Below are 110,987 nucleotides of genomic sequence, written 5' to 3' on the forward strand. Positions count from 1 at the left end.
GCGGCCTGCGCCGCAACTGCGCCTTCAGTTCGGCGATGCGATAGGCGCCAAAGCCGATGGCGGCGATGGCGTAAACCAGCCCGCCGCCACCGCAGAGCAGGCCAAGCGCGATGAGGCGGCGCCAGAAGCCGGCGGCCATATGCGCGTCGAGAAGCTGGTTGCCCGCCCAGAGTGCGGCGCCCATCAGCGCGCCCGCTGCGACGATGCGCAGCGCCTTGGCGCGGAAGCGCGCGTCGAGGGTGAGATGCTCCTTGCGGCTGAGCGTCCAGTAGAGCAGCGCGACGTTCACCCAGGCCGAGAGAGCCGTGGAAGCCGCAATACCGGCGGCGCCGAACCGCCAGATCAGCGTGAGATTGCCGACCAGATTGACCAGCATGGCAATGAAGGCGATGCGCACGGGCGTTTTCGTGTCGGCGCGGGCGTAGAAACCGGGGGTCAGCACCTTGATGAGCACATAGGCCGGCACGCCCGGTGCGAAGGCGGCGAGCACGGCGGCTGCGCCCAGCGTATCTTCCGCCGTGAAGGCGCCATGCTGAAAGACGCCGCGGATGATCGGCACGGCCGAAACGAACAGGGCGATCGCGGCGGGCAAGGCGAGGAACAGCGCCAGTTCCAGCGCGCGGTTCTGCGTCTCATTGGCCGCGCGGGTGTCGCCGGCGCCGATCTGGCGGGAGATGAGCGGCAGCATCGCCGTGCCGACGCCGATGCCGATCAGGCCAAGCGGAAGCTGGTTCAGCCGGTCGGCATAATAGATCCAGCTCACCGAGCCTTGCGGCAGGAAGCGCGCCGCGAGCGAGGTGGAAATGAGCAGGTTGATCTGGATGGCGCCCTGGCCGATGGCGGCGGGCGCGATCAGCAGCAGCATCGCCTTCACCTGTGGCGAGAGGCGCGGGGCCGACAGCTTCAGGGCCACGCCGATCCGGCGGCAGGACCAGATCAGCCAGAGCAATTGCATCGCGCCGGAGACCGTGACGGCAATCGCTTGAGTGACGGCCGTTTCGATCTCCGTGTCGCCCCGGAAGAACAGCAGCGCCCCGATCATGCACAGGTTGAGCAGGGACGGCGCTGCGGCATTGACCCAGAAGCGATTGAAGCTGTTGAGGATGCCGCCGAGCAGCGAGGTGAGCGAGATCAGCCCGAGATAGGGGAAGGTAATGATGGTGAGATGGCGCGCGAGCGCGAACTTCTCAGGACCACCATCCGGGAAGCCGCCGGTCATCGCCCACACCACCGGCCCGGCGGCAAGCATCATGACGATGGTGAGCGCGACGAGAATGGGAAAGAGGACCGAGAGCACCTGACCGGCAAAGCGAATCGCTGCCGCGCGTCCGGCCTCCGGATCATCGGCGCCCTCCTTGCCCATGATGCGGTTGAACATCGGCACGAAGGCGGCGGAGAAAGCGCCCTCCGCGAACAGCGCGCGGAACAGATTGGGCAGGCGCCATGCGATCAGGAAGGCGTCCGACGCGAAACCGGCGCCGACATAGCGCGCCATCAGCATGTCCCGCACCATGCCGAGGACCCGGCTGACGAGGGTGAGGGCGCCGATGGTGCCGGTGGAGCGCAGCAGGCTCATGGCTGTGCCGACAGTGGCGGCATCGACAATATTCGAGCCGGCCGAAACGGCACCGCCCGGCAGCGCTGAGGAGCGGCCGGGCGGCGAAGGGCTGCAGTCAGGCGAGGAAAGGCAAGGCGCATGGGCATGACCCTTCCTCTATGCCGACTGGCTGATGATCAGGCGTGGCCGGCGGGCTCGCCCTGCGCGGCGGCCTCGATCTGGGCCTGCTGCTGGACGTACAGGGCGCCGAAATCGATGGGGTCGAGCATGAGCGGCGGGAAGCCGCCATCCTGCACGGCATCGGCCAGCACGCGGCGGGCGAAGGGGAAGAGCAGGCGGGGCGCCTCGGCATAGAGGAACGGGCGCATCTGGTCCTCGGGCACGTTGCGGATGCCGAAGAGGCCGGCGAAAACCAGTTCGACCGCGAAGGCGGTGCCCTGCTCAGCCACGGCCTTGGCGCTTACCTTCAGCGCGACTTCGTACACATCGTCGGCAATCTGATTGTTGCTGATGTTGAAGTTGATGTCGATCTGCGGCTGCTCCTGCCACTGGTAGACGGCCGGCGCGTTCGGGTTCTCGAACGAGAGATCCTTCACATATTGCGCGATCAGGCCGATCTGGGGCTGGGTGTCGGCGCCATTGGCGACGGTGTCGGTCGTGTCGGTCATGCGTGAATCCTGTTCCTCGATGGTCGCTGCCATGCCGCCGGCGCAGGACCGCCGCGACCTAGAAGCTGGAAAGTCGCCGGACACCGAGCGTGCCGGGCGAAACCGCGCTCCTTGTCCATGGGCGCGCCGCTTAGCAGGCACGCAAGGCGGGGGCAATGGGGGTGGCGCGTCCGGGACGCACGGAACCCTCGCGGGGCCGACGAAAACCGAGGCGCCAAGGCTGCGCACCCGCGTTGGGGGCTTTTTTACCGAATGTCGGTATCGTTCCGGCGATCTGGCGCGTTGTCCGTTTGAAGTTTTGCGCGAACGTGCCTATGTCTTGCGGGTTGTATTTTGAAGGAAGGGTGTTGACCTCGTGACCGTCATCGTCGTGCTGGCCATGATCTTCGCACTGCTGGCGTTGCGGCTTTACTCTGTGCTCGGGAAGCGCACGGGTCATGAGCAGCGGCAGCTTCCCACGCCGGCCGACGATCGTCCGGCCGCGCCCATGCCGTCCTCCGGGCAGGTCGACAATCGCACGCCCGCGCAGCGCGCGGCCGACAATGCAGTGGCAGTGCCGGCCCAGCCCGGGCTCCGCTCGATCATCGCGACCGACCGCAACTTCGATGTCGCGCAGTTTCTGGGCGGCGCCAAGGCGGCCTATGGCATGATCCTCGAAGCCTATTGGAAGGGCGACCGCGAGACGCTGCGCACCTATTGCGCGGACGATGTGTATGAGGCGTTCAGCGCCGCCATCGACCAGCGCGAGGCCGATGGGCTGACCATGGACAACAAGCTCGTCCGCATCGAGGACGCGCGGATCGACGCTGCGCGCGTCGAAAGCGGCACCGCGTTCATCGCGATCCACTTCGAAGCCGATCTGTCCGCTGTCACGCGCGACCGGGACGGCAATGTTGTGGCCGGATCGCTGGACGATGCCATCTCCACGGCGGAAACCTGGACGTTCAGCCGCAATCTCTCCAGCCGCGATCCCAATTGGGAACTGGTGGAGACGGACGAAGGCTGATCGGCGCGCAGGCGGATCGCCGTGCCGGCTCGCTTTCAGACCCGTTTCAAGCAGCTTTCCGCTCTGGCAAGCGCGCTGGCTCTGGCGGCGTGCGGCAGCATGATCCCGCCGGGTGGGCCTGGGCAGCGGCCCATCCCCTCCCGGCCTTCTTCGCCCGCCACGCCGCCCCAACCGGCAACACCTCGTCCGCCGGTTACCCCGGCCCCTGCGCCTACCCCCGCGCCCGATCAGGCTGAGCTGGCGCCCGCCGTGGCCGCCGGCCTGACGCCGGGGCCAGCGATCGACACGGTCCTGCCGGCCGCATCCGAGCGGATGGGGCGAGCCTTGCGGGCCTTCCGCCTCTCCTGCCCCTCGCTGCTGCGTCGGCGCGACCAGAGCGGCCTCACCGGCAATGCCGACTGGCAAACGGCCTGCGCGGCGGCGGCAAGCTGGAGCGAGGCGAATGCGCGCGAATTCTTCCGTCGCTATTTCGAAGCCGTGCAGGTCGGTGACGGCAAGGCCTTCGCGACCGGCTATTACGAACCGGAAATCGCTGGCTGCCGCACGCGCGCCACGGGCTGCGAGACGCCGATCTATCGCAAGCCGGACGATCTCATCGAGGTCGATCTCGGCCTGTTCAGCGAGAGCCTCAAGGGTCGGCGCATCAGGGGCAAGGTGCAGGGCTCCAGCTTTGTGCCTTATGATGACCGGGCGGCAATCACCGCAGGCGTGCTGGACGGGCGTGGTCTGGAACTGGCCTATGCCGTCGATCCGGTCGAGCTCTTCTTCCTCGAGGTGCAGGGCAGCGGGCGGTTGCGCCTGCCTGATGGCGGGATCATGCGCATCGGCTATGCCGGGCAGAATGGGCGCGATTATACCGGCATCGGCCGGCTGATGCGGGACCGGGGGCTGATCCAGATCGGTTCGATGCAGGACATCATGAGCTGGCTGCGCGCCAATCCGGCACAGGGCCAGTCGATCATGAATGAGAATAAAAGCTACGTCTTCTTCCAGGAGCTGACCGGTCCCGGGCCGCTGGGTGCGCTGGGCGTGCCGGTGACGGCGGAAGTGAGCGTCGCGGCCGATCCGACCTTCGTGCCGCTGGGCGCGCCGGTGCTGCTGTCGCTCGATAGGGCCGAGCCCAACGGGCTCTGGATCGCACAGGATACCGGTGGGGCCATCAAGGGCAGCAACCGCTTCGATACCTTTTGGGGTGCCGGTGAGCGTGCCCGCGGCATCGCCGGCGGCATGTCGGCCCGGGGGAGCGCCCTGCTGCTGCTGCCGATCGGCACCTATGCCCGCCTGACCGCTGGCCGCTGAGCGTGGCCCGGCGGGTTCTCACGCCCGATGAGCGCGCGCTCTGGGGCAAGCTGACCCGTACGGTGACACCCCTGCGGCGGGTCCGTCCGCTTCCACCGGTGGAGCCGGTCTCGGCAGCGGCTTTTGCTGCGGCGCTGGATACGCCCAAGCCGGTGAAGGGCCGAATTCCAACGAGTCGTCCCGTGGCGCCGCCGCCATCCCCTCCGGCGCCCGTCGCCGTGCCCGTGCTGGACGGCAGCTGGGAGAAGCGCATTCGCTCCGGGCGGATTATTCCCGATCATGCCATCGATCTGCACGGCCTCAATCTGGCGGCAGCGCATATCCGGCTGGAACGGGCCATCGGCGATGCCCTCGCGCAGGGCTGGCGGGTGCTGCTGGTGGTGACCGGCAAGCCGCGGCCCGCCCCGGCGCCCGGCGAAACCCGGCGACGTGGCGCGATTCGCGCGGAAATCGGTGATTGGCTGGCGAGGAGCGCCCATGCCCACCGCATTGCCAGTGTGCGCCAGGCCCACCCGCGCCATGGCGGCGATGGGGCTCTCTACGTGATTTTGCGCCGCAGCAATTAGGCAGCGCTGCGTGGCCCGGGATAGCCATGCGCACGAGGATGTCCGCACTGGCATGTCGCCCGCTGGCAGGCAGGAAACCGCCATTTGCGTTCGTTCATATTCGCGCTCCGAAATGAGACAGAAATTTACCGCGTTTCTGCGAAATCCCATTGGACGGAGGGTTAAGAATCGATTAACAATTGCCCCTCTTATGTGGGAGTTGAACATGAACATGAACCTCTTTGCCAAGGCGTCTGCGATCGCCCTCGGCCTTGCCGCGGTTACCCCGGCGCAGGCCGTGACCTTCCTGTACTTCCCCGGCACGTCCGCACCGACGGCAGGCTACAATGTGATCAACCAGTTCGACACGACGGCTGGCATCACCGGCTCGAACTTCCAGATCAACACGCCGCCGTCCAACTCGACCGGCGCGCCGCCGGCCTATGCGACGTTCGGTTCGTCTTCCTATCTGTCGGTTCTCGCCAACGGTTCTGCGACGATCAACTTCGGCGCTGCCAGCGCGGTGGAGTTCGACTGGGGTTCGATCGACGCCTACAACACGCTGACCGTTCTGCTGGACGGTGGCTCCAGCTTCGTCATCACGCCGGGCGGCAACTTCACCAATGACGCCGACGGCAACCAGATCCTGGCGAACACCAATGGCCTGTTCCAGATCTTCGCTGAGGGTAACGAGAAGATCGTTGGCCTGACGCTGGAATCGAGCCGCAACTCGTTCGAGATCGACAATCTCGCGACCGTTCCGGTTCCGGAGCCCGCCACCTGGGCGATGATGATCGCCGGCCTCGGCCTGGTCGGTGGCGTTATGCGTCGCCGCGCTGGCGCCACGAGCGTCACCTTCGCCTGATTTTCAATCAGTCGACAGATTTGGGAAGCGCCGTCGGTTGGGAGACCGGCGGCGTTTCCTTTTGGTCTTGGGATCGGCGGTTTAGCAGGAGAGCTTCAAAGCTGCCTGAGCGGTTCGCGACAGCGCCGCCGCATCAACCGAGCGTTGGGGCTGCGCTCAGGATCCGCTTGTAGATGCGCGTGAGGCTTTCGATGTCGGCCAGCGACACCGCCTCATCCAGCTTGTGCATCGTCGCATTCAGCAGACCGAACTCCACGACCGGGCAAAGCGCCGAGAGGAACCGGGCATCCGAGGTGCCGCCGCTGGTGGACAGTTCCGGTGTGACGCCGGTTTCGGCGGCGATAGCCTCGCTGATTAGGCTGGAAAACGGACCCGGCTGGGTGAGGAACGACTCGCCACTGATCATGGCGCGCAACGTGCCGCCTTCGGCCTCCACCAGGGTGCGGATTCGGGCAACCAGATCCTCGCCGCGATGCAGATCGTTGAAGCGGATCGAGATGCGGGCCGTGGCCTTTGCGGGAATGACATTGGTTGCTGGATTGCCGACATGCAGGTCGGTGATCTCGATATTACTGGGCTGGAACCAGTCGGTGCCCTGATCCAGTTCGATCGCCTCGATGGCGGACAAGATGCGCACCAGCGGCGAAATCGGGTTTTTCGCCAGATGCGGATAGGCGACATGGCCCTGCATGCCCTCGACGCTGATCCACATGTTCACCGAGCCGCGCCGGCCGATCTTGATCATGTCGCCAAGGCGCTGGACCGAGGTCGGCTCGCCCACGAGGCAGACATCGGGCGTCACGCCGCGCTCGGCCATATGGCGCATTAGCGCGCGGGTGCCGTGGACGGCGTCGCCCTCCTCATCCCCAGTGATGAGCAGGCTGATCGTGCCGGGCAGCGAGGTGCCCTCGGCGTCGGCCCTCGCGATCGCCGCGACGAACACTGCGATGGAACTCTTCATGTCCACAGCGCCGCGCCCGTAGAGCAGTTCGCCGCGCCGCTCGGGCTGGAAGGCGTCGCTCGTCCACCCCTCGCCGGGGGGCACCACGTCGAGATGGCCGGCAAAGGCGACATGCGGGCCATCGCCCGTCCGGCGGACCGCCAACAGATTTTCCACCGGCCCGTGCGGCGGCTCGCCATCGATGAAGCGCTCGACGGTAAAGCCGAGCGGGGTGAGCATCGCTTCCAGCACATCGAACACCGCGCCGCTCGCCGGTGTGACGGACGGGCAGGCAATCAGCGCTTCGGCAAGCGCGACAGGATCGGTGAGGGACGGGGCGTTGCTCATGGCGCCTGCGTTAGCCAAGCTTGCGCGCCAAGGGAAGCGAGGTCCGCGCCCTGCGCTCCCTCTGGCGGCAAGGGGCCCGCTGCGGTAGCGAGGATGGGCGCAAGACAGGAGGAGCCGACATGCCCAAGATCGAGATCGAGCAGGTGGAGCAGAGCAACAGCACGGGCTATCCGCCGCCGTTCAACGAGCCTGTGGCCGGGCGCTGGCACCGGCGGCTGGGGCGCCATGCCGGCCTCACGCATCTGGGCGCCAGCCATGTCGTGCTGGAGCCGGGCGCCTGGTCCTCGCAGCGGCACTGGCATCTGGGCGAGGATGAGTTCCTGATCATGCTATCCGGGCAGGCGGTCCTGATCGAGGACGAAGGCGAAACCATCCTGCACCCCGGCGATTGCGTGGCCTGGGCCGCGGGCGTCGCCAATGGCCATCATCTCGTCAATCGTAGCGATGCGAATTGCACCTTCATCTGCCTGAGCGCGGGGGATCGCGATGCCGGCGGGCGCTATTCCGATATCGACATGATCTTCACGGCCGGCGGATATCAGCATCGCGATGGCAGGCCTTATGGGACTGAGCGATTGCCTTGATGTCGGGATGCGGACTGCGGCGCCCTCGGCTCCTGCCTTCCCAGGAGCTTTGGTGCTCAGGCACGCAGGCTCATGCATCAGTTTACTCCACAAGCCTCCCGTTCGTGTCGAGCGAAGTCGAGACACGTGATGGCAGTGCGTAGTGTCTCGACTTCGCTCGACACGAATGGGAAGGTGGTGGGTCTTAAACCCCGCCCGCTGGCTCCAGCCGCGGAATGACCCAGCTTTCCCGCGCGGCATCGTCCAGCCATTCGCGCATCCATGGGTGGGCGAGGATGGCGTCCATATAGGCGCGCGCTGTCGGCGCCACTGCGATGGAATAGGTGACGAAGCGCAAGACGACCGGCGCGAACATAATGTCCACCGCGCCGAAGCTGCCGAAGAGAAACTCGCCCTCTGCCCCGAACCGGGTGCGGGCCTGTTCCCACACGTCCGTGATGCGGGCCACATTGGCGGCGACATCGGGGCCGAGATCTCGCGGGGGGAGGATGTGGCGGGTGTTCATGCCGCAGGTCTGGCGCAGCGGCTGGTAACCGGAATGCATTTCCGCCGCCATCGAGCGGGCAAGCGCCAAGGCCGCCTTGTCCTGCGGCCAGAAGCGGGTGCTGCCGGAGAGCGTGTCGAGATAGTCGATGATGGCAAGACTGTCCCACACGGCAATGTCGCCGTCCCACAGCGTCGGCACCTTGCCATTGGAGACAACGAGATCGGGCTGCGCCTTGCGGGCTTCCCAAGCCTCATCGTAGAGCGGGACCAGCACCGTCTCGAACGGCAGGCCGGATTGCTTGGCGGCCAGCCAACCGCGCAGCGACCAGCTCGAATAGACCTTGTTGCCGATGATGAGCTTCAGCATCCGCACATCTCCCCTTGTTCGATCAGAGGCTCAGCATCAGCCCGGCCAGCGCCGCGCTCATCAGATTGGCGAGGCTGCCGGCGATCAGGGCCTTGATGCCGAGCCGGGCGATCATCGGCCGCTGATTAGGCGCGAGGCTGCCGGTCACCGCCATCTGGATGGCGATCGACGAGAAGTTGGCAAAGCCGCACAGCGCGAAGGTGGTGATCGCTACCGTGGCGGGCGATAGCGTGGCTTGCACCTGTCCCAGCTCGATAAAGGCAACGAACTCGTTGAGCACGACTTTGGTGCCGAACAGTCCGCCCGCGACCTGCGCCTCGTTCCACGGAATGTTGAGCAGGAGCATCACCGGCGCGAACAGCTTGCCGATCAGCATCTGGAAGCTGAGATCGGGATAGCCGAACCAGTTGCCGACCCCGCCGAGCAGGCCATTGGCCAGCGCGACCAGCGCCACGAAGGCAAGCACCATCGCGCCGACCGCGACGGCCAGTTTGACACCAGTCTGCGCGCCTTGCGCGGCCGCCATGATGAGATTGGCGGGCTTCTCCTCCTCATGGGTGGCATCGGGTAGGATGACCGGCTCGATCTCGGCATCGTCCGGATTATCCGGCATGATGATCTTGGCCATCAAGATGCCGCCCGGCGCGGCCATGAAGGCGGCGGCGAGCAGATAATCGATCTGGATGCCCATCGAGGCATAGGCGGCTAGGATCGTGCCTGCCACGCCGGCCATGCCGCTCGTCATCACGGTGAAGAGCTGGGCGGGCGTGAGGCTGGCGAGATAAGGCCGGATGACGAGCGGGCTTTCGCTCTGGCCGACGAACACATTGGCCGCGCAGCACAGGCTCTCCACGCGGGAGATGCCCGTCACCTTCTGGATGGCGCCGCCGACCCAGCGAATGACGAACTGCATGATGCCAAGATAGTAAAGGATCGAGACGAGGCTCGCGAAGAAGATGATGACGGGCAGGGCGGCGATGGCAAAGCTGGTGCCGCCGACCTCCGGCCGGGCGAGCGGCCCGAAGATGAAGTTCGTGCCGGCCTGCGCATAGCCGAGCAGATTGCCCACGCCATGCGACATGGCGGCGATGGCGGCCTTGCCGGCGGGTACGTAGAGAACGAGCAGGGCGATGCCGGCCTGCAAGGCGAAGGCGGCGGCGACCACGCGCAGGCGGATGGCGCGCCGGTTGCCGGAGAGCAGCACGGCAATGGCGAGAATCGCGACGATGCCAACGAGGCCGATGAGGATGGGCATGGAGTGGCGGCTGTCCCCTGTTCGCATGGCCCGACAAACGGCCATCAGCGCGAATCGCTTATACAGGCGCGCTGCAGCGCGGCAATCGGCTGCGCGGCGCCGGGTGTCGTTGCACGGCGGCGCGTGGCATGTCGCGCACAGGGTCTCTTCCCGCCTCGCTGCAAAGCCATTAAGCGATGGGGATGACTGCACCCGCTCCGGCCTCGTCCGCACCCATCGCCCGCTCTCTGTTCGTCCTGTCCGTCTTCTATGGTGGCATGGTCTGCATCGCCGGTGTTCTCGGCAACAAACAGGTTTCGCTCGGGCCGCTCGGCGCAATCGGCTCGGCGCTCGGTTTGGGGGACTTGGCGGTGGAAGCCGGCATCTTCGCCTTCCTCCTGCTGGTCGTCGTCTCGAGCGCAGTGGCGGAACTGCATGGCCGGGCCGTTGCCAACCGGCTGGTGTTGCTGGGCTTCGTCCCGCTGATCGTCTCGATCCTGCTCTCCGTGGTCGTGCTGGCCCTACCCGCCGCGCACGAAATGGCGCCGGAGCGGCAGGCAGCCTTTGCCATGATCATGTCCGGCACGCCGCGCATCTGGGCGGGCGGCATCGTCGCTTACGGGATTTCGCAGATTCTCAACGTCACCATCTTTGCCGCGCTCAAGGGGCAGGCTGGGGGCCGGCTGCTGTGGCTACGCGCCGGGACGGCGAGCGTGCTCTCGCAGATCGTCGACACCCTGCTGTTCGTTACCATCGCCTTTTACGGCGTCTTCCCCATCGGTGCGCTGCTGGTGGGGCAGATGCTCGCCAAGGTTCTGCTCTCGGCGTTGCTGGTGCCGCCGGTCATCTATGCGTTCGTGGCATTGGGGCGCCGGCTCGACCGGTAATGTAATCCGTTCGAACCGAGCTTGTCGAAGTCTCGCTCGTCTTCCTGATGGAGGGAAAGAAGTAGCACCGCCCTTCGACAAGCTCAGGGTGAAGGGCGAGGTAAGGGATTCCAGACCCCCTCCTTTCTTGCAGCGCGGGCCGCAAAGCCTTATGCGCCCGCGCATGACCGATCACGCACCCGATCCCGCCCTGCTGGCCAAGGCCGAGACCCTTACCGAGGCGCTGCCCTATATGCAGCGTTATGCCGGCGAGACGTTCGTTGTGAAATATGGTGGCCATGCCATGGGCGACCCGGAAGCGGCGCGCGATTTCGCCGAGGATGTCGTGCTGATGAAGATGGTCGGCATCAACGTCGTGGTCGTCCATGGCGGCGGGCCGCAGATCGGCGCGATGCTCAAGAAACTGGGCGTCGAGAGCAAGTTCGTGAACGGCCTGCGCGTGACCGACGAGGAAACCGCGAAGATCGCCGAGATGGTCCTGGCCGGATCGATCAACAAGGAGATTGTCGGCTGGATCGCCCAGGCAGGTGGCCGCGCGGTCGGCATTTCCGGCAAGGATGGCGGCCTGGTGCTGTGCGAGAAGGTCGGCGGCAAGCGCGAGCCGGACCCGAACAGCGGCATCGAGCGCAATGTGGACCTCGGCTTTGTCGGCGACCCCGTGAAGGTCGACCGGCGCATTCTCGACAGCCTCTCGCGCGACGGCATCATCCCGGTGGTCGCGCCGGTCGGCATTGGCGCCGACGGGCACACTTACAATGTAAACGCCGATACGATGGCGGGCGCAATCGCCGCTGAACTCGGCGCCAAGCGCTTCTTCCTGCTCACCGACGTGGCGGGCGTGCTGAACAAGGACAAGGACCTGCTGAGCGATCTGACCCCGGCGAAGATCGGCGGTCTGGTCGAGGATGGCACGATTTCCGGCGGCATGATTCCCAAGGTGGAAACCTGCGTGAAGGCTGTCGAGGGCGGCGTGGAAGCGGCGGTCATTCTAGATGGTCGCATTCCGCATGTGATGCTGCTGGAGGTGTTCACCCGCCAGGGCGCCGGCACGTTGGTGCATCTGTAACGCGCGGCGCGCGGGGGCTATGGCGGTAGAAAATCACCGCCCTCAAGCAACTTGCAGCCGCTAGGCCCACTGGGCTAGACTCTTTTCAACCTTCCACCACAGGACGAACCATGGCCGTTGCCCTTATCCAGACCTTGGCGATCCTGCTGAATGTCGCCTGGTGGATCATCATCGTTCAGGCCATCTTGAGCTGGCTGATCGCGTTCAACGTGATCAACACCAGCAATGATATCGTGCGCAGCATCTGGGTCGCGCTCGACCGGCTGACCGAGCCGCTCTATCGGCCGATCCGCCGGATCATGCCGGATCTCGGCGCGCTCGATCTCTCGCCGATGGTCGTGCTCATCATCATCATCATCCTGCAGGGGCCGGGCCTGACCGCGCTGGCAAGCCTGCTGCTCTGAGCGGACGTGCGCCGTGCCGCTTCGTCGTGACGGCGCAGACCTGCTGCTGGCGATTCGCCTGACGCCCAAGGCTGCGCGCGCGCGTGTTGGCGGGACGTTCACGGATGCCGCCGGGCAGCGCTGGTTGCAGGCCAGCGTCACCGCGCCGCCGGACAAGGGCAAGGCCAACGCCGCCCTGCTGACGCTGCTCGCCCGACATCTGCGCGTGCCCGGATCGTCGATTTTGCTGGAGACAGGGGATACCAACCGGCTAAAGCGCCTGCGCATTGCGGGTGCTGATCCGCACACGGAACAGTCTTTGAGAGAGATCGCTGAGAAGGAGCGAAGCGCGACATGAGTTTGGGCAAGGAAATCGACGGCAAGGCATTCGCGGCGAAGCTGCGCGGGCGGATGGCTGAGGCAGTCCCCGCTTTCGTGGAGAAGACCGGGCGCAAGCCCGGCCTCGCGGTGGTGCTTGTCGGTGAAGACCCGGCGAGCAGCGTCTATGTCCGCTCCAAGGGCAAGGCGACGGTTGAAATCGGCATGAACAGCCTTGAGTTCAAGCGCCCCGCGACGATCAGCCAGGAAGAGCTGATCGAGCTGGTCGAAGAGCTGAATGCCGACGACAGCGTGGACGGCATTCTCGTCCAGCTGCCGCTGCCTGCCCATCTCGATGACAAGGCGGTGATCGCCACCATCGATCCCGCCAAGGATGTCGATGGCTTCCATGTCGTCAATGCCGGCAAGCTGGCGGTGGGCGATCCCACCGCGTTGGTGCCCTGCACGCCGCTTGGCTGCCTGATGCTGCTCAAGGATGAGCTGGGCGATCTCTCCGGCAAGGAAGCGGTTGTCATCGGCCGCTCGAACATCGTCGGCAAGCCGATGATGCAGCTGCTGCTGGCCGAAAGCTGCACCGTGACCGTGGCGCACAGCCGCACGCACGATCTGGCCGGTGTGGTCCACCGCGCGGACATCGTGGTCGCGGCGGTCGGCCGGCCGGAAATGGTCAAGGGCAGCTGGATCAAGCCGGGCGCCGTGGTCATCGACGTCGGCATCAATCGCGTGAAGGGCGATGAGGACGGCAAGAGCAAGATCGTCGGTGACGTCGCCACCGCCGAGGCGATCAACCATGTCGCGGCGATCACGCCCGTGCCGGGTGGCGTCGGTCCGATGACCATCGCGGTGCTGTTGCGCAACACTTTGGTTGCCGCGCACGTCCGCGCGGGTCTGCCCGCACCCAAGGGCCTTTGATCCGCAGCGCTGCCTTTGCCTTGCTCGCCACGCTCTCCTTGGGCGTGGCGGCTGGTCCTGCGCAAAGTCAGCGCCAGATGATGCCGAGCGTCGGCGTCGGCACGGCCAATCCCAGCGCCATCGTCGCTGCCGAACTGGGCATGGCCCGCCAGGCGCGCGAGGAGGGGCAATGGACGGCGCTGCGCAAGCTGGCCGACAAGGACGCCGTGATCTTCGCGCCCGACCCGCTCAATGCGCAGGCCTGGCTCAAGCAGCAATCGGACCCCATCAAGCCGGTGCGCTGGAGCCCGCAGCAGATCTTCATCGCCTGCGATGGCAGCTATGCCGCCGCGACCGGGTCGCTGGAGCGCGCAAACGGGCAAGCGGCTCGGTTCGTCACCCTTTGGCGCCAGCAGCGCAAGGGTGACTATAAATGGGTGATGACGGCCACCAGCGACACGCCATGGAGCGGCGAGGCGGACGGCATGATCAAGGCTTCCGTTGCCGATTGCGCGCGGCGGGATGAGCGGCCGGAGCGGCGCGATCGCGACCGCGACATTGTGCGCCTGCCGGACCCGCCGCCGGCCAGCGGGTCGGCGCAGTCCGAGGACGGGTCGCTGCGCTGGACATGGACGGTGAGCGGCGATGCGCGGACGCTGGAGGTCTTCCTGCGTCGCGGTGCCGGGGAGGAGCGGGTTATTCAGGAGACGGTGGCGGAGGGCCCGCGATGATGGAGCTGTTCCTCGCGGCGTTCATCACGCTGTTCGTCGTCATCGATCCGCCTGGCACGGCGCCGATCTTCAGCAGCCTCACCATTGGCGCGAGCGGCGCCCAGCGTCGCAGCATGGCGGTACGCGCGGTGATCGTGGCGGCCTGCATCCTGCTCGCCTTCGCGCTGGCGGGGGAGGCGTTCCTGCGCACCCTCGGCATCACGCTGGAGGCGTTCCGCATCGCGGGCGGCATTATGCTGTTCTTCATCGCCATGGACATGGTGTTTGAGACGCGGACGCGGCGACGCGAAGACCGTGCGCAGAAGATCAAGGAAACGCCGGAAATCGAGGATGTCGCCATCTTCCCCATGGCAATGCCGATGATCGCCGGGCCGGGGTCGATCGCGACGATCATGCTGCTCATGGCGCGGGCGACCGGTCCGCAGGAGACGGCGATCGTGCTCTTCGCGCTCGCGGCCAATCTGCTGCTGATGCTGGCGGCGCTGCTGGCGGTCGGCCCGATCATGCGGGTGTTTGGCGGTCAGGTGGAGGCGGTCATTACCCGCTTGCTGGGTGTGATTCTCGCGGCGCTTGCGGTGCAGTTCGTGATCGACGGATTGCGCCAGAGCATTCTCTGATTTGAGAGGGAAGGGGTCGGAGAGACAAGCTCCCCGACCCTTCCCATCATACCGTTCAGCTCGCGACGGCGGGCACGATCTTGATTTCCACGCGGCGGTTCTGCGCCTTGCCGTCAGCGGTTTCGTTACTGGCGACCGGGCGCGTCTCGCCATAGCCCATCGTCGCCATGCGGATCGGATCGACGCCGCGACGCCCGAGATAATTGGCAACGGCCTGCGCGCGACGCTCAGACAGCGCCTGGTTGTAAGCCTCGCTGCCGTCGGAATCGGTGTGACCCAGCACGTCGATCATCGTCTTGGGATATTCCGCAAGGGTCGAGGCCACCTGATCCAGCGTGGACTGCGCCTGCGGCTGCACCGTGGCCTGGTCGGTCGCGAAGGTGATGCCGGAGGGCATGCGGAGCAGCAATTCATCGCCCTGACGGACGACATCGACGCCGGTGCCGGCGGTCTGCTGGCGCAGCTTCCTCTCCTGCGCATCCATATAAGCGCCGACGCCCGCGCCGGCCACGGCACCAATGCCCGCGCCGACGATCTTCTCCGTGCGGTCGTTGCGGCCGCCCAAAATGTCGCCGAGCAGATAGCCGCCGAGCGCGCCGCCGACGCCGCCGATAGCGGCCTTCGAAATGGTCCGATTGCCGGTTTCGGGATCGGTCACACAGCCGGAGAGGGCCAGCGCCGCCAAAGCGGTGCCGGCAAGGGCGAAGGGGGAATGGCTGCGAAGGCTCATGATTATCTCCTCAAGTCTGGCCTCCCACGCTGTTACGCGGGAACCCAGCCATTAACGGCGCGGGAACCTGATTAGTTCCTGAACGAGGGAACTCTTGCCGGCCTGCGATGTTGCCCGGCAATGTTGCAAGTGGCTTTCCGTAGCGAAAGCCGCTAAGCTTTCAGCCAACAACCCCCTTTAGAAGAGACCATGCCGCCTTTTCCCTGGCTCGATGCCGCCATCGTCCTCGCGCTGATTGCGCTCAACGGCGTCTTTGCCATGTCGGAACTGGCCATTGTCTCGGCACGCCGGCCACGGCTGGAGGCCATGACCCGCAATGGCAAGCATGGGGCACGGGCCGCGCTGGGCCTCAGCGCTGAGCCGGGTCGCTTCCTGTCTACCGTTCAGATCGGCATCACGCTCATCGGCATTCTCGCCGGTGCCTATTCGGGCGATAAGCTCGGCGGCCCGCTGGGCGCGATCTTCGCCTATCTCGGCATGTCCGCCAATCTGGCTCAGAACACCGGTTTTGGCGTTGCGATCGTCGCGACGACCTATGTCTCGCTGATCATCGGCGAGCTGGTGCCCAAGCAGCTTGCGCTGCGCAATCCCGAGCCGCTGGCCTGCGTCGTCGCGCCCCTGATGATCATGCTCGCGCGGGTTGCCGCACCGATCGTCTGGGTGCTGGATCAGTCCAGCGAGGTCATCTTCAAGCTGATGCGCCTCAAGCGTGAAGGCTCGGACCATGTGACGGCGGAGGAACTGCAGCTTATCGTGGCGGAAGCGAGCCGGCATGGCGTGATCGAGGAAAGCGAGCGCGCGATCATTTCCGGCGTGGTGCGACTGGCCGACCGGCCGGTGCGCGAAGTGATGACGCCGCGCCGCGATGTCGACTGGCTGGATGCCGATGCCAGCGCCGAGCAATTGCGCGAGAAGCTGCTCGCGACCCCGCACACCCGCCTGCCGGTGGCGCAGGGCAGCGTGGAGGACATTATCGGCGTCGTGCAGGCGCGTGACGTGATGGCGGCGCTGTTCCGGGGTGAGGCGCTCGACTTGCGGGTGCTCATGCGCCCCGTCTCCATCGTGCCCGATCAGGTGGATGCCATGGACGCCCTCAACCGCCTGCGGGAGGCCGACGCCCCCATGGTGATGGTGCATGACGAATATGGCCATTTCGAAGGCATTGTGACGCCGGCCGATCTCATGTCCGCCATCGCTGGCGAGTTCGCGTCCGACAGCGATCTCTACACCCAGCCGATGGTCACGGAGCGGGAGGATGGTAGCCTGCTCGTCTCCGGCCAGATGGCCATCGATGCGCTGGCCGAGCGCATCGACCTCGATCTCTCCGAGGACCGTGATTATGCGACGGTTGCAGGTTTTGCGCTGGCCGTGCTGCGCCACCTGCCTGAAGAGGGCGAGCATTTCAGCGAACAGGGCTGGCGGTTCGAGATCGTCGATATGGACGGGCGCAAGATCGACAAGCTGCTGGTCAGCGCGGAAGACTGACCGGCGCGCCCGCGCCGGTTCGATCAGGCATAGGCATAAGGCCCGCCCGCCTCCAGCGCGCGCTGATAGGCAGGCCGTGACTGCACCCGGTCCAGCCAGGCGATGGTCGCGGGACGGCTCTCGTCCAGCCCGCCCCGGCTCCGCGCGGCCTCCAGCGGAAAGCTCATCATCACATCCGCGCCGCTGATCTGGTTACCGGCAAACCACGGACGCCGGCTCAGCTCGGCTTCGACATAATCGAGATGCACGTCGATCATTGGCTGGATGCGCTTGACGGCGACCTTGCCGACCAACGGAATGCGGGAGAGGACGAGCTTGAGCAGCAGCGGCGGCATCATCGATCCTTCCGCATAATGCAGGAACATGCGGTATTGCAGCTTTCCGTCAGCGTCATCGGGCGGCCCGAACTGGCCGGATTTCTCGACCAGATATTCGACGATCGCGCCGCTCTCGATCAGCGTGCGGCCCTCGTCTTCCAGCACCGGCGACTTGCCGAGCGGATGCACCACCTTGAGCGCGGCGGGGGCGAACATGGTTTCGGGATCGCGCTCATAACGGCGCAATTCATAGGGCAGGCCAAACTCCTCCAGCATCCACAGGATGCGCTGCGAGCGGGAATTGTTGAGATGGTGGACGATCATGGGCGTGCCCTTGCAATGATTGATCCCCCGCGCCCTTGTCCCTGATGGCAAGGGGCGGAGTCAAGGCAAGGGGCCGTGGTCTATGGGTCAGGCGATCAGTCCGCCGCGCTGCCGCCTTCCCGCGCGATTTCCCGCCAGCCGAGGTCGCGCCGGCAGAAGCCGCCGGGGAAATCGACCTGATCGACCAGCGCATAAGCGGCGTCACGCGCCTGTGTGACCGTGGCCCCGCGCGCGGTGACGTTCAGCACCCGGCCACCACTGGCCACGAGCTGCCCGTCCTTGAGCGTCGTGCCGGCGTGGAAGATCTTGGCACCATCGGGCGCCATCGGAAGCGCGATGGGCGCGCCTTTCTCGGGCGTGCCGGGATAGCCCTTCGCGGCCAGCACCACGGTGAGCGCCGGGTCGGGCGCGAAGCTGGGGCCGCTGGCCTCGTCGAGCGTCCCTTGCGCGACGGAGAGCAGCAGCGCGACGAGATCGCTGGTCAGCCGCATCATCAGCACTTGGCATTCCGGGTCGCCAAAGCGGCAATTATACTCGATGAGCTTGGGGCCGTCCGTGGTGAGCATCAGCCCCGCGAACAGCACACCGGAATAAGGCGTGCCGCGCGCGGCGAGCGTCGTCACTGTCGGGCGGATGATCTGGTCCATCACGGCATCCTGCAGGGCAGGCGTGAGCACCGAGGCGGGACTGTAGGCGCCCATGCCGCCGGTATTGGGGCCAGTGTCGCCTTCCCCCACGCGCTTGTGATCCTGCGCCGAGCCGAAGGCGACGACATGCGTGCCATCGGTGAGGGCGAAGAAGCTGGCTTCCTCGCCTTCCATAAATTCTTCCAGCACCACTTCCGCGCCCGATGCGCCGAAGCTGCCGCCGAACATGTCGCGGATCGCCTCTTCGGCCTCTTCGCGCGTCTGCGCGATGATGACGCCCTTGCCGGCGGCAAGCCCATCGGCCTTCACCACCACCGGCAGGCTGAAGTCGCTCAGCGCCGCCAGCGCCATCTCGGCGCTGGTGCAGCGGACATAACCGGCCGTGGGAATGGCGGCATGGCGGCAGAGATCCTTGGTGAAGCCCTTGGAGCCTTCAAGCTGGGCGGCAGCGGCGCTCGGCCCGAACACCGGGATGTCCGCGGCGCGCAGGCTGTCGGCAATCCCGTCCACCAGCGGCGCTTCCGGGCCGACGACCACCAGACCGACGTTGTTAGCGCGGCAAAAATCGATCACGGCGGCATGATCGGCAAGGTCGATATCGACCAGGCGCGCCGCCTCGGCTATGCCGGGATTGCCCGGTGCGGCGAACAGGCCGGTGCAGAGCGGCGATTGCGCCAGCTTCCAGGCGAGGGCATGTTCGCGCCCGCCACCGCCGAGCAAAAGGATATTCATGAGCGATTTTTCCGTCAGTGAGGATGCGTCCGGCCGCCTGTTAGCGCAGGAGCGCGCGGGGGACAATCTGACCGCGCTCAGCATTTCCGAACTCTCCGCCCAGCTCAAGCGCACGGTGGAGGATCGTTTCGGCTTCGTGCGCCTGCGCGGCGAGATCTCGGGCTTCAAGCGGGCTGCCTCCGGCCACGTCTATTGCTGCCTTAAGGACGATGCGGCGGTGATCGACGGGGTGATGTGGAAAGGCACGGCGGGCCGTCTCGCCTTCCGGCCCGAGGACGGGCTGGATGTGATCGTCACCGGCAAGGTCACGACCTATCCGGGGCGCTCCAAATATCAGATCGTCATCGAGAGCATGGAGCTGGCCGGCGAGGGCGCGCTGATGCAGCTCTTCGAGAAGCTCAAGGCGCGCCTCTCTGCCGAAGGGCTGTTCGATCCCGCCAAGCGCCGGCCGATCCCGATGCTGCCCGATGTGATCGGCGTGGTGACCTCGCCCACCGGCGCAGTGATTCGCGACATTCTCCACCGGCTTGCCGATCGCTTTCCGAGCCGCGTACTGCTCTGGCCCGTGCTGGTGCAGGGGGAGGGCGCAGCGGCCCAGGTTGCGGCGGCGGTGCGCGGCTTCGGCGCGTTGCCGGCCGATGGCCCGATCCCGCGCCCCGACGTGCTGATCGTGGCGCGCGGTGGCGGCTCCATCGAGGATTTGTGGTCGTTCAATGAGGAAGTCGTGGTGCGGGCGGTGGCGGAGTCACCGATCCCCGTCATTTCCGCCGTGGGGCATGAGACGGACACGACCTTGTGCGATTTCGCTGCCGATCTGCGCGCGCCGACGCCCACGGCGGCTGCGGAAATGGCCGTGCCGGTGCGCGCCGACCTCGCCGTGCAGGTCGCTGAGCTACGCGCACGGATGCAGCGCTGCGTGGCGCGCGGCCTGGACCGCAGCCGCGAGCGATTGGAAGCACAGCGGCGGCTCCTCCCGCGCCCGGACGTGCTGCTGGCGCAGGCCCGCCAGCGCGCGGACGATCTCGGCGACCGACTGCGGCGCGGCCTTTCCCACCGGGTGAGCCGGGCGCGCCACGAGCTGGCGGACGCATCCGGCGCATTGCGACCCGCATTGCTGCAGAGCCACCTCGCGCGGGAGCGGCAGAAGCTCGCCAACGTCCGGCTCTCACCGCTGGTGCTCGAGCGCCGGCTGGGCGACGCGCGGCGGCAGCTGGATGGACTGTGGCGGCTGGCCCAGTCGCTGAATCCCGATGCGCCGCTCAAGCGTGGCTTTGCGCGCGTGATGGCGCAAGGCCGGCTGGTCCGCTCCGCCGAGGAGGCGCGCGCGGCGGGGTGGGTGACGCTCAAGTTCGAGCATGATGAGGTGATCGCGGCGACGCAGCCCGATGCGGCGGGTGGCGACTCTCCGGCGACCTTCCCGTCCTCCGCGTCTCCGCCACCGGCGCCCCGGCCGGCGCGCAAGGCCGCCTCATCCACGGCGCCAGCGCGGCAGACCGACCTGTTCGACTGACGGCGTGCCCTTGCATCGCGCCAGCCGCGCGGCCATGAGTGCGGGCATGACAGGTTTCCGCTTCCGCTCTCGTTCTGTTCTGGCGGGAGGTCTGCTCGCCGCATCGGCCGGCTGCTCGACGGTCCCGCCGCCGCCGCCGGAAGCCAGCGCGCTGCCCATCGAGGACGTGCCCGATCTCGCGCTACCGCAAGGGCCGGCGACGTTGCAGGTTCGCGGTACCCCCCGGCAAGGGGCACTGCTGCGCGGTCTCGTGCCCGTCGGCACGCTGGGTCTTACGCTCGATGGCGTGCCGGTGGCCGTGGACGCCGAGGGAAACTTCATCATCGGGCTGGACCGCGATGCCCCGGCCACCATGACGCTGGAAGCGACCGGGCGTGATGGGCGCAAGCAACGGCGCGTGCTGACCATCGCGCGGGGGGACTGGAAGATCCAGAACGTCAATGCCTCGATCACGGGCAGCGCCACCAGCGGGGAATTCCAGCAACGGCGGGCGGGCGAACTGGCGCGCATCGTTGCCGCCCGGGGTGATCCGCAGCTGAGCAATGGCTGGCGGCAGACATTCATCTGGCCGGTGAAGGCGCGCATTTCCGGCGTGTTCGGCTCGCAGCGCATCTATCGGGGCACGCCCGGCAGCTATCATAGCGGGCTCGATCTCGCCGGTGGGCAGGGCACTGTCTATGTCGCGCCGGCGGACGGCGTTGTCGTGCTGGCCAGCGAAGAGCCGTTCACGCTGGAAGGCAAGCTCCTCATCATCGATCATGGCATGGGCCTCAACAGCGCCTTCCTGCACAGCGATCGGCTGCTGGTGAAGGAAGGCGATGTGGTGCGCCAGGGCCAGCCGCTCGGCGAGATCGGCGCGACGGGCCGCGTGACCGGTCCGCATCTGCACTGGAGCATGAAGTGGAACGATGCGCGGATTGATCCGTTACCGCTGGTACAGGGCCAAGCGGCTCGCTGATCGACAATCAGGCTGGATGCCGTAGCGTCCGGCAGCCGGCCTTCTTTTGCTGCATTGCAACACGATGTGCGAAGGCAACAGGGTCGGGTGGGGCGGTCTGAAAATGCCCCCTTTGAGCATCGGACGCTACGGCAAGCTGGCCCATGGGTCGCTCCGATTTCGCCACGAATTCCATGTTCATTCGAACGGCGGTGTGAGAAGATTAACAAATAGTTTCTAGGAAAACTGCGGTCCGGGACGATTTGTGTCGTAGTGGGTAGATCGTCGCTAATATTGTTACAGCGGACCGCAGGGCGCGGAGGCACCGGACCGACGATCTTGTTGCATGAATGTGACATGTACGGGAAAATAGCCCTTTCATGCTGCACCTGCGCTTTACACCTTTAACCAATCCGCACAGTTTCACGGCCATATAGCGCAGGGGCCACGCGTGTTGTCGTCGGGAGACCGAGAGGACGACGCACGATCCCCGCGTTTCGTGCGACCGGATATTCCCGGCCGCAGTTCGCAAATTCCAGAGCAAGGGACTGGATCGTGAAGAAAATAACAACGCAAACATTGCTGAAGCTGGCAGCTGCACCTGCCGTGCTCGGCCTCGCCATGCTGAGCTCCGCCGCACATGCGCAGGAACCGCAGAACGCGGATGCCGCCGAGGATGGTGAGGTGATCATCGTTACCGGTTCGCGCATTGCGCGGCCTGAGTTCTCGTTTCCGAATCCGGTGCAGGCCGTAACGGCGGCTCAAATCGAACAGCGCGGTAACGTTAATCTGACGGACTTTCTTGTCACCTCCCCGGCATTGCTGGGTTCGCGGTCGAACATCGACGTCGCGGGTTCCAACCTGCCCAACGCAGGCTTGGTGGGCGTCAACAACCTCGATCTGCGCAATCTTGGCCCTAATCGTACCCTGGTCCTCGTGGACGGCCGCCGCCATGTCGCGGGGTATCCGGGCACGGCTGCTGTCGATATCAACACCATTCCCACAGATCTCGTTGAGTCGGTCGACGTGCTGACCGGCGGCGCCTCGGCAATTTATGGTGCCGACGGCGTTTCCGGTGTGGTCAACTTCATCATGAAGAAGGACTTCGACGGTCTTCGGCTTCGCGCGCAGTCGGGTATTTCTCAGCGCGGCGATGCGGGTGACCGGTTTGTTGCTGCCACATTCGGCAAGAACTTTGCTGATAGCCGCGGCAACATCACGCTGTCCTACGAGTTCAACGAGACGGACCGCTTCAGCCAGCGCCAGCGCCTCAACTATGGTAAGACCGGCCCGAGCTGGGCGTTGGTTCGTAACCCTGCCGATGGGACACCGGGCACCTCCGCCGACGATCCCAACGTGCCTGATCGTATTCTGCTGACCGACCTGCGCTGGGCGGACAGCTCGATCGGCGGTGCGGTCGACGTGAACGGTGACTTTACTCCGGACTTCACGGGTGAAGGCGGTGTGTATGATCTGGGTAGCTATGTACCGGGCACCAGCTTCACCGTCGGCGGATCGAGCACGCCGCGCGAGAGCTATTATGGCGACTTTACGCCTTATAACCGTCGTCACATCGCCAATGCGATGGCGCGTTTTGAGGTGAGCCCGGCCTTCGAGGTCTATCTGGAAGGCAAATATGTACGCTCCAAGGCGTACACGCTTTCGCAGCCGTCGTACGACTTCTACACAAAGCTTTACGAAGACAATCCGTACCTGCCAGCGGCGTGGGTGTCCGCGATCCAAGCTGCTAATGCGGCCGGCGATTGCGATGATGACGAAACGCCCGGTTTTGAAGAATGCAGCATCCGCATCAGCCGCGACAATTTCGACTTCGGTATTCGTCGTTACGAACTGGAGCGAGAGTTGTTCCGGACAGTGATTGGTGCCCGTGGCGATCTCGGGTCCAACCTGCGCTATGACATATCCTATGTGTTCGGTCAGTCGACCCAGACGGCGACAAACCGCAATGACCGCATTTCCGATCGCTATTACGCCGCGCTTGATGCGGTCTCGGACGGAAACGGCGGGGTCACCTGCCGTATCAACCTGCCGGGCCAGACCGAAATACAGTCCGACAGCTATAATAACACGGTTTATGCGGGTGTTCCGCTGACGTTCCAGCCCGGACAGTGCGTTCCGATTAATCTGCTGGGCTATGGAACGCCGTCGCAGCAAGCTCTGGACTTCGTGACTGTCGACCATTCCACATGGTCACGTCTCCGTCAGCACGTAGTCACTGCAGCGCTCTCGGGCGATACAGGGGGCTTCTTCGAGCTGCCGGGCGGCCCGGTTGGGTTCGCAGTAGGCGCCGAGTACCGCAAGGAATCGAGCGTATTCATCCCTTCCGATTATCAGCTTAACGGTTATTTGATCGATTCCGGGTTTGCGCGGATCGACCGGGGCAGCTTCGACGTCAAGGAAGTGTTTGGCGAGATCAACCTTCCGCTGCTGTCGCGAGTGCCGGGCGCCTATGAATTGTCGCTGGGCGGCGCCATTCGTTATTCGGATTACTCGACCATCGGCGGCACGACGACCTGGAACGTCAACGGCTCTTATTCGCCGGTTCGCGACGTCACCTTCCGTGGTACGTACTCGCAGGCTGTCCGCGCGCCTAACATCACCGAGCTGTTTGCTGGCGGAAGCGGTACGTACGAGTTCATCACGGACCCGTGCGGCATCGACCGGGTCGCCGAGGGCACTCAGTACCGCGCAGCGAACTGCGCCACCGCGCTTGCTGCGGTAGGGATCAATCCCTCCACGTTCAATCCCGCAGACGATGCAACCTCTCCTCAGAACAGCAGCATTCTGGGCTTCCAGGGTGGCAATCCGACCCTTCAGGAAGAAACGGCAAAGACCTGGACCGCAGGCGTCGTATTCCGCCCGACCTTCGTGCCGGGCCTGACGATCACCGCCGACTGGTATAGCATCCGTCTGAAGCAGGCGATCAACTATGCTACCGCTCAGGACGTAGTTGACCTGTGCTACGATCAGCCGGATCTGGACAACATCTATTGCGACGTCATCGCCCGCAAGGCGTCCGGCGCCGGGCAAGGCTATATCAGCACCTTCACGGTTATCCCTGAGAACGTCGCGTCGTATGAGACGTCCGGTCTGGACTTCGTTGTCGACTATCGGTTCGTCCCTGAAGGTGACGTTGGCACTTTCAACTTCCGCGTTACTGGCAATGTTCTGAACAAGCTTCAGTTCGTGCCCAGCGCGGGTGCGGACCTGGAGAACGAACTGCATAATTGGGAATATCCTGCTCCAAAGTACACTGCCAACTTCGACCTTACCTGGCAAAAGGGACCGTTCACGCTGAACTATGGTCTTGAGTGGTGGTCCAAGACGCGCCGGGTGACGCTCAAGCAAGAACAGGCCAATCCCGATTACGCACCTGCCGAGTACATCTGGTACAACCGCAAGTGGGAGCACAACATCTACGCCAGCTACAATGTAGACGATCGGTTCGACATTTATGGTGGCATCAACAATCTTGGCGATCGCAAGCCGGATGATGGTGGTGTTGCGTACCCGATCAGCGCCGTTGGCCGGTCGTTCTATGTCGGTGTGAAGGCGAAGCTTTTCTAAGCGACGTCGAAACCCAGAGACAAAGGCCGGGAGGAGCGATCCTCCCGGCCTTTTCTTTTGCCTTTCAGGTTCGGCCTTGCCTCACCCCACCGTCAACACCAGCGCCCCATCGCCTTCATCGACGCGCACGGTTGCACCGTCCGGCACTTCGCCGCGCAGGATGAGGTCGGCGAGCGGGTCTTGCAGATATTTCTGCACCGCGCGCTTCAAGGGGCGGGCGCCATAGACCGGATCGTAGCCCACCCGGCCGAGCCAGGCGCGGGCGCCGTCGGTGAGGTCGAGTGTCACCTTGCGGTCCTTGAGTAGCTTGCCGACGCGGGCGACCTGGATGTCGACGATCGGCCCCATATGCTCCGCGCCCAGGCGGTGGAACAGGATGATCTCGTCCAGCCGGTTGAGGAACTCGGGGCGGAAATGTGCGCGCACCACGTCCATCACCTGATCCTCGACCTTCTCCACCGGCTCATCGTCGCCAAGGCTGGTGAGGAACTGGCTGCCGAGGTTGCTGGTCAGCACGATGATCGTGTTGGTGAAGTCCACCGTGCGGCCCTGCCCATCGGTCAGGCGGCCATCGTCGAGCACCTGGAGGAGCACGTTGAACACGTCGCCATGCGCCTTCTCCACCTCGTCGAACAGCACGACCTGATAGGGCCGGCGGCGGACGGCTTCGGTCAGCACGCCGCCTTCTTCATAGCCGACATAGCCCGGCGGTGCGCCGATCAACCGCGCGACGCTGTGCTTCTCCATGAACTCGCTCATGTCGATGCGCACCATCGCATTGCTGTCGTCGAACAGAAATTCGGCAAGCGCCTTGGTCAGTTCCGTCTTGCCGACGCCCGTCGGGCCGAGGAAGAGGAAGCTGCCGAGCGGCCGGTTGGGATCCTGCAGACCGGCGCGTGAGCGGCGCACGGCGGTGGAGACGGCCTTCACCGCATCGGCCTGGCCGATTACCCGGCGACCCAGCTCCTCCTCCATGGCCAGCAGCTTCTCGCGCTCGCCTTCCAGCATCTTGTCGACCGGAATGCCGGTCCAGCGCGAGACGACGCTGGCGATGTCCTCGCTGGTCACTTCCTCACGCAGCATCGCGCCCTTGGAGGCGGACTGCGCCTCTTCGAGCTGCTTCTCCAGCGTGGGGATGGTGCCATATTGCAGCTCGCCAGCCTTGGCATATTCGCCGGTGCGCTGCGCCTGCTCCAGCTGGATGCGCGCGGCATCGAGCTGTTCCTTGAGCTTGGCCTCGCCTGCGATCTTGTCCTTCTCGGCCTGCCAGCGGCCGGTGAGTTCGGCCGATTGCTGCTCCAGATTGGCGAGGTCGCCTTCCAGCGCCGCCAGCCGGTCCTTGCTCGCCTGATCGGTCTCCTTCTTCAGCGCCTCGCGCTCGATCTGGAGCTGCATGATCCGCCGGTCGAGATTCTCGATCTCCTCGGGCTTGGACTCCACTTCCATGCGGATGCGGCTCGCGGCCTCGTCCATCAGGTCGATGGCCTTGTCCGGCAGGAAGCGGTCGGTGATGTAGCGGTTGGAGAGCGTCGCGGCGGAGACAATGGCGCCGTCAGCGATCCGCACGCCATGGTGCGTCTCGTACTTGTCCTTGATGCCGCGCAGGATGGAGATGGTGTCCTCCACCGTCGGCTCGCCAACGAACACCGGCTGGAACCGCCGCTGGAGGGCGGGGTCCTTCTCGACATATTTGCGATACTCATCGAGCGTGGTCGCGCCGATGCAGTGCAGCTCGCCGCGCGCCAGAGCCGGCTTGAGCAGATTGGAGGCGTCCATCGCGCCTTCGGATTTGCCCGCGCCGATCAGTGTGTGCATCTCATCAACGAAGAGGATGATCTGGCCGTCCGCGCCCTTCACTTCGTCGAGCACGCCCTTCAGGCGCTCCTCGAACTCGCCGCGATACTTCGCGCCGGCGATGAGGCTGCCCATGTCGAGCGCCATCAGCGTGCGGTCCTTGAGGGTGTCGGGCACGTCGCCATTGGCGATGCGCAGGGCCAGGCCCTCCGCGATGGCGGTCTTGCCGACGCCGGGCTCACCGATCAGCACCGGGTTGTTCTTGGTGCGCCGGGCGAGGATCTGGATGGTGCGGCGGATTTCCTCGTCGCGGCCGATCACCGGATCGAGCTTGCCGTCGCGGGCGGCCTCGGTGAGATCGCGGGCGAATTTCTTGAGCGCGTCGTAGCGGTCCTCGGCAGAGGCCGTGTCCGCTGTCCGACCGCCGCGCAGGCTGTTGATTGCGCCATTGAGCGCCTCGGCCTTCACGCCGGCGGTGGCCAGCGCCTTGCCGGCGGCGGTCGTCGTCGCCAGCACCAGAGCAAGCAGCAGCCGCTCGACGGTGACATAGCTGTCGCCGGCTTTCTGCGCGACCTGCTCGGCGGAATCGAGCACGCGCACCGCGTCATTGTCGAGGCCGGGGGTCTGCTGCGCGCCCGATCCGCTGACGGCGGGCACCTTGGCAAGCGCCGCGTCGGTCTCGCGCAGCGCGGTCGCGGCATCGCCCCCCGCCGCCTTGATGAGGCCGCTGGCCATGCCCTGCTCATCCTCGAGCAGCGCCTTGAGTAGATGCTCCGGGCTGATGCGCTGGTGGTTCATGCGGATCGCAACAGTCTGTGCGCTCTGCAGGAAGCCTTTGGCCCGGTCTGTGAACTTTTCGAGATTCATACTATCTCCCTTCGCCCGCCACAGATGGTGTTGCTATTTCGCAACACAAGAGGGCGGTGCGTTTTTCTCCGGCGCGATCCGGGCAGCATGATCGACCTGCGCCAATATGCCATGCCAGCTTCCATGGGATCAACGCTCAAGCTCGCTGGCAGGTTCTCAATCCGGGGCCGGTTCGATCCGGCGCTAGGCTTGGCCGCCGCCTGCCGCTATGGTCCGGCCATGGTTCAGGCCGTCGCTGCTACGGGTGGCGACCTGTTGATATTCGTCGGAGATTCTATGCGTCTGACTGTTCGTCGTTCGACTGCCCTTATGTATCTGGGCGTTTGCAGCCTTGCCCTTACGGCATCCGTGCCAGCCTGGTCGCAAGCGCAGCCGGCTCCCCGTCCGGCGGCCCCAGCGACGGTCAGCGCGACGGCCAGCGCAGCCGTCAAGCCTGCGCCGCTCGCCGATCTCATCAAGCGAGTCGACATTCCCTATGAGACGTTCACGCTGCCCAATGGCCTGCGCGTGATCGTGCATACCGATCGCAAGGCGCCGGTCGTCGGCGTGACCGTCTATTACCGCATCGGCTCCAAGCATGAGCCGGAAGGCAAGACCGGCTTTGCGCATCTCTTCGAACATCTGATGTTCGGCGGGTCGGAGAATGTGCCCAATTTCGACGAGCCTTTGGTCTCGGCCGGCTCCACCCCGACCAATGGATCGACGTGGTTCGACCGCACCAATTATGTCGAGACGGTGCCGACGGGCACGCTCGATCGCGCGCTGTTCATGGAGGCGGATCGCATGGGCCGCCTGCTCGGCGCGGTGACGCAAGGCAAGCTCGACGCCCAGCGCGCCGTGGTGCAGAACGAGAAGCGGCAGGGTGACAATCAGCCCTATGGCCTGGTGGAATATGTGCAGCTTGAGACGCTGCTGCCCAAGGGCCATCCCTATGGCCACTCGACCATCGGCTCGATGGCGGATTTGGACTCCGCCTCGCTGGAGGATGTGAAGGGCTGGTTCCGCGATCATTACGGGCCGAACAACGCGATCCTGGTGCTCGCCGGCGATATCGACGCCGCCACGGCCAAGGCGAAGGTCGAGAAATATTTCGGCGGCATCGCGGCGGGGCCGGCGGTCAAGCCGGTTGCCGCGCCCATCCCGACGCTGCCTGCACGCGTTGACAAGGTGATGAAGGACCGCGTGGCGACCACGCGCATCTATCGCATGTGGGTAACGCCGGGTCGCAATGACAAGGATGCGCCGTTGCTCTCCGTGGGCGGCGCGGTGCTCGGCGGCCTCGCCAGCTCGCGGCTGGACAATATCCTCGTCCGCGACGAACAGATCGCGGTGAGCGTGACGGCGGGCGTGCAGCAGTTCGAGCAGCTCGGTTTCTTCATGGCGACAGCCGATGTGAAGCCCGGCACCGATCCGGCGCTGGTCTCCCGCCGGCTCGATGAGATCATGGGCGATTTCATCAAGACTGGCCCGACCGCCGATGAAGTGACCCGCGTGGCAACGCGGCAGGTGGCCGGCGAGATTGCCGCGCTTGAAGTGGTCGGCGGATTCAGCGGCAAGGCGTCGACCTTGGCTGAGGGGCTGCTGCATTCGGACGATCCTGCCCAGTACAAGAAGGACCTGGCGGCCATCGCCGCCGCAACGCCCACGGCCGTGACGGCGGCGATGCAGCGCTGGCTCACCCGCCCCGTGTTTGCACTGACGGTCGAGCCCGGTGAGCGGGAAGCCTATGAGGATGCGAGCGTCGCAGCGCCGGGCGAGAATGCGCCGGCGGACGTCGCTGCGCCCAAGCCGACGCTGGCGATCCCGGACGTAACGCAGAACCCGGACCTCGATTTCCCCACGGTGGAGACGGCGACGCTCGGCAATGGCATCAAGCTGCATGTCGCGACCCGCTCGACCGTGCCGACGGTCAGCATCGCGGTCAATTTCGACGCTGGGCTTGCCAGTGACCGGCGGGACCGGATGGGGCTGGGCACGCTGATGCTCGACCTGCTGGAGGCCGGCACCACCAGCCGCTCGACCATCCAGATCGCCGAGGAGCAGGAGCGCCTCGGCGCCAGCATCTCGACCGGGCAGAGCATGGACCGCACGTCCATCTCCCTGTTCGCGCTCAAGCCCAATCTGGCGCCTTCGCTCGACCTGCTGCAGGATGTGATCCGCAATCCCGCCTTCGCCCCGAGCGAGATCGAGCGGCTGCGGACCATCCAGCTTGCCGGCATCGCGGCGGAAAAGACGCAGCCCAGCGGCCTTGCCAACCGGGCAATCTCGCCGCTGCTCTACGGCCCGCAGCATCCTTATGGCGTGGTCAGCGCGCGGGGCGAGGAGGCCACCGTGAAGGCGATCACGCGCGACGACCTCGTGCATTACCACGGCGGCTGGATCGTCCCGAGCAAGGCGGAGATCTTCGTCGCCGGCGACATCACCATGGCCGAGATCAAGCCCCTGCTGGAGGCCCGCTTTGGCAATTGGCCGCAGAACCGCATGGCCTCTCCGGTCAAGGATTTCTCGGTGGCGGTGCCGACGCCTAAGCCGGGCATTTACCTGATCGACCGGCCGCAGTCGCCGCAGTCCGTCATTCTGGGCGGGGTGGTCACCAAGGCGACCGGGCGCGATGACCTGGTCGCGTTCAACATGGCGAACACCGTGCTGGGCGATGATTTCCTCTCACGGCTGAACGCGGACATTCGTGAGGCCAAGGGCTGGTCCTATGGCGTGCGCGGTGCGCTCAGCCGGCGGCTGGAGCGCAGCCCCTATCTGGTCAGCGCGCCGGTGCAGGCGGACAAGACCGGCCCGGCCATCGCGGCGATGCGGGATCAGATCGTCAGCTTCCTTGGGCCAAAGGGCGTGACGCCGCAGGAATTCGGGCGCGTCGTCAATGGCGAAATCGCCGGCTTGCCGGGCAAGTTTGAGACCACCGGCGCCGTGCTCGGTCAGATGCAGGCGGATGCGCTGTTCGGCCGGCCGTTCGATTATGTCGAGACGCTGCGGGCGCGCTATCAGGCGCTCACCCCGGCCCAGCTCGACGCGGCGGCGAAGCAGCTGATCGATCCCGCACAGCTGAGCTGGGTAGTGGTTGGCGACAAGAGCCAGATTGCGGATCAGCTCAAGCCGCTGGGGCTGCCCGTGACGGAGATCACCCCCGATGGGGCCCCCGCTCGCTGAATAACGTTCATTCCGGAAGGAGAGATGAAATGGCCAAAGTTGACGGCGCTTATGATTGCACCACCAAAACCCCGATGGGGGATCAGGCGAGCGTGTTCACCGTCGTGACGGACGGAGACACGTTCAACGGCACCAACGCGGGGCCGCTCGGCTCGCTCGATGTGAAGAACGGCAAGGTGGATGGCAACCGGCTGACCTGGACCATGGAGATGACCATGCCCATGCCGATGACGCTCACCTGCGAGGCAATCGTGACCGACGGCAAGATCAGCGGCACCATCGATGCCGGCGCTTTCGGCACCATGGCGATGACGGGCACGCGCCGGGGCTGAGCGCGGCGCTGCAGAGACGTTCGCCGGCAGCGGCGAACATAGAAAAGGGCAGCCTCCCGGTTGGAAGGCTGCCCTTTCTGTTTGGCGTTCTGGCGCGTGTCAGTCGACCGTAACGGTGACTGCGCGACGGTTCTGGGCCCAGCTGGCTTCATCCGAGCCGAGCGCGACCGGGCGCTCCTTGCCGTAGCTGATCGTGTTGATGCGGCCGGCATCGATGCCGAGCGAGGCCAGATAGTTCTTGGCGGCATTGGCGCGACGCTCACCGAGCGCGAGGTTGTATTCGCGGGTGCCGCGTTCGTCGGCATGGCCTTCGACGGTCACGCGCTTCTGCGGGTAGCGCATCAGCCATTCGGCCTGGCTGCGCAGCACGTTGCGATCTTCATCGTCGATGTCGCTCTCGTCCGTATTGAAGAAGATGCGGTCCGAGGAGACGCTGGCGACGAAGTCCGCCTGGCTGCCCGGGGTCGGGCCGCTCGGCGTGGGCGTCGGCGTGGTGGCTGGCGGCGGAGCCGTGTCAGCCGGGGCGGGGGGAAGAGTCTCCGGCGCCTTTTTGGCACAGGCCGAAAGGGCGAGCGCGGCACTGGAAACCAGCAGCAACAGGGGTGTGGTACGCATGGGGGCTTCTCCTACTGTCCTGAACACAAACCGGTTCGTCGTATGGTTGGGGCGTTTTGCCGACAAGTCAACCTGAAGATATGAAAACAAAGATGAATTTTTGGTTCCCCGTCACTGAAGCAGTGGGCCCCAGGCGGGGTCGGAGCCGTCCACCGGCGTGACGATCTTGCGTTCGTTCACGCCCGTCAGGTCCACCTGCCAGATCGAGGAATTGCCCGATCGGCCGGCTGCGGTGCGGAAGAATTGCAGCACACGGCCATTGGGCGACCAGGTCGGCGCTTCGTCCTGCCAGCCATTGGTCAACAGCCGCTCGTTGCTGCCGTTCACATCCATCACGCCCACACGGAAGTTGCCGGCGATCTTGGTGAAGGCGATGAGGTCGCCGCGCGGGCTCCACTCCGGCGTGGCGTAGCGACCGCCGCCGAAGCTGATGCGGCGCTGGCCCGAGCCATCCGCATTCATCACATAGATCTGCTGCCCGCCAGAGCGATCGCTCTCGAAGACGACCTTCGTCCCGTCCGGCGAGAAGGAGCCGCCGACATTGATGCCCGGCGTGTTGGTCAGCCGTGTCGGGCGACCGCCGGCGACGGGGATCTTATAGATATCCGTATTGGCGCCGCTCGCCATCGAGTAGAGCAAAGTGCGGCCATCGGGTGACCAGCGCGGGGCGAAGATGGCGCCGCTGCCTTCCAGCAGCACGCGCTGGCGGCCCTGATCGACATCATAGATGTAGATGCGCACGTTGCGGCCGACATAGCTCACATAGGCGATGGAGCGATAATCGGGCGACCAGCGGGGCGTGAGCGCCAGGCTCTGGCCATTGGTGATGAAGCGGTGGTTGGCGCCGTCGCTATCCATGATGGCGAGACGCTTGACGCGATTGTCCTTGGGACCGGTCTCGGCGATGTAGGCGATGCGGCTATCGAAGAACGGGCTCTCGCCGGTCAGGCGCGAATAGACAAGGTCGGCGCAGCGGTGGGCGGCGCGGCGCCAGTCGCGGGGCGCAACGACATAGCCCTGCCGGGCCAGTTCAGTGCCGAGCGACACGTCATAGAGATAGCAGCCGACCGTGATCTGCGAATCGCCGCCCGCTGAGCGCACGAAGCCCTGCACCAGTGCCTCGGCATTCATCGCGGACCAGCGCGCGAAGACGGGGCTGGTGACTTCCGCCATGGAGGGCGGCTGCACGCCATTGGGGCCAAGCGGCGTGAACAGCCCGGAGCCGCGCAGATCGTTGGCGATCACCTCGGCGATACGCTGGCCAAGCGACTGGGTGGAGCCAGCCGGCGTTTCGACATTCTGCTGAGTCGGCATGGCCGGAACGGCGATCCGCAGATCGCTCTCGACCGGATTGGTCACGTCCACGCTGAGCTGCGCCGTGGCGGGCATCGCGATGAGCAGGGCCAGCAGCGCGCTGGCACCGCGCAAGGTTTTGCGTCGAAGGCTGAGCATCATCATCGTCACAAACTCGCATAAATGCGGAGCGGCCGGAGCCACTTCCACTGTTCATAAAATTCGGCGGGAAGGTTCTTGAACGGCGCGGCGCGCATCACGGCCTGCACGGCCCGCTCGGCATGAAGATCGGCCTGGGCGCGATTGCTGGCCGTCACGCCCTCCTGCCCGACGACCTCGACCCGGCCATCGATGCGCCCGTCCGGTGTCAGGTGGACACTGAGCAGCGTCACCAGCTTTTCGGCATCGGCGCCCGAGGGTGGGCGCCAGTGCGGCTTGATCTGGCGGGTGATCTCCGCATTGAGCGCACGGGCCGCGACCGGGCTGAGCTTGGCGTTGGAGCCGCTGGTGTTGGGCGTCGCGCGGCTGGACGCCGTCTCGGCATCGATGCCCTTGAGGAAATCGTCGCCCAGCCGGGACGCACGCTGACGCGGCGCCTCTTCACGGGCGGGGCGGGAGGGCGCGGGCTTGGCGGCCGGCGTCTCGCGCGTGCTGGCCCGCTGTTCGCGCGGCTTGGGCGCGGGCGGCGGCGGCGGAGCCGGCTTGGGTGTCGGTGCCTGCGCGCGGGGCGGGGGTGGCGGTGCAACCGGTTCGGGCTGTGCCGGCGGCGTGGGCGCCGCGGCGGCGGGCGGCGGCGGCGCAGCATCGGGCTCGACCTCGCCGATTTCCGGCGCGGTGGCGGTCTGCGGCACGTCCGGCGCATGCTCGCGGGTCAGGCTTTCGAGCGCGACAGCATCCGCAAAGGTCACGTCGATCGTCGACGGCGGTTTTAAATCGGCGCTCTTCTGAAACAGGCCAAGCGACAGCGCGCCGAGCAGAAGCACATGGCCCGCCGTGGAAATTCCCAGTCCTAGACGCTCGCGCTGGTCCATTCCCCGCCCTTATTCGCCCGTCACTGAACGCACGGTGGACGGATCCGATCCGCCCATGCCAATGCCGGTCGTGACGAGCGCCACCCGGTCCAGCCCGGCGCGGTTCAGCTCGCCCATCACGCGCATGACACGGCCGTAATCGAGTGCGGCATCGGCACGCAGGAACACCTGCTCGTCCGGTCCAAGGCCGGCGCGCAGGGCATTGAGCCGGTCCGGCAGAGCATCGTCGCTCACCGGATCGTCATTGATGAAGACCGCGCCCTCCGGATCGACCGAGACGATGGCGGGCTTCTTGTCCTGGTCCAGCGCGCTCGCGCGGCTCTCCGGCAGGCGCACGGGCACACCGGTCACCAGCAAGGGGGCAGTCACCATGAAGATGATGAGCAGCACCAGCATCACGTCGACCAGCGGCGTGACGTTGATGTCCGCCATGGGCGCGCGTCGCCCGCCCCGCCGGTTGGAAGGCAGGTTCATGCCCATCAGGATTCAAGCTCGCGGCTGAAGGTTGTGTAAAGCCCGTCCGAGAAACGCTGGACCCGCGCCTCCAGCCGGTTCACGCCATGGCTGAGGCGATTGTAGCCAATCACCGCCGGAATAGCCGCGAACAGGCCGATCGCGGTGGCGAACAGCGCCTCGGCAATGCCGGGTGCCACGACCGCGAGGCTGGTGTTCTGCTCGCCGGCAATGGCGATAAAGGCGCGCATGATGCCCCACACCGTGCCGAACAGGCCGACGAACGGCGCCACCGAGCCGACGGTCGCGAGGATGTTCAGCCGGTCCGAAATCTTGTCGATGGTGCCAGCCAGAGCAGAGCCCATGGCGGTGGCGAGCCGGTCGCGCGTGCCGTCGGGGTTCATGCCGCGCTGGGCGGTGGAGCGGCGCCATTCGGCGATGCCGGCATTGAGCACCTGCGCGCTCGGCAGGTCTTCCCGCCCGCGCTCCTTGGCGAAGGCGTCCATGTCCTTGGCCTGCCAGAAGGCGCGCTCGAACTCGTCGCATCCCTTGCGCATCCGCCGGAGTCGTCCGGCGAAGCTGAAGATGATGCCCCAGGTCCAGACGCTGGCCAGCAGCAGGCCGACCATCACCGCCTTCACGACGAGATCCGCCTGGAGGAACATGTCCACCGGCGACAAAGTGAGCGCATTGTCCGGCGCTGCGGCAGCAAGCATGAGGGTGAGAGTCATGGGCGGGGGTGTTTCTCCGGTCAGGAAGGAAGCGGCGCGAGCCGGCTGAAGCGATCGATCCAGTCAGCCGGCTGACGGCGCGGGCGACCGGTGCTGTCGAGGAAGGCCACGGTGACGCTGCCTCGGGTCAGTTCCGTGTCCTCGCGCCAGACCGACTGGGCTATAACGCAGCGCGCCGCGCCGAGTTGCGTCAGCTGGCTGCGCACGGTGAGATCATCGTCCAGACGGGCCGGCGCGCGGTAGCGCAGCGCAACGTCCGTCACCGCATACACGCCCTCGCCGGATTCCTGCGCCGCGCGCTGATCGATGCCGAGCTGGCGCAGCATGTCCGAGCGGGCGCGCTCCATATAGCGCAGATAATTGGCGTGATAGACGACGCCGGAAAGGTCTGTGTCTTCGAAATAGACGCGCACGGGAAAGCGATGTTCTCCGTTCTCAAACTGTCCCGAAGCGGGATGAAGGGCGCTTTGCGAAGGCATGGGCGACCAGTCCTAACCGACGCGACTCGCGGCGGAAAGCCTTTTCAAGCGTCAGAACGCAGCAGATCTTCGTTCTATCGCACGGGACCGGGGAGGATCGCTTGCCGCTTGTCGCCTCAGTCGAACAAACCGTCCTGGCTGCCCTCTGGCGGATTGAGGCCGAGATGCTTCCAGCCCGGCGCATTCAGGATGCGGCCACGGGCGGTTCGCGCGATGATCCCCAGCTGGAGCAGATAGGGCTCGATGACATCCTCGATGGTGTCGCGCGGCTCGGAGAGGCCAGCGGCCAGCGTCTCGGCGCCGACCGGGCCGCCCTTGTAAATGTCGGCGATCATCCGCAGGTAGCGGCGATCCATCAGGTCGAGGCCGAGCTGGTCGACCTCCAGCCGGGTCAGTGCGGCATCGGCGGCGGCGGCATCGACGACATCATGCCCCGCGGCATGGGCGAAATCGCGTACCCGCCGCAGCAGCCGCCCGGCGATACGCGGTGTGCCACGGGCACGGCGCGCAATTTCGGTTGCGCCATCGGGAGCGATCGGCAGGTCGAGCAGCCGCGCCGCGCGGGTGATGACATGCTCCAGCTCATCCACGGTATAGAAGTTGAGCCGCACGGGGATGCCGAACCGGTCACGCAACGGCGTGGCCAGCATGCCCTGCCGCGTCGTCGCGCCGACCAGCGTGAAAGAGGGCAGATCGATCCGCACCGAGCGGGCCGAGGGGCCTTCCCCGATCATGATGTCGAGCGCGCGGTCCTCCATGGCCGGGTAGAGGATTTCCTCCACCGCCGGATTGAGCCGGTGAATCTCGTCGATAAACAGCACGTCGCCTTCATCGAGATTGGTAAGCAGCGCGGCGAGATCGCCCGCCTTGGCGATGACCGGACCGGACGTGGCACGGAACCCCACGCCCATCTCCCGCGCGACGATCTGCGCCAGCGTCGTCTTGCCCAGGCCCGGCGGGCCGAAGAACAGCACGTGATCGAGCGCTTCGCCGCGTGCGCGGGCGGCGTTGATGAAGATCCGCAGATTCTCGCGCGCGCCCTTCTGTCCGACGAAATCGTCCAGCGTCTTGGGGCGCAGCGCGGCATCCATATCTTCAGGCGTGCGGCCGGCGGTGAGGAGGGGGGAGCTAGCCATCAGCCCGGCACCCTAGCGCGCGTTGACCGGCCCGTCACTTGGCAGCCTTTTGCAGCGCGAGGCGGACCAGAGCATCCAGTGAGGCGCTGTCGCCCAGCTCGTCCAGCGCGGCGCTGACGGCGATGCTCGCTTCGCCCGGCTTGAAGCCCAGCGAGGCGAGGGCGGAGAGGGCGTCGGCCTGCACGCCCGTCGCGGCCGGGATCGCCGCGCCGCTCGCATCCAGCCCGATGGCGAAGGACCCGGTGGCGATGGCGCCCACCTTGTCTTTCAGTTCGCGCACGATCCGTTCGGCGAGCTTGGGGCCGACGCCATTGGCGCGAGCGACCATCGCCTTGTCCTGCGCGGCAATGGCGCGGTGCAGGTCGCTCGGCTCCAGCGCGGAGAGAATGGCCAGCGCCACGCGGGCGCCCACGCCCTGCACACCGGTCAGCAGACGGAACCAGTCGCGCTCCGCCTCGCTGGCGAAGCCGACCAGCCGGATGAACTCTTCACCCACCAGCATCTCGGTATGCACGGTGACGGCCCCGCCGACGCTGCCGAGCGCAGAAAGGCTGCGCGAGGACATGCCGACGAGATAGCCCACGCCACCGACATCAATGACGGCACTATCCAGTCCGGTGGAGACGAGCAGGCCTTTCAAATGCGCGATCATAAGGCCGGTGTAGCGATGTTCCCGCTTCGTTTCCACCGTTTCTGAATGAGGCGCGCGTGGCTATTCATTCCCTTGCAGGTAGCCGCGCGGCCCGCCTAAGAGAGCAGCGCAGGGCGGCGTCCTTTTCCGTCCCGCTGATTGACAAATGAGCCCGCTTTGCCTATCCGCGCGCCTTCGGACAGACGGCCGCTCCTCCCGGATCGGGGCGAGGCGGCCATTTTTGTCGAGTCTGCAGAACCTGATTCGATTTTGAGGAATGAACGATGAAGCGCACCTTTCAGCCGAGCAACCTTGTTCGCAAGCGCCGCCACGGTTTCCGCCTGCGCATGGCGACGGCAGCCGGCCGCAAGCTGCTGAACGCGCGCCGCGCCCGCGGCCGCAAGAAGCTGACCGCCTGATCGAGCCCGGCGCGGACGGCGCGCTGCGGCGCGTCGTGGGTCGCATGACCCGCCGCGCCGACTTTCTGGCCGCCAATCGCGGCCAGCGCGCACCCATGCCAGGCTTCGTGCTGCTGGTGCGCGATCGGGCCGATGGCGATCCCACGGCCCGCCTCGGCATTACCGTCACCAAGAAAATCGGCGGCGCTGTCATCCGGAACCGGATGAAGCGCCGTTTTCGTGCGCTTGCGCGCGAGATCCTGCCCGTTCACGCCATTGCCGGCGCCGATCATGTGCTGATCGGCCGCGAGGGCGGTGTCGAGCGCGATTATGCCTCGCTGGCCGCAGAGCTTGAGAAAGCGCTGCGGCGTGTCGCCAGCGGCAAGGGTGCCCCGCCGCGCGAAGGCGGACGGGGTCGGGGTGGGCGCGGCTCCGGTGGGAGCAAGAGGGTGACGCCCCCGGCGCCTCACAATGACCCTGCGCCGCGCAATGAGCCGCCCGCATGATGTCGATCAGGGATTGTCGCCTTGGCCCCGCACAACCCGTGCTCCTGCGAAGGCAGGAGCCCAGGGCCCAACCGACTGCCCTTGCCGCCCTGGGCTCCTGCCTCCGCAGGAGCACGATGGTCCAGGCTGGAAGACCATGGCGTCGCCGCATACTCGACCACTCCGCCCCATGATCGCGCGCCTTCTCATCCTCGTGGCGCGCTTCTGGCAGATCGGGCCGAGCCGAATTCTGCCGCCCTCCTGCCGCTATTCGCCGAGCTGCTCCCAATATGCCATCGAGGCCCTGCGGAAATATGGGGCGATAAGGGGTGGCTGGCTGGCGTTGAAGCGGCTATTGCGCTGCCACCCATGGGGCGGCTGCGGCCATGATCCGGTGCCCTGACGCCGAATCCCCTGACATGAGCTGACAAAGAGACGGAAGCCAAAGAGACGTGGACGACAAGCGCAACATCCTTCTCGCCGTGGTGCTGACCATTGCTATTCTCTTTGGCTGGCCGGTCATCAGCAATTATTTCTTCCCGCCATCGGCCCAGCCGATCGAGCGGGCCGAGCAGCAGGCGAAGCAGCAGGGCGCGGCACCCAATGTGCGCGGTGGGCCGCTGGCCGAAGGCGCGCAGGCGATTCGCCCGATCGAGGCCGTGCTGGGCGAAAGCCAGCGCGTCGCCATCGAGACGCCCAAGCTGCGCGGCTCCATCAACCTGCGCGGCGCCCGCATCGATGATGTCGTGCTGCCGACGCATCGCCAGACGGTGGATGAAAAATCGCCCCCGGTCCGCCTGCTCGCGCCGAGCGGCACGGCGGACGCCTATTTCGCGAGCTTCGGCTGGAGCGGCGAAGGCGTGCGCGTGCCGGATGCGAACACCGTGTGGACAGCCGACGGCACCAAGCTGACCCCGCAGACGCCGGTGACGCTGCGCTGGAGCAACGGCGCGGGGCAGACCTTCCTCATCCGCCTGTCGATCGACGAGGATTATCTGCTCACTGTCGCGCAGACGGTCGAGAATGCGGGCGGCAATGCCATCGCCGTCCGCAACTATGGCCTGCTCTCGCGCACCGGCCACAGCAAGGACAAGTCGACCTGGACGATCCACACCGGCCCGATGGGCGTGTTCAACGGATCGGCCAATTATGACATCGGCTTCGACAAGTTGGACAAGGATGGCGACAAGCGCTTCTCCACCACCGGCGGCTGGCTGGGCTTTACCGATCTCTATTGGCATGCCGCGCTCATCCCGGCGCAGACGCTGCCGGTCGATGCGCAGTTCCGCAAGGGCGCGAGCGACCGCTATCAGGCCGACCTGACCTATGCGCCCGCCGTCGTCCAGCCCGGCACTTCGCTCAGCACGACGAGCCGGCTGTTCGTCGGCGCCAAGGAAACCCCGGTGCTCGACCGCTATATGGACCAGCAGGGCATCGCGCTGTTCGACCGCGCGATCGACTGGGGCTGGTTCCGCTGGTTCGAGAAACCGATCTTCTATCTGCTCGACTGGCTGTTCCGCCACATCGGCAATTTCGGCGTGGCGATCATCTGCCTCACCTTCATCGTGCGTGGCCTGATGTTCCCGGTCGCCCAGCGGCAGTTCGCCAGCATGGCGGCGATGCGCGCCATCCAGCCGAAGATGAAGGCGCTGCAGGAGCGCTACAAGAACGATAAGCCGAAGATGCAGCAGGAGATCATGGCGCTGTACAAGACGGAGAAGGTCAATCCGCTCGCGGGCTGCCTGCCGATCTTCCTGCAGATCCCCATCTTCTTCGCGCTCTACAAGGTGCTGATGCTGACGGTGGATATGCGCCACCAGCCCTTCTACCTGTGGATCAAGGATCTTTCTGCGCCCGATCCGGCGCACATCCTCAACCTGTTCGGCCTGCTGCCGTTCACGCCGCCCTCGTTCCTCGGCATCGGCGTGCTGGCGGTGATCCTCGGCATCACCATGTGGCTGCAGTTCAAGCTGAACCCGGCGCCGATGGACGATGTGCAGAAGCAGATCTTCTCGCTGATGCCCTGGATGATGATGTTCATCATGGCGCCGTTCGCGGCCGGCCTGTTGATCTACTGGTGCACCTCCAACATCCTCACCATCGCGCAGCAATGGTGGCTGTATCGCCAGCATCCCGTGCTGGGACAGCCGGCAGCAGATACGGCGAAGGGTTGAGGATTCGGAAGATGCAGCAGCGGGCCCCCGGGTCAAGCCCGGGGTGACGGTGGGGAGCAAGCGCCCTATCCCACTCGCCCTTCCAGGGATGATCTCATTCCAACTTGGTCACCCCGGGCTTGACCCGGGGGCCCGCTGATCTTCGGGATCGACCGTACCCCGCTTTCCCGCTCCTTGCCCTTTCAGGTGACGGGCGCCGCGTCTGGCGCTAGGGGGATGGCATGAACCAGACCGACACAGATCAAGCCCAGAGCGATCAGGATACCGCCGCCCGCATCGAGGAGGCCCGCCGGATCTTTTCCGGGCCGATCAGCTTCCTCAAATCCGCGCCGGGGCTGAACTTCCTGCCGCCAGCGGATGTGCCGGAGGTCGCCTTCGCCGGGCGCTCTAATGTCGGCAAGTCCTCGCTCATCAATGCGCTGACCAACCGCAATGGCCTTGCGCGCACATCCAACACGCCGGGACGCACGCAGGAATTGAACTTCTTCGACGTGGGCGAGCCGCTGCGCTTCCGCCTCGTGGACATGCCCGGCTATGGCTATGCCAAGGCGCCCAAGGATGTGGTGAAGCAATGGCGCTTCCTCGTGAACGATTTCCTGCGGGGGCGAGCGGTGCTCAAGCGCGCGCTGGTGCTGGTCGATGCCCGCCACGGCCTCAAGGATGTCGACCGCACGCTGCTCGACATGCTGGATGAAGCAGCGGTGAGCTACCGCATGGTGCTGACCAAGGCCGATAAGGTTAAGGCGACCGACCTCGCCACCATCATCGAGCAAACCGCGGCAGAAGTCCGCAAGCGCCCGGCGGCCCATCCCCAGATTATCCCGACCTCGAGCGAGAAGGGCATGGGCCTGCCGGAGTTGCGCGCGGCGGTGATTGAGGCGCTCGACTGAGGGCTGGCGGCGGGGGCTGGGCGCGGCATCTCAGGGATGCCGTTCGCGCTATTGGCCCCCTCCTGCCGCAACATGGCTTATGTCGGGCGTCTCCATCGCGCCGAGCGCGTTCGAGCATTGCAGGCGATAGCGCTGACAGCTCTCAGCCAAATACCAGCCTATCGCCCTGCAAATCCAAAGACTTGGCCGCTGACGGTCAAAGCCGAGAATCCCCCGTTTCACCTCTGGCTGCCGCTTCAAATGTCGTCGCCCATATCGTCCGTGTCGAGACTCGGGGGGCGGGTCAGACATTTCGAGCCGTCAGATCACTTGGAAAACTCTCGCTTGCGGTCGACGGGCGTAACCGGACCGCGCCGCCATTTTTGGACCAGGGCATCGGCACGCGTCTCATAATAATCGGCCGGGCCCCCCCCGCGCGACACCGGCACGGCATGGGTGGTCTGATAGACGCCGTCGAGGATACAATCCTGATTGATGTGCACATGCACGACCTGGCCGAACACCACCCGGAAGTCGCTGGGGACGCCATCCAGATCCTTGAGGTGGATGATCTCGGTCACCTTGCATTCGAACTGGGCAGGACTCGCCGCCACGCGCGGCGGTGCGACATCGATCGAGGCGATCTTCTCGATCCCTGCCATCTCGAACTCGTCGACCTCGGGACCCACCTCGTCCCCCGTCAGGATCATCACGTCTGTGACGTCGCGGCCAACGAGGTTCCAGACGAACTCACCGGTTTCCCGCGCATTGCGGACGCTGTCTTTCTCCCCACCCGAAGAGAAGCCGATGATCAGCGGGCGATAGCTGGCGATGTTGAACAGGCTGAACGGAGCGAGATTCGCGACCCCCTCGGCGCTGACCGTGCTGATCCAGCCGATCGGGCGGGGCGCGACGATCGCGTTGGCCGGCTGGTGCTTGAGACGATGGCCCTCGGCCGGGCGATAGGAGTGAAATTCTCTCATGATGGCGCAGGTCCCTTGGCAAGCTTCACTATTCCGGAATTATTTCCGGTTTCTGACTCGCTAGGCCTATAAGACGTGTCTGCGCTTCCGTCTAAGATATTTTCGGGGGGTGTGATTGATGACCGCATTCACGACATTTCGGCCGCCACGCGGTTTTGCGAGGCGGGCCGATAGCGGCAACGATGCAGGACGGCCCTAAGCCAACCGGTCTAATCCCCCTGCATCGCCCGGCCCATACGGGCGAAGGCGGCGTTCATTTTTTCAGCCAGCGCTTCCTCTACGCCGGTGTCGACCAGCGCCTGCGCCATCGCTTGCGTCCATTGCCGGCTTTCCACATCGCCAAAGCCGATCTGGCGATGCGCGGACATGATGCAGGCGCCGGGCTTTTGCGTGAACCAGTCGCGTGGGCCGCCGAGCCAGGCGGTGAGGAATCCGGTCAGAGACTCCCGCATCGGGGCCAGATCGGGCGCATGTATCGCCCGCAATTCGGCAAAGCGCGGGTCCTGCTCCATGAGATCGTAGAAGCGCTCGACCAGCGCGCGCACGGCCGGCGTGCCGCCGATCTCGTCAAAGGGCAGCGGCGCGGGATCGGGTGGGGACACTTCGGCAGTGGTGGATTGGGTCATTGGGCGTGGCTCATGGCGCAGGGCTCCTCATCATGAGGCTTGCATGTCAGGGCCGGCGCCGCGCCGCCTTGCGCTGGATCAAGCCGGGGAGGGATCGCCTGGTGCGCAACCCGGTGCCCAGCCGAGCGGCGCGAGCGTGAACCCGGCAAAATCAAAACCCGGCGTGACGATGCAGGAGACAAGTGCCCAGCCTCGGTCGGCCTCGGCGGCCTGCCAGTGGTGCGGGGCGATGACATGCTGCGGGATCTCGCCCGCCAGCACATCGCCGCCAAGGCGCACGGCTGTGACCGGGCCTTCGTCGCCCGGCGCGGTGGAGAGGTTGAGCGCGTGGCCGGCGTGCCAGAGCCAGGTCTCGCTCGCATCCACCTTGTGCCAATGGGAACGCTGCCCGGGCTCGAGCAGAAACAGAATCGCCGTCGCCCCGGCGCGTTCGCCGGGCGCGGCCTCCGCCCGCCAGGTTTCGCGATACCATCCGCCCTCGGGATGCGGCTGGAGAGCGAGGCGGTCGATGAGGGCGCGGGCGGTGGAATCGGTCATGCGCCCCTTGTCGCCCGATCGCGATGCACGGCGCAAGAGCTTGACCGCGCGGTCCCGCGGCGGGAAGGGTGGGGGGCAACCATGACGTCCCTCTATCGCCTCGATGCCAGTGCCGCGCAGATCGGCGCGGCGCTCCATGCGGACGCCGGTGAGGACCCGTGGCCGGGAGGCTATATGACGCCGGGGCGCTATGGGCCGGTGATCGTGCGCGGGCGCGATGGCGTGCGCCGGCTGGTGCCGCGGCTATGGGGTGTGCCGCCGCCGCCGGCCGCGGCTCTGACGGGCGGCGTGCCGGTCGCGCATGTGCGCAATGTCGAAAGCCCGTTCTGGATCGGCACGCTGCGGCATACGGCGTTCCGCTGCCTGGTGCCGGTCACCAGCTTTCAGCTCTGGTCGCAGGCGCCTGATCCACGCACCGGCAAGCGCGTCGCGCATCGTTTCTCGCTGCCGGATGCGGCGATCTTCGCGTTCGCGGGCATCTGGCGGGACAGCGAGGTGGCGAGTTTTGCGCTGCTGACCTGCGAGCCGAACCGGCTGGTCGCCTCGGTCAACCCGCGCACCATGCCGGTCATCCTGCATGCCGAAGACCACGGCCGATGGCTGCGGGCGGACTGGAAGGAAGCGCAGCGGCTGGTTGCGCCTTACCCCTCGCAGGCGATGACGATGGATGAGGCGGGGCCACGCTAGAAAGTCCCTTTCGTCATTCCCACAAACGCGGGAATGGCGAGAGAAGGAGGTCGGGCGCTCGCCAATGCCGCCCTTCGGCCACTTCGTTTGTGTTGCGTACAAATAGGGTGCAACCTACACTCCGCGCCACCGGCGACGAGTCCGTGCTTGCGCCGCAGAGACAAGAGGAGAGGCTCATGGCCAGGATCATCGGCGGTTTCGCCGTTTCGCACACGCCGACCATCGCGTTCGCCAAGGATGCGAACAAGCAGACCGATCCCGTCTGGGCGCCGATCTTCGAGGGATTCGAGCCGGTCAAGCAATGGCTGGCGGACGAGAAGCCCGATGTGATCCTGTATGTCTACAACGACCACATGACCTCCTTCTTCACCCATTACTCGCATTTCGCGCTGGGCATTGGCGAGGCGTATGAGCCGGCGGACGAAGGCGGCGGCAAGCGCGATCTGCCCGCGATCAAGGGCGATCCGGACCTTGCCAAGCACATCGCCGAGTGCATGGTCGCCGACGAGTTCGACCTGGCCTATTGGCAGGGCATGGGGCTGGACCATGGCGCCTTCTCGCCGCTTTCGGTCCTGCTGCCTCACGAGAATGGCTGGCCCTGCCGCCTTGTGCCGCTGCAGTGTGGCGTGCTTCAGCATCCGATCCCCAAGGCGCGCCGCTTCTGGAAGTTCGGCCGCTCGCTGCGTCGTGCGATCCAGAGCTATCCCAAGGACATCAAGGTCGCGATTGCGGGCACTGGCGGGCTTTCCCATCAGGTTCATGGCGAGCGCTGCGGGTTCAACAATACCGCCTGGGACATGGAGTTCATGGAGAAGCTCACCAACGATCCCGGATCACTGCTCGACGCCACGGTAACGGATCTGGCGAAGCTCGGCGGCTGGGAAGGCGCCGAGGTGGTGATGTGGCTGCTGATGCGCGGCGCGCTCTCCGAACAGGTCGAGAATCTGCACCAGAGCTACTTCCTCCCCTCCATGACCGCCATCGCGACGATGCTGTTCAAGGATCTGGGCGATCCGGTGCCGCCGGCCGAGACCGATGAGCAATTGCGTGCCCGTGCGTCCCGCGAGCTGGCGGGGGTCGAGGCGATTGAGGGCACCTATCCCTTCACCATTGACCGCGCGGTCAAGGGTTTCCGCATCAATCACTTCCTCCACCGCCTGATCGAGCCGGATTTCCGCAAGCGGTTTGTCGAGGATCAGGAAGGGCTGTTTGCCGAGTCGGATTTGAGCGAGGAAGAGAAGGAGCTGATCCGCAGCCGCAACTGGATCGGCATGATCCATTATGGCGTCATCTTCTTCATGCTGGAGAAGATGGCCGCGGTGCTCGGCATCGGCAATATCGACGTTTATGCCGCCTTCAAGGGCCTGAGCGTTCCCGATTTCCAGAAGACCCGCAATGCCGCGATCACCTATTCGGTGGCCGGCAAGCAATAAGCCGCGCGGCTCGGATTGCACGTGAGAGGGCGGCGGACCTTGGTTTGCCGCCTTTCTCATGGAGCATCCCGCGACAGCCTGCCGCATTTGCGCCACACCATATCGACCTTCGCCCGGACGCCGACAAAGTAGATTGCAAACTAACAGAATCTGATGAATAGATAGCTCCCTAACAACGATAATTGTCTGGGAGACTTTGCAATGAAGAGATCTGCGCGCGTGCTGCGTCAGCACGCCTGTTTCGCGGCCCTCGCCACCGTCCTCGCTTTCCCTGCTTTCGCGCAGGACAGCGCCCCCCAAAGCGATAGAGCAGATGCAAGCGACGAGGCCATCGTGGTCACCGGATCGCGCATCGCCTCCGGTTTCGACCGGCCGACCCCCGTGGCGGTTCTGGGCGCTGAGCGACTGGAAACACGCGGCATCACCAATCTCGGCGATGCGCTGAACGAGCTGCCTGCCTTCCGCGCGACCAACTCTCCGGCCTCGACCGGCCTCGGCGCGGCGGGCGGCTATGTCGGCGGTCGCATCCTCGATCTTCGTGGTCTGGGCGCGGTGCGCACGCTGACCCTCGTCGACGGCAAGCGCTTCGTGCCGTCCACCACGCAGGCGACGGTCGATACCAACATGATCCCCTCGATCATGCTCCAGCGTGCCGAAGTCGTCACGGGCGGCGCCTCGGCCGTCTATGGTTCGGACGCCGTGTCGGGCGTCGTCAACCTGCTCATCGACAAGGCCTTCACGGGCTACAAGGCCAATGCCCAGGTCGGTTTCTCGCAATACGGCGATAATTTCACCACCCAGTTCGGCGCGGCCGGCGGTTGGCAGATCGGCGAGACGCTGCATCTGCTCGTGGGCGGCGAATATGAAAAGGCGGAGGGTGTGGAAAGCTGCCCGTCGCGCGACTGGTGCGCCAACGGCTTCATCAACATCAGCCGCAATCCCGGCGTGACGAGCCTGCCCGCCAACAACATCCTCGCGGGCGTCTATCCCTGGACGGCGCCCTATAACGGCATCACCACGCCGCCGAGCTCGGCTTATGCCGGCCGCCTCGTCCCGGCTCTCCGCGCGATCGACGGCATCGGCTTCCGCGCCGACGGCACGCCGTTCCGCACGACCCAGGGCACGCTGGCCAACAACCTCTATCAGCTTGGCGGCACCAATGACGGTCCGGGCGAGAACATCTATTTCGATTTCCCGATCGTCTCCCCCACCAAGCGCTACAACGCCATGGCGTTCGCCACGTGGGAAGCCACGCCGGCCCTGACGATGGAGTTCGGCTTCAACTACGGCCATGGCGAAGGTCGCCACCGCGCGGTGCCGTATCGCAATACGGCCATCACCATCCAGCGCGACAACCCGTTCATTCCCACCTCCAGCAATCCCGCGCTGGACCTGCGCACCATCATGGATGCCAATGGACTCACCAGCTTCACGCTGGGCAAGGGATTTAAGGATGTTGGCCCGGGCCAGCTGGTCGTGAAGAACGATGTCTATCGCGCCGTCGCGTCCGCCAAATATGAGATTTCGCCCAACTGGTCGGCGGACATCTATTATCAGTTCGGCCGCAACGAGTTCCGCAGCGATATCACGGGTGGCACGATCACCTCGCGCATCCTCAAGGCGCTCGACGCGGTGGCCGGGCCCGGCGGTGCGCCGGTGTGCCGGGTGAATGCCGACGCCAGCACGACCAATAACGACCCTGCGTGCGTCGCCCTCAACCCCTTCGGCTCCGGCCAAGGCGCGACATTCGCGGCGGCCAAGGCCTATGTCACGGCCGATGCCTTCCAGACCAACATCACCACTCAGCATGTCGTCGCTGCCAACGTCACCGGCTCGCTGTTCGATCTTCCCGCCGGGCCGCTCGGCGTTGCCGTTGGCGCGGAATATCGCAGCGATAGCGTCAGTGGCGATGCCGATGCCAATTCCAAGGCGCTGGCCTTCTTCACCGGCAACGGATCGGTTATCTCGGGCAAGATTCAGGTGGTCGAGGCTTATGGTGAGGCCGAAGTGCCGATCCTGCGCGATACGGCGTTCTTCCGCGAACTGAGCTTGAACGGCGCCGTCCGCCGGACCCACTACAAGCGGTCCAGCGACTTCTTCCCGAGCAGCACGGTCAATGTGACCACGTGGAAGGTTGGCGGCGTCTGGGCGCCGGTCGATGCGGTCCGCTTCCGCGTGACCAAGTCGCGCGACATCCGCGCGCCCAACGTCTCGGAACTGTTCGGCCCGATCACCAGCGCATCCGGCATTCTCAACGATCCGGCGCGTGGCGGTCAGCAGACGGTCGTGCCGATCACGCTGGGCTCCAACCCTAATCTGCGGCCGGAAAAGGCGGACACGTTTACCGCCGGCATCGTCTTGCAGCCAAGCGGTGGGATGCTCGGGCGTTTCCGGGCGTCGGTCGATTATTATGACATCAAGATCAAGGATGCGATCAGCACGCTCGGCCAGCAGAACATCGTGACGCGCTGCTCGCAGGGCGATACGCTGAGCTGCTCGCTGGTCACGCGCGATGGTGGTGCGGCCAATGGCGTCATCACCAATGTTCGCGACGTTGTGCAGAATGTGAACCAGCTCAACGCCCGCGGCATCGACATGGAGCTGAACTATCGGCAGCCGGTCGGCGCGGCCAGCGCGGTGAACCTGTCCGTCATGGCCAGCCATGTCATCGATCTGGTGACCGTGGACGCGGTTGGTCCGGTCGAACGGGCCGGCCAGACGGGTCTGCGCGGCGGTACGCCTCCGGGCATCCCCGACTGGACGGTTGACGCGACCGTGGGCCTCGACCTGGGTGAGCTGTTCTCGCTCTCCACCCATGTTCGCTGGATCAACAAGGGCTTCTACAACGCGGCGTTCATCGGCGCCGAGCAGCCCGGCTATGTGATCACGGCCTCCAGCAGCTCCAGCACCAACGCCATGCCTTCGCGCACCTATGTCGACATGATGGGCACGGTGAAGGTGCCGGTCGGCGGCGATAACAAGCTGAGCGTCTATTTCGGCGTGGACAATGTGTTCAATGTCGATCCGCCGAACTTCCCCGGTGCGAACGGCAGCGGCAACAACGTGCTCTTCAACCCGGTTGGGCGCATGTACAAGGCCGGCATCCGCACGTCCTTCTGATCCCCCTGCCGTGCCGGGCGCGTTTCGTCCGGCACGGCACCCTTTGGCGCACAGGCCGGCTGACGGATCGCTCTTGACGGAGCGGGTGCAGGTGCGGGAGGTCTGCTGGAACGGCACGTAAGGGAGAATGATGGTCGACAAGGCTCCGTCCGCACAGGGTTCCACCAGCGAAGAGGACGCGGCGGCATCGCGCAGCCTGCCGCGATTTGGCGGTTTTCCCATTGAGGATGCCACGCGACATCTCTCCAATTTCTACGCCGGGGCAAAGCCCGACGAGCGGACCGTCACCTTTTTCCGGACCACGCGCGCGCTCGTCGTCGCGGCAAGGCGCTGGCGCAAGCTAGCCAATGACAAGGTTCGCAGTGTTGGGCAAAGCATGGCGCGGTGGGAGACGATGTATCTGCTCGCCTGCGCGCGCGACGACCTCTCCCAGCGCGAACTGGCCCAGCTGATCGGCGTCGAAGGGCCGACCATGGCCCATATGCTCAACACGCTGGAACGCGACGGCCTGATCGAGCGGGCGCAGAGCCAGGTCGACCGGCGGGTCGTCCATAACCGGATCACCGAAAAGGGGCTGGCCGCCACGCGGGATATCATGGCGATCACCAATGATCTTCGCGCGGACATCCTGCGAGACATTCCACCTGAGAAGCTGGCCATTGCGCTTGAGGTGCTGGAACAGGTCCACGCCCGACTGGACGATTACTGCTGAGGCGCGGTCATGCGGCCGGTTACGGTCGTCCCGTTGTGGCCTCTTCCTTCAGCGAGAACAGCACCGGCCATTCCCAGGCGCCCCGGCAGACCGGCATGGAGCGGGCTTCCGTCAGCCGGAAACGGGTGCCATCCCAGCGGTAGGTCTCCGCCGTACCGCAGTCGCCAAGGCCACGGCCCTTGGCGAAGCTGGAAAGCTCACCGCGCGAAGGATTCCAGCGGGCGTTCATGATCAGCGGCGGGGCGCTGGCATCGCCGGTGAAGCCGGGCAGATGATCGAACGGGGCGAAGGCAATCGTCCGGTTGCCGGGCTCGCCGCTCGCGATCAGCGGGACGGCGCTCACATTATATGCGCCCGCATCGCAGGGCAGCAGCAGCAGGACATGCCCCGCATCGAGCGTATGGAGATCGGGCTGGCGACTGCTCTCCAGCCCACTCTCGCACTGCGCCAGGCGCTGGGCGGTGGCTTGCTCTTGCGGCGTGAGCGCAGGCGTCGCCACATCGGCGAGGAGCGGGATCGTCTTGGGCAGCACGGGGTCGGCCGGCAGGGCGCGCGCCATGTCGGCCGGGCCATCACCGATGGCGGCCAGCGCGCCGCGGCTGCCGATGCGGCCCTGCTGCTCATCCATATAGCGCAGTGCCGCTGCGACGCCTTGCAGCGACGGGGCGCCGATGACCGTCCGGTTGCGATCGTATAGCTCGAACACATAGCTGGAGCCCATGGACCGCACGACCTCCAGCGCGGTCTGGCCATCCAGCGCAATCGTGTCGCCATCGACTTTCTGCCGCACACGCCGCGTGCCATCGATCATGAAATCGACCCGATCGCGCAGCCGGTCGGCCAGCAGCACGCGCAGGCTGGTGGCGCCTGCGGGGCCGCCATCGCGGTGAATGAGGACCAGCAGCCGGTTGGGCGTATCCACCCCTTCCGGATTCAGCGATACCGCACTGCAGGACAGGCGATTGTCGCAGCCCACGGCCCAGTTATCGAAAACACGCAGACGACCCAGCACCGGTTCTGCCACAACGGGCGCGGTCGAGAGGACAGACCCCGACGTCTGCTCGCCGCGCGGCGGGGCAGCGGGCGCGACCGTGGCCAGGCCCGTGAGAGCCAGCGCGCCCATGCGCAGAAGCCGTGAAATCCTTGTCATTCCGCCAGTCATAATGCAGTTGAAGCCAATGGTGTAGCGCCAAGCTGCATGTGTTGCGACAGCCCGTGGTCAGCAAGCCGGGCCAAGTGGATCGAAAGGACACAGATATGCGCAGAATCGCTGTGATCGGCGCCGGCCAGATGGGCGCAGGCATTGCGCAGGTGAGCGCTCAGGCCGGCATGGATGTGCTGCTGCGCGATATCGATCTCGCGCGTGCGCAAAAGGGCAAGGCCGGAATCGAGAAGCGACTCGCCCGCGCTGTGGAGAATGGCAAGCTCGAGCAGGCGGATGCGCAGGCGGCGCTGGCACGGATCACGCCGGTGGTGGCGCTCGATGATGTCGCCGGGTGCGATCTGGTGATCGAGGCCGCGACCGAGCGGGAGGACATCAAGCGCGCCATCTTCGCGGAGGTTGGCGCGGTTCTGGCGCCGGATGCGATCCTCGCGACCAACACCTCGTCCATTCCGATCACGCGGCTCGCGCAGGCGGCGCCCGATCCGGCGCGGTTCATCGGCGTGCATTTCTTCAATCCTGTGCCGGTGATGGCGCTGGTGGAGGTCATTCGCGGCCTCGCTACCTCGCCACAGACGGTGCAGGCGGTGGAGGCCTATGCACAGGCGCTGGGCAAGGAGGTCGTCCATGCGTTCGACGCGCCGGGGTTCATCGTCAACCGCATCCTGCTGCCGATGCTGAACGAGGCGATCTTCGCGCTCGGCGAGGGCGTGGCCAGCGTGAGGGATATCGATAACGCGATCAAACTGGGCCTCAACCACCCCATGGGTCCACTGACTTTGGCCGATTTCGTGGGCCTCGATACCTGTCTGGAGATCTGCAAGGTGCTGCAGGACACGACGGGCGATCCCAAATTCCGGCCTGCGCCGCTGCTCGTCAAATATGTCGAAGCCGGCTGGCTGGGGCGCAAGACGGGCAGGGGCTTCTACGATTACGCCGGCGACGAGCCCGTGCCGACGCGGTGAAAGGCCTTTCGGGGCGCGCGCTGGCCGCACAGCAAGGAGCCCCGTGTCCGCAGACACGAGGCTCCCGCTCCCACATCGTAAAGGCTGTGCTTAGCTGAAGCTGATCGCCATGTTGGGGCGGCGTGCGCGCAGCGTGCGGCCGATCGCAGCGAAACCGATGATCATCATCGCCCAGGTGGCCGGCTCCGGCACGGCGGGCTTGACGGTGTAGAATAGCAGGTCCTGCTTGCTGCTGTTGGTCGCGACCCAGAAATCCAGATTGCTGTTAATCGTGCCCTTGTTGGCAAGGTAGGAATTGGCGGTGTTGATCAGCGCGGACTCGCCTTGGCTCGCCCATTCGAGCTCGAAGTTACCCGCTCCCAGGTTCTTCGAGTTGCTCGTTTCGTAGCGAGTCTCCCAAAGCGCCAGTTGCAGGGCAGCGGACTGAGTCTTGTCGCCACCGGCATAATTGCTCACCAGCGCGGCGACGTCGTTATAAAGAGAGCCGCCCAGATAATCGCTCAGCGACACGACATTGAACGTGCCGGTGCTCGAGTCCTGGGTGACTTCGAGACAGTAAGCCAGGAAGCTGACCGCCTTGCCGTCCCACGTGCCGGAGATATTCTGGGGCGAGAACGAGCCGCTGTAGGAGGTGGTGTTCCACCACGACGAACCAATGCTCACCTCGCCGCTCGGGCTGCTATACTGCGTCGAGAGGTTGTTGATGACGAAGGTGCTCGCGTTCGCGGCAGTTGCGGAGGCGATAGCGGCTGCACCGGCAGCGAGAGCGATAAGCGTTTTCTTCACGGCGATGTTCCCTTCAAAAGTCCTGAAGCCGGTGTGAAGGAATACTTCTCGATACAAAATGGTATTAACTACGATTGGACGCTCGTTAACTTCGATTATCGCAAAATAATCAGGAAATCCTGAGGGGAAGTTTTAAGAGAACTAGTTAATGATCCAAATGGGGTCATTAACTACGATGAGCGTTTATAAGACGCTACATTTGCGAGTGGCGTGACGCTGCGAATCGGGAAACAATGAAGGGGCGGCGGCGCCGCTGCCGCATTTCCCGATCGTCACCCCGGGCTTGACCCGGGGTCCAGCTGGCCTTCTTGCGAAGAAGGCGTGCCGCTTGAAACGTCCGAACACGGAAAGCCGCAATGTATTTGGCGATGCGTGCGAAAGAAAAGCTGGACCCCGGGTCAAGCCCGGGGTGACGGTGAGGGGGCTCAATTTCCCCTGATGTTCTCGCCGCCCTCATCGCCGGCATCCTCGGCCTGCGCCGCTGCGAGGTCCTGCAGCAGGGCGTCCACATCGAGCGGCTGGCCGCGGTCATGCGCCTCGATGCGATCGCGCAGGCCCTGTGCCCACATCGCGCTGGGGCCGCCGTGCGGATCGAACGCTAGCGGGCCGAGGTTGATCAGCGCGTCATCATAGCGCTGGTCCCGCAGCAGCTGCATCACCAGCATCGTACGGAGATTCTGGTCGAACGGCGCCAGCACCACGGCGCGCTCCAGCCCGGCCACCGCATTCTCGGTCGGGCGCCGGCCCTGCTCAAGGAAGCTGCGGTAGAAATATTGCAGGGGCAGGGGATGATTATTCTCGAACCTGTTGAGCTCGATGAACGGGCGTCGCGCTTCGGCATAGGCCGCGCTGGCGTCCGGGGCGGAGTCCGCCTTGCGGAACAGCGCCTTTCCTTTCGCCAGATAGGCGCTCACCTGCCGGTCATCGAGCGCGAGGGCGGTGTTGGCAGCGGCGAGGGCGGCATCTTCATTGCCCGCTTCCAGCTCGGCTTCGGCCAGCGTGGCGTGCAGCGCGGCATCTTTCGGATAGCGCGGCGTCAGAGCGCGCAAGTCCGCCAACAGCGTCTCCAGTTCCTCAGGCGAAGGGCGGTTCTTGAGCTCGATCCGCAGCGGCATGGCCGCCGCTTCGCCCGCGCTCAGCGCGCGGACCGAGACGGGGCCGGGCTTAAGGGCGGCAGCAGGTAGTTCCAGATAGGTCATCCGGCTCTTGCCCAGATATTGGTTTAGATCGCGCTGCAGGGCGTTGAGATCGCCAAAGGCGCTTGTCGCCGCGTCCGTGAGGCTTTTGCCGCTGCGCAGCAGGCGCTGATAGGTGGCCAGCTGCCCTGGCCGATCCTTGCTGAAGGTCAGATAATGAAAAAGCAGCCAACTCCGCCCGTAAAAGGAAGTGCCGCGCGACGCAGATTTGTCGCGATAGCGTCCCGCCTCCAGGATTTGCTCGACGGCAATGAAGTCGCCATAGATAAGCTCGCCTGCCCGGTGGCGCGCAGGCATGCCGAGCCCCACATTGCCATTCTTGCGGAACTGGGCGGAGGCGAAGAACTCTGCGGCCCCTTCCGAAAACCACCGCGGTGTGCCGAAGCTGCTGGTCGAGATAAGGTAGTGGTGCGCATATTCGTGCAGCAGCGCGATCATCGGCATATCGAGCAGACTGTTGCTCGTCTTCACCCGCGGGACAATGGCGAAGGCATCGCCAGCGCGCGGCACATAGAAGGCGTATGTAGATTGGCTCTTGCCGCCATGCAGCCTGCGCACGTCGCTGTCGCTGCGCACGACATAGACCGTCACGCGGTTGGACGGGCTGGGCGGCTCCATCTCAACCGAGAGCACATAGCCCATGGCATGGTGGAAGCGTTCGAGCTGGTCGGAGAATTGCTTGATCTCCTCCGGCTTCTGATCGGCATAGATGACGAAGTTTTCGCTGGAGGCTTCCAGCCAGGCCGCCTGCGCAGGCGGTGCCATGGTCGCAAAGAACAGTGCGGCCCATGCTAACAGTTTGATCGGCATTGCTATTCATCTCCCCCGCGGCCGGACGCTAGGCAGGCGCGCGAGGGACGACAAGGGTGAAATGAGCTGGTCCGCGATGCACGATGTCTTTTTTGAGCAGCCGCCGCCACCAATATGCCGCCCGCACGTTGCGCGGGGATGAAACTGCGTATCCATGCCGCGATCGATTATGCGCTGCCTCAGCCGACCGATCTCATCCTCCATATCGAAGCGGCGCATCTGCCCGAGCAGACGGTGTCCGATGCCCGGCTGGACCTGAGCGTGCTCGATCATTTCGCCCGTGTCGCCGCCCACGACCATGTTGGCGAGCGCGTGCTGATGCGCGCGCAGGGACAGTTGAAGGCGGATTATCATGCGACGGTAGAGATCCACCGCCTGTTGGCCGATGTGAGCGGGCTGGAGGCGCTGCCCCCGCATATGCTGCCGGGCGAGGCCGTGCAGTATCTGCTCGATTCTCATTATTGCCCGGGCAGCCAGTTCATCAGCTTCGTCGGCGAGACGTTCGGCGATCTGCAGGGCGGGCAGCGCATCGCCGCGATCAGGGATTATGTCAGCGGACATTTCCATTACCTGCCCGGCGTGAGCACGCCCGAAACGACGGCGCTGCAGACCTTCGTGCGCCGGCAGGGCGTGTGCCGCGATTTCGCCCATATGGTGATCGCGCTCGCCCGCGCCTCCTGCATCCCCGCCCGCTTCGCCAGCGTTTATGCGCCCAATGTCACCCCGCAGGACTTCCACGCGGTCGCCGAGGTCTTCCTGGATGGCAGCTGGCATCTGGTCGATGCGACCGGCATGGCCACGGAAGGAGAAATGGCCAAGATCGGCATCGGCCGGGATGCGGCCGACGTGGCCTTCCTGACTTCCTTCGGCCCGGTCATCATGAACAGTCAGACGGTCGAGGTTGAGGTGGTCGAGCAATAAAGCCGGCGTCCGGCTCAGGGCGCCGCATCGCCCTTGAAAGGATGCGCATCGGACCAGGCACAGCCCGAGCGCAACGCATCGCCGATCTGGAGCGTGGCCACGAACGGATAGGTGCGGTCGGACATGCCGTCAGAACAATCGCCCGGCGTCAGCGTCATGGTGAAGGGCGCCGCGTTCAGCGTGCCGCTCCATGAGAGGCCGCCGCGCCCATCGAACCGCTCCACCGCGATCCGCTCGCCCTTGGGTGTCTCGGGCGTTTCATAGACCAGCGTCTTGCCGACGACCTGACCACCCCAGAACGGCTCAGTGCCCGTGAAGCGCACGGTCTCGTTGGCGGCAATCTCAGAATAAGGGCGGTTGTCGTCGCGATTCCCCGGCACATTGGGCTCATCGCCATGCGACTGGCAACCGGCGAGCAGCAGCGCGAGGGGCAGCGCCCGGACGATGTTGAGGGTGACGGCGTCGATCATGCCTCCCCTCTGCGCCCGCTATGCTTTGCGGGCAAGCGCTTTGCGATGCGAGCGGAGGTGGGAGCGTCGCCCACGTTCAAACACCCATTAACTTCATGCTGTTATTGACAGGTCGAGTCGGGAGCGACTTGCGCTGACCGCACTTGCCGGGTGATGCTGATGCCAGAGGAAATTCTCGCACTGATCGACAAGCCGTGGCTGCTCTTCATGTTGCTGCTTGCCGGTGCGCTGTTCGGCATGGTGATCGAGCGGTCGCTCGAGAAAGCGAGCCGTGCCAAGCGCCGCGCATGGTGGGAAAAGCGCAACGCGCGGCGGGCATTTCATACAGGCGTGGGGGTGCAGGATAGTTCCCGGGCGGGCCTGCGTGATGGACCGGATGCGGCCGACCAGCTCCGCACGGTGATGAACGCATCCTTCTTCCCCCGCGCCCTCCTCAACAAGCCGGAGCGCCGACTGCTCGCTCATATCGATCGGGTGCTAGCCGAGGATGCGCCGGGCTGGCGGGCGATGGGGCAGGTGTCGCTCGGCGAGATTCTGGGCAGCCGGGATCATGAGGCGTTCCGCGCCATCAATGCCAAGCGGGTCGATCTGCTGATTGTCGACCGGGATTGCCGGCCGCTTCACGCGGTGGAATTTCAGGGCACGGGCCACCATCAGGGCACGGCCGCCGCGCGCGACGCGGTGAAGAAGGAAGCCCTGCGCCGCGCTGGCATCGGTTATGTGGAGGTGACGAGCGGGGACAGTCCTGCCGATGTGCGGGCGATCATCCGCAAGCTCTATGCGCGGGACGGGCAAAAGCCGCGGAAGGCCGCGGTGCCTGCGAATGGCCCGCAGCCCGATTCTTCTAGGACGTCGCCCGCCGCCGCTGCTCAGACCCAGGAAGCCGATACGGTGCGGGTGATATTCGGGAGGAAAGGGGTGGAGCACACGCCCGATCCATCACTGTAAGCGGATCAATCGATTGGCATTTGCGAGCGGTTCTCAATAAATGATCAGCCATCCGCTGCCGTACCCGGCGCGCGGAAAAAGATTGAGGACTGCCATGCCCCGTGACCTGACCAAGACGCTGACCTATCTGGCCGTTCACCTGACCGTGGGGTTCACGGTGGCATATCTGCTCACCGGATCGCTGGCGATGGCTGGCGGCATCGCGCTCATCGAACCGGCGGTGAATGCGGTGGCGTTCTTCTTCCATGAGAGAGCCTGGAAAGCGGCCGATGCCCGTGCGGCGGCGGCTCCAGCAGCGGTTCCGGGCGCGGCGTTCGATACGCGCATGGCGGCGGTGCGCTGGGGGTGATCGTCCGCCGGAAGGCGATCCGCGAATAAACGCGCTTTTGCAGGGCGACAGGCGTAGGATGCGCGGTGCGGGCTGATGCGCTCGCGACCCCGAGAGGAACGCCAATGGCCAAGGGCCAGAAAAAGTCGAACAAGGAAGTCCGCAAGCCGAAGGCGGAAAAGCCGCCCAAGCAGAATGCGTCCCAGCCCAGCCAGAAGACCGGCGTGGTCAAGGGGCTGGAGAATATGCGGAACAGCTAAGGTCAGGCGCGCGATGCCCACCTCCTGGCGACGACGCGCGGCACGGTGGGTGCTGGCGGCGGCCTATCTGGTCGCCGGCACTGCGCATCTGCGCACGCCGGCCGGCTTCATCGCCATCACGCCGGACTGGGTGCCCTGGCCGGCGCAGGTGGTGATGCTGACGGGCCTCGCCGAGATCGCCGGGGCGCTCGGCCTGATGATCCCGCCGCTGCGCCGCGCGGCGGGCATCGGCCTCGCGCTCTATGCGCTGTGCGTCTGGCCGGCGAACCTCAACCATGCGCTGGGTGACATCGCCATCGGCGGCACGCATCTGGGCTGGTGGTATCATGCGCCCCGGCTGGCGCTGCAACCGGTGATCATCTGGTGGGCGTTGTGGGCGAGCGGCGTGACCGACTGGCCCTGGCGGACCGGCGCCGCGCGCAAGCCCTAGCGCGCGCTGCCCACGCCGCCCTTCTTCGCGCCGGCAGATTTGGCGGGGGCCTTGGCACCGGCTGGCTTCCCGCCGGCTGGCTTCCCGCCCGCCTGCTTGGCCTTGTGCGCGGCAATGTCCGCATCGATCGCCGCGATCCGCTCCCGCTCGGGCGTGTCGCGCGGCAGGCCTTTCAAGCGGCAGGTCGCCCACAGGGCCTTGCGCTCGGATTCCAGCGCCTTGAGATACAGATCGGCCATGCCGGCTCCTACGGGTTGCGGGGAAGGGGAGCCATCCCCTAGCGCATGGCGGGCGAGGAGGACAGAGCCGTGCGCGGCGCACGGGCGGCGGATGCCGGCTCAGGCGAGTGTGACGAAAATCTCCGCCTCGATCACCCACTGCCCGGCGACCTCGCGCCACTTGGCGGTGTAAACGCCCGAGGCCGCCAGCGCGCCACTCTCCCGCGCCACACCCCGCCATTCTCCCTGCTCCAGCGCGATCGGCTCGACCGGCGAGACGGTGATGGCGGCGGGGATGCGCTCATAGACGAGCCGGCTGGGCGAGGCGAACTCACGCTGCCACACCCTCAGCTGAGCAGCCCGCCCGGCGATGACCGCGCTATCCGTGCCGGTGACCATCACGCAGTCGCGCGTGAGAATGGGGCCGATGGCCTGCGCGTCGGCGTCCGCGATGGCGCGATTGAAGGCGGCGCGGCGGGCGCGGATGGGGAGATCGTTTGGAGTCGTCATACGGCGTTTATGAAGCTAAACCAGCGTGAGATCGCCAGAACGCATTATTGAAAAAATGTAGTCAATGATAGAAGCTATCCGAGATGCGAGCTGTGGCGCCAGCGCCAATCAATCATTTTTCTGGGCGACAAACATCATAAAAATTAACGCCTAAATTAGTCAGGACTGCCCCACCAACATCGGCGCTATACGATTTATGTTTTGCAAATCTAACATCGCTGTACCTAAATAACCTCACAACTCCTAAACTGCTTAAAACATCGAGAGAACTTTCATAATTGTTATAATCATCACCATCGTAAACACTCTCGATCTCTTGCATGTCGATGTAAGGCTGTCCAAAATATACATTTACATCATAAAAAATACTCCCAGGTCCCTCTAATTGCTCTAAAATTTGACTAGCAATTCCTATGCCGCCCTTCTCAGAAGGGTCAATTTGTCTCAAAAAAGCGTAGATACTATCTTGGCTAAAGATCGTACAGTCATGGTGATGACCCCATGATCCGGGTGCTAAATTTCGTTTTCCACGGGCATCTTTTACCATCCTGTCAAGAAGCAATAATTCCTTTGCCGTGATTTCTCTCAGTATTCTCAGATATAATAGATGTCTAGCGTCCATCGATTTGGAAGATGAAACAAGAAGGCTCGCCCAGGCATCCCTTAAAGAAGGATTATTATCGATTTATTCTTCAAGAGAAGCGGATTCGGCAAAGGGCAGGAAAAATTTTATCGGAGGCATTTTGAGTGCCATGCCGTTGATTTTTGCTTTTTCTTCAGCTCTTTTGACAATGCTCAAGAGAGACTTGTATCTAAGAAATCTGATTTTATCAGCAATATAATTCCCGATTTCTCGGGAAGGACTGTCCATGGCCGTTTCAAACGTCTCAGTTATTTGTTTGATTGCCTTAGCGGTCACTAACTCAGTGCCTACCAACGCATCCTCCGTGCCATGGAAGCCATCGCTACAACATTGATCTGGTAAGATTTCTTAGTTGAAGATGGTTGTCTAGTGTTAAGTTTTGAGAGGGTTTAATAAACCGAGGAAGTATTCCTCTCAATCCCGCTCCCGTCCCTCGCTGCCCATATACAGCTCGCTCCCCGTTTCGCGGAACACCTTGCTCATCTCTTCCATCCCCTTGAGCGCCGCGGCCTTGCTCGCCGCCGCCGTCTCCGCACCGGTCGGGCCGGTGGCAATGAAGCCCTCAACCCCCTGATTCTGCTTGCCGGCGAAGTCGCGCACTTCCTGCGTGATCTTCATCGAGCAGAATTTCGGGCCGCACATGGAGCAGAAGTGCGCGGTCTTGGCGCCTTCTGCGGGCAGGGTCTGGTCGTGATATTGCTCGGCGGTTTCGGGATCGAGGCTGAGGTTGAACTGGTCGCGCCAGCGGAACTCGAAGCGGGCGCGGCTCAGTGCATCGTCGCGGACCTTGGCGGCCGGGTGACCCTTGGCGAGATCGGCGGCGTGAGCGGCGAGCTTGTAGGTTACCACGCCGACCTTCACATCGTCGCGGTCGGGCAGGCCGAGATGTTCCTTGGGCGTAACGTAGCAGAGCATCGCCGTGCCATACCAGCCGATCTGCGCGGCGCCGATGCCGCTGGTGATGTGGTCATAGCCCGGCGCGATGTCCGTGGTGAGGGGGCCGAGGGTATAGAAGGGCGCCTCGCCGCAGACCTGCAGCTGCTTCTCCATATTCTCCTTGATCTTGTGCATGGGCACATGGCCCGGCCCTTCGATCATCACCTGCACATCCTGCTTCCAGGCGCGGTGGGTCAGCTCGCCTAGCGTGTACAGCTCCGAGAACTGCGCTTCGTCATTGGCATCGGCAATGGAGCCGGGGCGCAGGCCATCGCCAAGGCTGTAGGCGATGTCATAGGCCTTCATGATTTCCGTAATCTCGTCGAAATGCTCGTAGAGGAAGCTCTCCTTGTGGTGCGCGAGGCACCATTTCGCCATGATCGATCCGCCGCGCGAGACGATGCCGGTGACGCGCTTGGCGGTCATCGGAATATAGGCCAGGCGAACGCCGGCATGGATGGTGAAATAATCCACACCCTGCTCGGCCTGCTCGATGAGCGTATCGCGGAAAATCTCCCAGGTCAGGTCCTCGGCCACGCCGCCGACCTTCTCCAGCGCCTGATAGATGGGCACGGTGCCGATGGGGACGGGCGAATTGCGGATGATCCACTCGCGCGTGTCGTGGATGTTGCGGCCGGTGGAGAGGTCCATCACCGTGTCCGCGCCCCAGCGGATCGACCAGACCATCTTGTCCACCTCATTGGCGACATCGGACGCGACGGCGCTGTTGCCGATGTTCGCATTGATCTTCACCAGGAAGTTGCGGCCGATCGCCATCGGCTCGCTCTCGGGGTGGTTGATGTTGTTGGGGATGATCGCGCGGCCGCGGGCCACCTCATCGCGCACGAACTCGGGCGTTACATAATCGGGGATGCTCGCGCCGAAGCTCTCGCCATCGCGGACATAGTTGGCGAGGCGGGCGCGGCCGAGATTTTCGCGCTCGGCGACATATTCCATCTCCGGCGTGATGATGCCGCGGCGGGCATAATGCATCTGGGAGACATTGGCGCCGGCCTTCGCGCGCAGCGGGCGCTTGACGACATTGGGGAAGGGGCGGACGCCGCCGGAGCGATCCGGGCCGAGCTGGCCGTTGTCCTCCGGCTTCACCGCGCGGCCATCATAGGCCTCGACATCGCCGCGCCCGAGAATCCAGTCGCGGCGCAGGGCGGGGAGGCCGGCCATGATGTCGATCCGCGCATCCGGGTCCGTATAGGGGCCGGAGGTGTCGTAGACGCGCACCGGCGGCTCGCCGGAGCTGGGCTCGAGGTGAATCTCGCGCATCGCCACGCGGTGCGGGCCGACATGGATCTTGCGGCTGCCACGAATGGGTCCGGTGGTGACGCCGATTTCGGCCTTTGCGGGGATGTCAGCCATAGGGATGAGCCTTTCTGTGAACGGAGGAATCAGAGGAAACCGGCGCGGCCGGTGAGCCCGGCAATGCCGAGCAGAAGACCAAGGACGATCGCGGCGATCGCCCAGATGCGGGTGGCGGTGGCGGAGGAGACCGCGCGGCCGATGCGCAGCAATGGCCCCGGCACGGCGATCAGCAGCGCGCCCTTGATGAGCGCACCCCAGCCAAACAGCGTGACGAGGGTCGCGAGCGGATCGGTCAGACTGCTGTGGGCGAGCACGAGGGCCGCCCCGATGGCGAAGGTCACCGCACCGGCGAGCAGCACCAGCCCGGGCGCGCGGTCGAAATCATCCAGCAGCGCCCGCCAGCGTTGCGGCGCGGAGAGGCCGGCAAGGCCAATAAGAATGAGATAAAGCCCCAGCACCTGCGCCAGTTGCAGGGTAAGCACGCTGCCCGTCATCATCGCCGCCACCCTCCTCTCAAGGGCCGGCGCGCCTGTGGCTAAGGGTTTGAGGGTGGCAAGACTGGCCACGCTCCGCTCCCTCCGCCGGTACGAGCCGGTTCAGGTTCAACGGGTCGGATGGCGCTACCCATCCCTCTCAGCCAGTCAGCAGGCTCCCCGGGGAAGGCAGGAGGATAGGCCCTCTGGAGCGAGAGTGCAATGGTGCCGTCAGCCGAAGAGGACTCGCCGCGCGGGCGCCGTACGCAAGGCCCGCGCGGCGGTGGATCAGAAGGTGTAGGCCAGTCCCGCGCCGAACATCCACTGGTTGCGCGATCCGGCGAGGCGGACCACCGGGCTGTCGGCAATGTCGCCGAGCAGGCGGGTATAGGCAACGCCACCGACCAGCGAGAGGCCGCCCGAGAGGTCACCCGTCAGGGCGATGTTGCCGGCGGCGGCGAGCGTCCAGTCCTTCCAGCCGCTGCCGGCGGTGTAGACGGGCAGGGTGCTTGCGGCGCTCTGTGCGGGGGTGATCGAGAAATAAGTGCCGGCATAATCGCCATCGACATGATTGGCGCTAAAGGACACGACCGCGAGGCTCTTGGTGCTCAGCGGTGTCATGTAGCTGACCGAGGGGGTGATGATCGTGCCGCCATGGGCGCCCGCGACATCCTTGCGCGCGGTGACCGTTGCAGAGAGGCGGTCATAGTTGCTGGTGATAAGGCCCCAGCGGGCAATGCCGGCATAGCCGCCGAGCTCGACCGAGGTGCCGACCTTGCCGAGCGCGCGGATGCGTTCGTCGTCGATCTTGTCGACATTGGTGCGGTTGAGGCCGATGGTAGCGACCGGACCGAGCTGGAAATCCCAGCGCGAGCCGCCATCGTTGATCAGATCGATGCTGGCGCGGTTTCCGACATACAGGAAGTTGAGGCCGCCCAGCTTGCCGACCGCACCGGGCACCGGCGTGATGCTGGTGCCGTTGGCGCCCTCATATTCCGGGATCACTGCGGCGCCCAGGCCTATGGTCAGCCGGTCCCCCGCGCGGGCGCGTGCGGCTTCACGCTGCTCGGCGGCTTCGCTTGCCGCCGTTGTGGTCTGGCCGAGGGCGGGTGCCGACAAAGCGGGGGCGACGGCCAGAATGGCGAGAAGACAAGGGGATAGGGAGGGGAAAGGGCGCAAGTTGAAACTCCGACAAGAGGCTGATCCGTGCAACGCCGCAGGAGGCAGAAGGCTCCCGCCGCGCCGATCACGCCCGTCTCTGCGTCGACAATCCTGTCCGCCTGCGTCCTTCCGGCATCATGCAGGATGCCGCGCGCGGTCAGTTGAGCCGCATCAGTCCCGCCACGGTGAGGGCCAGCCCGCAGACCAGCGTCAGCGCCACCCAGATGCGCTGCATGTTTGCCAGATTGCGCAGCCAGAAGTGGAAGTAGAGGTCCGAGAAGGCGAGCACGACCAGCGCCTCGATCATCATGATGCCGCCAATGGCCTTCATGATGCAGGTGAGGATATCCGCCGGAATCCATGGATTGGCGAGATAGACCGCTGCCCCGAGGATCAGCTCCACCAGCCCGCAAAGCAGTTGCAGGGCAGGCGACTGCTCGATCTCCTTGACCATCGTCTGCCACAGGCCAGGCTTGCGCAGCGCGCCGATGGCGGCGGCCAGCGTGAAGGCCCCGAGCAGCATGGCCGCCCAGGCCGTTGCATCAATCATGTCGAACTCTGCCACTGATCTCTCCCGATGATGCCCGCCCCCGGGCAGCATGGGGCAGGCGATTGGTCCGGGGCCTTGTGGGCTCCTCGGCTGGCGCGGACTTTAGCGCGGGTGCGCGGGCGGTCCAGATGGAATTTTGCGGGATTATCTAACGGCGGTGAAGGAAAGTTGCCGGTGGGCTTCATGCCCTCTCCCCTTGAGGGAGAGGGATGCGCAGACTTGGCAGCTTGCTGCCTTAGTCGAAGCTGGGAGAGGGGCGAGCGATCCCCAGGATCGCGCGGATCAGAGATCCGCCACCCCTCATCCAACTCCGCCTAGCCGCCAGAAGGCGGCAAGGCTGCGTATCCTTCTCCCTCAAGGGGAGAAGGGTGAAGGGTGTTCGCTATATCCTCTTGGCTTGACACACGTCGCCCGCCGGGGGGTGTCAATGCGGCCGTGGCGCGCTATGGCGCGGGCATGAGCGACAGCGCCCCGCATACTCCCCCGCCCTTCCGCGTGCCGGTCGATCCCCAGTCCGCGCGGTTCGCCTTCAGCATCGCCGCCACGGACGGCAAGGCCCGCACCGGCGAGATCGTCATGAAGCGCGGCGTGATCCGCACGCCGGCCTTCATGCCCGTCGGCACGGCGGCGACCGTCAAGGCGATGCGCCCTGCGGAAGTGCGCGCGGCGGGCGCGGATATCATCCTGGGCAATACCTATCATCTGATGCTGCGACCCGGTGCGGAGCGGGTAGCGGCGCTGGGCGGGCTGCATGCGCTCTCCGGCTGGGAGCGGCCGATCCTCACGGATAGCGGTGGCTATCAGGTGATGAGCCTGTCTGCGCTCACCAAGGTGACCGAGCAGGGCGTCGCCTTCGCCAGCCATATCGATGGCTCGCGCCATATGCTCAGCCCCGAGCGATCGATGGAAATCCAGCGGCTGCTCGGCAGCGATATCGTGATGTGCTTTGACGAGTTGGTGCCCACGACCGCCAGCCGCGATGCGCAGGCGCAGGCCATGGAGCGTTCGATGCGCTGGGCGGCGCGCTCGCGCGCGGGCTTCGATGCGGGCGGAGACCATGCCGCGCGGGCGGCGCTGTTTGGAATCCAGCAGGGCGCGCTCGATGAGGAGCTGCGCCAGCAGTCTGCGCAGGCGCTCGTTGAGATCGGCTTTGATGGCTATGCCGTCGGCGGCCTTGCCGTGGGCGAGGGGCAGGAGGCGATGTTCGCCTGCCTCGACCATTGCGTGGGCCATCTGCCGGTGGAGAAGCCGCGCTATCTGATGGGCGTTGGCAAGCCGGACGACATTGTCGGCGCGGTGGAGCGCGGCATCGACATGTTCGATTGCGTGCTGCCGACCCGTTCCGGGCGCAACGGGCAGGCGTTCACTTGGGCCGGGCCGCTCAACATCCGCAATGCGCGCTTTGCCGAGGATCCGACACCGCTCGATGCGCGCTGCACCTGCCCGGTCTGCGGCAGCGTCAGCCGCGCCTATCTGCATCATCTGGTCAAGGCCGGCGAGATGCTGGGCGCGATGCTGATGACGCAGCACAATCTCCATTTCTATCAGGCGCTGATGGCTGGGCTGAGGGATGCGATCGGCGCCGGGCGGCTCGCCGAATTCGCCGGCCGCTTCCGCGCCGATTATGCGAGCAAGGCGTTTTGAGCGCGGCGATGCGCCTCGCCGATTTCGATGTCGATCTGTTCCTGCGGGAGTATCGGCAGCGCAAGCCGCTGCTCATCCGCAATCCGTGGGCCGAGTGGGTTAATCCGCTGGAGCCCGATGATCTCGCCGGCCTGGCCTGCGAGGAGGAGGTGGAATCGCGCCTCATTACGCAGGCCGGCACCGACTGGGCCGTCGAGCACGGCCCGCTGCACGAGGCGCGCTTTGGCGAGCTGGGCGATGCGCCATGGACGCTGCTGGTGCAGGCAGTCGATCATTATGTCGCGGAGGTGGCCGCGCTGATGGCGCCCTTCCGCTTCATCCCCAATTGGCGGATGGACGATGTGATGGTGAGCTATGCCACGGACGGCGGGGGCGTCGGGCCGCATTTCGACCAATATGACGTGTTCCTCATCCAGGGCGCGGGCAAAAGGCGCTGGCAGATCGGCGGTCTGTGCGACGAGGCGACGCCGTTGCGCCCGCATGACGACCTGCGCCTGCTGGCGGACTTCGTGCCGACGCAGGAATGGGTGCTGGAGCCGGGCGACATCCTCTATCTGCCACCGGGCATCGCGCATGATGGCGTGGCGGTCGGGCCGGACTGCATGACCTATTCCATCGGCTTTCGCGCGCCTTCCCAGCGCGACCTGATCGAGGACTGGAGCGCCCATGTCGCAGAAGGGCTGGCCGAGGATGATCGTTATGCCGACCCCGGCCTGCCGCTACAGACCAATCCTGGCGAGATCACAGCCGAGGCACTGGCGCGGCTGCACGATCTGGCGACGCAGGCACTGGCGGATCGCGCCGGATTCGCGCGCTGGTTCGGGCAAGCGAGCAGCACGCCCAAATATCCGCAGGCAGACTGGCGGCCTGAAGCGCCGGTGCTGGCGGAGGACGTGCAGGATGCGCTGAACGACGGCTTGCCGGTGCGACGCAATCCGGCCAGCCGGTTCGTGTTTGTCCGTGACGGGGCGGATGCCTTGACGCTGTTCGTCGATGGCGAGGCGTTTGCCTGCACGGGGGAGGCGGCGCGCTTCGCCGAGCAGCTCTGCGCAGGGGATGACGTGCCGGTGAAGACCCCGGATGCGGCGGTGCTGGCGCTGATCGCGGCGCTGGCCAGTCAGGGCAGCGTCACCCTCGATCCAGAGGATTAAGCGGACGATGGCGCGGCTCATCCTCTTCAATAAGCCCTATGGCGTGTTGCCGCAGTTCACCGATGCGCGCTCGCCGTCGCCGCGCCCGACGCTCTCGGCCTATATCGATGTGCCGGGCGTTTATCCTGCCGGTCGGCTGGACCGGGACAGCGAGGGGCTGCTGCTGCTCACCGATGACGGCCGCTTGCAGGCGCGCATCTCCGATCCCCGCTACAAGACGCCCAAGACTTATCTCGTGCAGGTGGAAGGGGAGCCGGACGAGCCGGCGCTCGAGCGCTTGCGGCGCGGCGTCATGCTCAATGACGGCATGACCCGCCCCGCGCAGGCCGACCGCATCGCACCGCCGGACCTCTGGGAGCGCGATCCCCCAATTCGCGTGCGCAAGAGCGTGCCCGATTGCTGGCTGCGCCTCACCATCAGCGAAGGCCGCAACCGCCAGGTGCGCCGCATGACCGCAGCGGTCGGCCACCCGACCCTGCGGCTGGTGCGCTGGCAAGTGGGGCAGTGGACGTTGGACGGCCTGGCTCCGGGGGCGTGGCGCGAGGTGGCGGTTTAGGCGCCGTCACCGCCCGCGGGGGCATAAGCCGGGGTGATTTCAAAAGGCGTGCCGGTCTCCACCAGCGTTTTGAGACGCGATAGGGTTTCCGGCCAACCACCCCCGACCTGACGGCTCGTGGCACTATCCCCACCAAAGTCATCGTGGATCAGGGTGATTTTGCAGGCCCCGCCGGGGATATCCTCCATGGTCCAAGTTACCCGTGATGGCTTGTCGGCAGCCACTTCCGCTGACCAGCGGGCGTGAAAGGTCATGACCAGACGCTTGGGCGGCTCGAGCGCGAGAAGCTCGCCGACGATCACTGGGCGGTCGTCCATCATGAAGGAAATCGCACCGCCGACGCGCCAGTCCGTCTGTGAGGTCATGTCAAAATGCTGGTAGAGCGGCGTCTTGGCGTCATCGGTCAGAATGTCCCACACCGCCTGGGCTGGCGCGCGCACATAGAGTTCGTAAACATGCCTTGGATCGGCCACGGTTGAGGTCCTTTCTGCCTGTGTCTTGAGATCAGCGAGCGCCCCCACAAAGGGTGCCGCGTAGCGGGATATCCAGCGATCCGCGACGAGGCGGATCGGCACGGGATTGAGATAGTGGCGCTTTTCCCGCCCGCTCTTGTGGCTTGTGACGAGCCCGGCCGCAGCAAGCAGCTTGAGTTGCTTCATTACGGCAAAGCGGGACACGGGAAATCGGGCCTGCAATTCGCTCACGCTTTGCCCGTCGCGCTCAACCAACAAGTCAAGCAACGCGCGTCGATCAGGGTGGGAGAGAGCATCGAAGACTGCATCCATGGGCAGCGCAATAAGTGACCATATAGTCACATGTCAATCAGTGGGCGGGCAGCTGGATTGGAGCGGGCGTGGCGGCGGAGCCGTCACGGACCTTCCCGCCCAACCCTCCTGCCGCTAAGAGGCGGCAATGGAGAGCCTGACCACCACCCCCGTTGCCGATGCCCTTGACCGCGCGCGGGCGCATTCGCCGTTTCTGGCGCGGCAGATCGATGTCTATCCCGAGCTGGTTGCACTGCTGCTTCAGGGGGATGCGGAGGCTGCATGGGCGGCCGGGCGGGCGTTGGAGCCCGATGCGGCGGTGGATCGGCGTCTGCGGGTGCGGCGCAGCGCGCTCGCGCTGGTGGCAGCGATTGCCGATCTCGCCGGACTCTGGGATCTGGATATCGTCACCCGGCGGCTCTCCGACTTTGCCGACGAAGCCATCGAAACGGCGCTGAACGCGGCCTTTGCCGAGCGCTACCCGGATGAGGCGCCGCGCGGCATCGCGGTGATCGCGCTGGGCAAGCATGGCAGCCGGGAGCTCAATTACAGCTCGGACATCGACCCGATCCTGATCTTCGACCCTGAAACGATCCCGACGCGCGGTAAGGAAGAGCCGCAGGAAGCAGCGCTGCGGCTGGCGCGGCGGATGGTGGCGCTGCTCACCGAGCGGACCGGGGACGGCTATGTCTTCCGGGTCGACCTGCGGCTGCGCCCGTCGCCCGAGGTTTCGCCGATCATCCTGCCGGTCGAAGCGGCGATCAGCTATTATGAGAGCGCCGCGGTCGGTTGGGAGCAGGCCGCTTTCGTGCGCGCCCGTGCGGCGGCCGGCGACATCGCGCTGGGCGAGGAATTCCTCAGCACGATCCGGCCATTCGTCTGGCGGCGCAGTCTGGATTTCGGTGCGATCCGGGCGATTAGCGACGTCTCGCGCCGCATTCGCGCGCATTATGCCAGTGGCCAGCGCTTTGGCCCCGGCTTCGATTTGAAGCGCGGGCGCGGCGGCATTCGCGAGGTGGAGTTCTTCGCGCAGGCGCACCAGCTCATTCAGGGCGGGCGCAATCCCGCGCTGCGGGCACCGGCCACGCGCGCGGCGCTGCGCGTGCTGGGCGAGGCGGGGTTGATCAAGCCTGACGAGCGCGCGCGGCTCGATGCGGCCTATGTGATGCTCCGCACGATCGAACATCGTCTGCAGATGGTCGATGACCGGCAGACGCACATGCTCCCGGAAAGCCCGGCTGCGCTGGACAATGTCGCGCAGCTGGCCGGCTATGCCGACGGCGCGGCACTGCTCGCGGCATTGCGGCCGCATGTCGAGGCGACCGGCCTCACTTTCGATGGGCTGGTCGGCGAGGATGAGGAAGGCGATGATCGCCTGCCCGATGAGCCGCGCGCACTGGCGCAGCGTCTGGAGGACATCGGCATCGAGGAGACCGAGCCCTTCGTCGCGCGCATCACTCGCTGGCGGGACGGCAGCCTGCGCCCGCTGCGCAGCGCCCCGGCGCGCGAGGCACTGGAGGAGTTGCTGCCCGGCCTGATGCGCCAGATCGCCCGTGCGCCGGCGCCGCTGACTGCGCTCAACAAGCTGGATCAGGTGATCGAAGGCCTGCCCACGGCGGTCAATCTGCTGCGCCTGCTGGTCGCGCGCCCGGCACTGGCCGAGACGCTGGTGACGATCCTCTCGCACGCGCCCACGCTGGCCGATGCGCTGGGGCGGCGCGCGGCACTGTTCGACGGGCTGATCGACCAGAGCGCGCTCGATCTGCCGCCCGATGTGCCGACGCTCATTGAGACGATGCGCACGCATGATGCCGGCGATGACTTCCAGCATCGGCTCGACCATGTCCGCCATGTCGTGGGCGAGCGGCGCTTTGCGCTGGGCGTGCAGATCGTCAGTCGCGAGGTCGATCCGCTCGAGATCGGGCGGGGCTATGCGCGGGTGGCGGAGGCGGCGGTGGATGTGCTCGCCGCAGCAGCCGTGGCGGAGTTCGAGCAGACCCATGGCCGGGTGCCGGGTAGCGAGCTGGCCATCCTGGCGCTCGGGCGCTTTGGCGGTGGGTTGCTCACCCATGCCTCCGACCTCGATCTGATCTTCCTGTTCAGCGGCGATTTCAATGCGGAGTCGGATGGGCGCCGGCCTCTGGGTGCGACGCTCTATTATAACCGCCTGTCCCAGCGGGTGATCAACGCCCTCTCCGTGCCGACTGCCGCCGGGGCGCTTTATGAGGTCGACACGCGGCTGCGCCCCTCGGGCAATCAGGGGCCGCTGGCGGTCAGCTTCGAGAGTTTCGCGCGCTATCAGGCCGAGGCGGCGTGGACCTGGGAGCATCTGGCGCTCACCCGAGCCCGCCCGGTGTTCGGATCGCCCAGCGCCCGTGCCGCGCTGGACGAGATCGTCCGGCAGACGCTGATGGTCGAACGCGACCCCGCGCAATTGCTCGCACAGGCCGTGAAGATGCGGCGCGACATCGCCACTCACAAGCCGCCGGCCGGCCCGCTCGACGTGAAGCTGATGCCGGGCGGGCTCGTCGATCTGGAATTCCTCATCCATGTGACGCAGCTCACCCATCGCACCGGCTTCTCGCCCAGTCTCAACGTCGCGCTGGAGAGGCTGGTCGCCGCCGGGCTGCTGGATGGCGCGTTGCGCGAAGCGGCGGACCTGCTGACCCGCTATCTGGTCGTCGCCCGCCTCGTCGCGCCGCAATCGAGCGAGCCGGTGGAGGAAAGCCGCTGGCTGGTCGCACGGGCCTGCGGGGCCCGCGACTGGGGCGAGCTGCTTGCCCGAATCGATGCCGCGCGGCAGATCATCGCCACGAGCTGGAACGCGCTGGCCGGCCAGGCGGCGCCATCGGAAGGAACGACATGATGCTGAGCGAAGGCGATACCCTGCCCGACGTCACTCTCACCGGTGCGGACGAGGCGCCGATCCGGCTCGCGGATTTTCGTGGCAAGCCGCTGGTCGTCTATTTCTACCCCAAGGCCGATACGCCCGGCTGCACCACCGAGGCGATCGACTTCACCGGGCTGATCGATGCGTTCGGCGCGCTGGGCGTGCCGGTGATCGCGGTCTCCAAGGACGCGCCGGCCAAGCTCAAGCGCTTCGCCGACAAGCACAGCCTCGCCGTCACGCTGGCATCCGATGGCGATGGCAGCGTGTGCGAGGCCTTCGGCACCTGGGTCGAGAAGAGCCTTTATGGCCGCAAATATATGGGCATCGAGCGCGCGACCTTCCTGGCCGATGCGGACGGAAAGATCGTGCGCGTGTGGCCCAAGGTGAAGGTGAAGGGCCATGCCGCCGAGGTTCTGGAGGCGGTGAAGGGGTTAGGGTGAGGGTTTGTGCCACGGATTGCGCGGCAGATCGACCTCTCTTCTCTCGTCACCCCGGGCTCGACCCGGGGTCTCGCTTCTTCAAACCAGCAGATCGAACCTGTCCTTCCAGTCGGGATTATCACGTTCGATCAGCGCGAACTTCCATTCGCGCCGCCAGCGCTTGAGCCGTTTTTCGTGAGCGATGCATTGGGCGATGTCCTCGCCCGGCTCCGCCCACACCAGTCGGGTCAATCCATAACGGGCGCAGAAGTCGGATCCCGTTCCGCTGCGATGCTGGAGAACGCGCGCGCCGAGATGAGCGGTCACGCCGACATACATCGTGCCGCGATAGCGATCTGCCATGATGTAGACCCAGCCGCCCTGCCGTTCCCGATCCATGGGCTGATGTGATGAGAAGCGGGACCCCGGGTCAAGCCCGGGGTGACGGAGTTTAGGTGGCCACTTCCAAAAACCATCCCCATTGTTATCCCCAGGTTCCACAGGGCGCACACCCTCGGCTCTTGCGCCGCACCTCGGAAGAGAGGACAATGCGTCCCCCATGTCAGAAAACACGATCCGTCTTGCCCCGGTGCCCGATGTGCCCGGCTCTGAAGCCCGTATGCCGCGCAATGTGGAGGCGGAGGCTGCGCTGATCGGCGCGTTGATGATCGACAACCGGATCGTCGAGGACGTGCAGATGGAGCTGCGCGCCGAGCATTTCTTCGAGCCGCTGCACGGGCGCATCTATGAGGCGATCCTCAAGCTGGTCGATCGCAACATGGTCGCCAATCCGGTCACGCTGAAGCCGCTGCTGGAAAGCGATCCCGCGCTCAAGGAACTGGGCGGCCCGGCCTATCTTGCGCAGCTCACCGGCAGCGGCGCGGCGGTGATCGGCGCGCGCGATTTTGCCCGGCAGGTCTATGATCTGGCGCTGCTGCGCGAGCTGGTCGGCGTCGGACGGGAGCTGGTGGACAAGGCGCTCGACACCTCCGATGCCATCGACCCCAAGGGGCAGATCGAGCAGGCGGAATTGGCGCTCTATGCCGTGGCCGAGCAGGGCGGTGACACCGGCAGCATGAAGACCTTCGCGCAGGCCACGCGGCTTGCGGTCGGCATGGCGGAGAAGGCGCTCAATTCCGGCGGCCATGTCTCGGGCATCACCTCGGGCCTGGATGGCCTGAACAACCGCACCGGTGGCCTTCATCCGTCGGACCTCATCATCGTTGCCGGGCGCCCCGGCATGGGCAAGAGCTCGCTGGCAACCAACATTGCTTACAATGCCGCCAGCCGCTGGATGCGCGACATGGCCGACGGCATCCCGCCGGAAAAGTCGATCGGCGCGCCGGTTGCCATCTTCAACCTGGAAATGTCCGCCGACCAGCTGGCGACGCGTATTCTCGCCGAGCAGTCGGGCATCAGCGGCGAGAAGCTGCGCATGGGGCGGATCAACCATAGCGAGTTCCAGAACCTCGTCCGCGCCTCGCGCGAGTTGCAGGATCTGCCCCTGTTCATTGACGATACCGCTGGCCTCACCATCGCGGCGATGCGCACCCGTGCCCGCCGCCTCAAGCGCCGGCACAATATCGGCATGATCGTGGTCGACTATCTCCAGCTTCTGCAAGGCTCGGGCAAGACCGGCGATAGCCGCGTCAACGAGATCTCCGAGATCAGCCGTGGTTTGAAGACGCTCGCCAAGGAGCTGATGGTGCCGGTGATCGCGCTCTCCCAGCTCAGCCGCGCGGTGGAAAGCCGCGAGGACAAGCGCCCGCAACTCTCGGACCTGCGCGAATCCGGCTCGATCGAGCAGGACGCCGACATGGTGTGGTTCCTCTATCGCGAGGACTATTATGAGATGAGCAAGGAGCCCAAGATCGAGGACGAGGGCGCTTATGCCGCCTGGCGCGAGAAGATGGACCGGATCACCGGCCATTCCGAGCTGATCGTCGCCAAGCAGCGCCACGGCGCCACGGGCAAGGTGAGGCTCTACTTCGATTCCAAGATCACGCGGTTCACCGATCTGGCGGACGATAGCTATGCCGGGGCGGATGATGGTTATGAGTGAAGGATTGAAGGAGGGCGCCTGAGCTCTTCCCGGCGGCTAGGGGCGGTTGTGGCTGATGTTGTGTTCCTGCGAAGGCAGGAACCCAGGGCGCAATCGACCGGCTTTTCCGCCCTGGGCTCCTGCCTTCGCAGGAGCACGTGGGTGCCCTGACGGTGCGGCGGACTTAAATAGCCTGGCCCGCCGCATGAGCGCTGGCCCAGGCCCACTGGAAATTGTACCCGCCCAGCCAGCCGGTCACATCCACCGCCTCGCCGATCACATACAGGCCCGGAACCGCCTTGGCCTCCACCGTCTGCGAGGATAGGCCGGCGGTATCGACGCCGCCCGCTGTCACCTCCGCCTTGGCATAGCCCTCGCTGCCATTGGGCATGAACGTCCAGTCCGCCAACCGCGCCTGCGCCGCGGCAAGGGCGCGGTCGGGCAGATTGCCGAGCTCTGCATCCAGCGCGAGATCGGCTGCCAGCCGGTCCGCGAGGCGCTCGGCCAGAGCGGCGCGGAGCAGGCGGCGCAGGGTCATGCGCGGGGCCTCGCGCTTGGCGGCAAGTAGCCAGTCGCGCGGATGATCGGGCAGAAAATCGATGCCGACGCCCTCGCCATGGCGCCAGTAGGAGGAGATTTGCAGGATTGCCGGACCGGAAAGCCCGCGATGCGTGAACAGTGCCGCCTCGCGAAAGCGCGTCTTGCCGGCGCGGGCAACGACATCGGCCGAGACGCCAGAGAGCTCGCGGAACAGGGCATCGTCACTGCTCAGGGTCAGCGGCACCAGCGCCGGGCGCGGCTGCACGACCTTGAGGCCGAACTGGCGGGCGAGGTCATAGGCAAAGCCGGTCGCGCCCATCTTGGGGATCGATGGCCCGCCGGTGGCGATGACCAGCGCCGGCGCAGTCGCGATGCCACGCGGGGTGTCGACGTGGTACTGGCCATCGGCATGGGTGACCTCCCGGATCGGGCAGGCGCAGGCGATGTCGACAGCGCCCTTCGCGCACTCCTCCAGGAGCATGGCGACGATCTGCCGCGCGCTGCCGTCACAGAAGAGTTGCCCCAACGTCTTCTCGTGCCAGGCGATGTCATAACGCTCGACCAGCGCTAGGAAATCCTGCGCGGTGTAGCGACTCAGCGCCGATTTGGCGAAATGGCGGTTGCCGGAGAGGTAGCGATCCGGCGCGGTATGGAGATTGGTGAAGTTGCACCGCCCGCCACCGGAAATGAGGATTTTCTTGCCCGGCTCATCGGCATGATCGAGCAGCAGCACCTTGCGCCCCCGCTGCCCAGCGACCGCCGCACACATCAGCCCCGCTGCGCCGGCGCCCAGGATGATGGCGTCATAGGGGGTGGGGGAGGTGGGCATGGGGGCTTTCGGCTGGGGCGGCGATCGGGGTGAAGGTTCCTACGGCCTAGCTGCCGGCGGCGCTAAACGGAAGGGTTGGATGAATTCGCATCAATTCCCGCCGTCACCCCGGGCTTGACCCGGGGTCCCGCTTCTCTTGGGAGCGATCGACTCTCTCTGCTTCTGCGAAGCTCTGCGGGGAGCGGGCAGTGCGGCGGGGAAAGCTGGACCCCGGTTCAAGCCCGGGGTGACGATAGATGAAGCGGCGATCCCGGACAGGCCCCGAGGCTTTCGACGCCGAGCTTCCCGTCAAAACGCCGGCTGGTTGGCCGGGTCTTCCGGGTCCGCCAGCGGCGTCGAGCTGGTGTGGATACCGCATTCCACCTTGTCCCAGCCGCGCCAGCGGCCGGCACGCGGGTCTTCGCCCGGCATCACCTTGCTGGTGCAGGGTTCGCAGCCGATCGAGAGATAGCCCTGTGCTTCCAGCGGATGGCGGGGCAGGTCGTGCGCGGTGAAATAGGCTTCCAGCGCCGCCTTGTCCCAATCACCCAGCGGATTGATCTTCAGGCGCCCGTCCTCGATCTCGAAGCGCGGCAGATTCTGGCGCGTCACGGACTGGAAGGCCTTGCGTCCGCTAATCCACGCATCAAGGCCCTGCTTGGCGCGGGCCAGCGGCTCGACCTTGCGGATTTCGCAGCAGCCATCGGGGTCGTAGGACCAGCGCAGACCCTTGTCGTCCTTCGCCGCGAGCACATCGGCCTTCGGTTCGACCACGCGGCTATCGGTGAAGCCGAGGGTGCGGATCAGCGTATCGCGATAGTCCAGCGTTTCCGGGAACATCTTGAGGGTGTCGACGAAGATCACCGGCACGCTCTTGTCCGCCTGTGCAATGAGGTGGAGCAGCACCGCGCTTTCCGTGCCGAAGGAGGAGACGACGGCGACCGTGCCGAGCGCATCCTCGGCGAACAGCGTCTTGAGCATCGTGCCTGCATCCACGCCTGCGAAGCGCTCGTTGAGCGCGTCCGCATCCGCCTGCGTCCAGCGCGGGGCGGCGTCGATCCGGTCGATCTGGCGAGCGGCTTCAGCCATTGCTTGCTCCGTGGCGCTGCGCCCAGATCGGCGCGCGCGGATCGACGGTCTTCTGGTAGACACCTGGGAAGCGGGTCAGCGCCGCTTCGACCAAAGCGGGGTCGAGCGGCTTGTCCGGCCGGAAGCTGTCAAACCCGCAGCGAACCATGTGACTGATCTGGTCGATCGCGACATCGCCCACCGCGCGCAACTCGCCGGCATAGCCAGCCTCACGCAGGATGCGTGCCGCCGAATAGCCGCGTCCGTCGCCGAATACGGGGAAGTTCACTTCCACCAGCGCCACGCGGTCCAGATGCGGCAGCAACTCGCGGGCGTCCTCGCCCGGCTCGATGCGCACCGCAGCCGAATTGCTCTGGCCGGAAAAGGCCTCCAACGTCACGGCGGGCAGTTCGGCTGCCTCGCCGCCTTCACGCAGGGACAGATATTCAAGCATAAAGTGCCTCCTTGAACGGGGCCATGCCGATCCGGCGGAAGGTGTCGACGAAGCGCTCGCCCTCCTGACGGTTTGCGAGATAGACGTTGGTGGCCTTCTCGACCGCATCGACAATGCCGTTCTCGTCGAAACCAGGACCAGTGATCTGGCCGAGGCTGACATCGTCCGCGCCGGAGCCGCCAAGCAGGAGCTGGTAATTCTCCACACCCTTCCGGTCGACGCCGAGAATGCCGATATTGCCGGCATGATGGTGGCCGCAGGCATTGATGCAACCGCTGATCTTCAGCTTCAGCTCGCCCAGCTCCTTCTGCCGATCGAGATCGGAGAAGCGCTGCGCGATCTTCTGCGCAACCGGGATCGAGCGTGCATTGGCAAGGCTGCAATAATCGAGGCCCGGGCAGGCGATGATGTCGCTAATGAGATCGAGATTGGCGGTGCCGAGATCGGCTTCTTCCAGCGCCTTCCACAGCGCGTAGAGATCCGCCTTCTTCACATGCGCCAGCACGATGTTCTGGGCGTGGGTGACGCGCAGCTCATCGAAGCTGTATTTCTCGGCCAGCTCGGCCATCAGGTCGATCTGCGCGGAGGAAGCATCGCCCGGAATGCCGCCGATGGGCTTCAGGCTGATGTTGACGATGGCATAGCCCGGCACCTTGTGCGGCTTCACCTGCGTGCTCACCCAGGCCGCGAAATCACGGTCGGAGAGATCGATCTCGTCCGAAAGGCCGGTCTCATAGGCGGGCGGCGCGAAGTGATCGGCAATGCGCGCCAGTTCGGCGAGCGGCGGATCGAGCCCGAGCGTCTTCATGTGCGCGAACTCTTCCTCGACCTGGCGGGTATATTCCTCCCGGCCCATTTCGTGGACGAGGATCTTGATCCGCGCCTTGTACTTGTTGTCGCGTCGGCCGTGGCGATTGTAGACCCGCAGGCACGCCTCCAGATAGGAGACGATTTCGGCGAAGGGCACGAAGTCGCGGATTTCCGGCGCGACCATCGGCGTGCGGCCCATGCCGCCACCCACGAACACGCGGGCGCCGATCTCGTCATCCTTCTTCACCAGCTCGATGCCGATGTCATGCAGGCGCATGGCCGCGCGATCCTCTGCGCTCGCGATCACCGCGATCTTGAACTTGCGCGGCAGATAGGTGAACTCCGGGTGGAAGCTCGACCACTGGCGCAGCAGCTCCGCGAGCGGGCGCGGATCGGCGACCTCGTCGGCGGAGACGCCGGCATATTGGTCGGACGAGATATTGCGGATGCAGTTGCCGCTGGTCTGGATGGCGTGCATCTCCACCGATGCGAGATCGGCCAGAATATCCGGCGCATCCGCGAGCTTGATCCAGTTATACTGGATGTTCTGGCGGGTGGTGAAATGGCCGTAATCGCGGTCATATTTGCGCGCGATGTGGGCGAGCATGTGCATCTGCTTGCCCGACAGCGTGCCATAGGGAATGGCGACGCGCAGCATATAGGCGTGCAGCTGGAGATACAGGCCGTTCATCAGGCGGAGCGGGCGGAACTGCGCCTCGCTCAGCTGCCCGTCGAGGCGACGCTGGGTCTGGTCGCGGAATTCGGCAACGCGGGCATCCACCATCGCCTGATCGTAAGTGTCATATTGGTACATGTCAGATCACCCAGTTGCCGGCATTGGGGTCGGCGGGTTTGAGGCTCAGGTCGAGGCGCACGGTCGGGCCGAGCGCGCGGATGCGCTCCTTGATATGGGCGGGGCGGATATTGCCCTCGCCGTCCTGCTCGCCGTCGATCACATAGGCTTCGTTCACGCGACGCGCGGCGGCTTCGGCCTGGGCGATTTCCGCGCCCTTCTCGCCGACGTCCACGGCGTCGTTCACATGGATGGACCAGCCTTGGCCAGTCCACCAGATGACGTCGCCGGTGGCGAGATCATTGCCGGTCAGGATATTCATGTCGTCAGTGGCTCCCCGCACCTGTGCTGTGCTCAATGTGAAATGACCCGAGCGGCAGGCAATCGAGCGCGTCGGCATGCCGCACGACCTCGCCCACCACGATCAGCGCCGGACTCTCGACCGCCTCGCGCGCCACGAGATCGCCAAGATCGGCGAGCAGGCTGCGCAGCACCCGCTGATCAGGGCGCGTGGCTTTCTCGATCACCGCGACCGGCGTCGAGGGCGAGAGCCCGTCGCGCATCAGCTTCTCGGCAATATCCTGGCTGGTCGCGAGGCCCATATAGATGACGAGCGTGCGACCCGGCCCGGCAAGGCCGACCCAATTCTGCTCGGAAAGACCTTTGCACTGTCCCGCTACGAAGCTGACGATGCTGGCGTCCTCGCGATGCGTGAGCGGCAGGCCGGCACTGGCGCCGCCGCCGACGGCTGCGCTGATGCCAGGCACGACCTCGCAGCGCACGCCAGCCTCGCGGCAGGCCTCCAGCTCTTCGCCGCCACGCCCGAAAATGAAGGGATCGCCGCCCTTGAGGCGCACGACATCCCGGCCCGAAAGCGCCTCGCCGACGAGCAGCGAATTGATCGCCTCCTGCTTCATCGAATGGCGCGAGCGCTGCTTGGCGACCGAGATCAGCTCCGCCTCCGGCGAGGCCAAAGCGAGGATGGAGGCATCGACCAAACCGTCATGCACGATCAGGCTCGCCCGGCCGATCAAGCGGGCACCACGCACCGTCAGCAGATCAGGATCGCCCGGACCTGCGCCAACGAGATAGACCGTGCCGGCCGTAAAGGACTCAGAGTGCGCCATGGGTGGTAGATGCGTTCGAGCACCCAAGCCCGCAACCGACGCTTGCTTTAGCAGGCCGAAGGGAAACTATTGTGGGGGCTTTGGGTGGCGGCAGAGGTGGTGCCAATAGCGGGTCAGGAGAGCGCTTCGGTGGCGATTTGACTGCTGCGCGGCAGCAAAGCGTCTAAGCGAATAGGACGACATTGCTGCCGAGTCTTCAACCTTCTCCCCTTGAGGGAGAAGGATACGGAGCCTTGTCGCCAATAGGCGGCTAGGCGGAGTTGGATGAGGGGTGGCGGATCTTTGATCCGCGCGATCCAGCGGATCGCATACCCCTCTCCCAGCTTCGACTAGGCAGCACGCTGCCAAGTCTGCGCATCCCTCTCCCTCAGGGGAGAGGGTAGAATACGCCCGCCCTCGATAACCTAACTGCTTCGCTAACCGCTTGGGTGGCGGACGCGGAACCAGGCAACCAACCACCGCTCCCGCCCCACCGCTTCCCGCCATTGCCAATTCGCCCCCACGCCCTAGATCGGCATCATGCCCCTTCATATGACCAAGATCGCCTTCCAGTCGGAGAGCGCCGCCACCTTGCGGGAGTGGCTGGAAAGCCACGCGCAGGCCGGAGAGGGTGGCGAGGCGCGGTTGACGACGCGCTATTTGCCCAAGCGGCATGAGGAGATGGCCGGCGGGTCGCTCTATTGGGTACTGGCGCATCAGATCGTCGGGCGTAGCCCGCTGCTCGGGTTCGAGGCGCGGTCGGACGGGCGGCAATGGATACGCCTTGCGCCGCGACTCATTCCGGTGGTGCCACGGCCCAAGCGCGCCCATCAGGGTTGGCGCTATCTGGCTCACGAGGATGCGCCGCCGGACATGGGAGATGGCGAGGGCGGCGACATGCTGCCCGATCAGCTGGCGGCCGATCTTGGCCGGCTCGGGCTGATCTAGGCCCCCGCTGCTGCCCGCCCTCAGGGGAGCAGCAGGCTCGCATCGCCATAGCTGTAGAAGCGATAACCCTGCGCGATGGCATGGGCATAGGCTGCCTGCATCCGCTCGCGCCCCATCAGCGCGCTGACCAGCATGAACAGGGTCGAGCGGGGCAGGTGGAAATTCGTCATCAGTCCATCAATGGCGCGGAAGCGATAGCCCGGGGTGATGAAGATGCGCGTCTCGTCCGCGAACGGCCGAATGATGCCATCTTCCCCGGTGGCGCTTTCGAGGAGGCGCAGGCTGGTCGTGCCCACCGCGATCAGCCGGCCGCCTTTGGCGCGGACTGCATTCAGCCGATCCGCCGTCGCCTGGTCGATCCGCCCCCATTCGGCATGCATGCGGTGTTCGTCGGTATCGTCGGCCTTGACCGGCAGGAAGGTGCCGGCGCCGACATGCAAGGTCAGCGTCGCCTGGCCAATGCCGGCCTCGGCGAGCGCTGCGACGAGGCCGGGCGTGAAGTGCAGCGCTGCGGTGGGCGCCGCGACGGCACCCGGCTCCTGCGCGAACATCGTCTGATAATCCTCGCGGTCCTGCTGGTCGGTGGGCCGCTTGCTGGCGATATAGGGGGGCAGGGGCATCTGGCCGGCGCGTTCGAGCAGCAGCTCAACCGGCTCGTCACCCAGGAAGCTGAGCGTCATGCCGCCATCCGCGTCCCGCTCGCCGGCCTGTGCCTGCACGCCTTGCGCAAAGGCGATGTTGTCGCCGGGCCGAACCCGTTTGGCATTGCGCACAAAGACCTGCCAGTCACGCGGGCCGAGGCGCTTGTGAAGCGTGACGCCCACCTTCGCTTCGCCGCGTTGCCCCTCCAACTGGGCGGGGATGACGCGCGTATCGTTGAAGACAAGGCAGTCGCCGGCACGGAGCACGGTCGGCAGATCGCGCACGCCCATGTCGCGCAGGCCCCCGTCCTGGCCTTCGAGCACCAGCATTCGGGCCGCATCGCGGGGCGAGGCCGGACGCAGGGCAATCCGCTCGGGCGGCAGGTCGAAATCGAAAAGGTCAACGCGCATGGCTGGCGCCCTTAGCGCCTGCGCCGGGCGTTGAACAGGTGCCGGTCAGCGCGGTGCGGCTGGCCGGTAATCCCTCGCGCGTATCGGCGTGATCAGCCTGCGGTGTTGCTGCCGGCCGGTGCAGAGGCCTGCTGATCGCTCTGGATATAGGCGCGCACGATGGTCGTCGGCTGGGCCGGCGGCTCGCCCTTGGCGATCTGGTCGACACCGGCCATGCCATCGATCACCCGGCCCACAACCGTATATTTGTGGTCGAGTTGCATGCGCGGCATCAGCATGATGAAGAACTGGCTGTTGGCGCTGTCATCGCTCTGCGCGCGCGCCATGGAGACGGTCCCCCGCATGTGCGGCAGCCAGCTGAACTCCTGCTTGAGATCCGGCAGGGGCGATCCGCCGGTGCCATCGCCCTTGGGGTCGCCGCCCTGCGCCATGAAGCCATCGATCACGCGGTGGAACTTGAGGCCGTTGTAGAAGCCTTCCCGTGTCAGCGTCTTGATCCGCTCGACATGGCCGGGGGCCACGTCCGGGCGCAGGAGGATGCGTACGGTGGCGCCGTCCGAGAGGGTCAGCACCCAGGTGTTTTCGGGCGTGACCGGCGTCATTGCGACGAGCGGCTTGTCCTTGGACTTCTCCGCGTCCTCGCGCAGGGCGTCGGCATCCTTCTGCGCGCGGGCCGCCATTTCGGCCTTCGCCAGGGCATCCTGCGCACCGCCGCCCGGCTGGGCCTGCGCGGAATTGGCGCTGGCCAGCATGAGGCCGCAGGCGGCGGCAAGCGCAATGCCGGAGCCAAACAGTCGGGTAACACGCATGTCGTCCATCCTCATTTCACGGCCGAACCGGGCCCGGCCGCCAACTAGCGTCGCATGGCTGAACCAATGATGACCCGTCAAGTCTCGTCTGCCCTGCCGACGTCGACGCTCATGCCGAGCCGGGCCATCACATCGGTGCGAACACCGGGCGAAACGAACTTGCCGATGTCGCCGCCCAGCCCTGCGATTTCCTTCACCAGACGCGAGGCAATGGGCTGCAGCGCAACGTCGGCCATCAGGAACACCGTCTCGATGCTGGCATCGAGATACTGGTTCATGCCCGCCATCTGATACTCATATTCGAAGTCCGCCACCGCGCGCAGGCCGCGCAGGATCAGCGAAGCGCCGACCGAGCGGGCATAATCGATCAGCAGCGAATCGAAGGGCCGCACGTCGATGTCCGCATCGATCCCCGCGCATTCCCGCCGGATCATCGCCAGCCGCTCGTCCAGCGTGAACAAAGGCGACTTGCTGGGATTGGTCGTCACGCCGATCACCAGCCTGTCGACCAGCTTCGATCCGCGCCGGATGATGTCCATATGGCCGAGCGTGATAGGGTCGAAGGTTCCCGGATAAAGGCCGATGCGGTGAACCATGTGCGCGTCCTTAATAGCTGCGGCTGATCGCGAAATCGGCAATGTCGCGCAGCAGATCGGCTTCCTCGCCAAAATCGCGCAGATGGTCCTTGGCCTGCGCCACCAGCAGGGATGCCTGCTGCCGGGCCTTCTCCACGCCCATCAATGAGGCGAAGGTGGCCTTGCCAGCAGCGGCGTCCTTGCCCACGGCCTTGCCGGTGACGGCGGCATCCCCTTCGATGTCGAGCAGATCGTCGGCGATCTGGAAAGCCAGGCCCACATCATGGGCATAGCCGCGCAGGCTTGTGCGCCGGTCCTCGGGGATCCGCGCGAAAATGGCGCCGGCTTCCAGGCAGAAGACAATGAGCGCGCCGGTCTTGAGCAACTGCAGTCGCGTGATCGCCGGCAGATCGAACTGCGTCGTTTCAGCGACGAGGTCCATCATCTGCCCGCCGGCCATGCCCGCCGGGCCGCTGGCCTGGGCCAGGCTGGCGATCAGTTCGCAGCGCACGGTCGCATCGGCATGGGTGCGCTCGTCCGCAAGCACCGCGAAGGCGAGGTCGTGCAGGCAGTCGCCGGCGAGGATCGCCGTCGCCTCATCGAAGGCGCGATGGGCCGTCGGCTTGCCGCGCCGCATATCGTCATTGTCCATCGCGGGCAGATCGTCGTGGATCAGCGAATAGACGTGGATGCACTCGACGGCGAGGCCGGCGCGCACCGCGCTTTCCCAACCGATGTTGAAGAGGTCGCAGCTTGCCTTGACCAGAAGCGGGCGCAGGCGCTTGCCGCCGCCGATAGCGCTGTAGCGCATCGCTTCATAAAGCCGGGCGCGCTGGTCGTCCGGCACGGGCAGCAGCCGGTCGAACTGCACGTCGATCGCCTCGGCAATCTCCGTCAGGGCGGTTTCGAGCCGGGTTCCGGCCTGCTGGCGCATCAGCGGATCATTCACTGGGATAAGGGGCCGTCCGCGCGGCGGACCCATCGGCGCTCGCCGTGATCTGCTCGATCCGGGCCTGCGCGGCATCGAGCCGCTTCTGGCATTGCAGCCGCAGATCCTCGCCCTCGCGATAAAGGGTGATGGACTGGTCCAGCGGCACGTCGCCGCGCTCCAGTTGCTGGACAATCGCCTCCAGGCGCTTGAGCGCGTCCTCGAAGCTGAGGGTGCCGCTATCGGTCTCGTCTGCCATGCCCATGCATTGACCCGGCTCCCCCACAGGGTCAAGCGTGCTCTCTACGCTCCCCCGAAAAATGGCGTATTGTCACGCAAATCAAGTTGACCTCGCGGGAGCGAATCGCAATAGCCGCGGGGCTATGAAAACCCTCACATACCCCTCAATCGCGCTTTGCGCGGCCGCGCTCGCCTTGTCTGCGTGCAAGTCCGAGCCTGAAACCTTCAACACTGGCACGAATGACCCAATGGCTGCGGAACTGGCAAATGCCGGTAACGTCGCCCTGCCCCCCATGCTCCGTGCCAGCACCACCTATCGCTGCAAGGACAACAGCCTGATCTTCGTCGACTTCATGACGGACGATGTGACGGCGAACCTGCGCACCGAACGTGGCGGCCCGATCACCGGTCTCAAGGCACCGGAAGCCGGCCAGCCCTTCGTTTCCGCCGATGGCGCGACGAAGCTGGAAGGCGCCGGCGAGACGGTCACGTATAACGGCCAGGCCTGCAAGGCGGGCTGACCGGCCGGTCATGGTTCAACCGCATGGCTCGCCTTGGCGGGCCAATGCTCAAAGAATGGCCGACCCGAGAGGGTCGGCCTTTTTCGTTACAAGGGCCGATCGGGCGGTTGTGCCCGCCCGCTGGCGGCGATAAAGGCCGCTCATGTCGACCAGCACCACCCCAAGCGCCTCAGGCATCACCCCCGAAATCGTCGCCGAACACGGTTTCACCCCCGAGGAATATGAGCGCGTTGTGAACGCCATCGGCCGCGAGCCGAATATCACGGAGCTTGGCATCTTCTCGGTGATGTGGAGTGAGCATTGCTCGTACAAGTCCAGCCGCATCCACCTGAAGAAGTTGCCGACCGAGGCGCCCTGGGTGATCTGCGGCCCTGGCGAGAATGCCGGCGTCATCGACATTGGGGACGGCCAGGCGGCGATCTTCAAGATGGAAAGCCATAACCACCCGAGCTACATCGAGCCCTATCAGGGCGCGGCGACGGGTGTCGGCGGCATCCTGCGCGACGTGTTTACCATGGGCGCGCGTCCGATCGCGAACATGAACGCGTTGCGCTTCGGCCGGCCCGATCATCCGCGCATGAAGCACCTTATCTCCGGCGTGGTGCGGGGCATTGGCGGTTACGGCAATTGCGTGGGCGTGCCGACGGTCGGCGGCGAGACCAATTTCCATGCCGCTTATGATGGCAACATCCTCGTCAATGCGATGACCGTGGGCGTCGCGGAGACGGACAAGATCTTCTATTCCGCAGCCTCCGGCGTCGGCAACCCGATCGTCTATGTCGGGTCCAAGACCGGGCGTGACGGCATCCATGGCGCGACCATGGCCTCGGCCGATTTCGGCGAGGACTCCGAAGAGAAGCGCCCCACCGTTCAGGTCGGCGATCCGTTCACCGAGAAGCTGCTGATCGAGGCCTGCCTCGAACTGATGGCGTCTGACGCCATCGTCGCGATTCAGGACATGGGCGCGGCAGGCTTGACCAGCTCGTCGGTGGAAATGGCGTCCAAGGGTGGCGTGGGCATCCGGCTGGACATGGACAAGGTGCCCCAGCGCGAAACCGGCATGACCGCCTATGAGATGATGCTCTCGGAGAGCCAGGAGCGGATGCTTATGGTGCTCAAGCCCGGCAAGGAGGCCTTTGCCGAGGCGATCTTCCACAAATGGGAGCTGGATTTCGCGGTCATCGGCGAAGTGACCGATACGGGCCGGATGGTGCTGGTCCACCATGGCGAGACCGTCTGCGACATTCCGCTCGGCCCGCTGGCCGACGACGCCCCGCTCTACGATCGCCCGCATGTGCCGACTCCGCCGCTCGCACCGCTCGCCAGCGCGCCCGATAGCAAGGACCCGGCCGCCGATCTGCTCGCGCTGATGGGCTCGCCTGATCTCGCATCGCGCCGCTGGATCTGGGAGCAATATGACCACATGGTCGGCGCCGACACCGCGCAGGCGCCGGGTGGTGACGCTGCCGTCGTGCGCGTGCATGGCACCAGGAAGGCGCTGGCGATGAGCACCGACTGCACGCCGCGTTATTGCTATGCCGATCCGGTGCAGGGCGGCCGCCAGGCGGTGGTCGAGACGTGGCGGAACATCACGGCGGTCGGCGGCCAGCCGCTCGCCATCACCAATTGCCTCAACTTCGCCAATCCGCAGCGCCCGGAGATCATGGGCCAGATCGTCGGCTGTCTCGAGGGCATGAGCGAGGCCTGCCGGGCGCTCGATTATCCCATCGTGTCGGGCAACGTCTCGCTCTACAATGAGTCGAAGGCGACGGGCGGCGGCAGCGCGATCCTGCCCACGCCGGCGATCGGCGGGGTCGGCCTGCTCCCGGATGTCGAGCGGATGTGCACCATCGCGTTCAAGGACGTGGGCGACATCATCTTCCTCGTCGGTGAGCGCACCGGATCGCTCGGCCAGTCACTCTGGCTGCGGCAGGTCCATGGGCTGGAAGGCCGCGATGCGGGGCCGCCGCCGCCGGTCGATCTCGCCACCGAGCGCCGGACCGGCGATTTCGTGCGCGAGGCCATTCGCTGCGGCGCCATCACGGCCTGTCACGACGTGTCGGATGGCGGCGTCGCCGTCGCGGTGACGGAGATGGCGCTTGCCGGCGGCATCGGCGCGATCCTCGATCAGCCGCTGGCCGGCACGACGGCGGAAACCTATTTCGCCGAGGATCAGGGCCTGTATGTCGTGACTGTGCGGGATGCGGCGCTGGTCGAGATGCTCAGCCATGCCGAGGCGCGCGGCGTCACGGTCGCGCGGCTGGGTCGCACCATTGCCAATCGCATCATCTTCGAGCTGCCGGAGAGCGATCACTCGGTCGCGCTGGCCGATCTGCGCACCGCGCATGAAGGCTTCTTCCCGGCCCTGATGGACGCCTGACCGGCGCCCGTCGGTGCCGGGTCAGGGCACCATGCGGCCGGGTCAGGGCACCATGCGGAACGTGTATTCGTAGCCGCTCTGCGGGGCGCCGGTGATGCCTACAATCTTGACGGTGTAGGTCGTGTTGGCCTGCAGGCCCGTCACCCGCCACTCGATGTTGTTCGGCACCCCATATCCGTCATTGTCATACTTCACGTTGGTGACAGGCAGGCTCGTGCCACCGCTGCTGACCGTGATGATGGCGCCGCTAAAGCCGACGTTTCCGTTGGCGCCATAGGCCCCGGTCTTGTTGGCGAGCACGGTGAATGAGAGAATGTCGCTCGCGCCGAAGTAGCGCTGCGGATAGTTGCCCTGCGGATAGGCGATGAAATCGGGCAGGCTGCTCGGGGCGGGTGCCGCGACGCTGGTGCTGAAACCAAAGACCTTCATCGTCGCGCCATCTGCGCGTTCGCCCGAAGGCAGCTGATACACGGACCGCCCATAAGCAATCTGACCGAGGAACGGGTTCAGGATCCAGCGACGGTGGCCGATCGAGAGGCTATTGCGCTCCGTCATCCACCCCGCCAGCAGATCGTCTTCGGTCCGCCATGGCAATGACCCCCATCCGCCGATGAGATTGCCCGAGGCAGCGGCGTCGCGACCTGCGGTCGTGTAGCATGTCCATGTGGGTGGAGGATTGTGGTCCAGCGTCCTGTTCGCGGCCATCATGAGCGAGGAATCGTCGACGCCCTGATTGGCAGACGCAGCGTAAACGACGGCGGGAAGCCCATGCAGCGCGCGCACCGCATTCACCTTGGCCAGCATGTCCATCCGCACGCTGGTCTTGAGCACGCCGATGTTGCACGAGGCGACATTCGGCTGGGTATCGTAGAGCGCGGCCGCCGCCGCCGTCCAACTTGTCGGCGTTGGGGTGGGGGTCGGCGTCGGCGTAGGACTTGGCGTGGGTGTGGGCGCTGGGGTCGGCGCTGGCGTAGGGGTTGGTGTCGGCGCGACCGTGATCGGCGTCGATCCGCCACCGCCACCGCCGCTGTCACTGCCACCGCAGCCGGCCAGCGAGAGCGCCAGCAGGCTTGAGGCGAGCCCCATCCATATCCGCTGTCCGCGCGGCACGTCCGACCTGTTGAGGATTTCTGCAGCCCGCATCTTGTCCGTCCGTTCCAAGCTTTGCCACGGCTTTTGGCACCGTGTCGTTCTGGCGCAGGCTAGGCGCCGAACTATGGCAAAACTCTAAACGGGGCTGCGGTTCGTCGGGCGGCAGAAACGCTGCATCGCTTTCAGTCGCGGCGCAGAATATATTCCTCGTCGCGGTGGTCACCGACATGGAACAGATAATCGCCGACCTTGTGGAAGCCGGCGGCGGAGTAGACCGCCTGCGCCCGGTCGTTGCCGGACCAGACGCCGAGCCAGCTTGGCCCCGGATAGCGCTCTGCAAGCCAATCCAGCGCGCTTTTCAGCAAGGCGCCTCCCAACCCGTACCCTTGATGGCCGCGACGGACGTAGAGTTGATAGAGTTCGCCGGAGTGCGCGGTGACCTCGGGGTGCGGCAGCTTGCTCGGCCCGGCATGGGCGTAGGCGACCAGCTCTCCGGCAACCGTAGAGCACACCCAGCTGGCGTGGGTCGGGTCCGCCAGTTCGCGGGCGACGGCCTGCGCGCCATAGGCCTCGATTTCGAACCGGACGAGGTCATCGGGCGGATAGGGGACCGCGAAGTCCTCCAGAAAGGTCTCGCGAAAGCAGGTAAGCTTCAGCCTCGCCAGGGCTTCGGCATCCTCGGCTACTGCCCTGCGCAGGGTCGGTCGATCAGTCATGCCACAGCCTGCCATAGATGATGTGGTAGTTTGAAGCTCCGCCATCCGCATCGAACCGCGCCATCACGCGGCGGAGCGAAGTGGGCGCAAGGCGGCGATAGCCGGGCTGCGGCACCCGCGCGCCGATCGCGTGGAAATGCCGGGCCAGCGCCAGCCCGCCGGGCGCGGGCAGCGGGACCAACTCCTCGGCAAGATCGCACTGGCCCAAAGCCTGCGCCATCGCGGCCACCTCATCGCGGTCCGGATAGTCGCGTAAGCCGCAGACCAGCCCTTCACGCGCATGGGCCGCGCGCCAGTCACTGAAGCTCTCGGCGCCCATCGTGGCGAAGCATAGGCTCCCGCCCGGCGCCAAAAGGCCGTGCAGGCGGGCGAGGGCCGCCGGCAAATCCTCGAACCACTGGAAGGCGAGGCTGGAGAGAATGAGGTCGAAGCGCTCGGTGCCCAGATCCGCGCGTTCTCCATCCATCAGCAGCAGCCGCGCCGGGCTGCCGGCCTCACGCATCGCCGCGATCATGCCGGGCGCGATGTCGGTGGCGGTGAGCGCCGCATTGGGCCAGCGCTGCGCAATCAGCCGCGTTAGCAGGCCGGTGCCGCAGCCGATCTCCAGCACGGTTGCCGGATCGCGGGCGCCGGCATCGGTGCCGCCCGTCGCAAAGTCGAGCAGGCGCATGGCGACATGGCGGTGCACGCCTGCATCGCCCTCATAGCGGGGCGCCGCCGCGCCGAATGCGGCGCCGATGCGTGTCTTGCAGTCGCTGACCATCGCCGCGCGAATGCACCAGCTTGGGGTGGACGTCACGCCAAAAGGCGATAGAGCAACGACCAATCGAACAAGGCGCCGGCCCGCTCATGCGCCCGGCCCGCAACCGGGACAGCACAGCGCATGGCCGATGAGGGCTTTCGGATCGAAGGACTGGATTTTCTGAGGGGGTGCGCCGTGATGGGCATCCTGCTCGGCAATATCGTAACCTTCGGGCTGCCCTCTGCGGCGGGGTTCAACCCGTTCACGGTGGGGACGCAAGGGCCGGCGGATCTGGCGACCTGGTTAGCGACCTTCCTGCTGATCGATGGCAAGATGCGCGCGATTTTCGCGATGCTGCTGGGTGCGTCCATCCTGCTGGTGATCGAGTCGGCGGAGATGAACGGCCGGGATGGGCTGCAGGCGCATCGTCGGCGGATGCTGTGGCTGCTGCCCATCGGCATAGCGCATTATCTGCTGCTCTGGTCGGGGGATATCCTCGTCCAGCTGGCCCTATGCGGCCTGATCGCCACCCTGTTCATCCGGTTCGAGACGCTTGGCCTGATCAAGCTCGCGCTGGGACTGCTGTTGCTTCAGTGGGTGATCAATCTGGTGGCGGTGTGGCCCGCCTTCTCGCTCCGCGCGGCAGCGCTGGCACCGGGAGCCGCACCGACCATCGTCGAACATTGGCAGGCCTATGCGGACTCGGCCGGCATGGGCGCGAGCCGGGCGGTTGCCAATGAGATCGCGCTCTATACTGGTGGCTATGCTGGCATTTTCGCCGAGCGGATCGGCACCGCGCCGCGGGCGGCGCTGAATCAGATCCTCTATTCCTGGCCTGAATGTCTGGCCTTCATCGCGCTTGGCATGGCGATGCTCAAGGGCGGCTTCATGGCGGGCCAGTGGCCGGTCCCCCAATATCGCGCGACATGGCACCGGGCGATGCTGGTCGGCCTGGTGCCGATGGCGGGCCTTGGCATCTGGGTGCTGTTGTCGGGCGATCCGCTCGCGGCGCAGGCGGCCCTGTTCGGCTGGTCGGTGCCGCTGCGTCTGCCCCTGGCCGTCGCTCTGGCCTCGATGGCGATGGGGTTGGCGGCGCAACATCCGCAAGCGCCGCTGGTTCGGGCCATTGCAACGATTGGCCGGCTGGCGCTCTCCAATTATCTGCTCACCAGCCTTCTGATGACCGGCCTGTTCTACGGTTATGGCGGAGGGCTGTTCGGGGCGCTGACGCGGACGCAGCTTTTGCTGGTGGTATTGGCAATGTGGGCTGTGATGCTCGTCTGGTCGGTCCTCTGGCGGCGATCGATGGGGCAGGGGCCTGTCGAACGGCTCTGGCGTCTGGCGTCGCGTCGCGGATAGCGTTGAGATAACAAAGGCTCAAAACGCTCTGGCGTCGGCTGAACGCTTGCGGCATAGTTGTGCAATGCAGCATAAACTTGGGTCCCGTTAAACATCGATGCGCAGGCTTCCCCCTCTCACCGCCCTTGAGGCTTTTGTGCAGGTCGCGCGCACCGGCTCGGTAAAGGCCGCGGCGGAGGAACTGGCTCTGTCAGCCCCCGCGCTCAGCCGCCGCATCCAGGCGCTCGAGCGATTTCTGGGCTACAACCTCTTCGAGCGCAAACACCAGCAGCTGGAACTCAATCAGAACGGCCATGCCCTGATCAAGGAAATCGCGCCCGCGCTCGATGCGCTGGGCGCGGCTATCGAGAGTGCTACCGGCGGCGCGCGGACGATGCGGGTTCGACTGGGCATGTTGCCATTGTTCGCCAGCCAACGCCTGTTCCCGCGGCTGGGCGAGCTGCACAAGCAGCATCCCGATCTCCATCTGGACGTGGACACCAGCCCCAATGCCATCGCGCGCCTGGGAGAAGGGCTGGACGCGGCCATCGTGCTGGCGCGGGATGTCGATCCCTCGTTGTACGGGCGCGAGCTGGATCGCGATCTTGTCTATCTCATCGGGTCGAAAACCTTGCTGGAAGGCCCCCGGCCGGTCACGCGCCCTGAGGACATCGCCCGCCAGACCCTGCTGGTTCACCGCGACATGTCGGCGACGTTCGACGTCTGGAAGGAAGCGGTCGGCCTGCCGAATCTCACGCCGGCGTCGATCGACTATTATGATTCGGGTGCGCTGATGCTGGAGGCGGCGGCGCAAGGACTCGGCATCGCCGCGATGCATGGGCGCCACTTCAAGGAAGCGCATGACCCCCGGATCGTGCGGCTGTTCGATTATCATGTCGAAAGCCCCTATCGCTATTTCTTCGTCTGCCGCCCGAAAGCCATGGAAAAGCGCGCTGTGCGCATGTTCCACGACTGGGTGATCAACGCCGAGATCTGACCGGGCCGGGCCGTCATCGGTCTGCGCTGTCGACGATTTGTAAACGCTGCCACCCTTATGGCGTGCCTTCGCTCGAACGGGCAGAAGGTCGCACAAGCACATGCCGAAGGTTCTGACAGTCGATGACAGCCGCAGCATGCGGGCGTTGCTGCGCATGACGCTCACCGGCGGCGGATATGAGGTGGTGGAAGCCGAGGATGGCCAGGCCGCGCTCGACTGGCTGGAGGCCAATGAGGCCGATCTTGTCATTACGGACATCAACATGCCCCGGCTCGATGGCTTCGGCTTCATCGAGACGTTGCGGGCGCAGGGCAGGCGCCATGTCGACCGGCCGGTGCTGGTGCTGACCACTGAATATAGCGAGGAAAAGCGCGCCCGTGCGCGGCAAGTCGGCGCGACGGGCTGGCTGGTCAAGCCGTTCGATCCGGAGCGTCTTCTCGCGGCCGTGCGGCATGTGACGCACTGACCAGCCGGTCCCTGTGCTTTTCAGGACGAGCGGCGCACAAAGCCGATCGATCACCCCCATCTTGCCTCTTCCCAGCGCCCCCACGGCGCACTAGTGAGACGGTTCCGTGACAAGCGAGCGAGGGGCGATGGCGAGCAAGAGTTCCGCACTGACCGATCGTCGGTCAAGCGCCGGGGATTATCTGAAATTCCTTCACGCCTGGCTGCGCAAACCGCGCCAGACGGCCTCCATCGTGCCGAGCAGCCCGCATCTTGGCCGGCTGATGGCCTCGCAGATCGACCCGCAAGGCGGCCTCGTCATGGAGTTCGGCGGCGGCACGGGCGCGCTCACCCGGCAGATTTTGGCGACCGGCCTGCCGCGCACGCATCTGGAAGTGGTCGAGATCAATCCCGGTTTTGCGCGCAACCTGCGGCGCGATTTTGCGGGCGTTTCGATCATCGAGGCGCCGGCTCAGGCTGTGCTCGGCCAATGCACGGGCGGCGAGGGTGCCTATCAGTGCGTGATCAGCGGCCTGCCGCTGCTGGCGATGAGCAAGACCCTGCAGAGCGCGATCGTCAGCGAGGCCTTCCGGCTGCTGCGGCCCGGCGGCGCGTTCATACAGTTCACTTATTCGCCGCGCCCGCCGCTGGCCGAGTCGGTCGCCGATGCGCTCGATCTGGGCGTGGAGCGGATCGGCACCATCGTGCGCAACGTGCCGCCGGCCACGGTGTTCCGGTACCGCCGCGCCGCAGACATTGCGGCCATGGACAGCGCGCAACTCGCCTTCTGATGTGAGCGGGGGCCAACCTGGTCTGGGATGAGCGGGCTTTTCTCCAATGGGCAGTCGCCTTCGCCCTCCGGCCTCGCTAGAATGGACCGATGCAACGCTATGATGTCATCATTCTGGGCGGCGGTCTTGTCGGGCTGACGCTGGCCGTCGCACTCGAACGCCATGGCGTGCGCAGCGCCATTGTCGATCCGGCGGCGCCCGCGCGCGTACCGGCGCAGAGCTTCGATGGACGTACCTCCGCGATTTCCTCGGCAAGCTGGCGCCAGTTCGAGGCCATCGGCATCGCGCCGCGCCTTGCCCGCAAGACCTGCCCCATCGACCGGATCTGGGTGAGCGAAGGGCTGACCGGCGGCGCGCTCGATTTCGCGCCCGATCCCGATGATGGCGCCATGGGCTTCATGGTCGAGAATCGCGAGCTGCGGGCCGCGATCGAGGCCACGGCGGACGCGGTCAATATCGTGCGCTTCCAGCCCGACCGGGCGGTGGAGACAGTGCGGGATGCGCATGGCGTGCGCGTGCGGCTGGAAAGCGGCGCCGAGATCGGCGCGAGCCTGCTCGTCGGCGCGGAAGGCCGGGGCAGCCCGACGCGTGCGGCGGCTGGCATAACAGTGGCGAAATGGGATTATCCCCACACCGCGCTGATTACGGCCATCGAGCATGACGATCCGCACGGGAACACCGCCTATGAAATCTTCTACCCGGGCGGGCCGTTTGCGCTGCTGCCGATGCTGCCGGGCAATCGCTCGGCCATCGTCTGGACGGTGCCGACAAAGCACGCGGCCGCCTACCTCAAGCTCGGCGAGCACGCCTGGCTGGCGGAGGCGGAAAAGCGGATGGGGAATTTCCTCGGCCGCATCCGCCTCGCAGCGCCCATGCAGAGTTACCCGCTCGGCTATCACCGCGCTGCCCGGATCATCGATGAGCGGCTCGCGCTGGTGGGTGACGCTGCCCACGGCATCCATCCGATCGCCGGCCAGGGGGTTAACCTTGGCTATCGCGATGTCGCGGCGCTCACCCAGGTGATCGTGGAAGGCATGCGCACCGGCATGGAACCGGGCGATGCGCAACTGCTCGCCCGCTACCAGCGCTGGCGGGCGCTGGATGCGCTGAGCGTAACGATCATGATGGACGGCCTCGTCCGGCTGTTCGATGTGCCCGGCCGGCCGGTCTCGGCGATCCGTCGGCTGGGCTTGTCCGCCGTGCAGAAGCTCGGGCCGCTCAAGGATCGGTTCATGGCGGAAGCGCGCGGCGAAAGCGGCAGCCGGCCCAAATTGCTGCTGGGCGATCTGGTCTGACCGCCTGACAGCTTTTTGCATTTCAGTCGCAATTCAGCCCGTCACCTTCAAAGCTTTGTTTACCACAGCCGGCTAGAAGGGCCGCGTTGGAGGAGATCAGGCATGTCTGCCGCGCAAGTGCCGTCTGAGAGTTTTGGTGGGAAGCTGGCCCGGTTGGGCCGCATTCTGGGCATCACGGAAGGTGCGTCCGAAAGCGCGCACGTCGTCGAGGGGGCTCGGCGCGAGGAAGGCAATGCGCATCTTCGCCGCGAGAGCGAGCGGCGCAAGATGATCTACGAAGAAGTCGGCAGCTTTCTCTTCGCCCATGATCTCGATCTGACGCCGCTCAACTTCGGGCTGGCGCTGGATTATATCACCGGCAACGACATCGCCGTGGAAAAGGCGGTCCGCGCGATCCTGATGGAGCGGGGGAAGCTTACCAATGGCGCGGTCGAGCAGATCATCGTCGACCAGCGGGCCGAGGAACTGACCCCTGATACGCTGGCCGACATGCTCAAGAAGGTCGAGGCCAATCTTGATCAGATCACCGGCATTGTCGATCAGTCCAGCACATCCGCCAAGGATTTCGGCGTCGCCTTGCAGAAGCAGGCGGCCTCGCTGGAGCAGTCGGATGCTGGGGAGGCGCTCGGCAATCTCATTCTGCTCACCCGCAGCATGATCGAGAAGACGCGCGAAGTCGAAAGCAAGATGCGTGAGGGGCAGACGCAGACGCGGCTGCTGCAGAAGAACCTGGAGAGCGCCCGCAAGGCGGCCGAGCAGGATCATCTGACCGGCCTGCCGAACCGCCGCGCATTCGAAAACACGCTGCGCGAGGAAGCCGTCAAGGCGCGCGAAGACGGGGAATCCCTGTGCGTTGCCTTCTGCGATATCGATCATTTCAAGGTCATCAACGACACGCATGGCCATGATGCTGGCGACCGGGTGCTGAAGTTCGTTGCCGGCCTGCTCGCGAAGATCTCCGGCGATAAATGTCATGTCGCGCGCCACGGCGGCGAGGAATTCGTCATGCTCTTCCGGGGGTTGACCGTCGCGGAGGCCGCCAAGGTGGTGGACGATGCACGCATCGACATGGCGCAGCGCAACCTCGTCGACCGCAAGACCGGCGAACGCATGAACCGCGTGACCTTCTCAGGCGGCGTGGCGGATGTCTTTGGCTACACCGAGCCGCGCGATGCGCTCAAAGCCGCGGATCGCGCGCTGTATCTGGCCAAGGAGCATGGCCGCAACCGCGTCTATATCGCGGCTGAAACCGAGCACTGAGCGCGCTCAGAAATCCGGCTGATCGTAATATTTAGGCGGCGTCACGATCTCCATCCGCTCCGCCAGCAGCGGGCGGAAGGAGGGGCGTGACTTGATGCCGGCATACCAGCGCTTGGTCTGGCCATGGCCTTCCCAGTCGATGCCCCCGAGATAATCCGCGACGGAGATATGCGCGGCGGCGGCGATGTCTGCCAGACTCATCGTTCCGCCGGCCAGCCAGCTGCGATGGTCGAGCAGATAATCGAGATAATCCATATGCGTGTTGGCGCGGCGCATCGCCTCGCGCAGCGCCCCGGCATCGGGTGAGGTGCGGGAGACGACCCGCTTGATCATCCGCTCATTGAGCAGCGGCGCCACGACATCGCGGTAGACGATCTGGTCCAGCCAGGCGACGAGCCGGCGCACTTCCGCGCGATCAAGCGCGGAGCCCGCGATCAGCGGAAACTTGTCCACCGTCTCCTCGAAATATTCGCAGATGGCCTGACTGTCCGCCAGAGTCGCATGGCCGTCGTCGGCCACGATCACCGGCGTGGTGCCTGCAGGGTTCAGATCAAGGAATTCATCCCGACCTTCCCAGGGCGATTCGCGCACCGTTTCGTACACGATGCCCTTTTCCGCCATGAGAAAGCGGACCTTGCGCGAGAAGGGACAGAGCGGAAACTGATAGAGATGCCACATGCGCGGCTCTTAAATCGCCAGCGAGGCCGATCATAGCTGAAACTTGCGCTGCTGGAACCAATGGCGGCGAGGGGACTTGTTCCAGAGACAGCATCCCCCACGGCAGAGTGCCCGAGAAGGCGAGATCAGATAAGGGACAGCACCATGAACACCAGCGCACGCACATGGGGGTTTATCGGCGCCGTCTTGTTGGCGGGCGGAACCGGCGGCGTGGTGCTCGGCAATTTCGTCACGGCAAATGGAGCAGGCCGCCCTACCGGTGCAGATGAACTGGCTGCGTATTGGAGCGAGGCCGGCGCCGAGGAAACGTCCTCATCCTTCGAGGATCGCGCCTATGCAAGCGCAGCGATGCGTGACGGGCCGTCCAGCTACCATTGTGAAGGATGCGATGCGGGCCTGAACCGCCACCGGGATTATCTGGAGCCGATGCCTGCGGACTATGCGCCGCTGCCGCCTTATGAGGCGGTCGACTTGCAGGAGTCTACGCGACCAGCCCTGGCGGACCGCGCTTCTGTCTCGCCGCCCTCAGCGCCCTTGCGCGTGCAGGAGCCGGCTCCGGCGAAGGTCGCCGCGCGTCTGGCCGCCGCGCCGGTCATCGCCGCGCCGCTTCTGCAGGAATGAGCAGAACCCACCGCTGAGGCGCGTCGCCGCACGTCTAACTCGCCATCCGTCGAGAAAAACCCCCGGCGTCACCACCGGGGGTCTTGTCTTCATTCCGCCGCGACAACCTCTTGCTTGTCGGACAGCGGCTGCTTGAGGCGGCTGAGCATTTCCTTCGGGCAGACTTGCCAGAAGTGATCGCGGTTGCGCTCCCAGCTGTGCAGGATGGACTTGGCCCAGTCGCTGTCCGTGCGCGCGACATGCTCCTCGACCAGATCCTTGAGCACGCTTTCCCAATGGGCGCTGTCCAGCCGCTGCCAGACGATGCTCTCGGCATTGGCATGGGCCGGGAAGGTGCGGCTTTCATCATAGATGAAGGCCATGCCGCCGGTCATGCCCGCGCCGAAATTGGCGCCGACCTTGCCGAGGATCACGGCGGTGCCGCCGGTCATATATTCGCAGCCATTGGCGCCGCAGCCTTCGACGACGACCTGCGCGCCGGAGTTGCGGACCGCGAAGCGCTCGCCGGCCTGACCGGCTGCGAACAGCTTCCCGGCGGTGGAACCATAGAGCACCGTGTTGCCGATGATCGTGTTCTCCTGGCTGGCCAGCGGGCTGGAGACCATCGGCCGCACGGCAATGATGCCGCCCGAGAGGCCCTTGCCGACATAGTCATTGGCATCGCCGAACACTTCGAGCGTGATGCCCTTGCACAGGAAGGCGCCCAGCGACTGGCCGGCCGTGCCGCGCAGACGGACATGGACGTGCCCATCCTGCAGGGTCGACATGCCGAACTTCTTGGTGATCAGCGCCGAGAAGCGCGTGCCCACGGCGCGGTGCGTGTTGCGCACCGTGTAGGTGAGCTGCATCTTCTCGCCACGCTCGAACACCGCCTGCGCGTCCGCGATCATCTGCGCATCGAGGCTGTCCGGCACTTCGTTGCGCCAGGTCGGCAGGTTGAAGCGGCGCTTGTCGTCGTCCGCATCCACCTTCGCAAGGATCGGGTTGAGGTCCAGATCGTCCAGATGCTCGGCGCCGCGGCTGACCTGCTTGAGCAGTTCTGTACGGCCGATCACCTCATCCAGGCTGCGATAGCCCAGACGCGCCAGGATCTCGCGCACTTCCTCGGCGATGAAGGTCATCAGGTTGATGACCTTTTCCGGCGTGCCCGTGAACTTGGCGCGCAGGCGCTCGTCCTGCACGCACACGCCCACCGGGCAGGTGTTCGAGTGGCACTGGCGGACCATGATGCAGCCCATGGCGACGAGGCTCAGCGTCCCGATGCCGAATTCCTCGGCGCCCAGGATCGCCGCGATCACGATGTCGCGGCCGGTCTTGAGACCGCCGTCGGTGCGCAGCTTCACCTTGTGGCGCAGGCCGTTGAGCGTGAGCACCTGATTGGTCTCAGCCAGGCCCATTTCCCACGGCAGCCCAGCGAACTTGATGCTGGTCTGCGGCGAGGCACCGGTGCCGCCGACATTGCCCGAGACGAGGATGACGTCGGCATGCGCCTTGGCGACACCCGCCGCGACCGTGCCGATGCCCGCCTGGCTCACCAGCTTCACGCAGACGCGCGCGCGCGGGTTGATCTGCTTGAGGTCGTAGATGAGCTGGGCCAGATCCTCGATCGAGTAGATGTCGTGATGCGGCGGCGGCGAAATGAGCGTCACGCCGGGCGTCGAATGGCGCAGCTTGGCGATGAACTCGGTCACCTTGAAGCCGGGCAACTGCCCACCTTCGCCGGGCTTGGCACCCTGCGCGACCTTGATCTCGATCTCCTCGCAGGCGCCCAGATATTCGGCATGAACGCCAAAGCGGCCCGAGGCGATCTGCTTGATGCTCGAATTGGCGTTGTCGCCATTCTCATAGGGCTGGAAGCGCGAGCGATCCTCGCCGCCCTCGCCGGAGACGGCCTTGGCACCGATCCGGTTCATGGCGATGGCCAGCGTCTCATGCGCCTCGGGTGAGAGCGCGCCCAGCGACATGCCGGGCGTGACGAAGCGCTTGCGGATCTCGGTGATCGCCTCGACCTCGTCGATCGGCACGGCCTGATCGGGATAGTTGAACTCCAGAAGATCGCGCAGATAGACCGGCGGTAGCTCCGAGACGCCCCGCGAGAATTGCAGGTAGGTCGAGTAGCTGTCCGTGTTCACCGAGGTTTGCAGCAGGTGCATGAGCTGCGCCGAATAGGCGTGGGCATCGCCGCCCGCGCGGTGACGGTAGAAACCGCCGATCGGCAGGGTGGCGACGGCCTTGCTGAACGCCGCCTCATGGCGGACGAGCGCGTTATACTGCAGCGAGGCATAGCCTTCGCCAGAGATCTTCGAGGGCATGTTCGGGAACAGATCGTTCACGATGGCGCGCGAAAGACCCACCGCCTCGAAGTTGTAACCGCCGCGATAGCTGGAGATCACCGCGATGCCCATCTTGCTCATGATCTTGAGCAGGCCCTCGTTGATCGCCGTGCGGAAGTTCTCGAGGCACGCCTCCAGGCTGCGGTCGCCCAGCAGGCCGCGCGCATGGCGGTCGGCGATGCAGGCTTCGGCAAGATAGGCGTTCACCGCCGTGGCGCCCACGCCTATGAGGACCGCGAAATAATGCGTGTCGAGACATTCGGCGGTGCGCACGTTGATGGACGCGTAGGAGCGCAGGCCCTTGCGGACGAGATGGGTGTGAACCGCCGCCGCCGCGAGGATCATGGCGATGCCGACGCGATCCGGCCCGATGGCTTCATCGGAGAGGAACAGCTCGGTCTGGCCGGCGCGCACGGCGATTTCCGCCTCGTCGCGAATGCGGTTGATGGCAGCGCGCAGGGCATCCGGCGGACCATCGGCCGGGAAGGTGCAGTCGATCTCCGCCACCGTCTTGCCGAAATAGCGCTTCAGCCGCGACCAGTCGTCGCACAGCAGCACCGGCGATTCGAGGATCATCACCTCGCTGTTCTGGCGGTCTTCCTCCAGAATATTGGCGAGGTTCGAATAGCGCGTCTTCAGGCTCATCACATGCCGCTCACGCAGCGAGTCGATGGGCGGGTTGGTGACCTGGCTGAAGTTCTGGCGGAAGAAGTGGCTGATCGTGCGCGGCTTCTCGGTGATCACCGCGAGCGGCGCATCATCGCCCATGGAGCCGACCGCTTCCTTGCCATCCTCGGCCATGGGGCTGAGGATCAGCTCCATGTCCTCCATGGTGAGGTTGGCGGCGACCTGACGGCGCGCCAGCTCGGCGCGGTCCCACTGCGGGCGCGCGTCATTGGCAGCGGCGGGGAGGTCGTCCGCGGTGCGGAATCCCTTCACATAATCCGCATAGGGGCGCTCGCCAGCGATCCGGTCCTTGATGGCGCGGTCGTCATAGACCTGGCCGGCATCGAGATCGACGGCGATCATCTGGCCGGGGCCGAGGCGGCCCTTCTTGACCACCGTCGTCTCCGGCACGACGACCATGCCGGTCTCCGAGCCGACGATCAGCAGATTGTCGGAGGTGAGCGTGTAGCGCAGCGGACGCAGGGCGTTGCGGTCCATGCCGGCCACGGCCCAGCGGCCGTCGGTCATGGCGAGCGCGGCCGGGCCATCCCACGGCTCCATCACGGAGGCGAGATAGTTGTACATGTTCTGGTGGGCCTGCGGCACATCGTCATTGTGCTGCCATGCCTCGGGCACGAGCATGATCTTCGCGGTCGGCGCATCGCGGCCGGCGCGGCACAGCGTCTCGAACACGGCATCGAGCGCGGCGGTGTCGGACGCACCCGCCGGGATCACCGGCTTGATGTCGCCGGACTGCTCGCCAAAGGCCAGCGCCGCCATCTTGATCTCGTGGCTCTTCATCCAGTTCTTGTTGCCGCGGATCGTGTTGATCTCGCCATTATGGGCCAGCGACCGGAAGGGCTGGGCCAGCCACCATTGCGGGAAGGTGTTGGTGGAGTAACGCTGGTGGAAGATCGCCACGCGGCTCTCGAACCGCTCGTCTGTCAGGTCGGGGTAAAAGACCGACAGGCTCTCGGCAAGGAACAGACCCTTATAGATGATCGACTGGCAGGAGAGCGAGCAGACGTAGAAATCATTGATCTGCGCCTCGATGACTTTCTTCTCGATGCGGCGACGCACCAGATAGAGATCGCGCTCGAACTCGGCGACGTCCTGCTCCTCGGGCATCGGGCCCGCAATGAGGATCTGCTCGATTTCCGGGCGGGTGCGCTGCGCCTTCTCGCCGATGACGGAGACATCGACCGGCACCTGCCGCCAGCCATAGATGCGGTAGCCGGCCTGGATGATCTCGGCCTCGACCAGGGTGCGACAGGTCTCCTGCGCGCCAAGGTCCGTGCGCGGCAGGAAGATCATGCCAACGGCAAGGCGGTTGGGCAGCGGCTTGTGGCCGGAGGCGGAAATGGCATCGTCGAAGAAGCGCACCGGCAGATCGACATGGATGCCGGCACCGTCGCCGGTCTTGCCATCGGCATCGACAGCACCGCGGTGCCACACGGCCTTGAGCGCATCGATGGCGCTTTCGACCACACGGCGCGAGGCCTTGCCATCCGTCGCCGCGACGAGGCCGACACCACAGGCGTCCCCCTCGAATTCAGGGCGATACATGCCCTCACGGGCGATCCGGTCGCGTTCGGTTTCAGGAACCATGGTGGTTGTTCTTTCAACTGCGGAGTTGCGATTGATCTCGGTCATGCGGCGACCGCCTGCTTCTTGGGCGTCCGTGCACGCAGATAGCTGTGCATATGGTCGGCCACGTCGCGGCCATCGCGGATGGCCCAGACGACGAGGCTGGCGCCGCGCACGATGTCGCCGGCGGCGAACACGCCATCGACGCTGGTCATCATGTTGCGATGGTCGACGCGCAGCGTGCCCCAGCGGGTGACGGCGAGGCCCGGCTCGCCGAACAGCACCGGCAGATCCTCCGGGTCATAGCCCAGCGCCTTGATGACGAGATCGGCGGGAATGCTGGTCTCGCTGCCCGGCTCCGGCTCCGGCGCGCGGCGGCCGGAAGCGTCCGGCTGGCCGAGGCGCATGCGCGTCATCTTCACGCCGGTGACCTTCTCCGTGCCTTCGAAGGCGACGGGGGCGGAGAGCCAGACGAACTCGACGCCTTCTTCCTCGGCATTCTGCACTTCGCGCTGCGAGCCCGGCATGTTCTCCCGGTCGCGGCGGTAGAGGCAGCGCACTGACTTGGCGCCCTGGCGGATCGAGGTGCGCACGCAGTCCATGGCGGTATCGCCGCCGCCGATCACCACGACATCCTTGCCGGTAGCGAGCAGCGAGCCATCCTCATGGGCGGGGACATGATCCCCAAAGCCGGCCTTGTTGGAGGCGGTGAGGAAATCGAGCGCCCTGACCACGCCGGTGGTCCCGACGCCGGGCGCCTTGATGTCGCGCGCCTTGTAGACGCCGGTTGCGATCAGGATCGCGTCATGCCGCTCGCGCAGCTCGGCCAGCGAGGCGTCCTTGCCGACCTCGAAGCCCATGTGGAACTGGATGCCGGCATCCTCCAGCCGCTTGACGCGGCGCATGACGACCTCTTTCTCCAGCTTGAAGCCGGGGATGCCATAGGTCAGCAGGCCGCCGGCGCGATCGTGACGATCGTAGACATGCACCTCATGCCCCGCCGCGCGCAGATATTCCGCCGTGGTGAGGCCACCGGGGCCAGCGCCGATGATCCCGACCGAGAAGCCGGTCGCCTTGCCGACCTGCACCGGCTCGACCCAGCCTTCTTCCCAGGCGGTATCGGTGATGAACTTCTCGACCGAGCCGATGGTGACGGCGCCATGGCCGGAAAATTCGATGACGCAATTGCCCTCGCACAGCCGGTCCTGCGGGCAGATGCGGCCGCAGATCTCGGGCATTGTGGAGGTCATGTTGGAGAGCTCATACGCCTCGCGCAGCCGACCTTCCGCGGTCAGGCGCAGCCAGTCCGGGATGTGGTTGTGCAGCGGGCAGTGGACCGAGCAATAGGGCACGCCGCACTGCGAGCAGCGCGCGGCCTGATCCTCGGCCTTGGGCGTTTCGAACCCGTCCGAAATCTCATGGAAGTCATGCGCGCGTTCGTTCGCGGACCGTTTCTCCGGATAGGATTGCGGGCGAATAACGAATTTGAGCATCGGATTCTCGGCCATGGGCGGGGTCCTTCCTTTCGGCGCCGCACATAGGGACGACAATCGCGGAAGTCACGCGTTTCTCAACATTAAGGTCAGTGTTGCTGACCTATAATGTGGCGCACGGCCATTTTTTAGGGTTTGGACAGGTTATCCAAACCCCGTATAGGTCCGATCCGGTCCTACCGCATCAAAAGGGCGATCAGCGCAATCGACCCGGCTATGATTCGGTACCAGGCAAAAGGCTTGAAACCGTAGCGGGTCACGACGGCGACAAAGCCCTTCACGACGAACAGCGCAGTGAGGAATGCCATGCCGAAACCGATGGCGATCATCCCCAGATCGTCGGCGTTGAGCAGCGCGCGATCTTTCCACAGCGCATAGACGGTCGCTGCGAGCATCGTGGGGACGGCGAGGAAGAAGCTGTATTCCGCTGCCGTCTTGCGGTCGACGCCCATGGTCAGCGCCCCCAAAATGGTCGCGCCGGACCGGCTTACGCCCGGAATCATCGCGATGCACTGCACCAGGCCGATGCCAAGCGCGGTGGTAAATGGCATGGTTTCTACGGACTTGACCCGCACGGTCTTCACCATCCGCTCCAGGATCAGCATCAGAATGCCGCCGATGATGAGGGCGACCGCCACGATCATCGGGGTCTGGATAGCGGCGCGCACCGCGTCATAGGCGAGGACGCCGATGACCAGCGCCGGCGCAAAGCCGAGGAACACGTTGCGCGTGAAGGCGATATCGTCCGGCCGGCCCTTCAGCAGGCCCGTGCCCACGCCCCAGAAGCGCTGCCAGTAGACAGCCATCACAGCGAGAATGGCACCGAACTGGATGGCGATCTTGAACGTCACCGACGATTCACCGGTAAAGCCCAGCAACTCGCTCGCCAGAATGAGGTGGCCTGTCGAGGAGACAGGCAGAAACTCGGTCAGCCCTTCCAATATGCCCAGCAGAATGGCGGTGAAAACGTTGCTATCCATGCGGGCGCAATCCTTGAAACGAGGCGGGTGTCTGACGCGGGTGGGCAGGGGCGCGCCGCGAGCGCCAGTGCCCCCGACGGATGGTCGTCAGGCCCGTGCCGTGACGCCGAACCGCCCTTGCTTGCGATATTGCTCCAGCCATGCCGGCGCAATCGCTGCCATCGGGGCAGGGGTGATGCCGAAACGCTCGAAGCCCGCTGCGCCCGGCGCAACGACATTGTCGCTCAGCAGCATCTCGAACTGGTCGCGCGTGATCGGCGCGCCCGGTGCCCAGCCGGTCAGCACGGCCAGCGCCTTGGCGACACCGTCGGGGATGGGCAGGAAGCTGCACGGGCGACCGATCTCGGCGGCGATCCAGTTGTTGATCTGGCGCAGGGAGAGCGTGTCCGGGCCGCCCAGCTCGTAGGTCTGGCCGGCGTGATCCTCGGGTTGCGTCGCGGCCTGCGCGATGGCGCGGGCGACATCGACCACGTGCACGGGCTGAAAGCGCGTCTCGCCACGGATCACCGGGACGATCTGGCCAGGCAGGGTCGATCCCGAGGCGATCAGGCGCGCAAAGCGGTTGGTGAACTGGTCGTCCTGACCGAACAGGATCGAGGGCCGCACGATGGTCGCGCGCGGGAAGGCGCTGCGGACCGCCGCTTCGCCCTCGGCCTTGGTCTGCCCATAGGCAGACGCACTGGCAGCGTCCGCGCCGATGGCGGAAACGTGAACCAGCGCCTCAAGGCGCGCGGCCGCCGCCGCCTCGGATATGGTCCGTGCGCCCACCACATGCGCGGCGTGCATATCACCGGTCAGCAGGCCGACGAAGTTGATCGCCGCGGATGCGCCCGTGAGGGCTGCGGCGACCTGATCGGCGCGGGTGATGTCCACGGCCGCAAACTGGATCTGGCCCATGCCGCCCAGCGTGCGCAGCGCAAAGGCCTGACGCGGATCGCGCTGGGCGATGCGCAGGCGATAGCCCTTCGCCAGCAGCTCCTGCGCCACGTGGCGGCCGACGAAACCACCACCCCCAAACAACACAATCGGCTTGTCCGTCGCTATCATGACTCTGTTCCGTCGTCCTTGCCCCGAGGGCCTGTCTGTCCGCGTTTGCGGTTCTCCTCTCCCTTGCATCAGGCCGTCATCCAAAACAACCGGGTGGATGCGCGACTCGACAAACGGCGGCGCAAATCGCGAGCGACGAGCGCATTATCCGGGCGAATGACGCCATATGGGGTCGAATATGGCGTGGCCCGCAAAAATAATTTCGCCGGCTTATTTCGCCCATGCAGCGTAAGAATAAGTTGCACATAAATGCACAACGCACCGGTGATCTCGGCTGTCCGCTGTCTAGTCCGGGCCGGCATCGTCGAGACCGCCGGTGGGCACGGCTAGGGTCAAGGCAACGCGACCGACTTTGCAGGGTGATTCAGGTATCGGTCGATTACGGGCGTAAACTTTTGAACGTAAGCCACAATATGCCGAAATTTGACTTGATGGCGGATGATCGCACCGCGGGTGGTTGGAACGTGGCCGCGATTTTGCGCTATCCATCGAACAACGCCGCTGGCGCGACTTCCGCGAGCGGAGCGCCACGCGAAAACTTGTCTCCTGGCGTACTGCGACATTGCAAGGGGCGCATGGCTTTCCTGCCGTGCAACATCAAAGAATGGCTGATTTCTGCGGCGCAGCGACGATTTTGGCTTGTTCGTGAACGCCCGCAGACCTATCTGGACGGCAAGCGCACTCAAGAACGCTGGACAGGTTCAGGACCGCTCCTTGTGAGCGTCACGAGCCTGACTTCATCAAGAGTTACCGAAAAGAAAAATTGAGTTTGCAGGAGTAACAGACATGAAAATCGTTGCCGCCGCCCTCGTCGCGGCTGGTCTGCTCGTCGGTTCGAGCGCCGGATTCGCCAAGCCCCGTGAAAATGTCGAAGTGCGCGTCTCCACGGACGATGTGAACTTCGCCGACGCCGAAAGCGTCGATCAGTTCCGGGGTCGCGTCGCTCGTGAAATCGCCGCTGCCTGCAACCCGGGCAACCGCGTGAACGCCGATCTGGCGCCGGACTTCAAGTGCCGCAAGTCGATGAAGCAGGTCAGCGAGACCCGCATCGCGCAGCTGTCCAACAGCAACGCGCGCATGGCGACCATGGACTGATCCATCACGATCTCATCGTCGTTAGCGGCGCGCCCTCGGTCATCGAGTGGCGCGCCGTTTGCGTTTGGGGTGTTGCGCAGATCGCTGGCGTGGCCGGCTAGCGGGGCCCGATCATTCGGCCGGCTGAGCGGTCCCATCGGGCTTGCCATTCTTGCCCATCAGCGCACGCAGGCGGCGGGTGACGGTCTGGGGCGAGGATGTGCCCCGCGCGAACCGGCTGTAGAGCAAAGGCACTACGAACAGGGTGATGGCCGTCGCGATGCTGACGCCGAACACGATCACCCAGCCGATCGAGGAGCGGGCATGCGCGCCCGCGCCCCCGCCGATCGCCAGCGGAATAGCGCCCGCGACCGTGGCGATGGAGGTCATCAGGATCGGCCGGAGGCGGCGGACGGACGCGTCGCTGATCGCCACCAGAAAATCCCGGCCCTCATCGCGCAACTGATTGGCATATTCCACAATCAGAATGCCGTTCTTCACGGCAAGGCCGACCAGCATGATCATGCCGATCTGGCTGAACAGGTTGATGCTCGTTCCCGTCACCGCCAGGCCGATAATGCCGCCCGCAGCGCCGAGCGGCACGGCGGAAATGATCACCAGCGGGTGGACGAAGCTCTCGAACTGGGCGGAGAGCAGCAGGTAGATCACCACCACGGTAAAGCCAAAGGCGATCCAGATCGAGGTGCCGGTCTGCATGAAGCTGCGGCTCTCGCCCTTATAGCCCACCGCCGTCACTTCCGGCGACTGGCGCGCCTGCTCATTGAGGAAATCGAGTGCGCGCCCGAGAGAATAGCCCTCGGCCAGGCCGCCACTGAGCGTGATGGCGCGCATCTTGTTGAAGCGGCCCAGCTCGCGCGCGGTGGCGGCCTGCTTGACGATCAGCAGGTTGGAGAGCGGCACCAGCGCCCCGCCGGCGGCGCGGACATAGACTTTCGCCAGCGATGCCTCATCGTCGCGATTGAAGGATTCCGCCTGCAGGACGACATAATATTCCTCGCCGTCGCGCACATAGGTCGACGTGCGGCGCGATCCCATCATCGTCTGCAGCGCCTGGCTGATGTCATTGACGGAAATGCCGAGGTCACCGGCACGCTGGTGGTCGATCTCGATCAGCAGTTGCGGCTTGTTCTCGACATAATCGGCGTCGAGATTGACGATGCCGGGGTTGTCGCGGGCCGCGTCGAGGATGCGGTCGCGGGCGACGGCCAGGTCCTCATAGCTGGTGCCCGCGATCACGAAGCTGATCGGTTGGCCGCCACGCGAGAGGCGATTGTTGACGGTGGCGTTGCCGCGCACCGAAGGTAGGCCGGCGAGCCGCTTGTTGACCTCTTGCGATACGCTTTGCGAGCTTTCCTTGCGCTCGTCCCAATGCTTCATGAAGATCGAGAGGCTGCTGCTGTTGAAATCGTCGGTTCCGCCACCGAAGCCGCCGATGCGGGCATTCATGCCGCGCACAGGGCCATCGGCTGCAACCATGGGCAGGACCAGCGCTTCGGCCTGACGGAGATACTTGTCGGCTTGGGTAAAGCCCGTGCCTTCCGGGCTGTTGAGGCGGACCTGCACGACGGCGGTGTCTTCCGGCGGGGCGAGTTCGGAATCCAGGCTTCGGAACAGCACAAAGCTGCCGGCGATCAGCAGCACGGACGCGACGATCACCGGCAGGGGGCGGCGGAGCACCGAGCCGAGCGCGTTGCGATAGCCGTTTTCCGTCCGCTCCATCAGCCGGTCGATCTTGGCGGTCAGGCGGCCGCGCTGGCTGCCCTTGAGCAGCTTGGAGCACATCATCGGCGTCAGCGTGAGAGCGAGGAAGCCCGAGACGCCGACCGCGGCGATCATCGCCACCGCCAGTTCGCGGAACAGCGAGCCGGCCTGGCCGGAGAGGAACATCACCGGCACGAACACGGCGCATACCACCATGGTGGAGGCGACGACGGCAAAGCCGACCTGCCGCGCGCCGTAAAAGGCGGCAAAGAGCGGGTCTTCGCCTTCCTCAATACGATGATAGACATTCTCGAGGACGACGATGGCATCGTCGACCACAAGGCCGATAGCCAACACCAGCGCCAGCAAGGTGAGCAGGTTGATGGAGTATCCCGCCAGCCACAGCACGCCGAAGGTCGTCAGCAGGCAGATCGGCACGGTGATCATCGGCACCAATGTCGCGCGGAGGCTGCCGAGGAAGAAGAACACCACGATGGTGACGAGCAGTGCCGCCTCGAAGATGGTGTGCCACACGCCGCGAATGGCCTCGTCGATGAACATGGTGCTGTCGCCGCCCATGCGGATCTCGACGCCCTCAGGCAGGTTCTTGCTCAGATCCGCAACCGCAGCCTTGGCGGCTTGCGCCACCGCCAGCGTGTTGGCGCCTGACTGGCGAACGATCCCCAGGCCCACCCCGGTTTCGCCATTGTAGCGGAAGATCGAATAGGGATTTTCCGGCCCTTCCTCGATGCGCGCGACATCGCCCAGGCGGACCTGATAGCCATCGCTGCCCCGGCCGATGACCAACTGGGCAAAGTCCTGCGGCGTGGTGAAGTCGCGCTGGACGCGGAGCGAGAGGTTTTGCGCCTCCGCCTCGATCCGCCCGGCGGGCAGCTCGACATTTTGCCGGCGCAGCGCGGCCTCGACATCGCCCGGCGTCAGCCGGAAGGCCGCCAGCCGATCGGCATTGAGCCACACGCGCATGGCGGGCTTGGCCATGCCAAGTTCGACGATCTGCGCCACGCCATCGATGGTCGAGAGTCGGTCGACCACGACGCGCGAGACGAAATCGCCGAGCTTGGTGCGGTCCCAGCCCGGCGCCATCACGGCAAAGAAGATGATCGGCTGGGAATCGGAATCGACCTTGCGCACTTCCGGCGGCAGGGCGTCGTCCGGACGGTCTGCCGCGCCGCCGGCGACACGATCGCGCACGTCGTTGGCGGCCGCATCGACATCGCGTCCGGCGCGGAACTCGATCACGATGCTGGAAGTGCCGTCGCGCGATGTCGAGCTGATCGTCTCGATCCCCTCGATGCCGGCAAGCCGCTGCTCCAGCGGCTGGGTGATGCGGTTCTCGATCACGCTGGCATTGGCGCCGGTGTAGCGCGTTTCGACCGAGACGATGGGCGGGTCGGTGTCCGGATATTCGCGCACGGACAGGTTCATGAAGCCGACGAAGCCGATGATCGCGAGCAGCAGGGACATCACGGCGGCGACCACTGGCCGCCGCACCGAAATATCCGAAAGGATCATGGCCGCGCTTCCGGCGTGGCGGCGCCTTTCGGCGCAATCTTTTCAGTCTGCGCGCTATTGCTGCTCTCGACCTCGGCCAGACGCACGGGCCGGCCTTCCGCCACCTTCACCACGCCTTCGGAGACGACCAGCGCATCCTGCGGCAGGCCGCTCACTTCCATCAGGCCATTGTCCCGTAGCCCGGTGCGCACGTCCATCCGCTTGGCCTTGCGGTCCTTGTCGAGCGTGTAGACATAGCGCCGGTCACCCTGGCTCAGCACCGCAGTCTCGGGCACGGCGAGCGCGGTGCGCTGCCCGGTCTCGATGCGGACGGTCAGCAACATGCCGGGCTTGATCCGCGCGCCCGGATTGGGGAGCGTCGCCCGGACCATGACGGCGCGGCTTGCCGGATCGATGACCGGATCGATGGTGCTGATCGTGCCCTGCAGCACATCATCGGGATAGGCCGAGGAGGAGGCCCGGATCGGCTGGCCGATGCGCAAGGCGCCAAGCTGCGTTTCCGGCACGGTGAAATCCAGCTTGATGCGCGACAGGTCGCTGATCGTCACCAGCGGCGTGCCGCTGTTGACGATGGCGCCCTCGGAGATGGTGCGGAGCGAGAGATAGCCGGAGAAGGGCGCGCGGATCAGGCGGTCGCCAAGCTGGGCCTTGATGCCGTCCTGACTGGCCCGGGCCTCGCTCAGGGCGGCGCGCTGCTGATCGAGCAGCGCGCGTGTGGCGAAGCCCTGCTCATACAGGCTGTTGACGCGGTCGAGCTGCGACGCGGCCTCGGTGGCGCTGGCGCGGGCGCCTGCCAATGCTGCCTGTTCCTGCGCGTTGGAAAGCACCGCCAGCAACTGGCCGGACCGGACGAACATGCCGTCATCGAACATCAGCCGCTCGATCCGCTCGGTCACATTGGCGGCAAGCGTCACCTGCTCATTGGCGCGCGCGGTGCCGACAGCCTGGATCTCGTCCCGGAAGACATGGGTGGCAGGTTTTGTCGCCGATACTAGGGGCGGCTGCCGCTTCTGCTCGGTCTCGCCCTTGCCGCATGCCGCGAGAAGCGCGAGCCCGATCAGCAGGGTGCCCTGCCGCCACGAGGAGAGAGGATGCCCGGCGGCGCCCGGCAGCCGGTTTAGAAGGTCCACGGCGTCATCCATATCGCTAGTAGATTTTGTCTACTTTGCCCCAGTTTCGATCAGCCAGCCACTGCTTTTTTGTGCAGTCGCTCAATGGCATCCAGCGAGGAGAGCAGAGCGCCCTCCATCCAGCAGCCATAATAAGACGCATGCTCGCCCGCGAGGACGATGCGGCCATCCATGGCGACCAGATTCTGGTAGTGCTGCGCGCGCGCCGCCTCCGACCAGGTGGCGCAGCATCCCATGATCCACGGCGTGCGGCTCCAGGCGAGGGAGACGCCGTTCATGAACTGCTTGCGATAGTCCTCGGGGTGGAACACCGATCCCTGCGCTAGCGCGGTTTCGATGCGCTGCTGCGGCGTCATGCCTGCCAGCGCATAGCCGCCGGCGCCGCCCGCAAAGGCCCCGAGCAGCACTGCCGGCTTGTCCGCGAAGAAGTCGAAGTTCGGGTAAGAGATCAGCGAAATCTGCTGGTCGGTGAAGCTGTGGCCACCATAGATCGCGTCCTTCTCCTCCCAGAAGCGGCTGCGCATCTCCAGGCCCATCTTCACCGAGTTGGAATAGGGCACGGCGGCGATGGCGGCCTTGAGCGGAGCGCTCGCCTGCAGCTCCAGCTGGTTGAGCACGCCCAGCGGAATTGTGCAGACGCAATAATCTGCCTTCGCCTCATGCATCGCGCTGGAGGTCAGGTCCTGCCAGGAGACGGTGACGCCTTTTTCGCCCTGCGCGATCTTCGTCACCTTGGCATTGTAGGTGATCAGGTCGCCGACCTGCTTGGCAAAGCCCTTGCCGATCATGTCCATGCCGCCCTTGGGCTGGAACATGGTCGTCTGCATCACATTGGTGAAGAAGAAGCTCATCTGCTGCCACACGCCGGAATCCAGCACATCGCCCAGATCGTTGATCTTGGAGGGCGTCGGCGCGCCGTTGACGCCGCCGCCAGGCGCGCGATCATAGCCGCGCTGGCCGGAGGCACGCAGGCCGCTGGTATAGTTCAGGTCGCCATCGAGCAGGCCCCATTCGCGCAAGGCCTCGACCAGCTTCTCCTTGTCCTCCTTGGTGACCTTCTGATCGAGCGCGCCGGCATTCAGCGCCTTGCCGAGCAGTTCGGAGACATGGCCCTTATAATCAACGGCCAGTTCCTTGTAGCGCTGGGGCTTGCCGCCGAACGCCTTGCTGTTGTGGACCCAGGCATTGTGATTGAGCTGGATGAACGGCTCCAGCTCGACCCCGAAGGCCTTGGT

The 110,987-nt window shown here is 65.4% G+C and carries 107 protein-coding genes and 1 riboswitch (2 of these 108 cut by a window edge); of the genes, 51 read left to right on the forward strand and 56 right to left on the reverse strand.

From position 1 onward, the window contains the following. Together murJ and secB are read right to left on the reverse strand one after the other, a co-directional pair. A protein-coding gene (murJ, locus tag M2331_RS01550) for a murein biosynthesis integral membrane protein MurJ (protein WP_181558660.1) crosses the window boundary here: on the reverse strand, nt 1-1,576 show its 5' portion. Its footprint begins 5 nt before the window's first position; 1,576 of the gene's 1,581 nt are visible here — the first part of the coding sequence; its start codon is at nt 1,574-1,576; its stop codon lies beyond the left edge, outside the window. Nucleotides 1,577-1,734: 158 nt separating this feature from the next. Beyond that, on the reverse strand, nt 1,735-2,226 hold the full coding sequence (gene secB, locus M2331_RS01555) for a protein-export chaperone SecB (protein WP_181558661.1): 492 nt from the start codon (nt 2,224-2,226) through the stop codon (nt 1,735-1,737). Nucleotides 2,227-2,581: 355 nt separating this feature from the next. Between secB and M2331_RS01560 the strand changes: the two genes are divergently transcribed. From M2331_RS01560 to M2331_RS01575, 4 genes are all read left to right on the forward strand, one after another. After that, a complete protein-coding gene (locus tag M2331_RS01560; RefSeq protein ID WP_181558662.1) occupies nt 2,582-3,232 on the forward strand; it encodes a Tim44/TimA family putative adaptor protein in 651 nt (216 codons plus the stop codon). A gap of 99 nt (nt 3,233-3,331) precedes the next feature. Next, nucleotides 3,332-4,531, forward strand: coding sequence for a murein transglycosylase A (locus tag M2331_RS01565; protein WP_181561298.1), 1,200 nt, complete (start codon nt 3,332-3,334; stop codon nt 4,529-4,531). Between the two features lie 2 nt (nt 4,532-4,533). Further along, nucleotides 4,534-5,097 (forward strand): Smr/MutS family protein, encoded by a 564-nt coding sequence (locus tag M2331_RS01570; RefSeq protein WP_181558663.1) that lies wholly within the window; start codon nt 4,534-4,536, stop codon nt 5,095-5,097. Between the two features lie 205 nt (nt 5,098-5,302). Next, a complete protein-coding gene (locus tag M2331_RS01575) occupies nt 5,303-5,941 on the forward strand; it encodes a PEPxxWA-CTERM sorting domain-containing protein (protein WP_264571982.1) in 639 nt (212 codons plus the stop codon). A 133-nt stretch (nt 5,942-6,074) separates the two neighbouring features. On the opposite strand, the gene dapE is transcribed toward M2331_RS01575, so the two are convergent. After that, entirely contained in the window at nt 6,075-7,229 is a 1,155-nt protein-coding gene (gene dapE, locus M2331_RS01580) for a succinyl-diaminopimelate desuccinylase (protein WP_181558664.1), read from the reverse strand. 119 nt (nt 7,230-7,348) lie between these two features. On the opposite strand from dapE, the gene M2331_RS01585 reads away from it, so the two are divergent. Beyond that, nucleotides 7,349-7,813: a cupin domain-containing protein gene (locus tag M2331_RS01585; protein ID WP_181558665.1), complete on the forward strand. Its 465-nt coding sequence runs from the start codon at nt 7,349-7,351 to the stop codon at nt 7,811-7,813. Nucleotides 7,814-7,997: 184 nt separating this feature from the next. Here M2331_RS01585 and M2331_RS01590 read toward each other — a convergent pair whose 3' ends face one another. After that, nucleotides 7,998-8,666, reverse strand: a complete 669-nt coding sequence (locus tag M2331_RS01590) for a glutathione S-transferase family protein (RefSeq protein WP_181558666.1) — start codon at nt 8,664-8,666, stop codon at nt 7,998-8,000. 22 nt (nt 8,667-8,688) lie between these two features. Next, nucleotides 8,689-9,921 (reverse strand): NupC/NupG family nucleoside CNT transporter, encoded by a 1,233-nt coding sequence (locus M2331_RS01595; RefSeq protein ID WP_181558667.1) that lies wholly within the window; start codon nt 9,919-9,921, stop codon nt 8,689-8,691. A gap of 182 nt (nt 9,922-10,103) precedes the next feature. Here M2331_RS01595 and M2331_RS01600 point away from each other — a divergent pair, with 182 nt between their 5' ends. The 7 genes from M2331_RS01600 (at nt 10,104) to M2331_RS01630 (ending at nt 14,814) form a co-directional block, all read left to right on the forward strand. Beyond that, nucleotides 10,104-10,787 carry a queuosine precursor transporter gene (locus M2331_RS01600; RefSeq protein ID WP_181558668.1) on the forward strand — a complete coding sequence of 228 codons (684 nt, stop codon included), beginning with the start codon at nt 10,104-10,106 and terminating at the stop codon, nt 10,785-10,787. Between the two features lie 151 nt (nt 10,788-10,938). Continuing rightward, on the forward strand, nt 10,939-11,853 hold the full coding sequence (argB, locus tag M2331_RS01605; protein ID WP_181558669.1) for an acetylglutamate kinase: 915 nt from the start codon (nt 10,939-10,941) through the stop codon (nt 11,851-11,853). A gap of 110 nt (nt 11,854-11,963) precedes the next feature. Next, nucleotides 11,964-12,257 carry a YggT family protein gene (locus M2331_RS01610; protein WP_181558670.1) on the forward strand — a complete coding sequence of 98 codons (294 nt, stop codon included), beginning with the start codon at nt 11,964-11,966 and terminating at the stop codon, nt 12,255-12,257. A gap of 13 nt (nt 12,258-12,270) precedes the next feature. Beyond that, a complete protein-coding gene (locus tag M2331_RS01615; RefSeq protein ID WP_181558671.1) occupies nt 12,271-12,594 on the forward strand; it encodes a DUF167 domain-containing protein in 324 nt (107 codons plus the stop codon). Then, entirely contained in the window at nt 12,591-13,487 is an 897-nt protein-coding gene (gene folD, locus M2331_RS01620; protein WP_181558672.1) for a bifunctional methylenetetrahydrofolate dehydrogenase/methenyltetrahydrofolate cyclohydrolase FolD, read from the forward strand. The genes M2331_RS01615 and folD overlap by 4 nt, the downstream gene beginning before the upstream one ends. Then, on the forward strand, nt 13,484-14,197 hold the full coding sequence (locus M2331_RS01625) for a hypothetical protein (RefSeq protein WP_181558673.1): 714 nt from the start codon (nt 13,484-13,486) through the stop codon (nt 14,195-14,197). The genes folD and M2331_RS01625 overlap by 4 nt, the downstream gene beginning before the upstream one ends. After that, on the forward strand, nt 14,194-14,814 hold the full coding sequence (locus M2331_RS01630) for a MarC family protein (protein ID WP_181558674.1): 621 nt from the start codon (nt 14,194-14,196) through the stop codon (nt 14,812-14,814). The genes M2331_RS01625 and M2331_RS01630 overlap by 4 nt, the downstream gene beginning before the upstream one ends. A 55-nt stretch (nt 14,815-14,869) precedes the next feature. On the opposite strand, the gene M2331_RS01635 is transcribed toward M2331_RS01630, so the two are convergent. Continuing rightward, nucleotides 14,870-15,544: an OmpA family protein gene (locus M2331_RS01635; protein ID WP_181558675.1), complete on the reverse strand. Its 675-nt coding sequence runs from the start codon at nt 15,542-15,544 to the stop codon at nt 14,870-14,872. A gap of 189 nt (nt 15,545-15,733) precedes the next feature. Here M2331_RS01635 and M2331_RS01640 point away from each other — a divergent pair, with 189 nt between their 5' ends. After that, entirely contained in the window at nt 15,734-17,029 is a 1,296-nt protein-coding gene (locus tag M2331_RS01640) for a hemolysin family protein (protein WP_181558676.1), read from the forward strand. Between the two features lie 23 nt (nt 17,030-17,052). On the opposite strand, the gene M2331_RS01645 is transcribed toward M2331_RS01640, so the two are convergent. Both M2331_RS01645 and purD read right to left on the reverse strand, forming a co-directional pair. Further along, nucleotides 17,053-17,670 carry a glutathione S-transferase family protein gene (locus tag M2331_RS01645; protein WP_181558677.1) on the reverse strand — a complete coding sequence of 206 codons (618 nt, stop codon included), beginning with the start codon at nt 17,668-17,670 and terminating at the stop codon, nt 17,053-17,055. A 95-nt stretch (nt 17,671-17,765) separates the two neighbouring features. Then, nucleotides 17,766-19,049 (reverse strand): phosphoribosylamine--glycine ligase, encoded by a 1,284-nt coding sequence (gene purD / locus M2331_RS01650; protein WP_181558678.1) that lies wholly within the window; start codon nt 19,047-19,049, stop codon nt 17,766-17,768. Between purD and xseA the strand changes: the two genes are divergently transcribed. From xseA to M2331_RS01665, 3 genes are all read left to right on the forward strand, one after another. Beyond that, nucleotides 19,048-20,559, forward strand: a complete 1,512-nt coding sequence (xseA, locus tag M2331_RS01655; RefSeq protein ID WP_181558679.1) for an exodeoxyribonuclease VII large subunit — start codon at nt 19,048-19,050, stop codon at nt 20,557-20,559. The two genes, purD and xseA, sit on opposite strands and share 2 nt — an antisense overlap. 46 nt (nt 20,560-20,605) lie before the next feature. Next, nucleotides 20,606-21,517: a M23 family metallopeptidase gene (locus tag M2331_RS01660; protein ID WP_181558680.1), complete on the forward strand. Its 912-nt coding sequence runs from the start codon at nt 20,606-20,608 to the stop codon at nt 21,515-21,517. Nucleotides 21,518-22,051: 534 nt separating this feature from the next. Continuing rightward, nucleotides 22,052-25,084, forward strand: coding sequence for a TonB-dependent receptor plug domain-containing protein (locus M2331_RS01665; RefSeq protein WP_264592247.1), 3,033 nt, complete (start codon nt 22,052-22,054; stop codon nt 25,082-25,084). Between the two features lie 81 nt (nt 25,085-25,165). On the opposite strand, the gene clpB is transcribed toward M2331_RS01665, so the two are convergent. Continuing rightward, nucleotides 25,166-27,745 (reverse strand): ATP-dependent chaperone ClpB, encoded by a 2,580-nt coding sequence (clpB, locus tag M2331_RS01670; protein WP_181558681.1) that lies wholly within the window; start codon nt 27,743-27,745, stop codon nt 25,166-25,168. 276 nt (nt 27,746-28,021) lie between these two features. On the opposite strand from clpB, the gene M2331_RS01675 reads away from it, so the two are divergent. After that, a complete protein-coding gene (locus tag M2331_RS01675) occupies nt 28,022-30,907 on the forward strand; it encodes a M16 family metallopeptidase (RefSeq protein ID WP_220128495.1) in 2,886 nt (961 codons plus the stop codon). A 29-nt stretch (nt 30,908-30,936) separates the two neighbouring features. Further along, entirely contained in the window at nt 30,937-31,239 is a 303-nt protein-coding gene (locus M2331_RS01680) for a hypothetical protein (RefSeq protein ID WP_181558682.1), read from the forward strand. A gap of 99 nt (nt 31,240-31,338) precedes the next feature. Here the strand turns inward: M2331_RS01680 and pal are convergent, their stop codons facing one another. From pal to ruvA, 8 genes are all read right to left on the reverse strand, one after another. After that, nucleotides 31,339-31,854, reverse strand: coding sequence for a peptidoglycan-associated lipoprotein Pal (gene pal / locus M2331_RS01685; protein WP_181558683.1), 516 nt, complete (start codon nt 31,852-31,854; stop codon nt 31,339-31,341). A gap of 111 nt (nt 31,855-31,965) precedes the next feature. Further along, entirely contained in the window at nt 31,966-33,309 is a 1,344-nt protein-coding gene (gene tolB / locus M2331_RS01690; protein ID WP_181561302.1) for a Tol-Pal system beta propeller repeat protein TolB, read from the reverse strand. Between the two features lie 5 nt (nt 33,310-33,314). After that, nucleotides 33,315-34,178 carry a TonB C-terminal domain-containing protein gene (locus M2331_RS01695; RefSeq protein WP_181558684.1) on the reverse strand — a complete coding sequence of 288 codons (864 nt, stop codon included), beginning with the start codon at nt 34,176-34,178 and terminating at the stop codon, nt 33,315-33,317. A 9-nt stretch (nt 34,179-34,187) separates the two neighbouring features. Then, entirely contained in the window at nt 34,188-34,658 is a 471-nt protein-coding gene (locus tag M2331_RS01700; protein ID WP_181558685.1) for an ExbD/TolR family protein, read from the reverse strand. Continuing rightward, nucleotides 34,658-35,362, reverse strand: a complete 705-nt coding sequence (tolQ, locus tag M2331_RS01705; RefSeq protein ID WP_181558686.1) for a protein TolQ — start codon at nt 35,360-35,362, stop codon at nt 34,658-34,660. The genes M2331_RS01700 and tolQ overlap by 1 nt, the downstream gene beginning before the upstream one ends. 20 nt (nt 35,363-35,382) lie before the next feature. After that, nucleotides 35,383-35,841 carry a tol-pal system-associated acyl-CoA thioesterase gene (ybgC, locus tag M2331_RS01710; RefSeq protein ID WP_181558687.1) on the reverse strand — a complete coding sequence of 153 codons (459 nt, stop codon included), beginning with the start codon at nt 35,839-35,841 and terminating at the stop codon, nt 35,383-35,385. A 116-nt stretch (nt 35,842-35,957) separates the two neighbouring features. Further along, nucleotides 35,958-36,977, reverse strand: coding sequence for a Holliday junction branch migration DNA helicase RuvB (gene ruvB, locus M2331_RS01715; protein WP_181558688.1), 1,020 nt, complete (start codon nt 36,975-36,977; stop codon nt 35,958-35,960). Between the two features lie 34 nt (nt 36,978-37,011). Next, a complete protein-coding gene (ruvA, locus tag M2331_RS01720) occupies nt 37,012-37,629 on the reverse strand; it encodes a Holliday junction branch migration protein RuvA (RefSeq protein ID WP_181561303.1) in 618 nt (205 codons plus the stop codon). A 263-nt stretch (nt 37,630-37,892) separates the two neighbouring features. On the opposite strand from ruvA, the gene rpmH reads away from it, so the two are divergent. The 5 genes from rpmH to yihA all read left to right on the forward strand — a co-directional run bounded on the left by rpmH (nt 37,893) and on the right by yihA (nt 41,555). Then, nucleotides 37,893-38,027 carry a 50S ribosomal protein L34 gene (gene rpmH, locus M2331_RS01725; protein ID WP_014074358.1) on the forward strand — a complete coding sequence of 45 codons (135 nt, stop codon included), beginning with the start codon at nt 37,893-37,895 and terminating at the stop codon, nt 38,025-38,027. A gap of 44 nt (nt 38,028-38,071) precedes the next feature. Then, nucleotides 38,072-38,512 carry a ribonuclease P protein component gene (rnpA, locus tag M2331_RS01730; protein WP_181558689.1) on the forward strand — a complete coding sequence of 147 codons (441 nt, stop codon included), beginning with the start codon at nt 38,072-38,074 and terminating at the stop codon, nt 38,510-38,512. A gap of 169 nt (nt 38,513-38,681) precedes the next feature. After that, complete coding sequence (gene yidD / locus M2331_RS01735; RefSeq protein ID WP_181558690.1) at nt 38,682-38,894, forward strand: membrane protein insertion efficiency factor YidD; 213 nt, start codon at nt 38,682-38,684, stop codon at nt 38,892-38,894. 49 nt (nt 38,895-38,943) lie between these two features. Next, nucleotides 38,944-40,665, forward strand: coding sequence for a membrane protein insertase YidC (gene yidC / locus M2331_RS01740; protein ID WP_181558691.1), 1,722 nt, complete (start codon nt 38,944-38,946; stop codon nt 40,663-40,665). Nucleotides 40,666-40,886: 221 nt separating this feature from the next. Next, the gene (gene yihA, locus M2331_RS01745; RefSeq protein ID WP_181558692.1) at nt 40,887-41,555 is read left to right on the forward strand and encodes a ribosome biogenesis GTP-binding protein YihA/YsxC; all 669 of its coding nucleotides are present in this window, start codon (nt 40,887-40,889) and stop codon (nt 41,553-41,555) included. A gap of 305 nt (nt 41,556-41,860) precedes the next feature. Here yihA and M2331_RS01750 read toward each other — a convergent pair whose 3' ends face one another. The 3 genes from M2331_RS01750 to M2331_RS01760 all read right to left on the reverse strand — a co-directional run bounded on the left by M2331_RS01750 (nt 41,861) and on the right by M2331_RS01760 (nt 43,680). Then, a complete protein-coding gene (locus M2331_RS01750; RefSeq protein ID WP_181558693.1) occupies nt 41,861-42,517 on the reverse strand; it encodes a flavin reductase family protein in 657 nt (218 codons plus the stop codon). Between the two features lie 209 nt (nt 42,518-42,726). Then, the gene (locus tag M2331_RS01755) at nt 42,727-43,143 is read right to left on the reverse strand and encodes a group II truncated hemoglobin (RefSeq protein ID WP_181558694.1); all 417 of its coding nucleotides are present in this window, start codon (nt 43,141-43,143) and stop codon (nt 42,727-42,729) included. Between the two features lie 78 nt (nt 43,144-43,221). Then, nucleotides 43,222-43,680 carry a cupin domain-containing protein gene (locus tag M2331_RS01760; protein ID WP_181558695.1) on the reverse strand — a complete coding sequence of 153 codons (459 nt, stop codon included), beginning with the start codon at nt 43,678-43,680 and terminating at the stop codon, nt 43,222-43,224. An 81-nt stretch (nt 43,681-43,761) separates the two neighbouring features. Between M2331_RS01760 and M2331_RS01765 the strand changes: the two genes are divergently transcribed. The 4 genes from M2331_RS01765 (at nt 43,762) to M2331_RS01780 (ending at nt 49,632) form a co-directional block, all read left to right on the forward strand. Continuing rightward, nucleotides 43,762-44,367, forward strand: a complete 606-nt coding sequence (locus M2331_RS01765; RefSeq protein WP_181558696.1) for an SOS response-associated peptidase — start codon at nt 43,762-43,764, stop codon at nt 44,365-44,367. Nucleotides 44,368-44,543: 176 nt separating this feature from the next. Then, on the forward strand, nt 44,544-45,800 hold the full coding sequence (locus M2331_RS01770) for a gallate dioxygenase (RefSeq protein ID WP_181558697.1): 1,257 nt from the start codon (nt 44,544-44,546) through the stop codon (nt 45,798-45,800). 201 nt (nt 45,801-46,001) lie between these two features. After that, entirely contained in the window at nt 46,002-48,920 is a 2,919-nt protein-coding gene (locus M2331_RS01775; RefSeq protein WP_181558698.1) for a TonB-dependent receptor domain-containing protein, read from the forward strand. Between the two features lie 127 nt (nt 48,921-49,047). Further along, nucleotides 49,048-49,632, forward strand: coding sequence for a MarR family winged helix-turn-helix transcriptional regulator (locus M2331_RS01780; RefSeq protein ID WP_184117290.1), 585 nt, complete (start codon nt 49,048-49,050; stop codon nt 49,630-49,632). Nucleotides 49,633-49,651: 19 nt separating this feature from the next. Here the strand turns inward: M2331_RS01780 and M2331_RS01785 are convergent, their stop codons facing one another. Beyond that, nucleotides 49,652-50,755, reverse strand: a complete 1,104-nt coding sequence (locus M2331_RS01785) for a DUF1176 domain-containing protein (RefSeq protein ID WP_184117291.1) — start codon at nt 50,753-50,755, stop codon at nt 49,652-49,654. Nucleotides 50,756-50,889: 134 nt separating this feature from the next. Here M2331_RS01785 and M2331_RS01790 point away from each other — a divergent pair, with 134 nt between their 5' ends. Continuing rightward, nucleotides 50,890-51,759, forward strand: coding sequence for a 3-hydroxybutyryl-CoA dehydrogenase (locus M2331_RS01790; RefSeq protein WP_181558701.1), 870 nt, complete (start codon nt 50,890-50,892; stop codon nt 51,757-51,759). Between the two features lie 90 nt (nt 51,760-51,849). Here M2331_RS01790 and M2331_RS01795 read toward each other — a convergent pair whose 3' ends face one another. Continuing rightward, complete coding sequence (locus M2331_RS01795) at nt 51,850-52,545, reverse strand: PEPxxWA-CTERM sorting domain-containing protein (protein ID WP_264592248.1); 696 nt, start codon at nt 52,543-52,545, stop codon at nt 51,850-51,852. Between the two features lie 425 nt (nt 52,546-52,970). Next, nucleotides 52,971-54,551 (reverse strand): DUF1570 domain-containing protein, encoded by a 1,581-nt coding sequence (locus tag M2331_RS01800; protein ID WP_181558702.1) that lies wholly within the window; start codon nt 54,549-54,551, stop codon nt 52,971-52,973. 138 nt (nt 54,552-54,689) lie between these two features. On the opposite strand from M2331_RS01800, the gene M2331_RS01805 reads away from it, so the two are divergent. Beyond that, a complete protein-coding gene (locus tag M2331_RS01805; RefSeq protein ID WP_181558703.1) occupies nt 54,690-55,472 on the forward strand; it encodes a transglutaminase-like domain-containing protein in 783 nt (260 codons plus the stop codon). A 14-nt stretch (nt 55,473-55,486) separates the two neighbouring features. On the opposite strand, the gene M2331_RS01810 is transcribed toward M2331_RS01805, so the two are convergent. Then, nucleotides 55,487-55,942 (reverse strand): COG3650 family protein, encoded by a 456-nt coding sequence (locus tag M2331_RS01810; RefSeq protein ID WP_181558704.1) that lies wholly within the window; start codon nt 55,940-55,942, stop codon nt 55,487-55,489. Between the two features lie 153 nt (nt 55,943-56,095). Here M2331_RS01810 and M2331_RS01815 point away from each other — a divergent pair, with 153 nt between their 5' ends. From M2331_RS01815 to M2331_RS01830, 4 genes are all read left to right on the forward strand, one after another. Then, the gene (locus M2331_RS01815) at nt 56,096-56,890 is read left to right on the forward strand and encodes a DUF2726 domain-containing protein (protein WP_221270799.1); all 795 of its coding nucleotides are present in this window, start codon (nt 56,096-56,098) and stop codon (nt 56,888-56,890) included. Nucleotides 56,891-56,984: 94 nt separating this feature from the next. Further along, a complete protein-coding gene (locus M2331_RS01820) occupies nt 56,985-57,239 on the forward strand; it encodes a DUF2061 domain-containing protein (RefSeq protein ID WP_181558706.1) in 255 nt (84 codons plus the stop codon). A 104-nt stretch (nt 57,240-57,343) separates the two neighbouring features. Beyond that, nucleotides 57,344-57,478: a hypothetical protein gene (locus tag M2331_RS01825; RefSeq protein WP_264572020.1), complete on the forward strand. Its 135-nt coding sequence runs from the start codon at nt 57,344-57,346 to the stop codon at nt 57,476-57,478. 13 nt (nt 57,479-57,491) lie between these two features. Continuing rightward, entirely contained in the window at nt 57,492-57,908 is a 417-nt protein-coding gene (locus M2331_RS01830; RefSeq protein WP_181558707.1) for a DoxX family protein, read from the forward strand. On the opposite strand, the gene M2331_RS01835 is transcribed toward M2331_RS01830, so the two are convergent. From M2331_RS01835 to M2331_RS01870, 8 genes are all read right to left on the reverse strand, one after another. Continuing rightward, a complete protein-coding gene (locus M2331_RS01835) occupies nt 57,905-58,147 on the reverse strand; it encodes a hypothetical protein (protein ID WP_181561595.1) in 243 nt (80 codons plus the stop codon). The genes M2331_RS01830 and M2331_RS01835 overlap by 4 nt on opposite strands. Nucleotides 58,148-58,246: 99 nt before the next feature. Continuing rightward, nucleotides 58,247-58,636, reverse strand: a complete 390-nt coding sequence (locus tag M2331_RS01840) for a DUF4440 domain-containing protein (RefSeq protein ID WP_181558708.1) — start codon at nt 58,634-58,636, stop codon at nt 58,247-58,249. 112 nt (nt 58,637-58,748) lie between these two features. Further along, entirely contained in the window at nt 58,749-59,183 is a 435-nt protein-coding gene (locus M2331_RS01845; protein ID WP_181558709.1) for a hypothetical protein, read from the reverse strand. Between the two features lie 138 nt (nt 59,184-59,321). Beyond that, a complete protein-coding gene (locus M2331_RS01850; protein WP_181558710.1) occupies nt 59,322-59,555 on the reverse strand; it encodes a hypothetical protein in 234 nt (77 codons plus the stop codon). A gap of 138 nt (nt 59,556-59,693) precedes the next feature. Beyond that, nucleotides 59,694-61,589, reverse strand: a complete 1,896-nt coding sequence (gene thiC, locus M2331_RS01855) for a phosphomethylpyrimidine synthase ThiC (RefSeq protein WP_181558711.1) — start codon at nt 61,587-61,589, stop codon at nt 59,694-59,696. Between the two features lie 29 nt (nt 61,590-61,618). Beyond that, the gene (locus M2331_RS01860) at nt 61,619-62,029 is read right to left on the reverse strand and encodes a DUF2065 domain-containing protein (protein WP_181558712.1); all 411 of its coding nucleotides are present in this window, start codon (nt 62,027-62,029) and stop codon (nt 61,619-61,621) included. A 58-nt stretch (nt 62,030-62,087) separates the two neighbouring features. Then, nucleotides 62,088-62,198, reverse strand: a riboswitch (TPP riboswitch). A 95-nt stretch (nt 62,199-62,293) separates the two neighbouring features. Beyond that, nucleotides 62,294-63,124: a MipA/OmpV family protein gene (locus tag M2331_RS01865; RefSeq protein ID WP_264592249.1), complete on the reverse strand. Its 831-nt coding sequence runs from the start codon at nt 63,122-63,124 to the stop codon at nt 62,294-62,296. 199 nt (nt 63,125-63,323) lie between these two features. After that, complete coding sequence (locus tag M2331_RS01870; RefSeq protein WP_181558714.1) at nt 63,324-63,731, reverse strand: hypothetical protein; 408 nt, start codon at nt 63,729-63,731, stop codon at nt 63,324-63,326. Nucleotides 63,732-64,172: 441 nt separating this feature from the next. On the opposite strand from M2331_RS01870, the gene tgt reads away from it, so the two are divergent. Genes tgt through M2331_RS01885 form a run of 3 tightly spaced genes read left to right on the forward strand, consistent with a single transcriptional unit; the run spans nt 64,173 to nt 67,067 of the window. Then, nucleotides 64,173-65,360, forward strand: a complete 1,188-nt coding sequence (tgt, locus tag M2331_RS01875; RefSeq protein WP_220128497.1) for a tRNA guanosine(34) transglycosylase Tgt — start codon at nt 64,173-64,175, stop codon at nt 65,358-65,360. A gap of 8 nt (nt 65,361-65,368) precedes the next feature. Continuing rightward, entirely contained in the window at nt 65,369-66,511 is a 1,143-nt protein-coding gene (locus tag M2331_RS01880; RefSeq protein ID WP_181558715.1) for a cupin domain-containing protein, read from the forward strand. Between the two features lie 7 nt (nt 66,512-66,518). Continuing rightward, nucleotides 66,519-67,067 (forward strand): pseudouridine synthase, encoded by a 549-nt coding sequence (locus tag M2331_RS01885; RefSeq protein WP_181558716.1) that lies wholly within the window; start codon nt 66,519-66,521, stop codon nt 67,065-67,067. On the opposite strand, the gene M2331_RS01890 is transcribed toward M2331_RS01885, so the two are convergent. Continuing rightward, on the reverse strand, nt 67,064-67,852 hold the full coding sequence (locus M2331_RS01890; protein ID WP_181558717.1) for an ArsR/SmtB family transcription factor: 789 nt from the start codon (nt 67,850-67,852) through the stop codon (nt 67,064-67,066). The genes M2331_RS01885 and M2331_RS01890 overlap by 4 nt on opposite strands. A gap of 127 nt (nt 67,853-67,979) precedes the next feature. Between M2331_RS01890 and M2331_RS01895 the strand changes: the two genes are divergently transcribed. Next, complete coding sequence (locus M2331_RS01895) at nt 67,980-70,697, forward strand: bifunctional [glutamine synthetase] adenylyltransferase/[glutamine synthetase]-adenylyl-L-tyrosine phosphorylase (protein WP_181558718.1); 2,718 nt, start codon at nt 67,980-67,982, stop codon at nt 70,695-70,697. After that, nucleotides 70,697-71,161 (forward strand): thioredoxin-dependent thiol peroxidase, encoded by a 465-nt coding sequence (bcp, locus tag M2331_RS01900; RefSeq protein ID WP_181561306.1) that lies wholly within the window; start codon nt 70,697-70,699, stop codon nt 71,159-71,161. Before M2331_RS01895 ends, bcp begins: the two co-directional genes overlap by 1 nt. Nucleotides 71,162-71,239: 78 nt before the next feature. On the opposite strand, the gene M2331_RS01905 is transcribed toward bcp, so the two are convergent. After that, on the reverse strand, nt 71,240-71,539 hold the full coding sequence (locus M2331_RS01905; protein WP_181558719.1) for a GIY-YIG nuclease family protein: 300 nt from the start codon (nt 71,537-71,539) through the stop codon (nt 71,240-71,242). 160 nt (nt 71,540-71,699) lie between these two features. Between M2331_RS01905 and M2331_RS01910 the strand changes: the two genes are divergently transcribed. After that, a complete protein-coding gene (locus M2331_RS01910; RefSeq protein ID WP_181558720.1) occupies nt 71,700-73,202 on the forward strand; it encodes a replicative DNA helicase in 1,503 nt (500 codons plus the stop codon). 163 nt (nt 73,203-73,365) lie between these two features. Here M2331_RS01910 and M2331_RS01915 read toward each other — a convergent pair whose 3' ends face one another. The 6 genes from M2331_RS01915 to cobA form a co-directional block, all read right to left on the reverse strand. Next, entirely contained in the window at nt 73,366-74,550 is a 1,185-nt protein-coding gene (locus M2331_RS01915; RefSeq protein WP_181558721.1) for an NAD(P)/FAD-dependent oxidoreductase, read from the reverse strand. 288 nt (nt 74,551-74,838) lie between these two features. Then, entirely contained in the window at nt 74,839-75,618 is a 780-nt protein-coding gene (locus tag M2331_RS01920) for a phosphoadenylyl-sulfate reductase (RefSeq protein ID WP_181558722.1), read from the reverse strand. Further along, nucleotides 75,611-76,051 carry a DUF934 domain-containing protein gene (locus M2331_RS01925; protein WP_181558723.1) on the reverse strand — a complete coding sequence of 147 codons (441 nt, stop codon included), beginning with the start codon at nt 76,049-76,051 and terminating at the stop codon, nt 75,611-75,613. Before M2331_RS01925 ends, M2331_RS01920 begins: the two co-directional genes overlap by 8 nt. Next, entirely contained in the window at nt 76,044-77,675 is a 1,632-nt protein-coding gene (locus tag M2331_RS01930) for a nitrite/sulfite reductase (protein ID WP_181558724.1), read from the reverse strand. The genes M2331_RS01925 and M2331_RS01930 overlap by 8 nt, the downstream gene beginning before the upstream one ends. Nucleotide 77,676: 1 nt before the next feature. Further along, on the reverse strand, nt 77,677-77,976 hold the full coding sequence (locus M2331_RS01935) for a DUF2849 domain-containing protein (protein WP_181558725.1): 300 nt from the start codon (nt 77,974-77,976) through the stop codon (nt 77,677-77,679). A 4-nt stretch (nt 77,977-77,980) separates the two neighbouring features. Next, on the reverse strand, nt 77,981-78,781 hold the full coding sequence (cobA, locus tag M2331_RS01940) for a uroporphyrinogen-III C-methyltransferase (protein ID WP_181558726.1): 801 nt from the start codon (nt 78,779-78,781) through the stop codon (nt 77,981-77,983). Between the two features lie 519 nt (nt 78,782-79,300). On the opposite strand from cobA, the gene M2331_RS01945 reads away from it, so the two are divergent. After that, the gene (locus M2331_RS01945) at nt 79,301-79,708 is read left to right on the forward strand and encodes a DUF1489 family protein (protein ID WP_181558727.1); all 408 of its coding nucleotides are present in this window, start codon (nt 79,301-79,303) and stop codon (nt 79,706-79,708) included. A gap of 20 nt (nt 79,709-79,728) precedes the next feature. Here the strand turns inward: M2331_RS01945 and queA are convergent, their stop codons facing one another. From queA to M2331_RS01970, 5 genes are all read right to left on the reverse strand, one after another. After that, nucleotides 79,729-80,760, reverse strand: coding sequence for a tRNA preQ1(34) S-adenosylmethionine ribosyltransferase-isomerase QueA (gene queA / locus M2331_RS01950; RefSeq protein ID WP_181558728.1), 1,032 nt, complete (start codon nt 80,758-80,760; stop codon nt 79,729-79,731). Between the two features lie 92 nt (nt 80,761-80,852). Beyond that, the gene (locus M2331_RS01955) at nt 80,853-81,569 is read right to left on the reverse strand and encodes a peptidylprolyl isomerase (protein WP_181558729.1); all 717 of its coding nucleotides are present in this window, start codon (nt 81,567-81,569) and stop codon (nt 80,853-80,855) included. A gap of 77 nt (nt 81,570-81,646) precedes the next feature. Further along, nucleotides 81,647-82,165, reverse strand: a complete 519-nt coding sequence (gene coaD / locus M2331_RS01960; RefSeq protein WP_181558730.1) for a pantetheine-phosphate adenylyltransferase — start codon at nt 82,163-82,165, stop codon at nt 81,647-81,649. A gap of 10 nt (nt 82,166-82,175) precedes the next feature. Next, a complete protein-coding gene (locus M2331_RS01965) occupies nt 82,176-83,078 on the reverse strand; it encodes a polyprenyl synthetase family protein (RefSeq protein ID WP_181558731.1) in 903 nt (300 codons plus the stop codon). A 7-nt stretch (nt 83,079-83,085) separates the two neighbouring features. Next, nucleotides 83,086-83,331, reverse strand: coding sequence for an exodeoxyribonuclease VII small subunit (locus M2331_RS01970; RefSeq protein WP_181558732.1), 246 nt, complete (start codon nt 83,329-83,331; stop codon nt 83,086-83,088). 124 nt (nt 83,332-83,455) lie between these two features. Here M2331_RS01970 and M2331_RS01975 point away from each other — a divergent pair, with 124 nt between their 5' ends. Together M2331_RS01975 and purL are read left to right on the forward strand one after the other, a co-directional pair. Continuing rightward, nucleotides 83,456-83,833, forward strand: coding sequence for a hypothetical protein (locus tag M2331_RS01975; RefSeq protein ID WP_181558733.1), 378 nt, complete (start codon nt 83,456-83,458; stop codon nt 83,831-83,833). A 142-nt stretch (nt 83,834-83,975) separates the two neighbouring features. Next, nucleotides 83,976-86,213 carry a phosphoribosylformylglycinamidine synthase subunit PurL gene (gene purL, locus M2331_RS01980; protein WP_181558734.1) on the forward strand — a complete coding sequence of 746 codons (2,238 nt, stop codon included), beginning with the start codon at nt 83,976-83,978 and terminating at the stop codon, nt 86,211-86,213. Between the two features lie 42 nt (nt 86,214-86,255). On the opposite strand, the gene M2331_RS01985 is transcribed toward purL, so the two are convergent. The 3 genes from M2331_RS01985 to M2331_RS01995 all read right to left on the reverse strand — a co-directional run bounded on the left by M2331_RS01985 (nt 86,256) and on the right by M2331_RS01995 (nt 88,820). Next, a complete protein-coding gene (locus tag M2331_RS01985) occupies nt 86,256-87,374 on the reverse strand; it encodes a CAP domain-containing protein (protein WP_184117292.1) in 1,119 nt (372 codons plus the stop codon). Between the two features lie 113 nt (nt 87,375-87,487). After that, a complete protein-coding gene (locus tag M2331_RS01990; protein ID WP_264592250.1) occupies nt 87,488-88,021 on the reverse strand; it encodes a GNAT family N-acetyltransferase in 534 nt (177 codons plus the stop codon). Next, nucleotides 88,014-88,820: a methyltransferase domain-containing protein gene (locus M2331_RS01995; RefSeq protein ID WP_264592251.1), complete on the reverse strand. Its 807-nt coding sequence runs from the start codon at nt 88,818-88,820 to the stop codon at nt 88,014-88,016. The genes M2331_RS01990 and M2331_RS01995 overlap by 8 nt, the downstream gene beginning before the upstream one ends. 84 nt (nt 88,821-88,904) lie before the next feature. Between M2331_RS01995 and M2331_RS02000 the strand changes: the two genes are divergently transcribed. From M2331_RS02000 to M2331_RS02025, 6 genes are all read left to right on the forward strand, one after another. After that, the gene (locus tag M2331_RS02000; protein WP_181558737.1) at nt 88,905-90,122 is read left to right on the forward strand and encodes a DUF418 domain-containing protein; all 1,218 of its coding nucleotides are present in this window, start codon (nt 88,905-88,907) and stop codon (nt 90,120-90,122) included. Nucleotides 90,123-90,219: 97 nt separating this feature from the next. Beyond that, on the forward strand, nt 90,220-91,098 hold the full coding sequence (locus tag M2331_RS02005; RefSeq protein WP_181558738.1) for a LysR substrate-binding domain-containing protein: 879 nt from the start codon (nt 90,220-90,222) through the stop codon (nt 91,096-91,098). A 100-nt stretch (nt 91,099-91,198) separates the two neighbouring features. Then, the gene (locus M2331_RS02010; protein ID WP_181558739.1) at nt 91,199-91,564 is read left to right on the forward strand and encodes a response regulator; all 366 of its coding nucleotides are present in this window, start codon (nt 91,199-91,201) and stop codon (nt 91,562-91,564) included. A 127-nt stretch (nt 91,565-91,691) separates the two neighbouring features. Further along, complete coding sequence (locus M2331_RS02015; RefSeq protein WP_181558740.1) at nt 91,692-92,333, forward strand: class I SAM-dependent methyltransferase; 642 nt, start codon at nt 91,692-91,694, stop codon at nt 92,331-92,333. An 89-nt stretch (nt 92,334-92,422) separates the two neighbouring features. Continuing rightward, complete coding sequence (locus M2331_RS02020) at nt 92,423-93,628, forward strand: FAD-dependent monooxygenase (protein WP_181558741.1); 1,206 nt, start codon at nt 92,423-92,425, stop codon at nt 93,626-93,628. A gap of 102 nt (nt 93,629-93,730) precedes the next feature. Further along, complete coding sequence (locus M2331_RS02025) at nt 93,731-94,888, forward strand: sensor domain-containing diguanylate cyclase (protein ID WP_181558742.1); 1,158 nt, start codon at nt 93,731-93,733, stop codon at nt 94,886-94,888. Between the two features lie 6 nt (nt 94,889-94,894). On the opposite strand, the gene M2331_RS02030 is transcribed toward M2331_RS02025, so the two are convergent. Then, nucleotides 94,895-95,566, reverse strand: a complete 672-nt coding sequence (locus M2331_RS02030; RefSeq protein ID WP_181558743.1) for a glutathione S-transferase family protein — start codon at nt 95,564-95,566, stop codon at nt 94,895-94,897. A gap of 144 nt (nt 95,567-95,710) precedes the next feature. Between M2331_RS02030 and M2331_RS02035 the strand changes: the two genes are divergently transcribed. Beyond that, entirely contained in the window at nt 95,711-96,187 is a 477-nt protein-coding gene (locus M2331_RS02035) for a hypothetical protein (protein WP_181558744.1), read from the forward strand. An 89-nt stretch (nt 96,188-96,276) separates the two neighbouring features. Here the strand turns inward: M2331_RS02035 and gltB are convergent, their stop codons facing one another. From gltB to M2331_RS02055, 4 genes are all read right to left on the reverse strand, one after another. Next, nucleotides 96,277-100,794 (reverse strand): glutamate synthase large subunit, encoded by a 4,518-nt coding sequence (gltB, locus tag M2331_RS02040; protein ID WP_181558745.1) that lies wholly within the window; start codon nt 100,792-100,794, stop codon nt 96,277-96,279. 41 nt (nt 100,795-100,835) lie between these two features. After that, complete coding sequence (locus M2331_RS02045; protein ID WP_181558746.1) at nt 100,836-102,281, reverse strand: NAD(P)-dependent oxidoreductase; 1,446 nt, start codon at nt 102,279-102,281, stop codon at nt 100,836-100,838. A gap of 161 nt (nt 102,282-102,442) precedes the next feature. Next, entirely contained in the window at nt 102,443-103,246 is an 804-nt protein-coding gene (locus M2331_RS02050; RefSeq protein WP_181558747.1) for an undecaprenyl-diphosphate phosphatase, read from the reverse strand. 87 nt (nt 103,247-103,333) lie between these two features. Beyond that, entirely contained in the window at nt 103,334-104,293 is a 960-nt protein-coding gene (locus M2331_RS02055; RefSeq protein ID WP_181558748.1) for a complex I NDUFA9 subunit family protein, read from the reverse strand. Nucleotides 104,294-104,706: 413 nt separating this feature from the next. Here M2331_RS02055 and M2331_RS02060 point away from each other — a divergent pair, with 413 nt between their 5' ends. Both M2331_RS02060 and M2331_RS02065 read left to right on the forward strand, forming a co-directional pair. After that, nucleotides 104,707-105,060, forward strand: a complete 354-nt coding sequence (locus M2331_RS02060; RefSeq protein WP_181558749.1) for a hypothetical protein — start codon at nt 104,707-104,709, stop codon at nt 105,058-105,060. A 19-nt stretch (nt 105,061-105,079) separates the two neighbouring features. Beyond that, entirely contained in the window at nt 105,080-105,388 is a 309-nt protein-coding gene (locus M2331_RS02065) for a UrcA family protein (RefSeq protein ID WP_181558750.1), read from the forward strand. Between the two features lie 111 nt (nt 105,389-105,499). On the opposite strand, the gene M2331_RS02070 is transcribed toward M2331_RS02065, so the two are convergent. The 3 genes in view from M2331_RS02070 to M2331_RS02080 are tightly spaced (at most 38 nt apart) and all read right to left on the reverse strand, a layout consistent with a single transcriptional unit that may run on beyond the window. Then, nucleotides 105,500-108,622, reverse strand: a complete 3,123-nt coding sequence (locus M2331_RS02070; protein WP_181558751.1) for an efflux RND transporter permease subunit — start codon at nt 108,620-108,622, stop codon at nt 105,500-105,502. Then, a complete protein-coding gene (locus tag M2331_RS02075; RefSeq protein ID WP_181558752.1) occupies nt 108,619-109,764 on the reverse strand; it encodes an efflux RND transporter periplasmic adaptor subunit in 1,146 nt (381 codons plus the stop codon). Before M2331_RS02075 ends, M2331_RS02070 begins: the two co-directional genes overlap by 4 nt. Nucleotides 109,765-109,802: 38 nt before the next feature. Continuing rightward, on the reverse strand, nt 109,803-110,987 hold the 3' portion of the coding sequence (locus M2331_RS02080) for a flavin monoamine oxidase family protein (protein ID WP_181558753.1). It continues 405 nt past the right edge of the window; 1,185 of the gene's 1,590 nt are visible here — the last part of the coding sequence; its start codon lies off the right edge, out of view; it ends in the stop codon at nt 109,803-109,805.

Source organism: Sphingobium sp. B10D7B (assembly GCF_025961955.1).
In the GTDB taxonomy this organism is placed as follows: Bacteria; Pseudomonadota; Alphaproteobacteria; order Sphingomonadales; family Sphingomonadaceae; genus Sphingobium.

What these genes read in the sequence shown, in the direction of transcription:
- secB (WP_181558661.1), bottom strand. Translation starts at nt 2,226, where the DNA reads ATGACCGACACGACCGACACCGTCGCCAATGGCGCCGACACCCAGCCC.
- M2331_RS01565 (WP_181561298.1), top strand. Translation starts at nt 3,332, where the DNA reads ATGATCCCGCCGGGTGGGCCTGGGCAGCGGCCCATCCCCTCCCGGCCT.
- M2331_RS01575 (WP_264571982.1), top strand. Translation starts at nt 5,303, where the DNA reads ATGAACATGAACCTCTTTGCCAAGGCGTCTGCGATCGCCCTCGGCCTT.
- dapE (WP_181558664.1), bottom strand. Translation starts at nt 7,229, where the DNA reads ATGAGCAACGCCCCGTCCCTCACCGATCCTGTCGCGCTTGCCGAAGCG.
- M2331_RS01585 (WP_181558665.1), top strand. Translation starts at nt 7,349, where the DNA reads ATGCCCAAGATCGAGATCGAGCAGGTGGAGCAGAGCAACAGCACGGGC.
- M2331_RS01590 (WP_181558666.1), bottom strand. Translation starts at nt 8,666, where the DNA reads ATGCTGAAGCTCATCATCGGCAACAAGGTCTATTCGAGCTGGTCGCTG.
- M2331_RS01595 (WP_181558667.1), bottom strand. Translation starts at nt 9,921, where the DNA reads ATGCCCATCCTCATCGGCCTCGTTGGCATCGTCGCGATTCTCGCCATT.
- M2331_RS01600 (WP_181558668.1), top strand. Translation starts at nt 10,104, where the DNA reads ATGACTGCACCCGCTCCGGCCTCGTCCGCACCCATCGCCCGCTCTCTG.
- argB (WP_181558669.1), top strand. Translation starts at nt 10,939, where the DNA reads ATGCGCCCGCGCATGACCGATCACGCACCCGATCCCGCCCTGCTGGCC.
- M2331_RS01610 (WP_181558670.1), top strand. Translation starts at nt 11,964, where the DNA reads ATGGCCGTTGCCCTTATCCAGACCTTGGCGATCCTGCTGAATGTCGCC.
- folD (WP_181558672.1), top strand. Translation starts at nt 12,591, where the DNA reads ATGAGTTTGGGCAAGGAAATCGACGGCAAGGCATTCGCGGCGAAGCTG.
- M2331_RS01630 (WP_181558674.1), top strand. Translation starts at nt 14,194, where the DNA reads ATGATGGAGCTGTTCCTCGCGGCGTTCATCACGCTGTTCGTCGTCATC.
- M2331_RS01635 (WP_181558675.1), bottom strand. Translation starts at nt 15,544, where the DNA reads ATGAGCCTTCGCAGCCATTCCCCCTTCGCCCTTGCCGGCACCGCTTTG.
- M2331_RS01640 (WP_181558676.1), top strand. Translation starts at nt 15,734, where the DNA reads ATGCCGCCTTTTCCCTGGCTCGATGCCGCCATCGTCCTCGCGCTGATT.
- M2331_RS01645 (WP_181558677.1), bottom strand. Translation starts at nt 17,670, where the DNA reads ATGATCGTCCACCATCTCAACAATTCCCGCTCGCAGCGCATCCTGTGG.
- xseA (WP_181558679.1), top strand. Translation starts at nt 19,048, where the DNA reads ATGAGCGATTTTTCCGTCAGTGAGGATGCGTCCGGCCGCCTGTTAGCG.
- purD (WP_181558678.1), bottom strand. Translation starts at nt 19,049, where the DNA reads ATGAATATCCTTTTGCTCGGCGGTGGCGGGCGCGAACATGCCCTCGCC.
- M2331_RS01660 (WP_181558680.1), top strand. Translation starts at nt 20,606, where the DNA reads ATGACAGGTTTCCGCTTCCGCTCTCGTTCTGTTCTGGCGGGAGGTCTG.
- clpB (WP_181558681.1), bottom strand. Translation starts at nt 27,745, where the DNA reads ATGAATCTCGAAAAGTTCACAGACCGGGCCAAAGGCTTCCTGCAGAGC.
- M2331_RS01675 (WP_220128495.1), top strand. Translation starts at nt 28,022, where the DNA reads ATGCGTCTGACTGTTCGTCGTTCGACTGCCCTTATGTATCTGGGCGTT.
- M2331_RS01680 (WP_181558682.1), top strand. Translation starts at nt 30,937, where the DNA reads ATGGCCAAAGTTGACGGCGCTTATGATTGCACCACCAAAACCCCGATG.
- pal (WP_181558683.1), bottom strand. Translation starts at nt 31,854, where the DNA reads ATGCGTACCACACCCCTGTTGCTGCTGGTTTCCAGTGCCGCGCTCGCC.
- tolB (WP_181561302.1), bottom strand. Translation starts at nt 33,309, where the DNA reads ATGATGCTCAGCCTTCGACGCAAAACCTTGCGCGGTGCCAGCGCGCTG.
- M2331_RS01695 (WP_181558684.1), bottom strand. Translation starts at nt 34,178, where the DNA reads ATGGACCAGCGCGAGCGTCTAGGACTGGGAATTTCCACGGCGGGCCAT.
- M2331_RS01700 (WP_181558685.1), bottom strand. Translation starts at nt 34,658, where the DNA reads ATGGGCATGAACCTGCCTTCCAACCGGCGGGGCGGGCGACGCGCGCCC.
- tolQ (WP_181558686.1), bottom strand. Translation starts at nt 35,362, where the DNA reads ATGACTCTCACCCTCATGCTTGCTGCCGCAGCGCCGGACAATGCGCTC.
- ybgC (WP_181558687.1), bottom strand. Translation starts at nt 35,841, where the DNA reads ATGCCTTCGCAAAGCGCCCTTCATCCCGCTTCGGGACAGTTTGAGAAC.
- ruvB (WP_181558688.1), bottom strand. Translation starts at nt 36,977, where the DNA reads ATGGCTAGCTCCCCCCTCCTCACCGCCGGCCGCACGCCTGAAGATATG.
- ruvA (WP_181561303.1), bottom strand. Translation starts at nt 37,629, where the DNA reads ATGATCGCGCATTTGAAAGGCCTGCTCGTCTCCACCGGACTGGATAGT.
- rpmH (WP_014074358.1), top strand. Translation starts at nt 37,893, where the DNA reads ATGAAGCGCACCTTTCAGCCGAGCAACCTTGTTCGCAAGCGCCGCCAC.
- rnpA (WP_181558689.1), top strand. Translation starts at nt 38,072, where the DNA reads ATGACCCGCCGCGCCGACTTTCTGGCCGCCAATCGCGGCCAGCGCGCA.
- yidD (WP_181558690.1), top strand. Translation starts at nt 38,682, where the DNA reads ATGATCGCGCGCCTTCTCATCCTCGTGGCGCGCTTCTGGCAGATCGGG.
- yihA (WP_181558692.1), top strand. Translation starts at nt 40,887, where the DNA reads ATGAACCAGACCGACACAGATCAAGCCCAGAGCGATCAGGATACCGCC.
- M2331_RS01750 (WP_181558693.1), bottom strand. Translation starts at nt 42,517, where the DNA reads ATGAGAGAATTTCACTCCTATCGCCCGGCCGAGGGCCATCGTCTCAAG.
- M2331_RS01755 (WP_181558694.1), bottom strand. Translation starts at nt 43,143, where the DNA reads ATGACCCAATCCACCACTGCCGAAGTGTCCCCACCCGATCCCGCGCCG.
- M2331_RS01760 (WP_181558695.1), bottom strand. Translation starts at nt 43,680, where the DNA reads ATGACCGATTCCACCGCCCGCGCCCTCATCGACCGCCTCGCTCTCCAG.
- M2331_RS01765 (WP_181558696.1), top strand. Translation starts at nt 43,762, where the DNA reads ATGACGTCCCTCTATCGCCTCGATGCCAGTGCCGCGCAGATCGGCGCG.
- M2331_RS01770 (WP_181558697.1), top strand. Translation starts at nt 44,544, where the DNA reads ATGGCCAGGATCATCGGCGGTTTCGCCGTTTCGCACACGCCGACCATC.
- M2331_RS01775 (WP_181558698.1), top strand. Translation starts at nt 46,002, where the DNA reads ATGAAGAGATCTGCGCGCGTGCTGCGTCAGCACGCCTGTTTCGCGGCC.
- M2331_RS01780 (WP_184117290.1), top strand. Translation starts at nt 49,048, where the DNA reads ATGATGGTCGACAAGGCTCCGTCCGCACAGGGTTCCACCAGCGAAGAG.
- M2331_RS01785 (WP_184117291.1), bottom strand. Translation starts at nt 50,755, where the DNA reads ATGGGCGCGCTGGCTCTCACGGGCCTGGCCACGGTCGCGCCCGCTGCC.
- M2331_RS01790 (WP_181558701.1), top strand. Translation starts at nt 50,890, where the DNA reads ATGCGCAGAATCGCTGTGATCGGCGCCGGCCAGATGGGCGCAGGCATT.
- M2331_RS01800 (WP_181558702.1), bottom strand. Translation starts at nt 54,551, where the DNA reads ATGCCGATCAAACTGTTAGCATGGGCCGCACTGTTCTTTGCGACCATG.
- M2331_RS01805 (WP_181558703.1), top strand. Translation starts at nt 54,690, where the DNA reads ATGAAACTGCGTATCCATGCCGCGATCGATTATGCGCTGCCTCAGCCG.
- M2331_RS01810 (WP_181558704.1), bottom strand. Translation starts at nt 55,942, where the DNA reads ATGATCGACGCCGTCACCCTCAACATCGTCCGGGCGCTGCCCCTCGCG.
- M2331_RS01815 (WP_221270799.1), top strand. Translation starts at nt 56,096, where the DNA reads ATGCTGATGCCAGAGGAAATTCTCGCACTGATCGACAAGCCGTGGCTG.
- M2331_RS01820 (WP_181558706.1), top strand. Translation starts at nt 56,985, where the DNA reads ATGCCCCGTGACCTGACCAAGACGCTGACCTATCTGGCCGTTCACCTG.
- M2331_RS01825 (WP_264572020.1), top strand. Translation starts at nt 57,344, where the DNA reads ATGGCCAAGGGCCAGAAAAAGTCGAACAAGGAAGTCCGCAAGCCGAAG.
- M2331_RS01830 (WP_181558707.1), top strand. Translation starts at nt 57,492, where the DNA reads ATGCCCACCTCCTGGCGACGACGCGCGGCACGGTGGGTGCTGGCGGCG.
- M2331_RS01835 (WP_181561595.1), bottom strand. Translation starts at nt 58,147, where the DNA reads ATGGCCGATCTGTATCTCAAGGCGCTGGAATCCGAGCGCAAGGCCCTG.
- M2331_RS01840 (WP_181558708.1), bottom strand. Translation starts at nt 58,636, where the DNA reads ATGACGACTCCAAACGATCTCCCCATCCGCGCCCGCCGCGCCGCCTTC.
- M2331_RS01845 (WP_181558709.1), bottom strand. Translation starts at nt 59,183, where the DNA reads ATGGTAAAAGATGCCCGTGGAAAACGAAATTTAGCACCCGGATCATGG.
- thiC (WP_181558711.1), bottom strand. Translation starts at nt 61,589, where the DNA reads ATGGCTGACATCCCCGCAAAGGCCGAAATCGGCGTCACCACCGGACCC.
- M2331_RS01860 (WP_181558712.1), bottom strand. Translation starts at nt 62,029, where the DNA reads ATGATGACGGGCAGCGTGCTTACCCTGCAACTGGCGCAGGTGCTGGGG.
- tgt (WP_220128497.1), top strand. Translation starts at nt 64,173, where the DNA reads ATGAGCGACAGCGCCCCGCATACTCCCCCGCCCTTCCGCGTGCCGGTC.
- M2331_RS01880 (WP_181558715.1), top strand. Translation starts at nt 65,369, where the DNA reads ATGCGCCTCGCCGATTTCGATGTCGATCTGTTCCTGCGGGAGTATCGG.
- M2331_RS01885 (WP_181558716.1), top strand. Translation starts at nt 66,519, where the DNA reads ATGGCGCGGCTCATCCTCTTCAATAAGCCCTATGGCGTGTTGCCGCAG.
- M2331_RS01890 (WP_181558717.1), bottom strand. Translation starts at nt 67,852, where the DNA reads ATGGATGCAGTCTTCGATGCTCTCTCCCACCCTGATCGACGCGCGTTG.
- M2331_RS01895 (WP_181558718.1), top strand. Translation starts at nt 67,980, where the DNA reads ATGGAGAGCCTGACCACCACCCCCGTTGCCGATGCCCTTGACCGCGCG.
- bcp (WP_181561306.1), top strand. Translation starts at nt 70,697, where the DNA reads ATGCTGAGCGAAGGCGATACCCTGCCCGACGTCACTCTCACCGGTGCG.
- M2331_RS01905 (WP_181558719.1), bottom strand. Translation starts at nt 71,539, where the DNA reads ATGGATCGGGAACGGCAGGGCGGCTGGGTCTACATCATGGCAGATCGC.
- M2331_RS01910 (WP_181558720.1), top strand. Translation starts at nt 71,700, where the DNA reads ATGTCAGAAAACACGATCCGTCTTGCCCCGGTGCCCGATGTGCCCGGC.
- M2331_RS01915 (WP_181558721.1), bottom strand. Translation starts at nt 74,550, where the DNA reads ATGCCCACCTCCCCCACCCCCTATGACGCCATCATCCTGGGCGCCGGC.
- M2331_RS01920 (WP_181558722.1), bottom strand. Translation starts at nt 75,618, where the DNA reads ATGGCTGAAGCCGCTCGCCAGATCGACCGGATCGACGCCGCCCCGCGC.
- M2331_RS01925 (WP_181558723.1), bottom strand. Translation starts at nt 76,051, where the DNA reads ATGCTTGAATATCTGTCCCTGCGTGAAGGCGGCGAGGCAGCCGAACTG.
- M2331_RS01930 (WP_181558724.1), bottom strand. Translation starts at nt 77,675, where the DNA reads ATGTACCAATATGACACTTACGATCAGGCGATGGTGGATGCCCGCGTT.
- M2331_RS01935 (WP_181558725.1), bottom strand. Translation starts at nt 77,976, where the DNA reads ATGAATATCCTGACCGGCAATGATCTCGCCACCGGCGACGTCATCTGG.
- cobA (WP_181558726.1), bottom strand. Translation starts at nt 78,781, where the DNA reads ATGGCGCACTCTGAGTCCTTTACGGCCGGCACGGTCTATCTCGTTGGC.
- M2331_RS01945 (WP_181558727.1), top strand. Translation starts at nt 79,301, where the DNA reads ATGCCCCTTCATATGACCAAGATCGCCTTCCAGTCGGAGAGCGCCGCC.
- queA (WP_181558728.1), bottom strand. Translation starts at nt 80,760, where the DNA reads ATGCGCGTTGACCTTTTCGATTTCGACCTGCCGCCCGAGCGGATTGCC.
- M2331_RS01955 (WP_181558729.1), bottom strand. Translation starts at nt 81,569, where the DNA reads ATGCGTGTTACCCGACTGTTTGGCTCCGGCATTGCGCTTGCCGCCGCC.
- coaD (WP_181558730.1), bottom strand. Translation starts at nt 82,165, where the DNA reads ATGGTTCACCGCATCGGCCTTTATCCGGGAACCTTCGACCCTATCACG.
- M2331_RS01965 (WP_181558731.1), bottom strand. Translation starts at nt 83,078, where the DNA reads ATGCGCCAGCAGGCCGGAACCCGGCTCGAAACCGCCCTGACGGAGATT.
- M2331_RS01970 (WP_181558732.1), bottom strand. Translation starts at nt 83,331, where the DNA reads ATGGCAGACGAGACCGATAGCGGCACCCTCAGCTTCGAGGACGCGCTC.
- M2331_RS01975 (WP_181558733.1), top strand. Translation starts at nt 83,456, where the DNA reads ATGAAAACCCTCACATACCCCTCAATCGCGCTTTGCGCGGCCGCGCTC.
- purL (WP_181558734.1), top strand. Translation starts at nt 83,976, where the DNA reads ATGTCGACCAGCACCACCCCAAGCGCCTCAGGCATCACCCCCGAAATC.
- M2331_RS01990 (WP_264592250.1), bottom strand. Translation starts at nt 88,021, where the DNA reads ATGACTGATCGACCGACCCTGCGCAGGGCAGTAGCCGAGGATGCCGAA.
- M2331_RS02000 (WP_181558737.1), top strand. Translation starts at nt 88,905, where the DNA reads ATGGCCGATGAGGGCTTTCGGATCGAAGGACTGGATTTTCTGAGGGGG.
- M2331_RS02005 (WP_181558738.1), top strand. Translation starts at nt 90,220, where the DNA reads ATGCGCAGGCTTCCCCCTCTCACCGCCCTTGAGGCTTTTGTGCAGGTC.
- M2331_RS02010 (WP_181558739.1), top strand. Translation starts at nt 91,199, where the DNA reads ATGCCGAAGGTTCTGACAGTCGATGACAGCCGCAGCATGCGGGCGTTG.
- M2331_RS02015 (WP_181558740.1), top strand. Translation starts at nt 91,692, where the DNA reads ATGGCGAGCAAGAGTTCCGCACTGACCGATCGTCGGTCAAGCGCCGGG.
- M2331_RS02020 (WP_181558741.1), top strand. Translation starts at nt 92,423, where the DNA reads ATGCAACGCTATGATGTCATCATTCTGGGCGGCGGTCTTGTCGGGCTG.
- M2331_RS02025 (WP_181558742.1), top strand. Translation starts at nt 93,731, where the DNA reads ATGTCTGCCGCGCAAGTGCCGTCTGAGAGTTTTGGTGGGAAGCTGGCC.
- M2331_RS02030 (WP_181558743.1), bottom strand. Translation starts at nt 95,566, where the DNA reads ATGTGGCATCTCTATCAGTTTCCGCTCTGTCCCTTCTCGCGCAAGGTC.
- M2331_RS02035 (WP_181558744.1), top strand. Translation starts at nt 95,711, where the DNA reads ATGAACACCAGCGCACGCACATGGGGGTTTATCGGCGCCGTCTTGTTG.
- gltB (WP_181558745.1), bottom strand. Translation starts at nt 100,794, where the DNA reads ATGGTTCCTGAAACCGAACGCGACCGGATCGCCCGTGAGGGCATGTAT.
- M2331_RS02045 (WP_181558746.1), bottom strand. Translation starts at nt 102,281, where the DNA reads ATGGCCGAGAATCCGATGCTCAAATTCGTTATTCGCCCGCAATCCTAT.
- M2331_RS02050 (WP_181558747.1), bottom strand. Translation starts at nt 103,246, where the DNA reads ATGGATAGCAACGTTTTCACCGCCATTCTGCTGGGCATATTGGAAGGG.
- M2331_RS02055 (WP_181558748.1), bottom strand. Translation starts at nt 104,293, where the DNA reads ATGATAGCGACGGACAAGCCGATTGTGTTGTTTGGGGGTGGTGGTTTC.
- M2331_RS02060 (WP_181558749.1), top strand. Translation starts at nt 104,707, where the DNA reads ATGCCGAAATTTGACTTGATGGCGGATGATCGCACCGCGGGTGGTTGG.
- M2331_RS02065 (WP_181558750.1), top strand. Translation starts at nt 105,080, where the DNA reads ATGAAAATCGTTGCCGCCGCCCTCGTCGCGGCTGGTCTGCTCGTCGGT.
- M2331_RS02070 (WP_181558751.1), bottom strand. Translation starts at nt 108,622, where the DNA reads ATGATCCTTTCGGATATTTCGGTGCGGCGGCCAGTGGTCGCCGCCGTG.
- M2331_RS02075 (WP_181558752.1), bottom strand. Translation starts at nt 109,764, where the DNA reads ATGGATGACGCCGTGGACCTTCTAAACCGGCTGCCGGGCGCCGCCGGG.